This is a genomic window from Parvibium lacunae (assembly GCF_003335215.1).
Taxonomy (GTDB): domain Bacteria; phylum Pseudomonadota; class Gammaproteobacteria; order Burkholderiales; family Burkholderiaceae_D; genus Parvibium; species Parvibium lacunae.
In genome coordinates this window covers 1-115,343 of the sequence record NZ_QPGB01000005.1, presented here as the reverse complement: position 1 = coordinate 115,343, position 115,343 = coordinate 1, and the positions used below count along the sequence as shown (strand labels likewise).

The window sequence follows — 115,343 nt, the reverse complement described above, 5'->3', positions numbered from 1 at the left end:
TGACCGAGCCAGTTACACTTAATTTCGTTAATGCGGAGATTGACGCTGTTATCCGCGCAGTCGGCGCAATCTTGAACAAAAACTTTGTCGTTGATCCGCGCGTAAAGGGCCAGCTTACGCTGGTTTCCCCCAAACCCGTGATGCCCCGCGAGGCCTATGATATTTTGCTTTCTGCCTTGCGGGTTCAGGGCTTTACGATTGTGGAAGCCAATGGCTTGGGCCGAGTCGTGCCAGAAGCCGATGCAAAACTGCAGGCTGGCCCCGTCGAAAGTATTCAAGCCGGTGAGTCTGGTGGGCAGCGCGGCGATCAAATCATCACGCAGGTATTCCGCTTGAATTACGAATCAGCCAATGGTTTGGTGCCCGTCTTACGCCCGCTGATCCCGCCTAACAACACGATTACGGCGTACCCGAATAACAATACGCTGGTCATTACCGACTATGCTGAAAACCTCAAGCGCATCGCCCGGATTATTGCTAGCTTAGATGCGCCCTCTACCAACGAAGTTGAAGCGATTCCGCTGAAACATGCTCTCGCCGTTGATATTGCAACGACCTTAAACCGCTTGCTCGATGACAGCCAGCGTGGGGCGACAGTCGAGGCCAGTCAGCGCATTACCGTCTTGGCAGACACGCGTAGCAATAGCGTGCTGCTGCGCAGCGCCAGCCCAACGCGCTTGGCCCAGGCGAAATCCTTGTTGAGTCGCTTGGACCAGCCTTTGGCCAGACCCGGCAATATCTGGGTGGTGCCATTAAAAAATGCCGAGGCGACGCGCTTAGCGCAAACTTTGCGTGCCGTGCTGTCTGGGGAAAGTAGCGCCAGTGGCTTGGGGGCCGGCAATAGCATGAATGCCTTGGGGGGTAACGCACTGAGCGCCAACCAATCGGCGTCGCTGACAACCCCCACGGGGAATACGGGGGGCGCCGCCGGCACTGCGAATACGCTGGGCGCTGGGGCCTCGTCGAGCTTTGGTAATAGCAGCTTGCCGACTGTGCAAGGTGGCGGCATGGTGCAAGCTGACCCGGCCACCAACACCCTCATCATTACTGCGCCTGAACCCATCTATAACAACCTACGCAATATCATTGAAAAGCTCGATGTTCGCCGCGCCCAAGTCTTTGTTGAGTCACTGATTGTTGAAGTCACGGCTCAACAGGCGGCAGAGTTTGGGATTCAGTGGCAGGACTTGTCGGGCATCAATAACGGCAATGTACAGGCGATAGGCGGCACCAACTTTACCGATAGAGGCAGTGGCAGCAATATCATTGATGTGGCCACCAACGTCGGGACAGCCGGGCGGGGCCTGAATATTGGTTTTGTGAAAGGGCAAATTAGTTTGCCGGGCTTGGGCACCATTACCAACTTGGGCGCATTGGCGCGGGCGTTGGAAAGCAATAGCAAAGCAAATATCCTCTCAACCCCGAATATCCTGACTTTGGATAACGAAGAAGCCAAAATTGTGATTGGTCAGAATGTGCCTTTTGTGACCGGGCAATTCACCAATACCGGTGGCACAGGGGGCGCTGTTAATCCCTTTCAAACGATTGAACGACGCGATGTTGGCTTGACGCTACGCGTGAAGCCGCAAGTCTCCGAAGGGGGAACGGTACGGATGGCGCTGTATCAAGAAGTCTCCAGCGTGCAGAGTAACGCCGGCACGGCGGGTGTCGTTACCAACAAACGGGCAATTGAATCCAATGTGTTGGTAGATGATGGGCAAATTATTGTGATCGGTGGTCTGGTGCAGGATGACGTGCGCGATGGGGTCGGCAAAGTGCCGTTGTTGGGCGATATTCCAGTCTTAGGGTCGTTGTTTCGTTATGACACCCGCAGCCGCGGCAAAACCAACCTCATGGTTTTCTTGCGGCCTTACATTATTCGTAACAGCGAAGGCGTTAATAATTTAGTGACCGATCGCTACGATTACATGCGCACCGAGCAAATGAATACCAAACCTGGACGGAATATCTTATTGCCGGAATATAACGTGCCGATTTTGCAAGAGCTCAAGCTGAAAACCGCCCCGGTTCTGCGTAGTGCCGAGCCAGCCCTAACGCCTCAAGCAGATAGCGCCACCCCGCCCAACGCGGTGCCAGCGCCAGCCCAACCTTAAGCGAGAAAGCCACATGTTTGCTGCCCCGCTTGCGCTATCTGCAACGCTGCCCCCACTGGAACGCTTGCAGCCTCACATTGCCCGGCGCCTACCGTTTGCGTTTGCGCGGGCGCACGGCATTTTGTTGGCCGTCCAGCATGAAACACATTACCAAGCTTGGGTCCATCCAGAAAGTAACCTGGCCGTGTTGGCCGAAGTGCAGCGCGAATATGGCCCGCTAGCGTTACAACAGCTTGCCGCAGAAGAGTGGCAACAAGCACTACAGCAAGCCTATGAAGGCCAAGAAGATTCCGCGGCCAGTGTCGTCGAAAACGTGGAAAGCGACCTCGACCTTTCGCGCTTGCTGCAGGAAATCCCCGAGGTAGAAGACCTCCTGGAGACAGCAGATGATGCGCCGATTATCCGCATGCTGAATGCCCTTTTGACTGAAGCGGCGCGTGAAGGCGCTTCCGATATTCATATTGAGCCATTCGAGACTCATTCCGTCGTCCGGTTTCGGGTTGATGGGATGCTGCGAGATATCGTGCGGCCAAAGCGCGCCTTACATGCCGCGCTGATTTCGCGCTTGAAAATTATGGCCAGCCTGGATATTGCCGAAAAGCGTTTGCCCCAAGATGGGCGCATTACGTTGCGGATTGGCGGGCGGGCGATTGATGTTCGGGTATCGACGCTGCCAGTCGGTAACGTACAGCAGCAAAGTGAGCGTGCAGTCTTACGGTTGCTCGAAAAAAGTCGTGAAATGCTGAGCCTGACCCACCTGGGGATGCACGACGACACGCTACAAAAAATTGACGACTTGGTACGGCAACCCCACGGCATTATTCTGGTTACTGGCCCGACAGGTTCAGGTAAAACGACCACGCTCTATGCCATGTTGCAGCGGTTAGATGCCACTGTCAGCAACATCATGACCGTTGAAGACCCGATTGAATACGAACTGCCCGGGATTGGGCAAACCCAGGTTAACCCAAAAATCGACCTGACCTTTGCCAAAACCTTGCGGGCTATTTTGCGGCAGGATCCAGATGTTGTGATGATTGGTGAGATTCGAGATCTAGAAACTGCACAAATTGCTGTGCAAGCCTCACTGACCGGCCATTTGGTTTTGGCAACGCTACACACCAACGATGCCCCCAGTGCCATTACACGGATGGTGGATATGGGGATTGAACCATTTCTACTTGCCTCCAGTTTGCTCGGTGTACTGTCACAGCGGCTGGTGCGCAAATTATGTATCGAATGCAAGCGCCAAGATGCCCACGGCAACTGGCATGCCCCTGGCTGCGATGCCTGCAATCACACCGGCTACCAAGGCCGTACCGGCATTCATGAGCTGCTAGGCGTCACGGAAAGCTTGCGCGACTTGATTCATGAACGTGCCGCCGAAAGCGCTATTCGTCAACTGGCCCTGCAACAGGGGATGCGCAGCCTGCGGGATGATGGCATGCGTTGGGTGCAAACCGGGCTGACCAGCGAAGCCGAAGTGGTGCGCGTTACGCGCGATTAAGGCATGCCAAGTTACCGCTACCAGGCGCTCGCAGCCAATCAACAAACCGAGCAGGGCCATGTCGATGCCGACAGCCTGAAGCAGGCCCGCAACGTGTTGCGTGCGCGTGGCTTGACGGTGTTGTCTGTTGAACCGCTTGGCGCCAGCGCTACGGGCACAAGCGGCGGGCAGCGCGCTGCCACCCTCTTTGGCCCCCGCCTGAGCGCCCATCAGCGGACTTTGGCGGTGCGCCAGCTCGCCAGTCTATTAACCGCCGGGTTACCGCTTGAGCGCGCCTTGGCGGTGCTGGTCGAGCAAGCCGAGTCGGCTATTTTGGCCGAGCGCTTGGCCGCCGTGCGCAGTGAGGTGTTAGCCGGACACAGCCTAGCGGAAGCCTTAGGGCGCTACCCACGCGATTTCCCCGCGTTAATGTGCGCCTTGGTGGCCGCTGGGGAGGCCTCAGGACAGCTTGCGGGTGTCCTAGAGCGTTTGGCCGACTATCTCGAAGCGCGTGGTGCGTTGACCCAGAAAGTGGTGATGGCGTTTACCTATCCGGCGATTGTCACGGTGGTGTCGTTACTCGTGGTGCTGGCGTTGATGACCTATGTCGTTCCTCAGATCGTTCAAGTCTTCACCAGCACCAAACAAACCTTACCTTGGCTCACGGTCGCCTTGATTGCGGTCAGTGACTTCTTGCGACATTACGGCTGGATGATTGGTTTGATGATCGTGGCGGCGGCCATCACTGCTCGGCAACTCTTACAGCGACCGGCGTTACGGTTACGCTGGCATCATTGGTTGTTACGCGCCCCGGTACTGGGCAAGCTACTCAACGCCAGCAATACTGCGCATTTTGCGAGTACATTGGCGATTTTGGTGGGCAGTGGGGTGCCGCTTTTGCGGGCGTTACAGGCAGGGGGGGAAACCCTCAGTAATCGCTGGCTGCAAGAACGCGTTGCACAGGCCGCGCAGCGGGTTCGTGAAGGCAGCTCACTCGCCCGCGCGCTGGGCGAACATAAAGCCTTTCCGCCTGTGTTGGTCCACATGATCGGCAGTGGCGAGGCCACCGGACAACTGCCCGCCATGCTGGATCGGGCCGCAGCCGGCCAGCGCCAAGAAGTCGAACGGCGGGCGGTATTGTTAACCCAACTACTCGAACCGGTCTTGATCTTAGGCATGGGCTTGATTGTGCTCATTATTGTGCTGGCGGTCCTGCTGCCAATTATTGAAATCAATCAGATGATCCGATGAAACGGTTGTGCTGCGGCTTCCTGATGTGCTGTCTCGCTGCTTGCACCACGCTGCCGCCAACCCCGGTGCCTTATCTCGCCTATCCTGCGCAGTCTGCATTGCCCGAGGCAGAAAAGACACTGCTGATTGTCTTACCCGGCGTTGGCGATAGCGCTGCGAGTTTCGCTCAGCAGGGCTTGCTGGCCGCGCTCCGGGCACAGCCAGCCTTGGCAGCGCGGGTGGATGTGTGGTCCGTTGACATGTCTTTTCCTTATTATCAGCAACGCCTTTTTTTGCCAAGGATGCAAGCCGACATCATGGCGCACGCCCAGCAGCGCGGCTATCGTCAAGTTTGCCTCTTGGGCGTGTCATTGGGCGGATTCGGTGCCTTGCTTTACGCCGCAAAACACCCAACACAGGCTCGTTGCTTGATCCTTTTCGCGCCGTACCTCGGCAGTGAAGCCAGTTTAGACGGGATTGCAGCGGCAGGGGGGTTAGCCTATTGGCGCCGCCCTGCTGATTTAAACGAGCGAGACGAGCGCTACATCTGGCCTTTTTTACAAGGGTACTTACACCGGGCAACGCCCACGCCTACGTTATTTCTTTTATATGGTGAAGGAGACCGTTTTGCCCCAGCACTGGAGACCTTACACCCCCTCATCCCCGCCGCTCAGCGTTTAACCCAGCCGGGTGGGCATAACTGGGTGGTCTGGCGTGCGCTGTGGATAAGGTGGCTGACAACGCACGGCGCTAACTTTCTCTGAGTGTGAATTACGGTGAATTCCACCTTGGGCAGGGTATCAATATGCCGTAAATTGAATTACAGTCGTACACAATAGCCCGTTGGGATTTTTAGGAGAAGGCCATGTTAAGAAGCCACTTCCCTTATGCCGCTACTGCTTTGCTGCTTGCCACACTAGGCGCTGCTGAGTGGGGCGTTTTTTTCCTTGCTCTGTTATTAATCGTCTTGTGGTTGCCGTTGGTCTATGGCAGCCAATCTTTGGGGATTCGCGGCCTCACTCCCATTCCTGTTCGACGAACGTCGCGCCTTTCACCACGCCGACCCGATGACGACCACCAATAGCCTAGACATCTAAAGCGTTACTGACACCCTCTCTGTGTCAACCAAGCTTGATTACTTTCCTCTAGAGATTGGCGCACTTGGATTTGTCATCCAATCACGCAATTATTTGTTGTAAACACTCAAAGGTTTATAGAGATGCTGCCATAAAAAATAACAGTCCTTCTTGCTGGCAGGAGCCCGTAGATAACGTTCATCATGCTCTAAAATAATGTGACTATATTTGTCTTGATAATAAAAATAATCGCCAACAACCTTTTTGTTATAAAGCGAATGATCAGATTCACAGTTCGCTTTCGATTTCCGAGACACTAAAAATCTTTTTTCATCTAGGCCAACTCTAGTTTCCTCCATAGCACAGCCAATCTTGCTCAAGAAAATAGTTTTGATATAGACCTGTCTTTCTCGCAGCCCTTCGATATACACCACTGAGTAATAAACCATTTTTTCATCATAGGTTTCACCGAGAATATGCAAGTTTGGGGCCGGTGTTTTTGCCCAGGTTCGTAAGTCCTCAATCGGCTTGTCACATGCAGAGTCTGCCATTGCGGCCACATTAAAGACTAGCAAGCACAGCCCTAGCAAAATTTTATTTAGTACCAAATTGCCACTGACCATTTCTATTCCTTTCCGCGACACCATCAAGATTGCCAATTTTTAACGAGAAATATGATTCATTAATGCCAGGCACAACCTTAAACATGGTGTCGCCAATTTTATAAAAAACCGCAGTTTTCCGATTGCGTAAGTTGGTCAAAGTGATTTTTGATATATCTTTTGGATATGAGAAGGCTAACCTTTGATCTTTAACAGAAATCATTTTAAAAAAAGCAACAGAGCTAGTTTTGCGCTGGAGTAACAGCGGCTGCTACCCCGCCTATTACCGTGTCGCCCCTTGGCCTTCTCGCTGCAGATCACGCAGATCACGTGCCCAGTTTGCAAGCTTCTTAGCGCTTTGCTGGCGCTGCTCCGGCGTGAGCAGGGCGAGTGTCGCTTGGGTAATCAAGAGATTTTTTTCCACGTTGTCGCGCAAAATATTGCGCCGTCCCTCATCCTGGCTGAGTAAGGGTACCGCTTGGAAGAGATGGTGTAGGCGCTGCTTCGTTTGCTCACGATCGAGATTGCCTTGTTGAACTTGCCGCAGGAGATCCAACACCTCTTGTTGGCGGGCTTGGCGCTCTTCGAGCGGTGTGAAAAGATTAACCGGATACTGTGCGGTGAGTTGACGAATCTCTTGGGCCTGTGACCGGTTGAGATCGACCAACCAACCGATGCGGTCAAGCATTTTTTCAGCACGTGCTTGCAGGCGCTCCGCCGGAGGGGGAGCTAAAAAAGTTTGGCGATAAGTTTTGTTGTCTTTTTGAAAGCGCTGTTCCAGTTGCGTTAGTTGCTCGGGCCGTAAGCGGAAACTGAGCTCAACCAAATCGGGTAAGGCTTGCTCAAGCAGGGTGACGCCAAACTGGCGCAAGGTTTGATTCAGCCGCCGCGCATCGGCCAGTTTAACGTCCCCTTGTTGTAATTGCAGTTGCAGGCTCTCAAGTTGGGTGACATAGAGCGGGAGCTGGGTTTGCCGATGCCACTGCAAGTATTGTGTGATCCGTTCTTTTGCCCAGGTTTCCTGCGAGCCATCTAGCGCCACATAACGATTGAGCCAAAAGAGAATAAGCGTATCCAAATTTTGGTAAGTGAGCTTTACGGCACTGCAGCCTGTCAGGCCCAAAGTAAGCACTAGCAATCCTGCGAAGTGCCAGCGCCTAGCAGAGCGCGTACAGGGGGCACCCCAGCGCGTGAGCCACAGCGGCGCGAAACGGAAAAGTTGAGTCATCATAGCAACCGCTTGGGCAAAAAGTAATTTCTCCAATATACTGTATATAAAAACAGTATATTGGAGTGAGAATGACTGGTGACGCCTGGTTAGGGGCCGCGCCCCAAGAGACATTAGGGTACTTATTGCTGGATTTTAATGCCTACTTTGCCTCTGTTGAGCAGCAATTAGATAAAAACTTACGGGGCCGGCCGGTTGCGGTTGTGCCCTTGATGGCCGACAGCACCTGTTGTATTGCGGCGAGCTATGAGGCCAAGGCGTTTGGCGTAACGACCGGGGTCGGTGTGGCCCAAGCGCGCCGTCTTTGTCCTGAGCTAGTGTTGATCGAGGCGCGGCACGCGGTTTATGTCGAGTTTCACCAGCGCGCCTTAAAGGTGATTGATCAGGTGGTGCCGTTGCAGGAGGTGTTGTCGATTGATGAAATGCGTTGCGCTTTACCGGCCCGCTGGCAGTCACCCAGCCGGGCACGGCAAATCGGGGTGCAACTTAAGGAAGCCATTTGTGATGAGCTGGGGGCCTGCATGCGTACGTCGGTGGGCATTGCGCCGAATGGATTGCTAGCCAAATTAGCCTCTGAAATGCAAAAACCAGACGGCCTTGTTATCTTGCAGGCTCAAGATTTGCCTGCAAAAATTGCCGCGCTGCCCGCGCAGCGTCTCAGCGGCATCGGCCCCCGCATGGCGCAGCGGTTGGCTGCCTATGGCGTGCATTCAATCGGCCAATTATGGCAACTGAATCCCGCGCAAATGCGAATTATTTGGGGTGGGGTGGCTGGCTTGGATTTTTATGATCGCCTGCGCGGGCTGGAGCGCCGCTTACCCGCCCGTGAGCGGCAATCTATTACCCATTCGCATGTGCTCCCGCCGCATGAAAGAACCTTGGCGGGCGCCTTGGGCGTGCTGGATCGGCTTATGCAAAAAGCAGCGATGCGGTTACGCAAGGAAAATTTGTTGGCGACGGCGATGTATCTTGGTGTCCGCATGGTCGATCGGCATAAATGGAGTGCAGAAATTCGTTTTGCGGCGACCAATAGCACGCCCGCTTTGCTCGCTACTTTGCGTGACTTATGGGACAAAGATTTTCTCATGTTGGCACAGCAGAAGCGCCAGCCGCTTAAGGTTGGGATTGGCTTATTTGGCTTGCGCCAGCCTCACCAAACCACAGCGGATTTGTTTGAGCAGCCGACCACGAGACCTGATGTGGCGGCTGTGTTAGATCGTTTGAATCAGCGCTTTGGTAAAAATACCGTGTATTTTGGCAGCGCCCATCACAGTCGCGATAGCGCACCGATGCGAATTGCCTTTAATCGGATTCCCGATATCGAGACAGAGGCTTAAAATGGGCGGCATCCCAAGGAGAACCGATGACCACCAACTACCAAGCAATCCTGGCGTCGATTGCGGCAGATATTCAACCTGAGTTAGGTCAGGGCCAAGTCGCTACCTATATTCCCGAGCTGGCGGCGGCTGACCCCAGGGCTTTTGGCATGGCGCTCTATCATCTGCCGACCAATCAACTCTATCAAGTCGGACAGGCACAGCAACGGTTTTCGATTCAATCGATCTCCAAATTATTCTCCACGACCTTGGCTTTTCAGTTAATGGGCGAATATTTATGGCAACGGGTAGGGCGCGAGCCTTCTGGAACAGCCTTTAATTCCTTGGTGCAATTAGAAGTCGAAAACGGAATTCCACGAAACCCTTTTATTAATGCCGGTGCGCTGGTGGTCACCGATATTCTCACCAGTCGCTTTGTGCAGCCCGAGCAAGCTTTGGTGCAATTTCTCCGGCGCTTGGCTAACACAGCAGACCTCGCATACAACCCCCAGGTTGCCCAGTCAGAAATTCAAACCGGCCACCGTAATTTGGCGATGACCCACTTTATGAAAAGTTTCGGTAACCTGGAAAATCAGCCAGAACAGGTGATTCATGCTTATTGCCGCCATTGTGCAATTGAAATGTCTTGTGTCGATTTGGCGTATGCAGTGGCTTTCCTCGCCAATCAGGGGCGTGCGCCCTGGTTGGAGAAAGAGATTCTGGATACTAGCTCGGCGAAACGGTTGACGGCGTTGATGCTGACGTGTGGAACCTATGATGCTGCGGGCGAATTTGCTTATCGGGTTGGGTTGCCGGCTAAAAGCGGGGTGGGTGGCGGTATTGTTGCTGTGCTGCCCGGGCACTGGACAGTCTGTGTCTGGTCGCCAGCACTCGCACCCAGCGGTAACTCGCATGCAGGTATGTTGGCGCTAGAGTGGTTAACAACCCGCACCGGCGAATCCCTTTTTTAGGGCAAGATTCGCGGTTGCCGACCTCAAACTTTGCTGGGATCGGTCGATAACACAAGAAGCCATAATCGAAGCGGGAGTGTTGTCGTGCGCAAAAATACACCAGTCACCCAACAAGAGCATGTGTATCGTGATGGGGCCATTATTATTTCGACCAGTGATGACAAGGGGCGGATCCTTGATGCCAACACCGATTTCATCGACATCAGTGGCTACAGTAAAGAAGAGTTAATCGGCCAGCCACACAATATCTTGCGGCATCCAGACATGCCGCCTGCCGCCTTTGCTGATATGTGGGCTTCCATCCAGGCGGGACGCCTATGGAACGGCATTGTTAAAAATCGCTGCAAAAATGGCGATCATTATTGGGTTGAGGCGAACGTCACGCCAGTGGCGGATGCACTGGGCCAAATCACTGGCTATGTTTCAGTCCGTACCAAACCCAGCCGGGAGCAAGTGCAGCAAGCCGAGGCGCGCTATCGCCTGCTAGGGATGCAACCCGCACGCAGCAAACCCAAGAAGTTTTGGCTGCACAGCATCGCAACGCGCATGGCGGCAATCGGTGCCGCGGGTGGCATGGCCGTCTTACTTTGTGCTGCTTTGGGCGGGCCATTGTGGTTGCTGTTTCTGGTTGGTCTGGTGGCGACAGGGGCTTTGTTTGGGGCTTTACAGCATTGGGTATTGCAGCCATTGGCAGCAATTACCCAGACAATGATGGCGATGCAAGCGACCGGGCAATTTCAGCGGATTCAAGAAGCCGCGCAGGGGGATTCAGAAATTGCCCATCTGGCGCGGGTTTATAACGCCCTGATGCTAACCAACCGTGGCACAGCCCGCGATGTCTTGGAGCAGGCGCGAGACGTCATGCAATCGTCGCAGTCGCTACAAACTGCAGCCCATCAAGTCGCGCAAAATACGGAAGAGCAACACGATTCGGTGATGCGCACGGCGGCCAGTATTGAAGAATTTGCCGTCAGCGTGCGTTCGGTCGCCGATGGCGTCAGAGAAGTCAGCACGGCTGCCAATGAAAGCGTACAGAAAATGCGGGAAGGGATGGTCGCCACGCAAGCGCTACAGGAAAAAATTCATACGGTCGCGACCACCGTCGAGTCGATTTCAACAGCGGCAAATCAGTTCGATACCGATACCCAGGCGATTAATCGTATGGTGCAGCAGGTCACAGAATTAGCCAAACAAACTAACTTGTTAGCGCTCAATGCAGCAATCGAAGCGGCCCGCGCCGGTGAGCAAGGCCGGGGCTTTGCGGTGGTGGCTGACGAAGTACGTTCCTTGGCCATTAAATCCTCGGAAGCTGCTGGGGAAATCAGTCAAATCACCAATAAGATCGTGCAGGGCGCAACCGGGGTGAAGCAGTCGGTTACGTATTCACTCGATTTTCTGGCGACAGGAAAGCAGGCGATGGATGCCGTCGCCAACACCCTGTCAAATGTGTCTGCCTTGTTTGAAATGACCAATCAAGGTATCGACAGTTTAAATAGTACGATTGAAGAGCAGGCGCATACCAGCGAAACGATTGCACAAGATATTGAAAAAATTTCGCGTAGCGCCGAAGAAAACGGGCTCAGTGTGCACCAAGTTGCGACTGCAGCCAATCAATTAGCGGGATTGGCGGCACATTTGCAAGAAGTCAGCGCCCGCAATGCGAGTTAAGGGGCCAGCAGCCTGAGCTATTCCCTAAGGCATCAAGCGTTGTGCGTCAGCCCAGAGCTCGGTTAAGTGCTGCTGGGCGGGTTTGGCTTGGGCTAGGTAGCTGGCTTGGCCAGCCCAGGCTTGCATCCCCGCTAGGGTATTGTGCTGAATCGCTGCTTCACGCATCGCACGCGTCAGGCTCCGCTGGACGGGATACGGCGCGGGTTGTGGTGCATTGTCTGCCTGGCTGGCGCGCACATACTCGGTGATTAAACTGCGCCCCGCCCGTCCGCTAAAGGCGCGGGTTAAGACGGTGTCCTCAGGCTTGGCGTGCGCCATCGCCGCCGCCCAAGCGCCAGGCAGCTGGGCTTCGGGGCAGCGCATAAAGCCAGAGCCGATTTGTACCGCGCTGGCCCCCAACGCAATGGCGGCGGCGATACCGCGTGCATCCGCAATGCCGCCTGTGGCAACGACAGGCAGCGTTACCGCATCGACAATCGCCGGTAGCAGGGCGAACAGGCCAACCAACTGACTTTCTGCCTGCTGCGCATCAAAGCAACCGCGATGGCCGCCAGCTTCCATCCCTTGCGCCACAATCACCTCAGCCCCAGCCGCCTGTGCCGCCAGGGCTTCCGTCACAGTCGACACGTTCGCAAACCAGGTCATCCCAGCCGCTTTGAGGGCGGCGACGAAGTCGGGTGGGTAAAGACCCATCACCGACGAAATGACAGCGGGTCGGACGGCCAACATAGCTTCACACTGTGCCTGAAAATCAGGGGGTGTCGCGTCGCCCGCATCGGGGCCGAGGGCTGGCCCCCAGTGACCGAGGAAATCGCGCAGGCGTTGTTCATGGGCCCGATCCCGGACGGGAGCGGGGTCAGGAATCCATAAGTTCATGTTGAAAGGGCCACTGTGTTGCGTACGGACAGCCGTAGCCCAATCTGCGATGGCTGCGGGCGACATGAGTAAGGCGCCACACGCCCCCATGCCACCGGCTTGCATCACCGCGATAGACAAAGCCGGGGGAGAAAGCCCTGCCATAGGTGCCAACAAAATCGGGGCCTGCAGACCAAAGCGTTCACAAAAGCGCTGGATTTTTGGGTGAGTAGAGCGTGTCATGAGCTAGCGATAAAGAAGCGGTGTTTCCTAAGATCAATAAGCCACGATGACACGAAATGAAACGCGGACTGCACTGAAATTTTGGTAGTCAGCCATCACGCCTCCTGCGCGTATCGTGGCGCTTAACGCCGCATTGGCGTTCCAGCCAGTAAATCGCCATAATATGCCAACCTGTGTCGTGATGAGAGCGTGCAAGCAGCGTCATGGCGATCGCAATGTGTCAGAACATAAAACGACTATGTTACCCATTTTAAGATTAACAATCCTTGAGGCTTATCGCACCCGCTTGCCCTACCTTTGGTTGGGTATCGTGCTGTTAAGTTTAGCGATCGGGGCATTTGTTGCGCAATTGGCCTTAATTGAGCAACACCTGGTCGAGGTGAGCATGGTTGCGCCACTGCTGCGTTTACTGGCGATGCTGGTGGTTATTTTTCAGGTGTGTGCCCAAACCGTTCGCGAAATGGAAGAGCGCCAGCACTGGGTATTACTGGCACATGCCTTGAGCCGCTGGCAATGGCTGGCGGGGCGAATGGCGGGACACATGGTGGTAGCGGGCCTCACTGCCCTTTGTTTAGGGGCGCTGGTGTGGCTGATTTGGCCACGCCCGACCACCTTGGTTTGGCACCTGAGCCTTGCTCTGGAATGCAGTTTATTGGCTGCCATCGCCTATTTGCTGGCCCTGGTGTTGCGCCATTTACCGCGGGCCTTGTTCGCCTGCCTTATGGTCTACAGTCTGGGGCGCTTTTCCTCAGTCTGGTTATCCTTGAGTGAAACCCGCTCACCGCTGATTGCACCGGGTGAGACGAGTGTCGGGTTGGTGTACCTGATGCAATTGATTGATGCGCTCGTACCCAAGTTTGAGCAGTTTACGCAGACAACCTGGCTATTGGCGGCAACCCCCGCATGGGGGGTATTGCAGACGCCTCTCTGGCAATGGCTATTGTATGTCGGTCTGCTTTTTCTGGTCGCCGTGTTTGATCTACAGCAGCGCGAACTCTAAACACCATTAACCGCTTGCCGCGCTCGGCACAGACGGGCGGGCTTTGTTAAAATGGCGGTTTCCTATTTTGCCGCTACCCGATCTGGGTCAGTGGCCTTGCTTTCTATCATGTCTAGCCCTCTCCTTGCCAGCCCTGTTTTCGCGAAAATTCGTCATGCGTTCACGCAACGTATTTTGATTTTGGATGGGGCGATGGGCACCATGATTCAGCGCTACAAGCTGGATGAACAAGCGTATCGAGGCAAGAATGGACAGCAACTTACGCGCTTTGCCGATTTTCCGCATGATGTCAAAGGCAACAACGAATTGCTAGTGCTGACCCAGCCACAGATTATTCAGGAAATTCACGAGCAATATCTGGCTGCGGGTGCGGACATCATCGAAACCAATACCTTTGGTGCGACCACTGTCGCGCAAGAGGATTACCACATGGCGGATTTGGTAGTGGAGATGAACCTCGCCGCTGCTCGTCTCGCCAAAGCAGCGTGCGCCAAGTACAGCACGCCAGACCGCCCGCGCTTTGCCGCAGGTGCGATTGGCCCAACGCCCAAAACTGCCTCAATTTCACCGGATGTGAATGATCCGGGCGCCCGTAACATCACCTTTGATGCTTTGCGCCAGTCCTACTACCAGCAAGCCAAGGCCTTGTATGAAGGTGGCGTCGATCTGTTCTTGGTTGAAACGATTTTCGATACCTTGAACGCCAAAGCGGCCCTGTTTGCGCTGGAAGAATTATTTGAGGACATTGGCATTAAGTTGCCGATCATGATCTCGGGCACGGTGACGGATGCATCCGGCCGCATTTTATCGGGCCAGACGGTAGAGGCATTTTGGAACTCGGTGCGCCACGCCAAACCGATCACGATTGGCCTGAACTGCGCCCTCGGTGCCGCGCTGATGCGGCCCTATGTGGCCGAACTGAGCAAGATTTGTGATGCGCCGATCTGCGTGTATCCCAATGCGGGCTTACCCAATCCGATGAGCGACACCGGCTTTGATGAAACGCCACCGATCACCTCCTCACTGGTGCGCGAATTCGCCGAAGCCGGTTTTCTGAACATGGCTGGGGGCTGCTGTGGCACGACGCCCGAACATATTGCCGCGATTGCCAAAGAAATCGCCGGGATTGCCCCGCGTGTGATTCCGCAACCTGACCATAAACAGCGCTTAGCCGGATTAGAGCCTTTCAACATTGACGACAGCACGCTGTACGTTAACGTCGGTGAGCGCACTAACGTTACTGGCTCCAAAGCTTTTGCCCGCTTGATTATCAACGAGCAATACGAAGAAGCCCTCGCGGTCGCACGCCAGCAAGTGGAAAACGGCGCACAGGTGATTGACATCAACATGGACGAAGCCATGTTGGATTCCAAAGCGGCGATGGTGCGCTTTTTGAATCTCATCGCCAGTGAGCCGGATATTTCACGCGTGCCGTTGATGATCGACAGCTCCAAATGGGAGGTGATCGAAGCGGGCTTGCAATGCGTGCAAGGCAAAGCCATTGTGAATTCGATTTCGCTCAAAGAAGGCGAAGCCGAGTTCCTACGCCAAGCGAAACTCTGCAAGCGGTATGGCGCTGCTGCCGTGGTCATGGCCTTTGATGAAAAAGGCCAAGCGGACACCTATGCGCGCAAGATTGAAATTTGCGAACGGGCGTATCGCACGCTCGTCGACCAGGTTGACTTCGCGCCGGAAGACATTATTTTTGATCCCAATATCTTCGCCATCGCTACCGGAATTGAAGAGCACAACAACTATGCCGTCGATTTTATTGAAGCCACGCGCTGGATTAAACAAAACCTGCCCTACGCTAAAATTTCTGGCGGGGTATCGAATGTCTCGTTCTCCTTCCGGGGGAATGACCCGGCACGCGAAGCCATTCACACCGTATTCCTCTATCACGCGATTAAAGCCGGCATGACCATGGGCATCGTCAACGCTGGCATGATTGGCGTGTATGACGATCTTGATCCAACCTTGCGCGAGTTGGTTGAGGACGTGGTGTTAAACAGAAAACGCGCTGATGGCGCAGACCCGACTGAGAAACTCATCGAGTTTGCGGCCACCCTCAAAGCGGGCGGCAAGAAAGAAGAAGAAACCCTCGCGTGGCGCAGTGAGCCGGTCGAGAAACGGCTGTCGCATGCGCTCGTCCACGGCATTACCCAGTGGATTACCGAGGACACGGAAGAAGTTCGCGCCGCCTATGCCGCGCAAGGCAAGCGTCCTTTGCATGTGATTGAAGGGCCGTTGATGGACGGCATGAACATCGTCGGCGATTTGTTTGGCGCGGGCAAAATGTTCTTGCCGCAAGTGGTGAAGTCGGCACGCGTCATGAAGTCCGCCGTCGCGCACTTGATTCCCTACATTGAAGAAGAGAAAAAGCTGCTGCAAGCCGCAGGCGAAGACGTGCGCGCCAAAGGCAAGATCGTGATTGCCACCGTCAAAGGTGATGTGCACGACATCGGCAAAAACATCGTGACCGTGGTGCTGCAATGTAATAACTTTGAAGTGGAAAACATGGGCGTGATGGTGCCCTGCGAGCAGATCCTCGCCAAAGCCAAAGAAGTCGGCGCGGACATCATTGGCCTCTCCGGCCTCATCACCCCCTCGCTCGAAGAAATGGCCTATGTCGCCAAAGAAATGGAACGTGACGAATATTTCCGCTCGCGGCAGATTCCCTTACTCATTGGCGGGGCCACCACCTCACGCGTGCATACCGCCGTGAAGATCGCCCCCAATTATTCAGGCCCAGTGGTGTATGTGCCCGATGCATCGCGCGCGGTCAGCGTGTGTCAAGGCTTATTGAGTGATGGCAAAGCGCAATATATTGCCGACCTGAATGCTGACTACCAGCGCGTGCGCACGCAGCACGCCAACAAGAAAACCACGCCGCTAGTCACGCTCGAACAAGCCCGCGCCAACGCGCCCCAGATTGATTGGGACAGCACTCTGCCACCCAAACCCAAAGCGGTTGGCCACCGGATTCTAAAGAACTATGATCTAGCGGAATTGGTCAACTACATCGACTGGACTCCCTTCTTCCAAACGTGGGATTTGGCCGGGCCTTTCCCCGCGATCTTAGATGACGAGATTGTGGGCGAGCAGGCACGCAAGGTGTATGCCGACGCCCAAGCGATGTTGAAGAAAATTGTCGAAGGCCGTTGGCTACAGGCGCATGGCGTGTTTGTGCTCTATCCCGCTAACCGTACTGCGCCTGAAGACATTACTTTGTACGCTGATGAAGCGCGTACGCAACCGATCTTGACCTGGCATGGGCTGCGTCAACAAACGCAAAAGCCTACAGGTGAAACGAATAAATGCTTGGCCGATTATGTCGCCCCAGTGGGGTATGCCGACTACGTGGGCATGTTTGCTGTCACCGCCGGGATTGGCGTAGAAGAACGGGCGAAAAAATTTGAGGCGCAGCATGATGACTATTCTGCCATCATGCTCAAATCTCTCGCCGACCGTTTAGCCGAAGCTTTTGCTGAACGCTTGCATGAGCGTGTGCGTAAGGAGTTCTGGGGTTATGCTGGCGAAGAAAATTTAACCAACGCTGAACTGATTAAAGAAAAGTACCGCGGCATTCGCCCTGCCCCTGGTTACCCTGCCTGCCCCGAACACACGGTGAAAAAGCCGATGTTTGAGGTGTTGCGGGCGCATGAGATTGGGATGGAACTGACCGATGCCCTCGCCATGATTCCGGCAGCGGCCGTGAGTGGTTTTTACCTCGGCCACCCAGAGGCGCAGTACTTCAACGTAGGTCGGATTGGGGATGACCAATTAGCCGATATCGTTGCGCGTCGCGGGATTACCAAAGAAGACGCTGAGCGCTGGTTGGCACCTAACCTAGGTTAAAGCATCACAACTTGTAAACAGGAGAGTGATATGTTGAAAAAGATCTTACTGATCGCGATGGGGGTTGTGGGGGCATTGCTCGGTTACGCTGCCACGCAACCGGATGATTTCAGCATTGAGCGCAGCCTGGTCGTGAAGGCCACACCAGAAAAGCCGTTTTCTTTGGTGAATGATTTTCACCAATGGTCGCGCTGGTCGCCCTGGGAAAAGAAAGATGCAGCCATGCAAAAAACACATCGTGGCCCAGCATCCGGTGTTGGCGCGATTTATGAATGGCAGGGCAATCGGGAGGTTGGTGAAGGTCGCATGGAAATCATTGAATCGATTGCACCCAAGACAATCAAGATCAAGCTGGATTTCATTACCCCCATGGCGGCGAGTAACACGGTTGTGTTCAGTTTTCAGCCGCAAGACGAGGCAACCAACATCACTTGGTCCATGTCCGGTAAGAATGCTTTTTTAACCAAGATTTTCCTGATATTTTTTAGCATGGAAGACATGGTGGGGCCTGACTTTGAAGCAGGCTTGGCTAATTTGAAAATGCTCGCAGAGCAATAAGCAGAGTCCATGATCGCTCATTCAGATTATGCTAAAGGAGAGAATGATCGATTGACGATACTCAACAGGCGATTCAGTGCTTTCGCTTTCAGTTTGCTGAGCAGCTATGTTTACGCTCAGCCAAACGTGGCCATCCAAAAAGAAAGCGATGTTTATGACGTGCAAGTTTCTGCACGCCTTGCTGTAAATTGTACCCGCGCTTGGTCGATTCTGACTGACTATGATCGCCTTGCAGAGTGGGTCCCGGACATGAGCTACTCGAAGCGTATTAATCCTTCGCCAACGCAACAAGCCCATGCCAGAGGTCGTTTACTGGTCGCGCAAACAGGTCGGGCGCATTTTCTCTTTTTCGGGCGCGACATTCAAGTGCGCTTATGGATAACGGCCTTGCCGCCGTCGCAGATTGACGTAGAACTCGCTGAGGGAGATTTCGAGATTTTCTCTGCGCAATACCTGTTACAACCCACAGAGGGTCAATGCGAGCTGCGCTACACCGCCACCGTGAAGCCTCGCTTCTTTGTCCCACCCTTCATCGGCACCACTTTGTTTAAACATCAGCTAGAAAAGCAGTTTGCTGCAATCGTGCTGCGTGCCGAGCAAAACCCCTGAGAGAAGTGATTGATATGTCTGCACCCAGCCAAACCACGAGCGACCTGACCCTATTGCCCAACGAAAAACGGGTGCTGTATTTGCTCGCCTTGGTGCAGTTTACCCATATTGCAGATTTCATGATCATGATGCCTCTCGGGCCGCAATTTATGGCGCTGTTCGATATCGATCCGGTGCATTTTGGCTGGTTGGTATCGAGTTACACCCTGTGTGCCGCCGCTGCGGGGATTGGTGGGTCATTATTCATTGACCGCTGGGAACGCAAGCGGCTGCTGTGTGTACTGTACTTATGTTTCTGCGCGGCAACCTTGCTGTGTGCTCTGGCGAATCACTTTTGGATCATGCTGTTCGCCCGTGGCTTGGCGGGCGCTTTTGGTGGCTTGTTGGGTTCACTTGTACAAACCATGGCACTCGAACACGTGCCGCCTGCGCGCCGTGGTCAAGCGATGGGGTTACTCATGCTGGCTTTTTCTGCCTCGACAATTTTCGGGGTGCCGATGGGGCTTTATTTAGCGGCCTACTTCAACTGGCGTGCCCCCTTTCTGTTTCTGGGATTGTTATCGGTGCTGGTCTTGCTGGTGGCACTGCGTTACTTACCCCGGCGCCAGCCCACGCCCCCTAACTTTCCTCATTGGTGGTCGCCTTGGGTTTATGTGTTACGGGTGCCCCGTCATTGGCTCGCTTTTTTATTCGTGATTCTCTTGATGCTCTCTGGCTTTTCAGTCATCCCCTACATCAGTGTGTACTTGGTCAATAACTTAGGGTTAACCGCGCATGACCAGCCCTTGCTCTATTTAGCGGGCGGCGCCGCAACGTTCATGACCGCAAGGCTGATAGGCCGCCTGGCAGACCAATATGGGAAACTGCGGGTGTATCGGGTAATGGCGGTTCTAGCCTGCGGGCCGCTGCTGGCCATGACGCACTTGCCCGTGGTGCCACTGTGGGTGATGGTGGTGGTATGTACTGCTTTTTTCGTCTTTGTCTCGGGCCGCATGATTCCGGGTATGGCGCTGGTCGGGATGGCAGCGCAGCCCGACATTCGGGGTAGTTTCATGAGCTTGCAAAGCTCGGTCTTACAACTGGGCTCTGGTTTGGCTGCGCTGGCTGGCGGGGCCTTACTCGCTCACGGCGAGCATGAGGAACTCATTCATTACAACCGGGTAGGCTACCTGGCCGTCAGCGCGACAGCGGCAGCGATTCTCCTCAGCGGCTATTTATGGCGGCAAATCCAACGCATGCCAGGCGGGGAAAAAAATGACTGAATCTATACGCATTGTAGGGCAAGCGCCACAACATCCCGTTGCCACCATAGATTACCCGCGCCCAGATCGCTTGGTGCAGGGCCAGCCGCAACGCCTAACGTATCCGTATTACGACCACCCGAATATGAGCTGTGGGGTCTGGACATGTGAAATCGGCGCATGGCGTATCGCCTTTGCGCCCAACAAACAAGAGTTCTTCCATGTTCTGGCTGGCCGCATTCGTATTCAGCCCGATCACGGGGTCAGCCACACCTTTAGCGCGGGGGAAGCCGGAGTAATTCCCCCTAATTTCACGGGTGTCTTTGAGGTGCTAGAGCCAGTGAGAAAATACTATGTAGTCGTTGAGGTCGCGCCAACTGTCCTGGAGCGACTTGCCTGAGCCAGTGTTGTGATGCGGGTCAGTAACCAAGCCTTGTCATGCCATGGCGACTGTTCTGGCCAAACTGCCAAGACTTCAATCAGTAGTGCATAGCGGATTGCGTGAGGAACTCGAGTCAGCCAGGTCTGTTCAATACGGTCAACTTCCGTATCGATTGCTTGGAGTGCTTCAAGTAATATGGTTTGCGGGTAGCTTGGACCTGCACTGTAGTGACCGGTGGGCGCTTGAACTTGGTGTTTGTTATGCGAACTATCTAGCCAGCCGCGCGGTTTCAATAATTGGGTTTCTATCCAACGGGCAGACTCAGCACGCATGCCTCTCGGTCTTTGCGTTTTTGAGTCTTTAGAGCCGTTAATCCATTGACTGATCTGAGCTTGGCTTTTATGTAGGCGACTAGCAAGTTGGGCGATACCGCCGTATTCACGGGCCAACTCGCGCAAATTAGCGCGCCGTATTTCATCGATTGTTTCCATGCCCAAATTTCATAGCAAATCGCTAATATTGTAAATTCGCGTAACGCTATTGACAAGGATTTAGCATATCGCTAAAGTTTTATGCATGAAGCTCGTCGCGTATTTGAATTTCCGTGGGGCGCAAGCCCAATTGGCCAAGGATTTGGGGGTTAGTCCTGTCTTGATACATCAGTGGGCGATGGAAAAGCGTCCGGTACCAATTGTTCGTTGTTTGCAAATTGAACAAATGACGTCTGGCTATGTCAGCCGCCAAGAGTTACGGCCTCATGATTGGCAGCGTATTTGGCCCGAATTGCTTGAGTCGCAATCGAGCCTTGCTCACCTGCCTTCATCCTCTTCAACTGCTTCGACAGTGATCACTCATCATGCCATCAAACCCTAGTCAATCTGCAAGCCTGATTCTCAATCACGCTTTACGTACATGGAGTGCTCGTCCTGGTGGCCAAGCGGCGCTTTTGTTTTTATGCCGGCAGCTCAGCTCACGCCGGCGGAGTCGTTTGACCGAGGCGACGCCGCTGAGCACTGATGCAAGCGATTGGACTCTAGACGAGGTCATGACAGCATTAAAATTTATGCCAAATGATTTGAGTTTCCTCGTTTGTCGCCAGTTACTTACTGATTTATCGCTATTGGTATTGCCTCTCGACGTCTGCTTGGGAGATAAACAGGACTCACGCCATAAAACGCCTATTGATTGCTCACCGGGGTTGGAGAAAACTTTTCTTAATGTGGTCAATGAGGCGGACCTGGCCGAGCTGGAAGCCCTGACTGCGCATCTTTCTGAGGTGGAGCAGCGTTTACAGCAACAAAAGGCGGTGGTTCATATGCTGCGGCAGTCGCGTTTACAAACATTGTCATGAGTGAATACAGCCTCACAGCTGATGCTTGGCTAGTAGACGCATTGGTATTTCTTTAAAGCCGGTGACTCCGATCCCCACGCTGGAACCCAGCGAAAATCTCGGCTTCCCATTCTTGCGCTTGTGGATTATCGCGATCTTTCACCAGCGCCATGACTTTGAAAAGCTCGCCCATTTCTGCTTCTGATAGTAGCTTCTGAACAGCAGCACTGTGCTGCGCGTAGCGTAGGGTGTCTTCAATCGGAATCTGGTCGAGCTGTTGCAGGATCCCGGCGTTCAGTAAAAAATGGGCTTGGGTTGTATAGCCGATCAAATCTAACCCGGCGGCATTGGCAGCTAGAGCCAGGCGGGTGAAGTCAACGTGTGCAGTGATATCTTGCAAGCCAGGCCAGAGAAAAGGGTCGGTGTGGGCTTGCTGGCGATAGTGACACATTAGGGTGCCCCCTTGATTGCCGCGTTGTATATGGTAATACTCGTGACGCGGAAAACCATAGTCGAGCAGGCAGATGACGCCTTCTTCGAGCATACCGGCCATGCTGTGGATTAAGCCATCGGCGGCAGGACAGAGTTCGGACTGATAGCCAACCGGCAAGGGCGTCGGTAGCATGCTTTCAATTTCTGCGACCGCTTCACTCAAGGCGAGATCGGCCGCGCGTTCCGCCCAGACAAACTCGCCTTCGGCATTGACCGCCACCCCGCGCTCGCAGACGCCGGTGGCCTCATTGACAAAAATCTGCACTGGCAAGGCATCGAAAACTTCATTGGCCAAAATCACCCCGCGTAACGCTGTGGGGAGGGTATCGACCCATTCCACGCACGGCCAGTCGCGCAGGGTTGCTGCTTGCCGGGCACGCAAGCTACCCGACAGATCGACAATGATGTAGCGATCTAGCTCAATCCCTGCCGCTGCGAGCGTGCGTAAAATATCGGCCGCCAATTGTCCGGTGCCAGCACCAAACTCAACGATGGTATGCCCATAAGTTTGCAACCACGGCAGACACGCATGGGCCAGTGTTTGCCCAAACAGCGAGGTGAGTTCGGGGGCGGTGACAAAATCGCCAGTAGTGCCAAATTTACTGCTGCCCCCGGTGTAATACCCCACTGTCGGCGCATATAAGGCCATTTCCATGTAGCGTGCAAAGGAGATCCAGCCCCGTTGCCGCTCAATCTCCCGGCGAATTTGGGCGCATAAGGCAGCACTGTGCGCCAGCGCCAAGTTGTCGGGTAGCGGGAGGGAAGATGCCATAGGAACGGAACGCAAACCAGGAGTGAATAGGCTATTATTGTCGCCTATCTCACCCCCTCCGATGGTTGCTATGAGTAAAATCGTTTTAATTACCGGCGCAGCTAAGCGTGTCGGTCGCGAGCTGGCACTGCATTTTGCTGCCGCTGGCTGGGACGTTGCGCTGCATTACGGCCAATCTGGTACAGAAGCGCAACTGCTCGCCGCCCAGATTATGGCGATGGGGCGACGAGTGATTGCCTTGCAGGCCGATTTGGCGCAAGAAGACCAAGTGCGCGCTTTGCTGCCGCAGTGTATTGCCGCGCTTGGGGTGCCGAACTGTATTATTAATAACGCGTCGCGCTTTGAATTTGACAGTGCGGTTGACATTGACTACACACGCTTGACCGCGCATATCCTGCCTAATCTGGCCGCCCCGTTACTGCTGGCGCAAGCCTTGCATGCCGCCGTGCCCACCGGCAGACAAGCCTGTGTGATTAATTTGCTAGATCAAAAACTGTATAACTTGAATCCAGATTTTTTGTCCTACTCGCTTTCCAAGATTGCGCTGGAAGGGGCAACAAAAATGCTGGCGCAAGCCTTGGCACCGACCGTTCGCGTGGTTGGTTTAGCCCCCGGATTAACCTTACCGAGCTATTTGCAAACAACCGAGCAGTTCACGCACACCCATCAGCTAACCCCGCTAGGTCAATCCAGTACGCCTGAAGATTTGGCCCAGGCAGCTTTGTTTTTAGCTTCGAGCCCGGCCATTACCGGCACAACATTGGTCGTGGATGGCGGCCAGCATTTGCAACCGCTGTCTCGTGATATTTCTTTTTACCCAACTGAACAATGAAATTTGATTTCCATGAGCTGATGCTCACTTGCCGGCGTGTGTCGATTCAAGGGTTGCGCCTCGATGCGTTTGTTGGTGTGTTTGACGAAGAAAAAGAGCGCAGCCAACCGATCATTATTGATATTGCCGCTTATGCCGATTTGGCGCAGACCACACCCCAGCGGGACGCGCTGGACGAAGTGTTTGATTACAACCAGCTTAGAAATATTGCGCACAAAACCGTGGATGGTCGTCATATCCATCTATTGGAAACACTCACGGACCAAATGGCCGCCCAAATTCTGCAACTGCCGAGCATTCGCGCGGTGCATATCATCATCCGCAAACCCACGACCTTTGCCGATTGTGAGGCGGTGTGTGTAGAGCTGTTTAAAATGAATTCTGAAAGTGCATGATGTCGTTGTTGGAAACCACTACCTTCACTGAAGTTGCCGCTGAAACCCATGTCGCGGAAAAAAGCGCCCTCGATAAAAAAGCGCAGAAAATCGCTTTTGAAAACAACAAACTTGAAAAGCGTTTGTGTCGCCAAGTCGGGCAGGCGATTGCCGACTTTAATATGATTGAGGCGGGCGATAAGGTGATGGTGTGCCTGTCGGGCGGCAAAGACAGCTACGCCATGTTGGATATATTGCTCAAGCTGCGCGAGCGCGCCCCGATTGATTTTGAGATTGTGGCCGTTAACCTTGACCAAAAGCAACCCGGCTTCCCGCCGGAGGTACTGCCCGATTACCTCACGCAACTCGGCGTGCCGTTTCATATTGAAAACCAAGATACCTATTCCATCGTCACGCGGGTGATTGAAGAAGGTAAAACCATGTGTTCGCTTTGCTCACGCTTGCGCCGTGGCATTTTGTATCGTGTGGCGAGTGAGCTGGGCTGCACCAAAATTGCGCTGGGGCATCATCGTGACGACATGCTCGGCACCTTCTTTCTCAACCTGTTTTATGGCGGTCGCCTCAAAGGCATGCCGCCCAAGCTCGTCTCCGATACCGGCGAGCATGTGGTGATTCGCCCGCTCGCCTATGTGCGTGAACCCGATTTGGTGCGCTATGCCGAGGTCAAGCAGTTCCCCATCATTCCCTGCAATTTGTGCGGTAGCCAAGAGAATCTCAAGCGCCAGGAAGTCAAGCGCATGATGCTGGACTGGGAGCGCCAACACCCTGGCCGTTTAGAAACCATGTTTAATGCGCTGACGCGGGTCGTGCCCTCGCATTTAATGGACCCTAAACTATTTGATTTTGCTAATCTCAAAGCGACCGGCAGTGCCTATGCGGATGGCGATATTGCCTTTGACGAAGAGCCTTGCAGCACCGCAGAGAGCAAGCCGAATGTGATTCAATTCACCGATTCATCCCCAAGCCGTGTGGCCGACGATTGGTAAACCTCTCTTACTCTCCCTCACCCTAGCCCTGAGCCTGCTTGCGAATCAGGCCTGTGCTGCGGAGCTTTGGGGTGTGTGGCCCTGGTGGCTCAGTAGTCAGCCGCAGGTTTTACAGCAATACCCCGTGCGCCGTGTCTTATGGCAAGCGTGGGAAATTCAACCTAACGCAACCCTAGAGACGCATCACTGGGCGGCGCTTTGGGCTGGTGTTAAGCCGAGCCCGTCGCCAAAAAATCAAAGTAAGCCAGTTGATCTGCGGCAGCGTTTGCAACAAAACCAGCAAAGGCTTGCTCCGGTACTTAGCTTGCGTGACCCGCTGGTTTTTAATCGCTTGTTTAGCAGCCGGCCGCGCTGGGCTATCGTCCTGGGCCAACTGTTAACCGAACTCCGTGTGATGCCGCGCGATGTCTGTGCCGGCGTACATTTGGATTTTGCGTTGTATGCCAATTTGCAGCCCGAAGCCCTCAGTGGTTTTCAAGAGTTTGTACGTACGCTGCGCGAACAATTGCAACGCCAGATACCACATGCCACCCTAACGGCCACCGCGCCGGCGGGGGTAGAGCAGCCGCTTTGGACTGCTGATTTAAGCGCGCATATACCGTTCTTGGCACTCAATGGACACGAAGCCCACTGGCTTGACGGCCCCGAAGCGGGAGCGCTGGCACCCTTGAAAGGTGCTGGTTTTATTACTTGGGAAAATACCTTGCGGTATTACCTCCATCTTGGGTGGCCCGCGCGTAAGCTGTTGTTTACCTTGCCGTTATACGGGGTGGAATGGCCAACCCAACATGAGAAAGTCGGTAGTACTCCACGAGGCATGGGCCAGATACTAGCAATGCAAGCGTTGGCTAAACCGGCGGGGTTTCGGGGCGAGTGGCCGCTGGCGTCACGCAGCGTACAGCAGCAGCTCAGCCACACGCTGGTGAGGCGCGACGCCGAGAGTGGCAGCAGTTGGTACAGCTATAAAACCAAACAGGGCTGGGTGCAAGGTTGGTTTGAAGATGAAAGTAGCCTGCAACAAAAAATCGATTTTATTCAGCGTGAGCGTCTAGGTGGCGTGGCCTTGCACTTTCTCGGGGCGGACCAGGGAGCCGCCCGTGCCACGCTACAGAGCTTATTGCCGAGACCGCCCGCCGCAAAGGGGAAGCCTTGAGTTTCCCGCAAAATAGAGAGCAGCTAATTAGGGAGCGGCCCATTATTGAATGTGATATTGCAGGCTAAACTCAGCGCCCTTATCTTGTCCCAGTGTTTTCACTAAGTAAGGTAAGGTTTGCTGCAGTTGCTCGGGCAACGTCCACGGTGGATTCAAAATAAACATGCCGCTGCCGTACAGGCCCAAACCATCCGCACTCGGTTCGCGCACAGTCAAGGTGGCGTGCAACCAGTTGAGGCCACCCGCTAGTTTTAATAACTGCTCAGGCAAACGTTTGGATTCGCTGCGTTGAACTTGCGGGTACCAGATCGCGTACATACCAATCGGAAAGCGTGCCAGCCCTTCTTTGAGTGCGGTCAGCGTGGTTTGGTAATCCTGTTTGTTTTCGTAGGAGGGGTCAATCAAGACCAAGCCCCGGCGTTGCGGGGGTGGTAGCGCTGCCTTGAGCGCGGCAAAGCCATCGCTGTATTCAATGATGACGCGCGGCCCTTGCTGTTGGCGCGGCGGGCGATTGCCCTTTTGCCCAGGGATGCTAGCGCGCACCCCCATATTTTTTTCCAGTATCGTAATTTCACTCGAATGCAGCTCGTGCAACCGAATGACATCCCCCGTGCGAAGCACTTCCCGCATCAGCGTCGGGGAGCCAGGGTAATGTCTCAACTCGCCATTCGGGTTGAGCGCTTGGATCGCCATCACATAGCGTTCTAATAAGGGGGGTAAGTCACGCCTTGTCCACAAATGCGCAATGCCGGTTTCGTATTCGCCACTTTGCTGCGCGAAATGGCCTTCTAACGCATAGCGCCCGGCCCCAGCATGGGTATCAAGCGCGAGTAGGGGCTTGTCTTTTTGCAGCAAGTAATCGAGCAATGCCAGCAAGATCGTGTGCTTGAGCACATCCGCATGGTTGCCAGCATGAAAAGCGTGACGGTAACTGAACACAAAATACTTTCTATCAAAAAAAGGGGGCTTGTTGTTAGCCAGAATTGTCCGCTAGAATACCTGATATGAACTTCATCCTCCCGATTCTTTTTGTCTTCCCGCATTGGTGGCGCTGATCCGCTCCGCTTGGTGACTGCCCGCCCCCGTTCGCTGGCCCTTATCTTCCTCTACAATACTGTTTTCTCCTAAGCCGAGTCAGCTCGTAAGACTCGGATGCTTTCAGGATGAGCCCATCTCTCTCGCTCACCTGATCAAAGGAATCGCCATGCTTTTGATGATCGACAATTACGACTCGTTTACCTACAACCTCGTGCAATATTTCTGCGAGCTGGGCGAAACGGTTGAAACCTATCGCAACGATGAAATCACGCTGGATGAGGTAGCCAAGCGCAATCCGGCGCGAATCGTGATTTCCCCCGGCCCTTGCACCCCGAATGAGGCCGGTATTTCCGTACCGCTGATTCAGCAGTTTGCGGGCAAAGTTCCCTTGCTGGGCGTGTGTCTGGGCCATCAGTCCATTGGCCAGGCCTTTGGTGGCAAGATCGTACGGGCGCAGCAGGTGATGCACGGTAAAACTTCACTGGTTCACCATAACAATACGAGTGTGTTTCGCGGTATTCCGAATCCTTATACGGTGATTCGTTACCACTCCCTTGCCATTGAGCGGGCGAGTTTACCGGATTGCTTGGAAGTCACGGCTTGGACGGAGGATGGCGAGATCATGGGGGTGCGCCACAAGACGCTGGCAGTCGAGGGTGTGCAGTTTCACCCCGAATCGATTTTGACCGAGCATGGCTACGACCTGCTCAAAAACTTCTTACAACGCTGATTTAACGCTGAGGCCACCATGACCATTACGCCCCAAGAAGCTCTGCAACGGGTGATTGAACACCGCGAAATTTTTCATGATGAAATGTTGGGCTTAATGCGCGCCATCATGAGTGGTGAAGTGTCGCCGGTGATGATCGCGGCGTTGATTACCGGCCTGCGCGTCAAAAAAGAAACGGTGGGTGAAATCACCGCAGCGGCGCAGGTGATGCGTGATTTTGCGGCCAAAGTAGAGGTCGCAGATCGCTCGAATTTGGTCGATATCGTCGGTACGGGGGGCGATGGTTCACACACCTTCAATATTTCCACCACCAGTCTGTTTGTGGCGGCGGGCGCGGGTGCGCGAGTCGCCAAACACGGCGGGCGTTCGGTATCGAGCAAATCCGGTGCGGCCGATGTGCTGGAGGCTTTGGGCGTTAACATCATGCTCAACCCCAGCCAAGTGGCGCAGGTGATTGCTGAAACCGGCATTGGCTTTATGTTTGCGCCGAACCACCACAGCGCCATGAAGCATGCCGCGCCGGTGCGCAAAGAAATGGGGGTGCGCACCCTGTTTAATATTCTTGGGCCGCTCACCAACCCAGCGGGCGCAAGCCGCCAATTGCTGGGGGTGTTCCACCGCGATCTCGTGGGTATTTTGGCGCGGGTGTTGCAGCGCTTGGGCAGTGAACATGTACTGGTGGTACATGGCGCAGATGGCTTGGATGAAATTTCTCCAGCGGCAGTGACCTATGTGGCGGAGTTAAAAGACGGTGAGGTGACTGAATATGAAGTTCACCCGAATGATTTTTGTATTCCCACGCATGATTTGGCCACGCTCAAAGTGGCGGATGCCGCTGCATCCAAAGCCATGATGCTGGGCGTACTGGCCGGTGAATCTGGCGCCGCACGTGACACGGTGCTGATGAATGCTGGGGCGGCACTGTATGCAGCGGGTGTAGCCAGCTCAATGGCCGAGGGTATTACGCTGGCGCAACGTTCGATTGATTCGGGCGCAGCTAAAGCCAAACTGGATGCGTATGTCAGTGCGACGCAAAAATTGGAAGTGGCTTAAGATTAGGCTAAATCAATAGCTAGCTGTGCGCATGATGTTGACCGATAGAAAATAAACGACTTATGTCCGATATCCTCAAAAAAATCCTAGCCGTTAAGGCCGAAGAAGTGGCCCGTGCCAGAGCGCAACGTGATTTGATCTCGCTGCGTGCTGAAGCACAAGAGCAAGCCCACGGCGCAAATAAGCCGCGCGGCTTTACGCAAGTGATTCGCAACAAAATAGCGGCCGGTCAAGCGGCGGTGATTGCTGAAATTAAAAAAGCCAGCCCCAGCAAAGGCGTGTTGCGGGAACACTTTGTGCCCGCCGAGATTGCGCAAAATTATGCCGAACACGGCGCGGCCTGTTTGTCGGTGCTGACGGATGAACAGTTCTTTCAAGGCGCACCGGCGTACTTGCAAGAGGCGCGTGCCGCGTGCAATTTACCTGCACTACGCAAAGATTTTATGGTGGATGAATATCAGGTCTATCAGGCGCGGGCGTGGGGCGCGGATTGTATTTTGCTGATTGCAGCTGCGCTCGATCTGGCGCAGATGCGTGATCTTGAAGCATGTGCGCATGAATTGGGAATGGATGTGCTGGTGGAAGTACATGATGGGGTTGAGCTGGAGCAAGCGCTGCAACTCACGACACCGCTCGTCGGCATCAATAATCGCAACCTCCGTACCTTTGAAGTGTCACTCGACGTCACGCTGGGCTTGTTGCGCGAGATCCCGGCGGATCGTATCGTCGTGACCGAAAGCGGGATTCTCGCGCCGCCAGATGTGCAACGTATGCGTGCAGCGAATGTGCATACCTTCCTCGTTGGGGAGGCTTTTATGCGAGCCGTCAATCCAGGTGAAGAGTTGGCACGTTTGTTTACCTAGGCGTGCAACCAAGCATTCCATTTAGCTTGATCAACAATGGCCAAGCGGATTTCAGTGCTGACATCCGCTTGCCGTACTAGCGTAAATTCGCGCAGCTCATCCCGACGGAAAGCGAGTACAAACAGCGTGGTGCCGAGAGGCCTGCGCTTGAGCGCGTGTTCTACATTGCTGGGCGTCGCTTTGATGCCATCTACCGCAACCAACACGTCTCCAGCCGACAAACCTGCTTGGTGAGCAGCCCCGCCTTCCAGTACTTGCGTCAACTTTACCAATCCGTGCGCTTCTATTGTTTTGCTGCTCAAGCTGGGTTGGCGCGTCGGCTCTGTCTTCCATGCCACGCCGATTGCCTTGAATACCGTCGGCAGCGGCAGATCGGCTGTGCTCTCAGTCCAAGTGCGCAGGGGGCGAGCGAGCTTTAAGCCTGTGACTTGCTCAATCAGCTTGGGTAGGCCCTCTTCTGGCAAACCACGCCCGGGGGTGCCGTGTTGCGCCCACAGCGCACGCATGATGTCATCTAAATGATGCTGACCAGCACTTTGTTGACGCAGGGTGAGATCTAGGGCGAGCGCTATCAACGCTCCTTTGGTGTAGTAGCTCACAATCGCATTCGGGGCATTTTCTTCTTGACGATAGTATTTAATCCAGGCATCAAAAGAGCTATCGGCCACGCTCTGTTTATGCCGACCGCTGCCACGCATAACTTGGTTGATGGTTTTGGTGAGCAGCTTGAGATATTGTTCTGCGCTAATCAAATCACAGCGCAGCAGAAACAGGTCGTCGTAATAGGAGGTAAAGCCTTCAAATAGCCAGAGTAGACGCGTGTAGTTTTCTTGGGTGAGGTCATAGGGCCGGAAGGCGGCGGGCTGAATCCGTTTGACGTTCCAACTATGAAAGTATTCATGGCTGCATAAACCGAGAAAGCCAATATAGTCATCGGTAGCGTCTCCCATGTTGGGATAGGGCAGATCGGTGCGGTTACAGAGTAATGCCGTCGAGCTGCGATGCTCCAAGCCGCCGTAGCCATTCCCTACCGCCATGACTAGAAATAAATATTCCTTGAACGGTGCTTGAGCGGTCTTGGGTTCAAAGAAGGCGATTTGGGCTTCACAAATTTTCTTGAGGTCGGCGCAGAGTCGCTTGGTATCCGTGTCATGCAAGCCGGTAATGGCGACGGCATGCGGGACGCCATGCGCCTTGAATTGTGCCAAAGTAAAGCGGCCCATTTCAACGGGGTGATCAATCAGCTCATCGTAATCGTTGGCTTGGTAGAGACCAAAGCCCCACTTGCTTGCACCGCCTTTGCGGGTGCTGGGGCGTGGCAGGGTAGTGGCAACGCGCCAGTCTGTGATGCCTGCGGGCGGGCAAATCTCAACTTGATGCGGCTGTACTTCCAGCCCGACTACTTGCAAAAAGACACTGCTGCCATTGAAAAACCCATGGCTTTCATCTAGATGGGCCGCCCGGACGGATAAATCCCACGCATAAACTTGATAAGTAATCTCGATGGGGTTGGCGCTTCCAGCGATCTGCCAACTGTGTTTATCTTGTTTTGTGGCGTGGAGCGGTTGCTGATTGCTTGTGGCTTTCAGCGTAATGATGTGCCGCGCAAATTCCCGAATCATGTAACTACCCGGGATCCAGGCCGGTAAACGGAGCGTATAGCCTGTCGTTGATGCAGGTAAAGAGAGAATGACTTGAAAAAGATGGCCCGCCGGGTCGATTGGGTAAAGACGATAATGTGGCATCTCGGTGATCGACTATAAATTAGTAATTTAAATTCACGACGATCCGGCCTTTGTGCGTGCCATCTAAAATTTGGGGCGCTATATCGAAAACCTGGCTGAGCCGAATTTCTTGGGTCATTCGATCAAGCTTACTCAAATCAAGCTCATGCGCCAAGAGCGCCCAGGCATCAATCCGTTGCCGGCGACTTGCATAGACGCTATTAATTCCAATGAGGCTAATTCCACGCAAAATGAATGGCGCTACCGTGCTGTGGAAATCCATGCCTTGTGCCAGCCCGCACGCCACTACCACGCCAAACTGCTGAGTTTGGGCGCAGGCGTTCACCAGGGTATGACTCCCGACACTGTCAATTACCCCAGCATAGGTTTCCGCTTGCAATGGTTTACCTGCTTGATTCAGGCTGCGACGGTCGATGATCTGCTGTGCGCCGAGCATCTTTAAATAATCTGTTTCGTAGGTTTTCCCTGTTGCCGCGACAACTTCATACCCCCGTTTTGCCAATAAAGCGATGGCAATCGATCCCAGCCCCCCCGTTGCGCCGGTGACCAAGATCGGCCCATCATCCGGCTCGATCTCTTGTCGCTCTAGCGCCAATACGGCGAGCGCAGCGGTGTAGCCAGCAGTCCCAATCGCCATGGCTTGGCGGCTGCTGAGATTAACCGGGAGGGGGATCAGCCACTCAGGCTGGACCCGTGCCACTTGAGCCAATCCTCCCCAGTGTGTTTCACCCAGACCAAAGCCATTAATCAGTACCTTTTCTCCTACGGTGATACCGGGATACTCACTGTTTTTGACGGTGCCGACCAGATCAATCCCCGGCACCATCGGCCAAGCGCGCACCACGGGGCTGCGATCTGCTAGTGCTAGCGCATCCTTGTAATTCAAGCTGGAATAATGAACATCCAGCGTAACCGGCAACTCAGGCAGTTGCGATTCGTCCATCTCTACTAAATTCGCCGTGAACTGTTTGTCGGATTTATCAAGTAGAACTGCTTTAAACATAGAGCACTCCTATAACGAGGGTAACGCAAGCATAGGCCATCTTTAAGACAGTGTCACTTTGGAATAGCGAGGTGTTCTGTATGGAATTTCAGCGATTAGTGCGTTAATCGTGCAGTTTTGGCAAATAAGCAAGTTTTCTTACAAAAGGTGTTGACAGGTCTGTCGATGTTCTTCATAATTCGGCCTCTCTGCTGCTGACACAGCAACGCAAACAAAGCGAAGCAAGTCAAAAGCAAATGTTCTTTAACAGTATAAACAGCCGATAAGTGTGGGCGTTTGGGCGAGTAGCGAAAGGTCAGAGATGGCCACCCAAATGCTCACGAAGAGAAGTTAATTCTTACTTTGAGTGAGCGATGCGAACGTGCTGCATATGGAAATATGCGCAGGTTCATATTTTGAAGAGATTAAACTGAAGAGTTTGATCCTGGCTCAGATTGAACGCTGGCGGCATGCCTTACACATGCAAGTCGAACGGGGGTAGCAATACTCTAGTGGCGAACGGGTGAGTAATATATCGGAACGTACCCAGTAGTGGGGGATAACTAGTCGAAAGATTAGCTAATACCGCATACGACCTACGGGTGAAAGCGGGGGACCGTAAGGCCTCGCGCTATTGGAGCGGCCGATATCAGATTAGCTAGTTGGTGGGGTAAAAGCTCACCAAGGCGACGATCTGTAGCTGGTCTGAGAGGACGACCAGCCACACTGGGACTGAGACACGGCCCAGACTCCTACGGGAGGCAGCAGTGGGGAATTTTGGACAATGGGGGCAACCCTGATCCAGCAATGCCGCGTGTGTGAAGAAGGCCTTCGGGTTGTAAAGCACTTTTGTCAGGGAAGAAAACTGTTGCGCTAATATCGCGACGGGATGACGGTACCTGAAGAATAAGGACCGGCTAACTACGTGCCAGCAGCCGCGGTAATACGTAGGGTCCAAGCGTTAATCGGAATTACTGGGCGTAAAGCGTGCGCAGGCGGTTATGTAAGACAGGTGTGAAATCCCCGGGCTTAACCTGGGAACTGCACTTGTGACTGCATGGCTAGAGTGTGATAGAGGGGGGTAGAATTCCACGTGTAGCAGTGAAATGCGTAGAGATGTGGAGGAATACCGATGGCGAAGGCAGCCCCCTGGGTCAATACTGACGCTCATGCACGAAAGCGTGGGGAGCAAACAGGATTAGATACCCTGGTAGTCCACGCCCTAAACGATGCCTACTAGTTGTTGGGTCTTCATTGACTCAGTAACGCAGCTAACGCGTGAAGTAGGCCGCCTGGGGAGTACGGTCGCAAGATTAAAACTCAAAGGAATTGACGGGGACCCGCACAAGCGGTGGATGATGTGGATTAATTCGATGCAACGCGAAAAACCTTACCTACGCTTGACATGTCTGAAAGTTTCCAGAGATGGATTCGTGCTCGAAAGAGAATCAGAACACAGGTGCTGCATGGCTGTCGTCAGCTCGTGTCGTGAGATGTTGGGTTAAGTCCCGCAACGAGCGCAACCCTTGTCATTAGTTGCTACGAAAGGGCACTCTAATGAGACTGCCGGTGACAAACCGGAGGAAGGTGGGGATGACGTCAAGTCCTCATGGCCCTTATGCGTAGGGCTTCACACGTCATACAATGGTCGGTACAGAGGGTTGCCAACCCGCGAGGGGGAGCTAATCTCATAAAACCGATCGTAGTCCGGATTGCACTCTGCAACTCGAGTGCATGAAGTCGGAATCGCTAGTAATCGCGGATCAGCATGTCGCGGTGAATACGTTCCCGGGTCTTGTACACACCGCCCGTCACACCATGGGAGTGGCTTTTGCCAGAAGTAGTTAGCCTAACCGCAAGGAGGGCGATTACCACGGCAGGGGTCATGACTGGGGTGAAGTCGTAACAAGGTAGCCGTATCGGAAGGTGCGGCTGGATCACCTCCTTTCTAGAGTAAGCGAAAGTTTAAGCGCTCACGCTTATCGGTTAGTTTTTATGTGTGAGGCATGTCGAGTGAGACGTGAGAATTCATTCTCTCACTGATTGCCCGAAGCCTTCACTCGGTGAGGGCTTGTAGCTCAGGTGGTTAGAGCACACGCTTGATAAGCGTGGGGTCGTAGGTTCAAGTCCTACCAGGCCCACCAAACATCAGTTTGGTGTTCGATGCGTGCACCAAAGAAACGAGCAATCAATGATGCGAAAGTGGCGTAACCCACGAGCGTCATCATAAAAGTGGTATTGCAGAGTTTATTGGGGGATTAGCTCAGCTGGGAGAGCACCTGCTTTGCAAGCAGGGGGTCGTCGGTTCGATCCCGTCATCCTCCACCAAGAATTCAAACGCAAGCATGAAGGTGTTTGCGTTTGGGTTTTACCCAAAGGCTGTTTGTTCTTTAACAATTTGAAGAAGTAAAGTGAGTCAATGTTGTTATCAACTTTTTATATTTGATCAATGATTTGACCACGGGTTGTGATTGTATCAACCAAATTAATCCATGTTCTCAAAGTGAATTGGATTACGGCAAAAATGAACACGCTACACTTGCTATGTTTTAGACACTCTTATGAGTGCCCAAAATTATAGGATCAAGTGAATAAGTGCACATGGTGGATGCCTTGGCGATCACAGGCGATGAAGGACGTTGTAGCTTGCGATAAGCTGCGGGGAGCTAGCAAACAAGCTTTGATCCGCAGATTTCCGAATGGGGAAACCCACCCGTAAGGGTATCGCATACTGAATACATAGGTATGCGAGGCGAACGCAGTGAACTGAAACATCTAAGTAGCTGCAGGAAAAGAAATCAACCGAGATTCCCAAAGTAGTGGCGAGCGAAATGGGAAGAGCCTTCTAATGATAATTGTCGAGTTAGTGGAACGGAATGGAAAGTCCGGCCATAGTGGGTGATAGCCCCGTACGCGAAAACACGATAATGGTACTAAGTTAGAGAAAAGTAGGGCGGGACACGTGAAATCCTGTCTGAATATGGGGGGACCATCCTCCAAGGCTAAATACTCGTGATCGACCGATAGTGAACCAGTACCGTGAGGGAAAGGCGAAAAGAACCCCGGGAGGGGAGTGAAATAGATCCTGAAACCGTGTGCATACAAACAGTCGGAGCCTCGTAAGGGGTGACGGCGTACCTTTTGTATAATGGGTCAGCGACTTACATTCAGTGGCAAGCTTAACCGTATAGGGGAGGCGCAGGGAAACCGAGTCCGAATAGGGCGTCCAGTCGCTGGGTGTAGACCCGAAACCAGATGATCTATCCATGGCCAGGTTGAAGGTGCGGTAACACGCACTGGAGGACCGAACCCACTAACGTTGAAAAGTTAGGGGATGAGCTGTGGATAGGGGTGAAAGGCTAAACAAATCTGGAAATAGCTGGTTCTCTCCGAAAACTATTTAGGTAGTGCCTCATGTATCACTCCAGGGGGTAGAGCACTGTAATGGTTGGGGGGGTCATTGCGACTTACCTCGCCATAGCAAACTCCGAATACCTGGAAGTGCGAGCATGGGAGACAGACATCGGGTGCTAACGTCCGGTGTCAAGAGGGAAACAACCCAGACCGCCAGCTAAGGTCCCCAAGATTGGCTAAGTGGGAAACGAAGTGGGAAGGCTAAAACAGTCAGGAGGTTGGCTTAGAAGCAGCCACCCTTTAAAGAAAGCGTAATAGCTCACTGATCGAGTCGTCCTGCGCGGAAGATGTAACGGGGCTAAGCCAGTCACCGAAGCTGCGGATCCTAGATTAAGTTCTAGTGATGGTAGGAGAGCGTTCTGTAAGCCTGCGAAGGTGTGTTGAGAAGCATGCTGGAGGTATCAGAAGTGCGAATGCTGACATGAGTAGCGATAAAGGGGGTGAAAGGCCCCCTCGCCGTAAGCCCAAGGTTTCCTACGCAACGTTCATCGGCGTAGGGTGAGTCGGCCCCTAAGGCGAGGCAGAGATGCGTAGTCGATGGGAAGCAGGTTAATATTCCTGCACCGATGTCAAATGCGATGGGGGGACGGGGTTTTGCAGGTTATCCGGGTGTTGGATGTCCCGGTTTCTGAGTGTAGGTGGCTGCTAGGCAAATCCGGCAGCGTATCACCGAGGCGAAAGATCGAGCGAGCTTGCTTGCGAAGTAACTGAATGAACCTCCAAGAAAAGCCTCTAAGCTTCAGTTTGACACGACCGTACCGCAAACCGACACAGGTGGGCGAGCTGAGTATGCTAAGGCGCTTGAGAGAACTCTGGAGAAGGAACTCGGCAAATTGATACCGTAACTTCGGGATAAGGTATGCCCTAGTAGCGTGAAGTGAACAACGGAGCGTGAACGGGTCGCAGAGAATCGGTGGCTGCGACTGTTTAATAAAAACACAGCACTCTGCAAACACGAAAGTGGACGTATAGGGTGTGACGCCTGCCCGGTGCTGGAAGATTAAATGATGGGGTGCAAGCTCTTGATTGAAGTCCCAGTAAACGGCGGCCGTAACTATAACGGTCCTAAGGTAGCGAAATTCCTTGTCGGGTAAGTTCCGACCTGCACGAATGGCGTAACGATGGCCACACTGTCTCCTCCAGAGACTCAGCGAAGTTGAAATGTTTGTGATGATGCAATCTCCCCGCGGCTAGACGGAAAGACCCCATGAACCTTTACTGTAGCTTTGCATTGGACTGTGAACCGGTCTGTGTAGGATAGGTGGGAGGCTTTGAAGTGCGGACGCCAGTTCGCATGGAGCCATCCTTGAAATACCACCCTGATCTGTTTGCGGTTCTAACCTTGGCCCATTATCTGGGTTGGGGACAGTGCATGGTAGGCAGTTTGACTGGGGCGGTCTCCTCCCAAAGTGTAACGGAGGAGTACGAAGGTACGCTAGGTACGGTCGGAAATCGTGCTGATAGTGCAATGGCAAAAGCGTGCTTAACTGCGAGACTGACAAGTCGAGCAGGTGCGAAAGCAGGTCATAGTGATCCGGTGGTTCTGTATGGAAGGGCCATCGCTCAACGGATAAAAGGTACTCTGGGGATAACAGGCTGATACCGCCCAAGAGTTCATATCGACGGCGGTGTTTGGCACCTCGATGTCGGCTCATCTCATCCTGGGGCTGTAGCCGGTCCCAAGGGTATGGCTGTTCGCCATTTAAAGAGGTACGCGAGCTGGGTTTAAAACGTCGTGAGACAGTTTGGTCCCTATCTGCCGTGGGCGTTGGAAGTTTGAGGGGGGCTGCTCCTAGTACGAGAGGACCGGAGTGGACACACCTCTGGTGTACCGGTTGTCACGCCAGTGGCATCGCCGGGTAGCTATGTGTGGAAGAGATAACCGCTGAAAGCATCTAAGCGGGAAACTCGCCTCAAGATGAGACTTCCCTTGTGACTTGATCACACTTAAGAGTCGTTCGAGACCAGGACGTTGATAGGCTGGGTGTGGAAGCGCAGTAATGCGTTAAGCTAACCAGTACTAATTGCTCGTGAGGCTTGATCCTATAATTTTGGGATAAGCGTAGTGTGTTTCGATACAAACACAATTTTTAGGTCAAATCCAACTTATTCACTTACTTCTTCAAATTGGAATGGTCGCAGCCCATCGCAACCATTCAACAAGTTATGCCTGACGACCATAGCAAAGTGGTACCACCCCTTCCCATCCCGAACAGGACCGTGAAACGCTTTAGCGCCGATGGTAGTGAGCAGATCGCTCGTGAGAGTAGGACATCGTCAGGCTCCTATATAAAAACCCATCCTCACCAGAGGATGGGTTTTTTATCCTAATAAGTGTGTAGCATTTAATTTATTGGGTTGAGATTGTTGCCCAGTAAAGTAAGTGGTAGATATTATGTATTTCGGCGAGTGCGCCAACTGATGAAAGTCAGATGTTCTTTAACAGTATAAACAGCCGATAAGTGTGGGCGTTTGGGCGAGTAGCGAAAGGTCAGAGATGGCCACCCAAATGCTCACGAAGAGAAGTTAATTCTTACTTTGAGTGAGCGATGCGAACGTGCTGCATATGGAAATATGCGCAGGTTCATATTTTGAAGAGATTAAACTGAAGAGTTTGATCCTGGCTCAGATTGAACGCTGGCGGCATGCCTTACACATGCAAGTCGAACGGGGGTAGCAATACTCTAGTGGCGAACGGGTGAGTAATATATCGGAACGTACCCAGTAGTGGGGGATAACTAGTCGAAAGATTAGCTAATACCGCATACGACCTACGGGTGAAAGCGGGGGACCGTAAGGCCTCGCGCTATTGGAGCGGCCGATATCAGATTAGCTAGTTGGTGGGGTAAAAGCTCACCAAGGCGACGATCTGTAGCTGGTCTGAGAGGACGACCAGCCACACTGGGACTGAGACACGGCCCAGACTCCTACGGGAGGCAGCAGTGGGGAATTTTGGACAATGGGGGCAACCCTGATCCAGCAATGCCGCGTGTGTGAAGAAGGCCTTCGGGTTGTAAAGCACTTTTGTCAGGGAAGAAAACTGTTGCGCTAATATCGCGACGGGATGACGGTACCTGAAGAATAAGGACCGGCTAACTACGTGCCAGCAGCCGCGGTAATACGTAGGGTCCAAGCGTTAATCGGAATTACTGGGCGTAAAGCGTGCGCAGGCGGTTATGTAAGACAGGTGTGAAATCCCCGGGCTTAACCTGGGAACTGCACTTGTGACTGCATGGCTAGAGTGTGATAGAGGGGGGTAGAATTCCACGTGTAGCAGTGAAATGCGTAGAGATGTGGAGGAATACCGATGGCGAAGGCAGCCCCCTGGGTCAATACTGACGCTCATGCACGAAAGCGTGGGGAGCAAACAGGATTAGATACCCTGGTAGTCCACGCCCTAAACGATGCCTACTAGTTGTTGGGTCTTCATTGACTCAGTAACGCAGCTAACGCGTGAAGTAGGCCGCCTGGGGAGTACGGTCGCAAGATTAAAACTCAAAGGAATTGACGGGGACCCGCACAAGCGGTGGATGATGTGGATTAATTCGATGCAACGCGAAAAACCTTACCTACGCTTGACATGTCTGAAAGTTTCCAGAGATGGATTCGTGCTCGAAAGAGAATCAGAACACAGGTGCTGCATGGCTGTCGTCAGCTCGTGTCGTGAGATGTTGGGTTAAGTCCCGCAACGAGCGCAACCCTTGTCATTAGTTGCTACGAAAGGGCACTCTAATGAGACTGCCGGTGACAAACCGGAGGAAGGTGGGGATGACGTCAAGTCCTCATGGCCCTTATGCGTAGGGCTTCACACGTCATACAATGGTCGGTACAGAGGGTTGCCAACCCGCGAGGGGGAGCTAATCTCATAAAACCGATCGTAGTCCGGATTGCACTCTGCAACTCGAGTGCATGAAGTCGGAATCGCTAGTAATCGCGGATCAGCATGTCGCGGTGAATACGTTCCCGGGTCTTGTACACACCGCCCGTCACACCATGGGAGTGGCTTTTGCCAGAAGTAGTTAGCCTAACCGCAAGGAGGGCGATTACCACGGCAGGGGTCATGACTGGGGTGAAGTCGTAACAAGGTAGCCGTATCGGAAGGTGCGGCTGGATCACCTCCTTTCTAGAGTAAGCGAAAGTTTAAGCGCTCACGCTTATCGGTTAGTTTTTATGTGTGAGGCATGTCGAGTGAGACGTGAGAATTCATTCTCTCACTGATTGCCCGAAGCCTTCACTCGGTGAGGGCTTGTAGCTCAGGTGGTTAGAGCACACGCTTGATAAGCGTGGGGTCGTAGGTTCAAGTCCTACCAGGCCCACCAAACATCAGTTTGGTGTTCGATGCGTGCACCAAAGAAACGAGCAATCAATGATGCGAAAGTGGCGTAACCCACGAGCGTCATCATAAAAGTGGTATTGCAGAGTTTATTGGGGGATTAGCTCAGCTGGGAGAGCACCTGCTTTGCAAGCAGGGGGTCGTCGGTTCGATCCCGTCATCCTCCACCAAGAATTCAAACGCAAGCATGAAGGTGTTTGCGTTTGGGTTTTACCCAAAGGCTGTTTGTTCTTTAACAATTTGAAGAAGTAAAGTGAGTCAATGTTGTTATCAACTTTTTATATTTGATCAATGATTTGACCACGGGTTGTGATTGTATCAACCAAATTAATCCATGTTCTCAAAGTGAATTGGATTACGGCAAAAATGAACACGCTACACTTGCTATGTTTTAGACACTCTTATGAGTGCCCAAAATTATAGGATCAAGTGAATAAGTGCACATGGTGGATGCCTTGGCGATCACAGGCGATGAAGGACGTTGTAGCTTGCGATAAGCTGCGGGGAGCTAGCAAACAAGCTTTGATCCGCAGATTTCCGAATGGGGAAACCCACCCGTAAGGGTATCGCATACTGAATACATAGGTATGCGAGGCGAACGCAGTGAACTGAAACATCTAAGTAGCTGCAGGAAAAGAAATCAACCGAGATTCCCAAAGTAGTGGCGAGCGAAATGGGAAGAGCCTTCTAATGATAATTGTCGAGTTAGTGGAACGGAATGGAAAGTCCGGCCATAGTGGGTGATAGCCCCGTACGCGAAAACACGATAATGGTACTAAGTTAGAGAAAAGTAGGGCGGGACACGTGAAATCCTGTCTGAATATGGGGGGACCATCCTCCAAGGCTAAATACTCGTGATCGACCGATAGTGAACCAGTACCGTGAGGGAAAGGCGAAAAGAACCCCGGGAGGGGAGTGAAATAGATCCTGAAACCGTGTGCATACAAACAGTCGGAGCCTCGTAAGGGGTGACGGCGTACCTTTTGTATAATGGGTCAGCGACTTACATTCAGTGGCAAGCTTAACCGTATAGGGGAGGCGCAGGGAAACCGAGTCCGAATAGGGCGTCCAGTCGCTGGGTGTAGACCCGAAACCAGATGATCTATCCATGGCCAGGTTGAAGGTGCGGTAACACGCACTGGAGGACCGAACCCACTAACGTTGAAAAGTTAGGGGATGAGCTGTGGATAGGGGTGAAAGGCTAAACAAATCTGGAAATAGCTGGTTCTCTCCGAAAACTATTTAGGTAGTGCCTCATGTATCACTCCAGGGGGTAGAGCACTGTAATGGTTGGGGGGGTCATTGCGACTTACCTCGCCATAGCAAACTCCGAATACCTGGAAGTGCGAGCATGGGAGACAGACATCGGGTGCTAACGTCCGGTGTCAAGAGGGAAACAACCCAGACCGCCAGCTAAGGTCCCCAAGATTGGCTAAGTGGGAAACGAAGTGGGAAGGCTAAAACAGTCAGGAGGTTGGCTTAGAAGCAGCCACCCTTTAAAGAAAGCGTAATAGCTCACTGATCGAGTCGTCCTGCGCGGAAGATGTAACGGGGCTAAGCCAGTCACCGAAGCTGCGGATCCTAGATTAAGTTCTAGTGATGGTAGGAGAGCGTTCTGTAAGCCTGCGAAGGTGTGTTGAGAAGCATGCTGGAGGTATCAGAAGTGCGAATGCTGACATGAGTAGCGATAAAGGGGGTGAAAGGCCCCCTCGCCGTAAGCCCAAGGTTTCCTACGCAACGTTCATCGGCGTAGGGTGAGTCGGCCCCTAAGGCGAGGCAGAGATGCGTAGTCGATGGGAAGCAGGTTAATATTCCTGCACCGATGTCAAATGCGATGGGGGGACGGGGTTTTGCAGGTTATCCGGGTGTTGGATGTCCCGGTTTCTGAGTGTAGGTGGCTGCTAGGCAAATCCGGCAGCGTATCACCGAGGCGAAAGATCGAGCGAGCTTGCTTGCGAAGTAACTGAATGAACCTCCAAGAAAAGCCTCTAAGCTTCAGTTTGACACGACCGTACCGCAAACCGACACAGGTGGGCGAGCTGAGTATGCTAAGGCGCTTGAGAGAACTCTGGAGAAGGAACTCGGCAAATTGATACCGTAACTTCGGGATAAGGTATGCCCTAGTAGCGTGAAGTGAACAACGGAGCGTGAACGGGTCGCAGAGAATCGGTGGCTGCGACTGTTTAATAAAAACACAGCACTCTGCAAACACGAAAGTGGACGTATAGGGTGTGACGCCTGCCCGGTGCTGGAAGATTAAATGATGGGGTGCAAGCTCTTGATTGAAGTCCCAGTAAACGGCGGCCGTAACTATAACGGTCCTAAGGTAGCGAAATTCCTTGTCGGGTAAGTTCCGACCTGCACGAATGGCGTAACGATGGCCACACTGTCTCCTCCAGAGACTCAGCGAAGTTGAAATGTTTGTGATGATGCAATCTCCCCGCGGCTAGACGGAAAGACCCCATGAACCTTTACTGTAGCTTTGCATTGGACTGTGAACCGGTCTGTGTAGGATAGGTGGGAGGCTTTGAAGTGCGGACGCCAGTTCGCATGGAGCCATCCTTGAAATACCACCCTGATCTGTTTGCGGTTCTAACCTTGGCCCATTATCTGGGTTGGGGACAGTGCATGGTAGGCAGTTTGACTGGGGCGGTCTCCTCCCAAAGTGTAACGGAGGAGTACGAAGGTACGCTAGGTACGGTCGGAAATCGTGCTGATAGTGCAATGGCAAAAGCGTGCTTAACTGCGAGACTGACAAGTCGAGCAGGTGCGAAAGCAGGTCATAGTGATCCGGTGGTTCTGTATGGAAGGGCCATCGCTCAACGGATAAAAGGTACTCTGGGGATAACAGGCTGATACCGCCCAAGAGTTCATATCGACGGCGGTGTTTGGCACCTCGATGTCGGCTCATCTCATCCTGGGGCTGTAGCCGGTCCCAAGGGTATGGCTGTTCGCCATTTAAAGAGGTACGCGAGCTGGGTTTAAAACGTCGTGAGACAGTTTGGTCCCTATCTGCCGTGGGCGTTGGAAGTTTGAGGGGGGCTGCTCCTAGTACGAGAGGACCGGAGTGGACACACCTCTGGTGTACCGGTTGTCACGCCAGTGGCATCGCCGGGTAGCTATGTGTGGAAGAGATAACCGCTGAAAGCATCTAAGCGGGAAACTCGCCTCAAGATGAGACTTCCCTTGTGACTTGATCACACTTAAGAGTCGTTCGAGACCAGGACGTTGATAGGCTGGGTGTGGAAGCGCAGTAATGCGTTAAGCTAACCAGTACTAATTGCTCGTGAGGCTTGATCCTATAATTTTGGGATAAGCGTAGTGTGTTTCGATACAAACACAATTTTTAGGTCAAATCCAACTTATTCACTTACTTCTTCAAATTGGAATGGTCGCAGCCCATCGCAACCATTCAACAAGTTATGCCTGACGACCATAGCAAAGTGGTACCACCCCTTCCCATCCCGAACAGGACCGTGAAACGCTTTAGCGCCGATGGTAGTGAGCAGATCGCTCGTGAGAGTAGGACATCGTCAGGCTCCTATATAAAAACCCATCCTCACCAGAGGATGGGTTTTTGCTTTTCTAGGCTTAGAGCGTGGAGCGTGTAGCTAACCAATGACAAACAGGCGAGAACGCCAATTTATTTGCTTCTACGCGTGGAAACCCGCTGCACTTCGTCGATGGCATCTGCAAACTCGCTCAAATCCTCAAAGCTACGATAAACTGAAGCGAACCGAACATACGCAACTTTGTCGATTTTTTTCAGTTCACGCATCACCAATTCCCCAATTCGATCAGAGGAAATTTCTCGCTCAGGACTCGCGATTAGTTTTTCTTCAATGCGCTGGACGGCATGGTCAACGGCTTCTGCGGTAACGGGACGCTTGCGCAACGCTAAGCGAAAACTAGCCAATAGCTTACTGCGCTCGTAGTCGACGCGACTACCATTCTTCTTTACTACGGCTGGAAACTGCAAGTCGATGCGTTCATACGTGGTAAAGCGGCGATCACAGTCGCCGCAGCGCCGCCTTCTGCGGATGACATCACCCTCGTCCGACACACGGGTGTCGAGTACTTGGGTATCAGCATGACCACAGAAAGGACAGCGCATAGGATGAATGAATGACCAGTGTATGAAAAATTAGAAATACACAGGGAAGGCTTTAGTCAGCTCAGCAACTTGCGCTTTCACACGCGCAATCGTTGCCGCATCATGCGGATTTTCGAGCACGTCCGCAATCAGGCTACCTACCAATTCCGCTTCTTTTTCCTTGAAGCCGCGTGTGGTCATCGCAGGCGAACCCACGCGAATACCGCTCGTCACGAAAGGTTTTTCAGGATCGTTCGGAATCGAGTTTTTATTGACGGTAATGTGTGCTTGACCCAATACGGCTTCCGCTTCTTTACCCGTAATACCTTTGGCACGTAGGTCCACCAGCATCACATGGCTCTCGGTGCGGCCAGACACAATCCGTAGGCCACGTTTAACCAAGGTCTCAGCCAATACCGCCGCATTCTTAACAACTTGCTGCTGGTAAGCTTTGAATTCGGGTGAGAGCGCCTCTTTGAAAGCAACGGCCTTACCCGCGATCACGTGCATCAAAGGACCACCTTGCAGGCCGGGGAAAATGGCTGAGTTAACCGCTTTTTCGTGCTCGGCTTTCATCAAGATAATCCCACCACGGGGGCCGCGCAGGGTCTTGTGAGTCGTGGACGTCACAAAGTCCGCATGAGGAATGGGGCTGGGGTATACACCCGCTGCAATCAAGCCTGCGTAGTGAGCCATGTCCACCATAAAATAGGCGCCGACTTCTTTCGCAATCGCCGCAAAGCGGGCGAAATCAATCCGCAAGGCGTAAGCAGACGCACCCGCAATAATCAGCTTGGGCTTGTGCTCACGTGCCAAAGCTTCCATGCGTTCGTAGTCGATTTCTTCTTTTTCGTTCAAGCCATAAGACACCACATTGAACCACTTGCCGGACATATTGAGTGCCATACCGTGGGTTAAGTGACCCCCTTCGGCCAAGCTCATACCCATGATGGTATCGCCGGGTTTCAGCACGGCCATGAAGACGCCCTGATTCGCTTGCGAACCGGAATTGGGTTGTACGTTAGCGGCATAGCCATGCACGTCGGCACCAAAGAGTTTTTTCAGGCGATCAATCGCCAATTGCTCAGCTACATCCACATACTCGCAGCCACCGTAGTAGCGCTTACCGGGATAGCCTTCGGCGTATTTATTGGTAAGTTGCGAACCTTGTGCTGCCATCACCGCTGGGCTGGTGTAGTTTTCAGAGGCAATCAGTTCAATATGTTCTTCTTGGCGCTGATTTTCTTGATTCAGCACGGCTTGAATTTCGGGGTCGATTTGACTTAAAGCATAGGCGCTACGTTCAAACATAACGATTCCTTGTGTAGAAATTAAATTGGGCAAGATAAATCCGAAACCGATTAAAACACTAAAAGGTGAAGGATTAAGGGGCAGCCCAGGCGAACGGCATATGTGACGCTGCGCTCCCTGATGGTCTTCCATCCAGCCCGACTCTCGTGGAGAGTTGGCCCTTTCGCCAGTCACGCAACAGGATGAAGTTTACGCGAGCTTGCGCCCTAGAGCAACCGCAACGCGGGCCGCCTTAGTGAATCGTTATCAAAGCAAGCGCTTGTCGACCGGACAAGCCTGTGGCTCACTCATTTCATCCCGTGCCGGGGCTTGTAGCACCTGAAGATGTGAGCAGTTACCCCACTCTAGAATGGCATAGCGATTGGCGGCTGCATCGAATTGCACCCGATTGAGGGCCGCATTATGCAAAGTAAACGAACGCGGTTGACCCAGCCCCATGCCGGTCATGTAGCGGTACACACAATCCAGTACGCCGCCGTGGGCCACCAGCGCCACCCGTTGTTCCGGATAACCCTGTGCGGCCTGCGCTACCCACGTTGAAAAAGCGGTGATTACCCGTGCATAAAAGGTTTGCAGGCTTTCACCCTGAGGGATGACATAAGCGGGGTCACGGGTTTGCCATAAGGTGTAGGCATCCGGGTAGCTCAGCTCGATTTCATCCGGTGTTAAACCCTCAAAGCAACCGTAGCAGCGCTCGCGTAGCAAAGGCGATAACGTGACGGACAGCTGCTGAGCATCCGCAATCGCCTGCGCCGTTTGCTGCGCGCGTTGTAAGTCACTACTGTAGATCGTCGCGAGTGGCGTGGCCGCGCAAGCCAAGGCAACTTGAGCGGCCTGGCGCTGGCCTAGCGCATTCAGGGGGATGTCGGTATGCCCTTGAATCCGTCCCACCACATTCCAGTCGGTTTCGCCGTGGCGAATCAGCAGAATCTCAAGCATGGCAATTAGCCTTGCATCGCGGTTTTTGCTGCAGGGGCTTGCCGCAGCCAAAAGGTAACCGGCCCGTTATTCACCAGACTGACTTGCATATCGGCGCCGAACTCACCGGTTTGGACCAGCGCATGGTGCGTCCGTGCCTGCGCCACAACGTAGTCGAACAAACGTTTTCCTTCTGTAGGTGGTGCAGCGGGGGTGAAACTGGGGCGGGTACCGCTGCGCGTATCAGCGGCGAGCGTAAATTGGGGCACCAGCAATAGCCCACCCGCCACATCCTGTACGCTCAAATTCATTTTCCCTGCCGCATCGGAAAAGACCCGATAACGCAGCAGGCGTTGCAAGAGCTTGTCGGCTTCAGCCTCGGTATCTCCGCGTTCGGCGCAAAGCAATACGAGTAGGCCGGCGCGAATCTCACCAACCACTTGCTCGTGCACAGTTACGGCGGCTCGGCTGACTCGCTGCAATAAGGCAATCATGGCGGTTAACTGAGCGTAACCCGTGCGAACTTGCGCTTGCCGACTTGTATGACGTAAGTGCCCGCTTCTAGTTTCAGGCCTTTATCTTCGACTTTCTGCCCATCCACTTTGACGCCACCTTGCTCCAGATTTCGGTTTGCTTCGGAGGTGGAGGGGGCTAGGTTTGCCTGCTTGAGTACTTGGGCAATCCCCAGTGGTGCGCCAGCAAGTTGCACCTCAGGGATATCATCTGGAATCCCCCCCATGGAACGCGCTTCAAAATCAGCCAGCGCTTGTTCGGCAGCGGCTTGGGTATGGAAGCGCGCAATGATTTCCTGCGCCAAGGCCACCTTCGCATCACGCGGGTTGCGGCCATTCGCACATGCGGCCTTCAGGGTGGCGATTTCCTCAAGCGAGCGGAATGACAGTAGCTCGTAATACGTCCACATCAACTCATCGGAAATACTCATCAGCTTGCCAAACATCTCGTTCGGCGCTTCGCTAATCCCGACATAATTGTTTTTGGATTTGGACATTTTGTCCACGCCATCTAGCCCGACTAGCAAGGGCATAGTGAGTATGCACTGCGGCTCTTGCCCTTCTTGTTTCTGCAGCTCGCGCCCCACCAGCAAGTTGAACTTCTGGTCGGTTCCGCCCAGCTCCAAGTCCGATTTCAAGGCCACAGAGTCGTAACCCTGCATGAGCGGATACAAAAACTCATGCAAAGAAATGGGAATCCCCCCTTGGTAGCGCTTGGTGAAGTCATCTCGTTCCAGCATGCGCGCCACGGTGTAGCGCGAAGCCAGTTTAATCATGCCATCGGCCCCCAGCGGGCGGCACCATTCGGAGTTGTAGCGCAACTCGGTTTTGCTGGGGTCGAGGATTTTATTAGCCTGCGCCGCATAGGTGAGGGCGTTGGCCTCAATTTGTTCACGCGTCAGCGGCGGGCGAGTACTGTTGCGGCCTGACGGATCACCAATCATTGAAGTGAAATCGCCAATCAGGAAAATCACGGTATGCCCCAAGTCTTGGAGTTGACGCAACTTGTTCAACACCACCGTATGCCCGAGGTGAATATCCGGTGCAGTGGGGTCTAGGCCCAGCTTAATGCGGAGGGGCTGGCCGGTTTTTTCTGATTTTTGGAGTTTGGCAATCCACTCGGCCTCAATCAAGAGCTCTTCACACCCTCGTTTAGTAATGGCGAGCGCACGCGCAATCGATGCGCTTAAGTTTTCAGCGGCGCTGTCGTTATAGTTTGTCATGTAATCGTGTTCGGTGTGTTCGGTTAGTAACGCTTGTCATGCACCATGTCTTCGCAGCGCGATCTGTCATCAAGTGGGATGAATAGCGTCGCGAGTTCGCGCTCGGCGATTTGTTGCATCTTTAAGCACAATCGGCGTGGCCGTCTCGCGTTAGGGTATAGGGCAATTCACTTGCTATAATCGGCCCACTTCTAACAAAGAACCTGCTGATTGACCTCGGTTGGCCATGCGTTTCAATTCAGTCAAAAATTGAAAGCAAACCAATTAGGTGGCGATTCTACCTCAGCCTATGCGATTACCTGTATTGAATTTTGTGTTTAATGGCTCAGCCCTGCGCGCCTTATTTTCATCCCTGCTGGGACACGAGAAACGCGTGGACTGGAGGCAACTTCGTCAGGATCGTCGCGTGCAATTTTTTGCGCTCTTATTTGCCATTCCAGTGTTCGGCGCTGTCGCTGCTTACAGCGTGGCCCCAGCCGAACATGAGCCGCTGATAGGCTTGCCACCGAGCCAGGTTGCTGCGTTGCCGTTAGCGCTGCCACCGCTCGCCGTCGCCGAAGAGTTAACGCCACTCTATCCGCTGCGTCGTCCTACCCCGTTTATCCAAGAAGAAACCATCCGTCGCGGCGACACGCTGGCCAGTTTATTGTGGCGCTTGGGGGTGCGTGACCCCGATGCGGAGAGCTTTATCAAGCGGGATACGATTGCCCGCAATCTGTTACAGCTACGTCCCGGGCGCAGCGTGCAGGCACATACGGATAGCAACGGCCTCCTACAAAAACTGCGCTATTTCCACACCCCCGCGGCAGCCGATGCCCGGCAGGAAGGGGCGGGCGCAGCCAGTCGGCTTCTGGAAATAGAGCGCTTGGGACAGGGTAACTTGTGGCAAGCGAAAGAGGTCGAAATTCAAAACGAACGTCGGGTTGAAATGCGCCGTGCCGATATTCGTAGCTCATTGTTTGCTGCAACCGATGCCGCCAACATCCCAGATGGTATTGCGACCCAACTGGCAGAACTCTTTTCTGGCGAAATTGATTTTCACAAAGATTTGCGGCGCGGCGATCATTTCCGTGTCTTGTATGAAGCGTTCTACCAGCAAGGGGATTTCGTCCGTGCTGGCCGCATACTTGCCGCGGAGTTCAATAATGGTGGCAAAACAATCCAAGCTTTCTGGTTTGCAGAACCTGGTGAGCGTGGGCAAACCGGCACACACGGCGCTTACTACACAGCCGAAGGACGCTCATTAAAGCGCCAATTCTTACGTTCACCGCTCGAATTTTCGCGGGTTACCTCTGGCTTTACCAGCGCCCGCTTTCATCCTATTTTGCAAACTTGGCGCGCCCACAAAGGGGTAGACTACGCGGCGCCTGTTGGCACCCCAATTCGGGCAGTGGCAGATGGCGTGGTCGAGACGGCGGGGGTTAAAGGTGGCTACGGAAATGTGCTGATCCTGAAGCACGGCGGTCAATACAGCACCGTCTATGCGCACTTGAACAGTTTTGCGCGGGGTTTGCGCAAAGGCGCAAAAGTGCGACAGGGTGACCTGATTGGCTATGTGGGCCAAACCGGTTGGGCGACAGGGCCTCACTTGCATTATGAGTTCCGCGTTAATGATGAGCCGCGTAACCCTCTGGCAATTGCCTTGCCACAAGCGCAACCGCTGTTGGGCATGCGCCTGCTCAACTTTCAACAACAAGCCCGTGGCCAGCAACAGCAACTCAACTTACTCAATCAAACCACCCTAGTGGCGCTGGAATAAGGGCGATGATGCCAACAGGGCTTAACCCTGATAAGTGAAGAATAATAAAAAATTGTGAATTATGTCCGCGCTTGTTTTTTGCAAGTGCAGCATAATCAATCCCTTTCATAAAAATTAATCGGGGAAAGCATGTCACGTTATTTTATCGGCCTCATGTCGGGCACCAGTTTAGATGGGGTCGATGCCGTTCTGGCCGATTTCTCTACCGCAGATCAGCCCAATGCGCAGCCTTTCCCAAGGATTCTCGGCCATGCCTTCGCCAGCTTTCCGAGTGCCCTGCGCGAAGAATTATTGGCACTACAAATCCCTGACGGACAAAATGAACTGGCACGTAGTCAGTTGGCGGCAAACCAACTGGTACAACTGTATACGCGGGTGGTTAATGATTTGCTACGGCAAACCAGAATTACTGCGGGGCAAATTGAGGCGCTCGGCGTGCATGGGCAAACCATTCGTCACCAGCCTGAGTTAGGTTACTCGATCCAACTCAACAACCCCGCTCTGTTGGCGGAACTGACTGGAATTCCCGTGATTGCTGAGTTCCGTAGCCGCGATATCGCAGCAGGTGGGCAGGGCGCACCCTTAGTCCCCGCCTTTCACGCTGCCGTCTTACAGCATCCAGAGCAAACGCGGGCGATTTTGAATATTGGCGGCATGAGCAATCTGAGCCTGTTGCCTGCTGCCGCGTTGCAACCTGACGCCCCGATTCTTGGCTTTGATTGCGGCCCCGGCAATGTTTTGCTCGACACCTGGATTCAGCACCACCAGAACAAACCCTTTGACCTGGATGGCGAGTGGGCCGCCAGTGGGGAGTACCTTCCTGCGTTGCTTGAATGGTTGATGCACGAGCCTTACTTCAGCCAACAACCCCCGAAGAGTACCGGACGCGATTTGTTCAATTTGGTCTGGCTGGAAGAGCAAATCGCCCTGGCCTGCGCAACGCCGCCGGCGCCACAAGATGTACAAGCAACCTTGATGATGTTGACCGTCCAGTCGATTGCACAGGATCTGCGACGGCATGCCCCGCACTGTCAATTGGTCTTAGTCTGTGGTGGTGGTGCTAGAAATCCGGTTCTGATGCGCCAACTGGCAAAAGCGCTGCCACATTTGGCATGGCATACCACCGACGAGTTTGGCATTCCCGCGCAAAGCATGGAGGCCTTAGCGTTTGCCTGGCTAGCGTGGCGTCATCAAGAAAAACAGCCGGGCAATCTACCTGCCGTCACTGGGGCAAAGGGCCTGAGGACCTTGGGCGCATACTACCCCGCCTAGTTGGGGGCAATTGTTGCTTATTAGCGTTAGGCGGTTAGGTGTAAAGGGGGCAAAACGACGCCTGCCCCCTCTCTACATTACTTGTTTTTGTAGCTGTCGTGACAGGTTTTGCAGCTTTGGCCTACTGCGCCAAAGGCGGTTTTGATCGCAGCGAGGTCACTGCTCTTCGCAGCGACATTCAACTTGGCAACATCAGCCTGTAGCTTGTCAGCTCCAGCTTTGAACTTATCCGCTTCCTTCCAGATTTCTGCTTTGGCTTTGCTGTCACTAACGCTCTCTGAGCCAGCGGGAAAAGCATTCCAAGGCAATTTGGCTAGGGTCTCGACCAACGCGGCATTTGCCGCGACTTCAGCGGCATTGAAGGGTTTTTCGCCTTTGACGACCGCCCCGATTTGAGAGAAATGGTGGGCCATCAAGCTAAAACTGGCTTTGCGATACTTGACGGCATCTTCAGCTTTGGCGAATTGCGCCCAAGTCGGGCTGACTGCACCCGCCAATAGGGCAATCGCCAGGGCTGACTTCAGCCAAAAAGACTGGCGCGCGGGACTACTTGGATTTCCTGAGCTTGAATAAACCTGCATGGTGTTTCCTTTCTTTAATGAGTCTCCGGTTCATTCGATCCGGGGCTGAGCGGCTGCGATGGCCCCACCCGCTGGCCATACACAAACTAATCGCAGTCTAATCGTAATCGCCTACCTATGCTGCACGCTAAACGCAACAGTTTCTCGCAATTTTTGCAATAAAGCACAGGTATCAGGTGATACGCATGAGCCACCCAGCTGGATGCAGCCTCGCCAGGTTTAGTCCTAAAGGTGACGTTAGATCGCTTCTGCTAACTCACGCGCCTTGCCAATATACGTTGCTGGGGTCAGGGCGAGCAGACGGGCTTTGGCTTCATCAGGAATCGCCAACTCATGGACAAAGGCTTGGATCGCTTCGCGGCTGATTCCTTTGCCGCGCGTGAGGGCTTTGAGCTGCTCGTAGGGGTTCTCTAAGCCATAGCGGCGCATCACGGTTTGGATGGGCTCTGCCAGCACTTCCCAGCAAGCCTCTAAATCATCAGCAATTTTTGTCTCATTTGCCTCTAACTTGTTGAGCCCGCGCAGACACGACTCATAAGCCAATAGCGAGTAGCCAAAGGCCACACCGATATTCCGCAGTACGGTCGAATCGGTCAGGTCACGTTGCCAGCGCGACACCGGCAGTTTTTCTGAGAGATGGCGTAATAACGCATTTGCCAGACCAATATTGCCTTCCGAGTTTTCAAAGTCAATCGGGTTGACTTTGTGCGGCATAGTCGAGGAGCCGATTTCGCCTTCTTTGAGTTTTTGTTTGAAGAACCCCAATGAAATGTAGCCCCAGATATCCCGATTCAAGTCTAAGAGGATGGTGTTAAAGCGTGCTACCGCATCGAATAGTTCTGCCATGTAGTCATGTGGTTCGATTTGAATGGTGTAAGGGTTGAATGTCAGCCCCATACTTTCAACAACACGCTGCGAGAAAGCTTCCCAATCCAACTCAGGGTAGGCCGAGAGATGCGCATTGTAATTGCCGACAGCCCCATTCATTTTGCCAAGAATCTCGACGTCTGCAATCCGACTTGCGGCACGGCGCAAGCGCGCCACAACATTCGCCAGTTCTTTGCCCATCGTACTAGGGCTGGCGGGTTGACCATGCGTGCGGGACAGCATGGGCGTGGCGGCTAACTGATGCGCCAACTCTGTTAGGCGGTCAATCACCTTCTGCGCCGTGGGTAGCATCACCGTATTGCGCGCGGCCAACAGCATCATCCCATGTGACGTGTTGTTGATATCTTCAGAGGTGCAAGCAAAGTGAACAAACTCTGCCGCGGCGGTCAGCTCGGCATTCTCTTTCACGTTTTCTTTGATCCAATATTCCACCGCTTTGACATCGTGGTTGGTTACCGCCTCAATTTCTTTGATCCGCGCCGCATGGGCTGTCGTAAAGTTGTCAACCAGACCTTGTAACGTTGCTTTCGCGCCTGCGGAAAAGGGGGGCAACTCTGGCAAGCCGGCCTCGGCCAATGCGATTAACCAGGTGACTTCAACCTTGACGCGATGCTGCATGAACCCTGCTTCTGACAGCAGGGGGCGTAAGGCTTCAACTTTGCTGGCGTAGCGACCATCAAGTGGGGACAGTGCGGTCAGGGGGGAGCCAACCAGCGCAGTATCGGAGAGACTCATAACGATTCCTAGGCAAACTTAAAAGCGTATTTTACCGCGTCCGGTTCCGACTCCAGTTGGCTTCTTCTATGGGGAACAAAACAGCGATGGTATACTCAAATCACTGATAAAAATGAATTGACTTGCCCGCCTATGAAATTACTCGGTTCACTCACCAGCCCTTATGCCCGTAAAGTACGGGTTGTTTTAGCAGAGAAAAAAATTGACTATCAATTAGAGCTGCAGGATGTCTGGGCACCCGATACCACGATTCACGCCGCCAACCCACTGGGCAAGGTCCCGACCCTGATTATGGAAGACGGTGGAGCGGTATTTGACTCCCGTGTCATCGTTGAGTATCTAGATAGTATTTCGCCAGTTCACCGGTTAATTCCACAAAATGGCCGTGAGCGGGTTGAAGTGCGTTGCTGGGAAGCCTTAGCTGATGGCTTGCTCGATGCCGCGATATTAATGCGTCTGGAAGAAACACAACGCGCCCCCGAGCAACGCAGTGCCGCCTGGGTCGAACGGCAAATGCATAAAGTGACGCTTTCCCTTAACGCAATGGCACAAGGCTTAGGCGAAAAGCCTTGGTGTAATGGCCATGCCTATACCCTGGCAGATATCGCGGTTGGGTGTGCCTTGAATTGGCTATCATTCCGGTTTCCTCAAATTGATTGGCGTGGCGCCCACCCCAATCTGGCGAGCTTGGTTGATAAACTGAACCAACGGCAAACTTTCATCGATACGGTTCCGGTCGCATAACCGAAGACCGTATCTAAAAGTGTGACATAGTCGATTGTCGGCGTGCTCATGCCTGATTAGACTAGCCGCATATAACAGTTTGAGTTAAGTCGTCATGGGAATCATGCAGTATCGTTGTCAGGTCCGGTTCATTGACCTGAAGGGTCAAGCACGTAGCGTGCTTGATGAGTCACTGCAGTTTAATTACGGTTTTCCTGAACAGCAGCTCACCTTTGCCTTCCCCTTTTTTGCCCAACCGCATGATCTGTGGCAACTCAGTTTGCAGTTGTCCGTGGCCTCAGACAGCGAGCCGATTCGCTTAGCCCTGCAAATCGAAAAAGATCACCGGCTAGAAACCGCTGGAACAAGAGGTATCGCAGATTGGCTTTGGAGTTTGGGGGCAACTCACCGTGCTAGTGGGGCGCCAGAGCCCGCTGCCCGCTTTGCAGCGGAGGGCAAACAAGGCATCCAATTCTGCGCCAGTTTACCCTTACCCTATAGTGAATTACTGGAATGCCATTGCTTGCCAGACAACCATGTCTATTGGGTCAACCAAGCCGAGGCAACCTTAATGGCGATGCCCGCGCCAGCGGCATTTTCAATCAATAATCCCGCCCCCGAGGCAGATATCGTGATCGTATAACACCGCCGACTGTCCCGGCGTTACTGCCCATTGCGGCACTGGGAAATGCAGGGTGAAATGAGCTGCCTCGCCGGTAAACGTGCAGGCAGCATCTGCCTGACGATAGCGAGTCTTGGCCCCATAGCGCATGTTAGTGGCGGGGGGATAACCGGCGATCCAACTTGCTGCCTCGGCATGTAGCGTAGACTGCAATAACCAGGGGTGATCATGCCCTTGGACCACATAGAGTGTGTTGGTCGCCATCTCTTTTCGGGCCACAAACCAAGGTTCGCCATTTCCCTGCTTACTCCCCCCAAGACCAATCCCTTTGCGCTGGCCCAGCGTATAAAAAGCCAGCCCGATATGCTGCCCAACCTGTTGGCCCTCTGGCGTTTTCATCGGTCCGGGTTGGGTTGGTAAATACTGATTGAGGAAAGCCCGGAAAGGCCGCTCACCAATAAAGCAGATGCCGGTACTGTCTTTTTTAGCGGCATTGGACAACCCCAAGTCGAGTGCGATTCGACGTACCTCGGTTTTAGGGATTTCGCCGAGCGGAAAAATGGTTTTAGCCAGTTGTGCTTGATTCAAGCGGTGCAGAAAATAGCTTTGATCCTTACTGGCATCTAACGCTTTCAGTAATTGGAACTCGCCTGGCTTCGTGGGGTGTTCCCGGACACGGGCATAGTGGCCGGTAGCGATGTAATCTGCCCCTAAGCTCATCGCATGGTCCAGAAAAGCTTTAAATTTGATTTCCGCGTTACACAGCACATCGGGGTTGGGGGTGCGGCCCGCTGAGTACTCCCGCAAAAACTCGGCGAAGACGCGGTCTTTGTATTCGGCGGCGAAGTTTACGGCCTCAATATCGACGCCCACGACATCGGCCACCGACGCAGCGTCGAGCCAATCCTGACGCGTAGAACAATAGTCACTCTCGTCATCGTCTTCCCAGTTTTTCATGAAAAGACCGATTACCTCATACCCTTGTTGTTTAAGTAAGTACGCCGATACCGAGGAATCGACCCCGCCAGACATGCCAATGACCACCCGTTTTTTTGCCATGAGTCTTACGCCATCGGTTTAATTCAGTGGCTTGCCAACAATCGATTCATGGGCAAAAACCTGCTCTAGTGGGGCGCGGCGGCCATTCAGGTAATCCTCAATGCATTGCCAGACTAAGGGGCTGCGGTGACGGGGGGCTAGCGCTTGAATTTCTTCCGGGGTGAGCCAGACTGCGCGCACGATCCCAGTATCCAAGGCTCGCGTTAGATCGGCCCCCAGACTCTTACCATAGAAAGCGATGCGTAAATAAGTGACGACATCGTGCGTGCGGGCAGAAATGTAACGCGACATGTATAAGCCCAAAAAACCCTGTGGCTGGAAATGATGTGCCGTTTCTTCGAGCGCCTCGCGAATTGCCCCGTGTACCGGGGTTTCACCTTCATCAAGGTGGCCCGCAGGTTGATTAAAACGCAAACCATCGCTGGTTTCTTCTTCCACCAGCAAGAACTTGCCAGCGTCCTCAATAATGGCCGCTACGGTGACGCTGGGTTTCCAGATCGACATAATTCATGCGCGCAAAAATAGATAAGCCTATATTTTACGCTGCTTGTGACGCGCTCGATAGACTTTACGGTGGTAGCGCGAAAAGATATTGCACAGTAAGATGTGGTGACGTTTTACCTGACTTTCATACAAGCGACCCGATAAAGGAGATGGGCAGTGCAGATTGGCATATTCAAAGAGACAAGCCCTGGGGAGGCACGGGTGGCGGCGACCCCCGAAACCGTCAAAAAACTGAGTGCGGGCGGCAAACATCAATTTCTCATTGAGCGCGGTGCGGGTGCTGCGGCTTACATCCCTGATGCCGCGTATGAAGCTGCTGGCGCTGAAGTGCTGGAGGCGGATGCGATTTATCAGCGCGCTGACTTGCTGTTGACGGTACGCACACCGTCTCCTAGCGACCTAGGGAAATTGCGGCAGGGGCAGATTGTCGTCGGCATGCTCAATCCTTTCGATGTCGATGGACCGAATGGACTGAAAGCGCTCAATGCACGGGGCGTCACGGCGTTTGCACTCGAAGCCGCCCCCCGCACTACCCGGGCACAAAGCCTAGACGTGCTCTCCTCGCAAGCCAACATTGCCGGGTACAAAGCCGTCATGCTGGCTGCCAACCTCTATCAACGCTTTTTCCCCATGCTGATGACCGCCGCTGGTACCGTGAAAGCAGCACGGGTCGTGATTCTGGGCGCGGGCGTCGCCGGTTTGCAAGCGATTGCCACGGCCAAACGCCTAGGCGCGGTGATTGAAGCCTCGGATGTGCGCCCCGCCGTGAAAGAGCAAATCGAATCACTCGGCGCGAAATTTATTGATGTGCCGTTTGAAACCGACGAAGAGCGGGAATGCGCGCAAGGCGTGGGCGGCTATGCGCGTCCGATGCCTGCGAGCTGGATGCAGCGCCAAGCGCAAAAAGTGGCGGAACGCATTGCGCAAGCCGATGTGGTCATTAGTACCGCGCTGATTCCGGGCCGTACCGCACCGACCTTGATTACCGAAGCGATGGTGCAGAGTATGAAACCCGGCTCGGTGATTATCGACATGGCAGCCGGTAAAGGGTTGAATAAAGACGGGCAAATTGGCGGTGGTAACTGTCCGCTAACCGTGGCCGACCAAGTTACCACCCAACACGGCGTACAGCTGGTGGGTTACACCAACTTGCCCGCCATGGTCGCCGCGGATGCCTCCGCGCTCTACGCCCGCAACCTGCTCGACTTCATGAAATTGATTGTTGATGCCGAGGGCAAATTCACCCTCAATCTTGAAGACGATATCGTTGCCGCCTGCTTGATGTGCCATGCAGGCGAATTGAAACGTAATGCTTAATTGAAATAGAGACCATCATGGACGCTATCAATCCCACCATCATCAACCTGATTATTTTTGTACTCGCGATTTATGTCGGTTACCACGTCGTGTGGACGGTTACGCCCGCGCTGCACACGCCACTGATGGCCGTGACCAATGCTGTATCCGCCATCATTATTGTGGGCGCGATGCTCGCGGCCGGTTCCACCGAAAGCACCCTTGGCAAGGGCCTGGGTGTATTAGCGGTGGCGCTGGCGGCGGTCAATGTCTTTGGCGGTTTTTTAGTGACCCAACGCATGTTGGAAATGTTTAAGAAAAAAGAAAAGAAATGATGCGCAGCGAGCTGAGTTATCTGCATTGCTGCTGATCCTTATCCATCATTTCATCTAGGGAGTTCCCATGCTGTCTATGAACGTTGTTGTCTTATTGTACTTAGTCGCCTCGGTGTGTTTTATTCAAGCGCTCAAAGGCCTATCTCACCCCAAAACGGCCCGCCTTGGCAATGCCTTTGGCATGATCGGGATGGCGATTGCTGTCGTCACCACGCTCACGCTCGTACGTTCGCAAGGCTTAGGCCTGATCGGCCTTGGCGTCGCAATTGGCGGGGTCGCTGGCGCCACGATGGCCAAGCGGGTGGAGATGACCAAAATGCCCGAGCTGGTCGCTTTTATGCACTCGCTGGTGGGCATGGCGGCGGTACTGATTGCGATTGTCGCGGTGCTCGAACCCCAAGCCTTTGGCATTGCGCATGCTCATGAAGGCGTGGCGAATTTTATTCCGATGGGCAACCGCCTTGAATTATTCATTGGTACGTTTGTCGGCGCGATTACGTTTTCAGGTTCGGTGATTGCCTTTGGCAAGCTCTCCGGCAAATACAAGTTCCGTTTGTTCCAAGGCGCGCCCGTGGTCTTTAAAGGTCAGCACATGCTCAACCTCGTCTTGGCATTAGCGATGCTGGGCGCGGGCGTGGCGTTCTTCCTCACCCAAGCGTGGGAGCCGTTCCTCATCATGCTCGCCATCGCCTTTGTCTTGGGCGTGCTTATCATCATCCCGATTGGTGGCGCGGATATGCCGGTGGTCGTGTCCATGCTCAACAGCTATTCCGGGTGGGCGGCCGCAGGCATTGGCTTTTCGCTGAATAACCCGATGCTGATTATTTCGGGTTCGCTCGTCGGTTCCTCGGGCGCGATTCTGTCCTACATCATGTGTAAAGCCATGAACCGCTCGTTCTTCAACGTGCTGCTCGGTGGCTTTGGGGCCGAGGCCGGCGGCGCGAGTGCGGGCGAACAAGTACAACGCGCCGTTAAGTCTGGCTCACCCGACGATGCTAGCTTCTTGCTGGGCAATGCCGAGAGCGTGATTATTGTGCCTGGCTATGGTTTGGCCGTCGCCCGTGCGCAGCATGCGCTTAAAGAGCTTACCGAAAAACTCACGCACAAAGGCATCAGCGTGAAGTATGCGATTCACCCCGTGGCTGGCCGTATGCCCGGCCACATGAACGTGCTGCTGGCCGAAGCCGAAGTGCCTTACGACCAAGTGTTTGAAATGGAAGACATCAATGCCGAATTCGGTCAGGCCGATGTGGTGCTGGTGCTGGGCGCGAACGATGTGGTCAACCCCGCTGCGAAAAACGATCCCAAATCCCCGATTGCCGGTATGCCAATTTTGGAAGCCTATAAAGCCAAAACCATCATCGTTAACAAACGCTCGATGGCCGCGGGTTATGCGGGCTTAGATAACGAACTCTTTTACATGGACAAAACCATGATGGTGTTCGGCGATGCGAAGAAAGTGGTGGAGGATATGGTGAAGGCGGTGGAGTGATGATTTTCTCTGCATTGCGTAGGAATTTAACCAATTTTTCTTGCTCAGTGCCTTATTTAGCGTGAGATGACTAAAATTAGCCTTTCTTCACCTTGAAATTTAAACTTAACCCGATACGATAGCGGCGTAATCGTTTCTCGTTACTGGGGCCGCGACTATCGGCGCATGAATGGGATCGCTAGGGGAAGCCATGACACATTCATTTTTATATCGATCATTACGTGCTACTGGACTCACGTTGCTCTGCGTTGCTTTGCTGGCTTGCGGTGGTGGGGGCGGCGGTGGCGGCGGTTCTACTGACAGTGGAGGTTCTGGCTATGTGCCGGTCAGCAACCCAGCAGATGCCAGTCGCTTTTTGAGCCAGGCGAGCTTTGGCCCCAGCCCCGCCGATATTGCACGCGTCCAGACGGTTGGCTATGCTGCCTGGCTGCAAGAACAAATGGCGATACTGCCCACCAACCCCCATCAAACGTATATTGATGGCTTGGGCGCAGCCGTGACCGATTTTGATCAAAACCCCTTATTCGAAAGTTTTTGGCGACAAGTTGCTACGGCCCCTGACCCCCTGCGCCAGCGTGTCGCCTTTGCCTTGTCGCAAATCTTTGTGATTTCGATGGTCGATCTGGTCGACCGCACGCCGAAAGTCGCTCGTGGAACCGCGTCTTATCTAGACATGCTGGGCCGTAATGCATTTGGCAATTTTAGAACCCTCCTGGAAGACGTGACGCGTCACCCCATGATGGGGCTCTATTTATCGCATTTGCGGAATCAAAAAGAGGACACAGTCAGCGGTCGGGTTCCCGATGAAAACTATGCGCGTGAAATTTTGCAGCTATTCTCCATCGGCCTCGTTGAACTCAACCTTGATGGAACCCCCCGTCTATTGGGGGGTAACCCAATCGAAACCTATACCAATGCCGATATCGCCGGGCTAGCGCGAGTCTTTACGGGGTGGAGTTGGGGCGGCGCGGATAAAACCAATAATCGTTTTTTTGGATCAACTGCGGACCCTAACCGCGATGTCTTACCGATGCAGTTTTACCCCTCGTTTCACTCAACCAGTGCGAAAACGTTTTTAGGAACAACCATCCCAGCGAACACGCCCGCTGATACGACTTTGCGATTGGCCCTGGACCGTATTTTTAATCATGCGAATGTCGGGCCGTTTATCAGCAAACAATTAATTCAGCGCCTCGTAACGAGTAACCCCACGCCGGCCTATGTGGCGCGGGTTGCCCAAGTGTTCAATAACGATGGGACCGGCGTGCGGGGCAATATGCGTGCGGTGATTGCAGCTATTTTCTTAGATAGCGAGGCCCGTAACGCGGCTAATCTCAGCAACAACCAGTTTGGCCGCTTGCGTGACCCAATCCAACGGATGGCACACTGGATGCGCAGCTTTGGCGCAGCCTCGGTTTCTGGCCGCTATCAACTCTGGAACACCGACAACCCCGCGAATTCGCTGGGGCAGTCGCCGATGCGCTCCCCGTCAGTTTTCAATTTCTACCGCCCAGGCTATGTGCCCCCTTCAACTGAACTAGCAACCGCCAGTTTGGTGGCGCCAGAACTCCAAATCACCCATGAGACAAGTGTGGTTGGCTATATCAATGCGATGCAAGGGGCGATTGCGAATGGCACCGGACAGAGCCGAGAAATTGCGGCCAATTACAGCAACGAATTACCCCTGGCAAGTAACCCTGCCGCGCTTGTCGATCGCATGAACCTGCTGCTGATGGGCGGGCAGATGTCGAGCACCTTGAGGAGCAACATTATTACCGCCGTCACCGCGTGCGTGACACCGAGCTGTGGCAGCACCGCTGCCTTGAATCAGCGTAATCGGGTCAATATTGCCATTTTGCTCACCATGGCTTCGCCCGAGTATTTGGTGCAGAAATAAGGAGATTCCTATGACACACGCGACTTCTCGGCGCGCCTTTCTGAAACATGCCGCGCTCTGTGCCGCGGCTGGCCCGGCTGCAGCCCCCTTCGCCCTTAACCTGGCCACGCTGGCCGCTATGAGCAGTGTTTCAGGTGCCGCCCAGGCGCAGAGTGTTGCTGGCTATAAAGCGTTGGTTTGTGTGTTTCTATTCGGGGGTAATGATAGTTACAACACGGTTGTCCCCTATGACACAACATCCTACAACGCCTATTCTGTCGCTCGGAGCACGGCGCCCGACCCGATTGCGCTGAGTCAGGGAACCTTACTGCCCCTCATTCCCAATACTACCCAAGCCAGTGGCCGGTTAGCGGCCCTGCACCCGAATCTCGGCGGGTTAAAGACCCTGTTCGATGCGACCCGCTTAGCGGTAGTCTCTAATGTCGGTCCACTGATACGACCCACGACCAAAACGCAGTACAACGCGCGCAGCGTGACACTTCCCCCCCGCCTGTTTTCACATAACGACCAGCAAAATACCTGGCAAGCGTTTGCACCAGAAGGGGCCAGCTACGGCTGGGGTGGCCGCATGGGCGACTTGCTCATGAGCAGCAACACCAACACTATTTTTACCTGCATTTCGGCCGCAGGGAATGCGGTTTGGCTTTCTGGCCAGAGTGCGTTGCAGTACCAGGTTAGCAATAGCGGGGCAATCCAGATTGCCGGTTTGGGCAGTACGCCTCTATTCGGCTCCAGCGTTGCCAGTGCCCAGTTGCGCAGCATTATTACCAACACGGGCGGTACGAATTTATTAGAACGTGAGCATGGCCGTATCGTGGGCCGCTCCGTCAATGCCGAGACCAGTTTAACCGCTGCGATCGGCAGTAGTAGCACCTTTACCACCGCGCTCCCCGCCAGTAATAGCCTAGCCAACCAGCTTCAAGTGGTGGCGCGGATTATCAATGCCAGGGCTGCACTGGGCACGTCACGTCAGGTTTTTTTCGTCAGCTTGGGTGGTTTTGATACCCATGATTTGCAAAATACCAGCCATGCCACCCTGATGACGCGACTGAACGCCGCACTGGTTTACTTCGATAGCTTGTTGGGTGAAATGGCGGCGACAGATAGTCAAATTCGCCAGAAAGTGACGTTGTTTACCGCCTCGGATTTTGGGCGCACACTCACCAGTAACGGCGATGGCACGGATCACGGCTGGGGCGCGCACCATTTTGTGATGGGCGGCGCGGTGCGCGGCAAAGACATCTATGGCACCCTGCCAGAAGTGGGCACCAACACCCCAGATGAAGTCGGGCAAGGGCGCTTATTACCGAGTCTGGCTGTCGATCAGTATGGCGCTACCCTGGCGAAATGGTTTGGCTTGAGTGCGGGGCAGATCAGTACCGTCTTTCCCAATATTGGCAATTTTGCGGTCAGTGATTTAAATTTTCTGACTTAGTATAGCGGCAGGTAATGCGGCCACGCTGCCCAGGCCAGCATTGACCTTGCCTGCCAATGCTCGGTCATTTACCGGATCAACTGCGAATTTTTCCCAATCACCGATATATCGACAAAGTTTGAACCCACGCGTTTATTGGGACCGAAACTAACCGTAAATCCGCCCACATCAAACTTATCCAGACCAGCCAGCCCCTCCATAATTTTTTCGCGTTGCAGCCCTTTGGCGCGTCTAATGCCTTCGACCAAGACCTTGGCGCCGATAAATTCTTCAAAGCTGGTGTAGCTTGGGGTCGCGTCTTTACCCCCGTACTTTTTGAGCAAGTCTAAGTACTCGGTCGTGATTTTGGTGCTGGCATAGAAGGGGTAGGGCACCACTTGCGTAATCCCCACGCCGCGCATGATGTCAGCCCCGACTTGGGCTGACATGTCTTTCGGGTTAACCACGGAAATGTTAAACATGAACGGCTGCTTACCACTGGCTTTATATTCCTTCACAAACGCGGCGGTGGATTTGTTAACCGAAATCATGCAAATCGCTTGTGGATCAGCCGCCAGCAAGGTTTTAACGGCAGCGCTAACCTCAGTCGTGTTCTTCGGATAGCTGCCTTTTGCCACAATGCTGAGCTTGTGCGCAGCCAGCGCCTTTTCTATTCCTGCTAGACCTGACTCACCAAAGGCATCGGCTTGATAAAAAACACCAATCCTTGTAATCCCATTTTTGACAAAGTAATCCACCATGGCTTTGGTTTCGTCCAAGTAACTGGCGCGAATATGGAAAATGTGGGGGTTGTAGGGCTCGCGCAAAGCGGTGCCACCGGTATAGGGCGCAACGAGCGCCACATTGGCTCTGACCAATATGCCTTCGCTCAAAAGTTTGCCAACGTTACCGGTGCCCGCAAAACCAAACAGCACATGGGCCTTTTCTTTGTCGAGTAACTCGTTGGTGAGCGCGATCGTTTTATCAACCACATAACCATCATCACGCACGAGGTGTTTGATTTTATTGCCGTTGATGCCGCCAGTGGCATTAATATGGTCAAAGTAGATTTTGGCACCCAGCACCATGTCTTTGCCGGTTTCAGCCAGTACGCCACTGAGCGGGGCGACTTGGCCGATGAGTACTTCTGCCGCTACGGTTGGCATTGCGGCACAGCCAAAGAGGGCGGAGATCAGCAGCCGATGGAGACGTTGTTTTGTTCTTTTGGTAAGCAAAGCTTGAGCATGGCTTCGTATCGATAGAGTGTTTAGTAAGCGGTTCATTTTATCCTTATCACGGCAGTTTTATTGCGGTGCAGCAAAATACGGAATTTGCAAATTGCTGTCAAGGATTGAATTCACACTTGCTTATGCCGGTTTTTTATGAGGCTGAAATTAGCCCTCTATCTAGCTCTCCAACAGGCGATCAATCGCTTCGATCCAGTGGTTAACAGGTCGTTCCGTACCGCTTTGTAAGTGGGTCAGGCAACCGATATTGGCGGAAAGGATGTTTGCCCCACTGCACCCTGAACCCGTGCAAGCTTGCAAACCTTGCTCAATGTTGTTGAGTTTGTTATCGCGCAGTTGATAAGCGATCTCCGGGTTCAACACTGAATACGCCCCCGCCGAGCCGCAGCACAAATGGCTGTCAGGAATCGCGGCCAGCTTAAAGCCACAGGCTTGCAAAATTTGTTCGGTAATCCCGCGAATTTTTTGCCCATGCTGCAAGGTACAGGGCGGGTGAAAAGCGGCCGCCTGTTCGCCTTTGTGCTGCACTTTTTGCTTCAGTATATGCAGATGCGCAAACACGACCTCGCTAATGTCGCGGGTGAGCACGCTGATTTTTTCGGCCTTGGCCGCGTAAGCGGCGTCGTGCTGCAAGAAGTGCGCGTATTCGCGCACGGTAACGCCGCAACCACTGGCGTTCATCACAATTGCTTCAATCTCCCCCCGCTCCACCAGCGGCCACCAAGCATCAATGTTTCGGCGCATATCGGCCCGGCCACCGTCTTGGTCGTTCATGTGAAAGCGCAGTGCCCCACAGCAGCCCGTGTTTTTAACCACCAGCGTTTCAATGTTGAGGGCATTTAGCACGCGGGCGGTGGCGCTATTGATGTTGGGCATCATGCTCGGCTGTACGCAACCTTCTAGCAGAATCACTTTCCGCGCATGCGCTTGGGTCGGCCATGCCCCTGCCGATTGCGGCGCGGGGACTTTGTTTTGCAGCACCTTAGGCAGGAGTGGGCGCACCATCTGCCCCATTTTCATCGCCGGGCCAAACAGCCAGCGGCGCGGCAGCACTTCTTTCAGTGCGGTGCGCACGAGTTGCTGAGTCAGCGGGCGCGGAACTTGTTCATCCACGATCTTGCGGCCAATATCGACCAACTTGCCATACTCCACGCCAGAGGGGCAGGTGGATTCGCAATTGCGGCAGGTCAGGCATTGATCCAAATGTTTTTGCGTGCTGGCGGTGACGGGCGCGCCTTCTAGCACTTGTTTGATCTGATAGATCCGACCCCGTGGGCCATCCAGCTCATCGCCCAGTAATTGATAGGTCGGGCAGGTGGCCGTACAGAAACCGCAATGCACACATTTGCGCAAAATGGCTTCGGCTTCTTGGCCTTCCGGCGTGTCTTTAATAAAGTCGGCTAAATGGGTTTCCACGATGATCAATCCTGATTCGTAAATGGATACAGACGACCTGGGTTAAAAATCCCAGCCGGGTCAAATTCATGTTTCAAGCGCTGATGAATGGCGAGTAAGGGCGCGCTCACGGGGTGAAAAACGGATGGAGATGCACTGTCGTTTTTGTTGTGCGACGCTTGCGTGCCCTGCGTGCGGTAGATCGTCGCGTGGCCGCCCACTTGTGCCACTTGCTCGCGCAGCGTAGCCACCGGCAGATCGCTCCACACCCAGCGTTGCGCGCCACCCCATTCAATTAGCTGCCCACCCAACGGTAATGCTGGCGCAGTGCTCGGCACGCTCAAGCGCCACAGGGTAGGGCCGCCTGCTTGCGTGAAAAAAGCGTGCGTTTGATCGCGCAGTGATTGCCAAAATAAAGTCGCGTCTTCCTCTGCCACTAACTCATGGCTAAACTGCGCGCCCATCTTGGCTTGGGCGGCGACGAGTGCGGGCGCGGCACCACTCAAGCGTACGGACAACGTGCCTTGCTGCCAGGCGCTGGCGCTAATCGGCAACGGCTGGCCGCCCCAGGTGTTGAGTGCTGCGAGCGCCGTGGTTTCATCCATCGCAAACCGCAGTGTTTGTTCTTGTGCGGGCAAGGGCAAGACTTTCAGCGAGACTTGGGTGATCACGCCCAGCACGCCCAGCGAACCTGCCAAGAGGCGTGACACGTCGTAACCGGCGACGTTTTTCATAACCTGCCCGCCAAAGTGCAGATGTTCGCCAGCGCCATTCAGCAAACTCGCGCCCAAGACAAAATCGCGCACCCCGCCCGCTTGCGCACGGCGTGGCCCCGCCAGCCCAGCGGCGACGACGCCCCCGATGGTCGAGGCAGCGCTAAACTGTGGCGGCTCAAACGGCAAGTATTGCCCTTGCGCGGCCAGCAGGGTTTGCACTTCTTGCAAGCGCGTACCGGCTTTCACGGTGATGACGAGCTCGGTTGGCTCATAAGCCACCACGCCGTGATAGCCCGATACATCGAGCACCTCGCCCTGCGGGGTTTGGCCATACCAGTCTTTGCTGCCGCCGCCCCGAATGCACAGCGGCGTGCGCTGGGCGCTGGCGTGCTGGATGCGGGCTTGAAGGTCGCTCAGTGTAAGTGTGGTGAGTGCGGTGAGTGGGGTAGTCATGATTAGAACCTGGGTAATTCAGGATGTTTCAGTTCACCCCGTTGCACGTGCATCTTGCCGTACTCAGCGCAGCGGTGCAGGGTGGGAATGGCTTTGCCGGGATTGAGTAAGCCTTTGTCATCAAAGGCGCGTTTGACGGCAAAAAAGGCTTCGCGTTCGGCGGGGGCAAACTGCACGCACATCTGATTGATTTTTTCGATCCCCACGCCATGCTCGCCGGTGACTGTGCCGCCCACTTCTACGCACAGCTCCAAAATGTCCGCCCCAAATTTTTCAGCGCGCTCCCATTCGGCGGGGATGTTGGCATCAAACAAAATCAGCGGGTGCAAGTTGCCATCGCCCGCGTGGAAGACATTGGCGCAGCGCAGGCCATACTGTTTTTCCATGTCGTTAATCGCACGTAAGACTTTGCCGATTTCTTTGCGCGGAATCGTGCCATCCATACAGTAATAATCGGGCGAGATTTTCCCGGCAGCCGGAAACGCATTTTTACGGCCCGACCAAAATTTCAGGCGCTCTTCTTCGGTTTGCGATACCCGCAATTCAGTCGCGCCACATTGATTCAGTACGGCGGACATGCGAGCAATTTCGTCTGCCACTTCTTCGGGTGTGCCATCCGATTCGCACAATAAAATTGCGGCTGCTGTCGTGTTGTAACCAGCTTGCACAAACGGCTCCACTGCACGAATCGAGGCATTATCCATCATCTCTAACCCGGCTGGGATAATCCCCGCGGCGATGACGGCAGCGACAGCTTCTGCGGCTTTTTCAAGATCGTCAAACGAGGCCAAAATCACTTGCGCTAATTCGGGTTTCGGAATCAGCTTGACCGTGACTTCGGTAATCACGGCCAGCATGCCTTCAGAGCCATGCATGAGGGCGAGCAAATCCAAGCCCGGTGCATCCAAAGCCAGCGAGCCAAATTCCACTGGCTCGCCCTGCATCGTGAAACCGCGTACCCGTAAGACGTTGTGCACGGTGAGGCCGTATTTCAAACAATGTACGCCGCCCGAGTTTTCGGCGACGTTGCCGCCAATCGTGCAGGCAATTTGTGAGGACGGATCGGGTGCGTAATACAGACCCAAATGCGCACAGGCTTGCGAGATAGCGAGGTTACGCACGCCAGGTTGCACGGTGGCGGTACGGGCGGCGGCATTGATTTCTAAAATCTGATTGAACTTAGCGAGTGACAACACCACGCCTTCGGCATGTGGCATCGCCCCGCCCGATAAACCGGTACCTGCGCCGCGCGCGACCACCGGCACATTGTGCGCATAACAGACGCGCAGTACCGCTTGCACTTGCTCCAGCGTATTGGGGAGCGCGACCGCCATGGGCAATTGCCGAAATGCACTCAGGCCATCGCATTCATACGGCTTGGTTTCTTCTTCAGTCCAGAGTAGTTGGCCTGGTGCCAGACATTCCTGCAATTGATTGAGGATGGCTGTGCGTGCTTGTTGCTGCGGGGTTTGGCGACTGATTGCTGAAACCGGTTGTGTCATGACTATCCTTGGGCGGTGGCCTGATGATTGGTTGGCAGCTTACGCTGGCTTTGTCGAGGCGGCAACCCTAAGCACAGTTAAGCTGTTGTTACTCAATTGGCGTGAATCAGCTTTGGGGCAAGCCGCATCAGAGCCGATCAATCGTTAGGGTTTGTAGCGCCCAATCAATAAAACACTGGCACTCCCAGCGTGCGGTCACATGATTCGCATACGTTAGATAGTGGCCATATGCCGAGGGCGCATCTATGGCAAAGAGCCGCACCAAGCCGCCGCGCTCTAGCCATTGCCGACCTAACTTAACGCGAGTGAGTGCCACGCCCTGACCGTTTGCAGCCGCATCCAGCATCAGCCCCACATCATTAAACTGCATCCCTTCCGTGGGCTCAGGCCAGTCCAAATTGGCGGCAGCAAACCATTCTTTCCAGGGCGATAGCGGGCTCCGCAATAAGACCGCATGGGCCAGATCGTTCGGTTCCCCAATCGGGCCATGATGTTGTAGAAAGAGCGGGCTGCAAACAGGCGTCACACTATCGGCGCAGAGGAGTTGGCTAACCACACCAGCATAGGGCCCGGAGCCATAGCGAATTTCAACATCACAGGCTTCTGCTTTAACGTCCAAAAAGGGAATCGAGACTTGAATAATTAACTCAATATCTGGATAGCGCTGCTGAAAGTCGGGGAGTTTCGGTAGCAAGACCTGACGCGCAAAGGTTGGGGTGACTGCCAGCCGGAGCCATTGTTTGGGTCGTGCTCGCGCTTTACTCGCTGGGGCCTGATGCAACAAAGCCAGCCCCTGGCGAACTTTTTCCAGGTACTGCTTCCCTTCAACCGTAAGCGTGAACTCATTACCGGTGCGATGCAGTAATTTCACCCCCAAGCTGTCTTCCAATTGCCGCAAGCGGTGACTGATTGCGCTGGGCGTGACGTGTAGTTCGTCGGCAGCTTGGACAACGGTGCCCAAGCGTACGAGGGCTTCAAATGCTGTCAAGCAATGCGTTGGGGGGATACGATATTGCATATCAGGCCCAGCTAACGATTTTCCCTGGGTTCAGAATATTCTTGGGGTCTAAGGCATGCTTAATGGCGCGCATCGCCGCCAACCCCGCAGACCCTACTTCCGCTTCTAGGTAGGGCATTTTGTGTAAGCCAACCCCATGCTCGCCCGTACAGGTTCCTTCCAGTGCTAGCGCACGTTCCACGAGGCGCGCCGAGATTGCCTCGGCTAGGCTATATTCTGCTGGCTGGGCGGGGTCAACCAGCATCAGCATGTGAAAATTGCCATCCCCAACATGCCCCAGAATCGGCGCCATTAATCCGCTGGGCCCCACATCTGCCAGCGTTGCCTCAATGCATTCTCCCAGGCGGGAAATGGGGACGCAGACATCGGTGGTGATCGCCCGTGCTCCAGGCCGTAACTGTAAGCAGGCAAAGTAGGCATGATGTCGCGCCTTCCACAGTTTGCTGCGATCTTCCGGGCGCGTGGCCCACTGAAAATCAGCTCCCCCTGCCTCTTGCGCGACCGCTTGCACTTGCGCTACCTGTTCCGCGACGCCTGCCGGACTGCCATGAAACTCCAAAAACAGGGTCGGGGCGGGCTCTAGGGTTGTTTGGCTATGGGCATTCACCGCTTCAATGGTCAATTGATCTAATAGCTCGCAGCGGGCGACGGGCACCCCAAGTTGAATCGTTTGAATCACGGTTGCAATCGCGGCAGAGACACTCGGGAAGCGGACGACCGCGGCGGAGATGGCTTCCGGTTGGGGGTAGAGCTTGACGGTCAGTTCAGTGATGATGCCCAGGGTGCCTTCGGCGCCCACCAACAGCCGTGTCAGGTCATAACCCGCAGACGACTTGCGCGCCCGCTGGCCGGTCTGCACAACCTCGCCATTTGCCAGCACGGCCGTTACATTAACCACGTTGTCGCGCATGGTGCCATAGCGGACGGCGTTAGTCCCGGAGGCGCGGGTCGAGGCCATGCCGCCCAGCGTGGCGTTCGCACCGGGGTCGATTGGAAAGAACAAACCTGTGTGCGCCAAGGCCGCATTGAGCGCTTCGCGGGTGACCCCAGCTTGAACGGTCGCCGTCATGTCTTCCGGGTGAATCGCCAGGATTTGGTTTAACTGACTGAGATCCAGGGTAATGCCCCCTGCAATTGGCAATAGATGCCCTTCCAGAGAGGTGCCTGCACCCCAGGCCACCAGCGGGTAAGCGAAGTCGGCACAGAGCTTGACCAAGTCAACGACCTCTTTACCCGTGGTTGCATAGACGACGCCGTCCGGTAAGGTGTCCGGGTAAGCCGATTCATCGCGACCATGAGCCAGGCGCTGCGCGTGACTGGTCACAAATTGCGCGCCAAAACGGGTTTGCAAAGCAGCTAGGAGCTCGGCGGGCAAGGGACGGCGTGAAACCTCCGGCAAGCTAAGTGCAGACATAACGAGTCTCCTGAATACAATAAAGAATAAAGCGGCGCGGCTTGAGAGCGGGCGCGACAGTCAGTCGATTATTGTGGCATGGTCAGGCGTTAATGAGGGGGTAATTTCAGCGCGCCAGGCTGAAAAATTTGTGGGGTAAGGCTGAGCAATTTTCAAGTCAAGTGACCTACGCCAGCGGTGCAATAAGTGGCGCCGCTTGGCGCGGGTTAGCGACTGGCGCTAGGGGTTTGCTGGCTCATATAAGCCATTAATTTCGCACTCGTTTGACGCAGGCGACTGGATAAGAGTTGCACCAGGCGTAGTAAGAGTTTGGCCCCGACCTGGGGTTGCTGGTCGATTAATTGCAGGAGTTTGCTGCGGCTGAGGACCCCGAAGTGACATTCCTCCATGGCGATACAGGAAGCAAAACGAGGCTCGCCATCGACCATCGACATCTCGCCGAGCGTTTGCACCGGGGTCACAATCGCCACCCGGCTGCGGTGCCCCCAGTTATCAAGCTTAACGACTTCAACTGTGCCACGAATGATCAGCACCATATAGTCATCGAGGGCGCCTTCTTCAATAAACATGCACCCGGAGGGCGCATGAAACGCTTCCATGTAGCTGGTTAAGGTTTGGATTTCTTCGACACTAAAGTCAGCCAGCAAGGGTACCCGCTGCGCCAAGGCGAATACTTGGTCCGCAAAGGTCACTGCGCTGCCGAGTGGCTTGGCACCGAGCTGGAGCAAGCGATCACGCGGTAACAATGAATCTTGGGAAGAATGGGGTGGCTGGGTCATAAAGTGTGATATTTCTCACGTTTTCTTACCTTATCACTTTCAACGTGATTTGCCTACTAGAAAAAAAGCGGTTACCGACCGTATGACGGCTGGCAGTAACCGCTTGGCGTTGCGAGGGCAAATTCAGTCCCGCTGGGCGGCTTGGAGACGCCGTTGGCGCACCCCGGCGGCAAGGGTTTCAAGCACTTGGACGCTATCATCCCAGCCGATACAGGCATCGGTAATGCTCTGGCCGTAGCAGAGGTCACTGAGCGGGGTGCCGGGTTGATGATCCTGGCGCCCAAAAACCAAATGACTTTCAACCATGACCCCAAAAATCCGCTCATCGCCTTGGCTCAGTTGAGTGGCAATCGCAGCACAGACGGGAATCTGGTTTTCCGCTTTTTTGCTGCTGTTGCCGTGGCTGGCATCAATCATGATGCGGGCCGCCAGCCCTGATTTAGCCAGTTCTTCAGCCGCTTGGTTGACCGAGGCCGCATCATAATTGGGCTGCTTCCCGCCCCGTAAGATCACATGGCAATCTTCATTGCCGTTGGTCGATACAATCGCCGAGTGCCCACCTTTGGTCACTGAGAGGAAATGATGGGGATGCGAGGCGGCTTTGATCGCGTCGCAGGCAATTTTCAGGTTGCCGTCCGTCCCATTTTTGAACCCGACTGGACAGGAGAGCCCCGAGGCCAACTCTCGATGCACTTGGCTTTCTGTGGTGCGCGCGCCAATCGCCCCCCAGGCAATCAGGTCCGCGATATATTGCGGCGTGATCATGTCTAAAAACTCGGTTGATGCTGGCAAGCCCAAGTCGTTAATATTCAGCAGTAGCTCACGGGCGACACGCAGCCCTTTGTTGATCTTAAAGCTATTGTCCAGATCGGGATCATTGATTAAGCCTTTCCAGCCGATGGTGGTGCGTGGCTTTTCGAAATACACCCGCATCACGATTTCCAGGTCATCGGCGAAGCGTTGGCGCTGGGCCAGCAAGCCTTTCGCATAGTCCAGCGCGGCTTGGGTGTCATGAATCGAGCACGGGCCGATAATCACCAGCAGACGATCATCGGAGCCATGCAGGATCCGGTGAATTGCTTGACGCGCATGGTAGGTGGTTGCAGCGGCCGTTTCACTACATGGCAGTTCGCGCAGGACATGAGCGGGCGGCGCGAGCTCCTTGATTTCTTTAATACGCACATCGTCGGTACTGTGCATGACGTTCTCCTGGAAACTAAACGGGTAAAAAAAAACCGCCAAGTTAACTTGGCGGTTGGAATTCTGTAAGCTATTTCTTTAGGCTAAGCAGTTTCCTCCGCCAGTGCAGGGGGAGTAAAAATAAAACCAAAAAAATAGAGAGGAAGAGAACATAACGACCTAAGTCAAGTTGTTGTCTAACAAATACATTGCTTTTTTAACATAACGGGCCCCGCGTTGCAACATTTATTTGAGCCCGCCGCCTATCATCCTAGGTCTTGAAATGAGCCACTTCTTGTCGCAGGTCTGCGGCCAGCGTGTCGAGCCGCGATACTGCCGCGCTGGTACGCTGCATGGCCTGATTGGTATTTTCAATCATCTGTGACATTTCTTCGACTTGATGGGAGACGTTTTGACTGGTGTTGCTCTGTTCGCGGGTTGCCTCAGCAACGGAGCGGGTGCGCTCAACCGTGCTGGTTGCGCCTTGGCGAATCAGCCGTAACTTATCTGCCACATCGCTGACCAGCTTAACCGCTTGATCCACTTGCGGCATGACCTGGCTCACCACTTGTACGGCGTCAGCACTCTCGGTCTGTACTTGCTGAATCATTTTGGTAATTTGTACCGTCGCTTCGGCAGTACGCTCTGCCAGACTACGTACCTCATCCGCCACCACGGCAAAGCCGCGCCCTTGTTCGCCAGCCCGGGCCGCCTCAATCGCAGCATTCAGGGCCAACAGGTTAGTTTGTGCCGCGATATCCTTAATCACATTGGCAATTTTTTCAACTTTGTTGGTTTGTACCACCAGCGCATCCATACGCTGAGTGGCAACGCGGGCGACATCGGCTAGCTTGCGCATTTCGGTGGCCCCATCAGCGGCGATTTTTTCGCCTTCTCCTGCCAGGTGCGCGGCGCTAATGGAGTTGCTTTCTGTTTCTAGGGCTAGTTCAGACACTTGGCTAATACTGCTAGCCAGCTCTTGAATAGAGCTTGCCATGTGCTGGGAAGCGCCCGTTTGACTCTGCGTTGCAGCCGCTACCGTTCGGGCATCACTCAGAATCGCTTGCGATTCGCTGGCGACTTGTTCCGCATGCTGGCGGATATGGGTCATGGTCTCGCGCAATGTGCCAATGGTTTTTCCCAGCGTGGAGAGAATACTATAGGGCGCTTCCGAGCGCACCGAAACGCTTAAATTTCCTGCCGCCAACTCTTGCATCACCTGCTGCGCTTCTTGGGGTTCTCCCCCAATCTGGTTAACCAGATTTTTCAGGATAAACATGGCAATGCCCCCCACCACCAAGGTTGCCAACACCGTCATGAAAATCGCCCGAATCAGTTCTTCAACAAAAATACGTTTGATGTCATCCAAGTAAATGCCTGATCCAATCACCCAGCCCCAGTCAGCATAGAGTGCGGTGTAGAGCAATTTCGGCACAGGCACGGGATCACCGGGGCGAGGAAATTCGATTTCAGAAAACCCTTTCTGTGGAGAATTGGGGACTGCCGCATCCAGCAGCAATTTAACAATCGGCCGACCTTTGGGATCTTTCATGTCATTTTTATCTTGTCCCTCAAAGTCTGGGCGAATGGCATGCATTAAATTGATACCCTGCTGGTTATAGATGTAGAAGTATTCCGTACCGGCATAGCGTATGTGACGTAGCACCTGCTTGGCCTGCTCCTGTGCTTGCGCACGATCTAACTTACCTTCTTTTTCCAGCTTGTAAAAATGGCTGGCAGTGCTGACCGCGATGTCAACCGCCCCTCGAACCATTTTCTTGTGATCCTCAAGCAGTCGGTCTCGCATCGCGAATAGCATGCTGAATTGCAGGGCAATCATGCCCAGCACCGCTACCACCAGAATTGCTGTTAATTGTGTCCGCACTTTGAGTTGATTAAACATAATCGCGATCCTACCGAGCATAAAAATATAGAAATAATGTATTGCCAGTATCAAGTACCCGAAGATAGGGCACTGGTTCCTCGTTTGGCAAGCAGTGGGCAAAACCGACCAACGAATGGATTAACGGACAAAACAACCTGGACTAAAGGGGGGAGTGACGCAGGCGGGGATATACAGATTTTTATCCGGCTGCCGTTAAAGAGAGTAAGGTAAGCGTGTCAGGAGGAATATCATGGTTAGCCGCTTGTCTCTGGCCCGACGCCATTTGGCATTGTTAGCGTTGCTGTTGGCGGGATGCAGCAGCATGCTTCCTTCCAGCCAAAATGCGGCCAAATCGGCTTGGCCTGACTTTCTTGCTGTACGTCAAGCCTATGATCGTCTGGTCCCCATGCAGTCGGCAGAAGCCGAACTTCGCGCAGAAAAATTTCACCCCGATGTCAATCCGCAGGTCATGGTCTTGAGCCAGCTAGAGATTTTGCGACGCTTTGTAGTGCCCAACATGCCGCAGCAATTTATTGACCCTGGGGTGCAAGCCTGTCTGGCTGCGCAACAAAAATGCATTGCGTATGAAATTGACATCAAACAAATCAATCGGCAACGCGTGGGCAATGTTGTGTTGGACGTGACTAGCTTCAAGCGGAATACCGAGATTCGCGGCTGGCGCTTCAACGGGGTCTTTTTGGTCGTCGAGGGGCGGCTGGTTTACAAGACTTGGGGCGGCCAAGCCGAGGTGGCCGAGCAAGAAAATGTGAGCAACCCGTTAGGCCCAGTACAAACCATTACGCCCCCGATTTTTGGCGGGAAATAACGCCACTGGCTCGCGTTACGAGGCCGTGCCGCCTACCGTCAAGCCATCTAGGCGTAAAGTTGGCTGGCCAACGCCAACCGGGACACTTTGCCCTTCTTTACCGCACACCCCAACCCCACTGTCGAGACGCATATCATTGCCAATCATGGCCACACGGGTGAGTGCATCAGGGCCGTTGCCAATCAAGGTTGCTCCTTTGACTGGATACGATAATTTGCCATTCTCGATTTTCCATGCCTCTGAGGCAGAAAACACAAATTTGCCGCTGGTAATGTCAACCTGACCCCCACCGAAATTGACGGCATAAAGACCGTCTTTAACGCTGGCAATAATTTCTTCTGGGGTGTGTTGACCATTTCGCATATAGGTGTTGGTCATCCGTGGCATCGGTAGGTGGGCATATGATTCACGCCGCGCATTCCCGGTGACCGCCGTTTTCATCAGGCGCGCATTCATACTGTCCTGCAGATAACCGCGCAGCACGCCATCCTCAATCAATACTGTGCATTGAGTCGGGGTTCCTTCGTCATCAATGTTGAGTGAGCCGCGTCGGTTGGCGAGCGTCCCATCGTCAACGACTGTGACGCCCGGGGCGGCCACCCGCTGCCCCAATCGACCGGCAAAGGCAGACGACCCTTTACGGTTGAAATCCCCTTCTAGCCCATGGCCAATCGCTTCATGCAACAACACCCCAGGCCAGCCCGGCCCCAGCACCACTGTCATGGGACCGGCCGGGGCTGGACGCGCATCCAAATTAGTGAGCGCTTGTTGGACCGCTTGGTCAACATACTCCGCCAGGCGCGCATCGTTAAAATAGTGAAAGTCATAACGCCCGCCACCGCCGCTGGAACCTTGCTCGCGGCGTCCTTGTTGTTCGGCGATGACCGTGACCGAGACCCTGACCAAAGGCCGTATGTCGGCCGCCAAACGACCATCGCTACGAGCCACCAAGACCACATCATATTCTCCCGCCAAACTGGCCATGACTTGCACGATGCGGGGGTCTTTGGCGCGCGCCATTTGTTCAATCCGATTCAACAACGCGACCTTAGCCTGGGCATCCAGGGACAAGAGTGGGTCATGTGCCGCGTAGAGGTGATGACCAGCTTGCGGCTGCGCCACCGCTGGCACTTTGACTTTCCCTGCCCCGCTGCGGGCAATGCTGCGGGTCGTGTCGGCAGCTTGCTGTAGCGCGGTCAAATTAATCGCATCCGAATAAGCAAACGCGGTTTTATCCCCCACCACGGTACGCACACCAACGCCTTGGTCGATGCTGAAACTTCCTGACTTAACTATGCCTTCTTCCAGGCTCCAACCTTCATGCCGGGTACTTTGAAAGTAGAGATCCGCATAATCGGCGCGATGTGCATGAATGCGACGTAATAGTCCGAGCAAATCATTGTCATCCAGGCCATACGGGGTGAGCAAGAGGTCGCGGGCAGTGACCAAGGGATCGAGCGCAGAAAGCGAAGGCACAGACATAGAATCCATTTTGAGAAAAGTTAGAAAAGACAACGATGCCGTAAAGCTGGCAAGTTAGTCCGAATCGTAGCAAGTTTTTCTGCCTCCAGCAGACCCAATACATGGCCCTCGCCACTGGGCAGGCACGCGATAACTTCCCCCCAGGGATCGATCAACATGCTATGCCCCCAGGTCCGCCGGCCATTTTCATGTTGCCCGCCTTGGGCGCTGGCTAAGACATAGCACTGATTTTCAATGGCGCGGGCGCGCAGCAAAATCTCCCAATGGGCTTCCCCTGTCGTGTACGTAAAGGCGGCTGGCACCACAATCAAACTGAGTGGGGCTGCTTGGCCGAGTTGACGATACAGCTCAGGAAAGCGCAAGTCATAGCAAACCGACAAAGCAATCGGCCCAGCGGGGGAGTCAAATACGACGGGCGTGTGCCCAGGCGCAATCGTTTGCGCTTCGGCATAGCGTTCGCGACCATTATCAAACCCAAACAAGTGAATCTTGTCATAACGGCAAACCCGCGCGCCTTCAGGGCTGTAGACCAAGACACTATTCCAGACCTTCTGCGGATCAGGGCTAGCGAGCGGGATGGTGCCGCCAATCAGCCAACACTGATGTTGCTTGGCTTGTGCTGCGAGGAATTGCTGCAAGGGCGCGTTGGCGTCCGGGGCTTGCAATAGGTCCGGCTCACAAGCCCTAACCTTATCTTCTTCATGCCGCCCCATCAGACAAAAATACTCTGGCAGCACGATCAATTGCGCCCCTGCCTGGGCTGCAGCGGCAATCTGCGCGGCGGCATGGCGCAGATTCAGCGCCACATCGGGGCTCGAAATCATCTGAATCGCGGCGACTGCGAAGGGGCTGGCGATAGTGGGGGAAGTGGCGCTGTTCATGGTGACGGGCTGGGGAGGGTGGGTTTGGTTGTCGGGGCAGTGGCGGGCTTCAGGCCCTCTCGTGCGGCCTTACGGGCATTGCCTTTGAGTTCGGTGACTTGGGGTTCACTCCAGCTGCCGGTAATGCTGTATTCGTAGGTAAAGGCATTGGCAATCGGTTCGCGAAACAGCAATTGGCCCAAAAATGCCCCGACCCCTATAATCGGGTTCGCAATGACTCCCGCCAGTGTGGCTAAACCCGGCCGGGTATCAGGCACCACCACGACATGCAGTTGTTGTGTTTCTTTAACCAGATGGGCCTGCCCTTCCAGTGCCACAACGGCAACCGGGCTTTTCATTTTGAAGTTATCGGTACGAACAATGCCGTTATCCAACACGGCTTGAGCGGTCACCGCATCAAAGGCGAACCCCTCACTAAAGACATCTCGGAAATCCAAGGTTAACCGGCGCGGCAAGGCCTGCAAACTCAGCACACCCAATAGTTTTCCGGCCCCCGGGTCTGCCTTTAGAAACTGTCCTTTTTCCGCTTGTAGGTCAAGATTGCCGCTCACGCTGCCTGGGTCAAACGCGGTCGGCGCGCCGCGCCACTGAATCTCGCCCTGTAATTTGCCGTTACCGCGCCGAATCGCATCGGTAAAGCCCAAACGATTAAGCAACCCCCCCCAATCATCACTATCAAGGCTAAAGCGCAGCCGCGTTTGCCCAGGGTCTTTGTCGCCATTGGCTTTTTGACTGCCGGTTACCCAAGCGCCCGTGCCTTGCAACTGTGCCTCGGCGGCTTGCAATTTCAAGCGGCTGAGCTGCCAGATCCGGCCGCTGGGCTGGCGCTGGTTGGTGGCTAGCAGTTCTAGTCGCCCTAGCGATTTTTGATTGATTTGAAATTCCTCGATCACCAGATCCAAGGCGGGCAAATCCGCATTGGTTTGCTCAATCGATGAGCCAAATTCTTCTAACTGACCTTTGGGAATAGACAGGCGGCTCATGCGCCCTACCAAGCGCCCGCCGCGTCCTTGGCCAATTTCATCGCGCCACACAAAGAAACCCGCCGCGCCGGGCGCATCCAGGGTAGTTTCCCAGGCCTGATTTTTTTGCACGGCATCAAGACTAACATCCTTAAACTGGCGATTCAGCACTTCAAGTTCTTTGGCCTTTAAGGTAATCGTTTTTAAGGGGGGCAGGCTCTCACTGCTGCCACCATCATTGCCCCCCGCCGTCGGGCCGCCAAGCAGGCTGTGTTCACTGGTGCCGGGTGTGAGCAGTGGACGCCACTCATCGAGATTGAGCTGGGGCAATTGCACTGCAATCGCCGTTCCGCTTGAGGCATACTCCGCCCCGGTGTTGATGCCCAGGGCGAGTCGCTCAAAACGCAATGGCGCAGGTCGGCCTTCTGGCGTCACTCCTGCCCGGCTGCGCTCAAGCTTGAGCTGCAACAAGGCTGCGCCCGTGGCTGAACTCAAACTTGCCCGAATTTCATCGCGCAGCAGTGCTGGCGCCCGTTTGTTGGCCGTGACCGGGGCTGCCCCCGCGAGCGGTTGAGTATCGACTCGCAAGGGCCAGGCCGTTCCCGTTTCTTTTTGAAAGGGCGCTGGCAGGGTGCTGCGCAAGCCTTGCAAGGTGCTGTCAATGCGTAAGCTGGGTAAGCCTTGCGCAACGGAGAACGTGGCGCTATAGCTGGCGCTGCCTTGTAAGCGATCCAGCAGCGGCAGCGGGTAGTATTGCTTGATGCCAGCTGGGGTTACGCCGCCCTCAGCCCGAATCTGTAGCTGCGACGCGCTGGGGCTGGCTGAATTTACAGGCCGTAGCCCGCCTTCCAGCCGCATCGGCCCACCCAAAAACTGGGCGTTAAAGCCCGCTTGATTGGGGCCGGCGGCACTCAGCCCGCGTAGCGTGAAGCCTTGTTCAGTAAAGTCGATTTGGCCATTGATGCGCTCAAAACTGGGGATATCGGTATCCAGCGTTACGGTGTTGCCGCGCAGCACGAGACTGCCCTGCGCTTTACTTTTCTCAAGCTGTGCCAATGGCAAGCGCAATTTGAGACGCAACAAGGCATCCTGTGTTGCCGTGGCGTCATCTAAAACATAACTGAGCAGGCTGCGTAAGCCACTTTCTTTCACATAGCGCAACATCGCGCTCGCAGGCCCTTGTAGTGCGCCCTCAGCCAATAACTCACTTTGGGTCATGTCAGCGATACTGAGGTCAACTGGTTGTAAGGTCAGCCCAGCCGTCTGCCCTTTTTGTATTTTTGCTGTAAAACTACTGCGGTTAAACCCCAGTTTGCCGGCTAACCCTTCTAGCGTCGGCCACTGTGGCGCAAACTGCAGCCGCCCGCCCTCGACATCGGCTTCCATCCGGAATTGCGCGGGATGGCTTGCGGGCAAGCGATTGAACGGAAAGTCATGCAACTCACCATATACCCGCGCGCGAATCTGCCGCGCCTGACCTTGTTGCAGGGCTTGCGCAACCCAATCGCGGGTGGCGCTCGGCAGCCGCAAAGGCAAATAGCGGGCGACGCGATTCAGTTCGAACCGTTGCCCTTGAATGTTCAGGTCTAACCAATCTTCCCCATTCGGCCCACGAATAAACTTGCCATTGCCTTTACCTTGGAAATCAACATTACGCCAATCGATATCTTGTAGCAGCACTTCCCATACCCGCCCACCCAGGGGAAGCTTACCGGCCAGGGTTTGACTGGGCAGGGCTTTAATCCATGCCGGGGTTGTAATGGGCCGCCAACTGAGCTGGGCGCTCAGGCGCTGGTAGGGCACCAAAGGATCGCTCCATACCCCAGGTAATTCAAGCCAGCCATCCTGCGCGCTCAGGGTCATGCTACCCCCTTGTTCATTGGCGCTTAAGGTGCCTTGTAAGCCCGCTTTTCCTTGAATGCCCGGCCATCCAATGACCGGATGCTCAGGCGTACTGCGCGGGTTCTCTTGGCCGCGCCAGAGCAAGCCTTCAACCTTAGCCTGGAGCTGAAAATGCGCGGGTGGCCGCCAGTTGCTGAGGGGGGCGGGCGCCTCGGTGGGTTGGGTATTGGTGGGCGCGGCTGAATCTAGGGGGGCTGACATGGGTGCCGACTCCGCGGCAAAGAGAGGGCCTTGCGCCGTCAATCTGAGGCTTTTCAATTGACCACTGGGCGCATATTGCTGCAAGAGTTGATGCACCGTTGGCGCTAGGGGAATCCGCGCCAGAATTGCTCGTAAGGTTCCCAGCTCAAGTTGGTTTAAAGTGAGCTGGCGCTGAACGCCATCATGCTTAGCATCGGCGGCAACAGGTTTCTCGGTCGGTGATATGAAGCGCGGCAACCCCAGGAAGCGCGGTAGCCAGGGGCTGCGTTCCTCATACTGCAGTGTCAAGGGCGGCAAGCGCAGCCCCTGTAAGCCCTCTAGCCACAAGTTTTCGGTGCTAAAGCGCATGCCATCGCGCTCTCGTTGCCAGTTTAGCCGTCCGCCAACCACATCCAGATCAAGCGCCGGTAAGTGTTTACCCAATTGCGCCTGAACCTCTCGCAAGCGGGCATCCAGCGTCACCCCTTGAATCCGGGCATACATCGCCTCGCTACCTTGCTGGCGGGCAAAATCCAGCCAAAGGCGCAGCTGGCCTTGCCCGCGTTGCCATTCTTTCGGCAATGCAAGATGTTGGCGTAGGCCTTGAATATCGATAGCCTCGGTGGCGACATAGGCCCGCCCTTGCCAGCCTGCTTGGGTGGCGGGGTCACGCCACCAGGCATGCTGAAATTGCAAACGGAGGTCAATGCGGCCGCCGAGGTTTGGCGGCAGGGTGGCTTGTAACCCCGCATGATGCAGGGTTTGCCGATTTTGCAAACGAAAATCAACATCTTTGAGCAACAAGGGTTGCCGGCTTGATTCGGGGGTGCTGTCCGTCCCTTGCAGCAAGTCTTGCCAGATAACTTGCGTTTGCAATAAATCAATCCGCCCTTGGCGCAGTAACCAATTCAAGGCCTTGCCATCGCTGGGGCGGGCAATATCGACTAAAAAGCCAGCCACCCGCCATTGGTTTGGCGTAAGCCGCTCAACTTTTAACTCGGCTTGCTCAAGCGTCAGCGAGTCTAAGCGCAACCCAAAGCTATACAAGCTTTTCCAGGAGATGACTGCGCTGACTGCTGGGATTTCTAATACCGTATCGCCCTGGGTGTCGTGCAAACGTAAATGCGTCAGGCGCAGCGCTGGCTGCAAGCCTTGCCAGCTGGCGGTCATTGAGTCCAAGCTGAGCGAGCGCCCCAAACGATTTTCAAGGTAAGCGATGATCTCGGGGCGGTAGCTATCGATTTGCGGCAAGATCACGTAACGCAAGCTCGCAATCAGCAGCAAACCAAGCCACCAAATAACGAAGGCGCTCCACGCCAGCAGCCGCAAACTATCGGCGCAGCGCCGCCCAAACCAGCGCGCGAGGGCACGCACATGGCGGACAGGAAAACTATGCCAAAACCCTAAGACCCCATTGACAACCCCTTTTTTTAGCGCCATGAATAAGGCGCACAGGGGACGAAAGGGACTGAGCCAGAGCGAGAAAATTGCGCGTAAACTTGACAAAATAAGCCATTCGGAAGCAAACAACCTTGCAGCGGGAATTTAGCATGCAATTTAGTCGGATTACAGCCACCCCGTCGTTTGTCGTCAGTCTTTATAGTCGGTATGCCGAGCGCGTGGCGCACTTCGTGCCTGAATTTGACTGGCAGCAGCCCGTCCATGTGCCAGACCGTGCCAGCTTGACGGCTTATTTTGCACGGCAGTGGGCCCCCGCGGCGGCGAATGCTGACGCGACATGCGAACCTTTAGCCGCTGCCCTGCGCCGCACGCGTCATTGGGCCATGCTACACATTTTGCAGGCCGACTTATCCGGCCAGGCAACCTTGGAACAAGTGACAGCGGCATTAACCACACTGGCCGAATTTTGTTGCCAGACTGCGCTACAGCATGTTTGCACCGAGCTCGCTGCGCGCCATGGGGTGCCTTGTAACGAACAAGGCGAGGCGCAAGACTTATTAATTATCGGGATGGGGAAGCTCGGGGGGCGCGAGTTAAATGTGTCATCCGATATTGACCTGATTTTTGTTTATCCCGAGCCAGGCGAAACCCGCCCACCAGCAACTCAAACGTCGACTGATGCGACGACGAGTGGACTGCGCTTACTCTCGAACCATGAATATTTTACCCGCGTTGGCCAGCGCCTGATCGCGCTGTTATCCGAGGTCACTGAGCACGGCTTTGTCTTTCGGGTTGATATGCGCCTGCGCCCCTATGGTGACGCAGGCCCGCTGGTCATGAGTTTTGACATGCTGGAACAATATTTGGTTGCACAAGGGCGCGAGTGGGAGCGCTACGCCTGGATTAAAGCCCGCACCATTTCGGCCCCGGTATGGATGTCTGCGGCTGCCCATACACAGCAGTGTGAACAACTGGTGCAACTGGTTACGCCGTTTGTGTATCGTAAATATCTCGATTTTGGTGCGATTGATGCCATTCGTAATTTACACACCCAAATCAGTGCCGAAATCGGTCGTCGGGAAACCCAGCACGCCCAGCTCTCGCAACCAGGGGAGCGGCAAATGGGCGGCAACATCAAGCTGGGGGAGGGCGGGATTCGGCAAATTGAATTTCTCGCGCAAGCTTTTCAATTAATTCGAGGCGGACGAGAAACCAGTTTACGGCTTCGCCCAACCTGTGCGGTGTTACAGGCCTGTGCGCAGCGTGGGTTGATTGATTTTTCCAGCGTCACACAGCTAATCGCGGCTTATCAGTTTCTACGCCAGGTGGAACACCGCTTGCAATACCCCGAAGACGCCCAAACCCATACGCTGCCAACACATCCCGAGGCCCAGTTGGCATTGGCGCAGAGTATGGGCTACGCTGACTATGCGGCATTCATTGAGGTGTTGCAGGCACATCGGCGCTTTGTTAGTCAGCAATTTGCAGCCATGTTTGGCGATAAACAAAGCCCTCACACGCCCAGCGCGGCGCCGCATGATCCGACTTTGCCGCCCACTGAGCGCCGGCTGCGGCCACGGTGCCAAGGCTGGACAGAGGTGCTGCAGCAAGCCACGCAGGGCGGCTCACTGGACCCCACTCAAGCCGAAGAAATGCAGCAGCGCATAGAACAGTTTCTGCAGAGTGGGCGCTACCAATCGCTTCCTGATAACAGCAAGCAGCGCTGCCTCACCCTGCTGGGCAGCTTATTGGCCTATACCGTGCATTGTGAGACCGCTATCCCGGCCGCTCCTAGCGAGATCAATGCCTCTCCGAGTGAGGTGGCGGTATTGGCAGACCAGATCAATATTAGCCCCTTACAAACCTTACTGCGCTGGTTGCATTTGCTGGAAAGCATTTGCCGTCGCAGCGCTTATTTGGCCCTCCTGAGTGAATATCCGCAAGCATTGGCGCGGGTAACCCGCATGCTGGCCGCCGCCGAATGGGCCACCAGCTACCTGACTCGCCATCCCATTTTGTTGGACGAATTGCTAGACGATCGAAACCTGCTTCAGCCGCCCCCGTGGGCAACCCTGGAGCGCCAATTACGGACTGATTTGGCGCGGGTCACGGCACAAGCTGCGCGGACGCAGCAAGACCCCACTGAGCGTCATTTGGATTTGCTGCGCGAATTTCACCACGCGCAGGTTTTTCGCTTACTAGCGCAAGATTTACAAGGGCAATGGACGCCAGAAACCCTTTCCGATCAGTTGAGTGCGCTGGCTGATTTGATCTTGCGACAAACCCTGCCACATTGCTGGGCGGCAACCCGGCAGCATTATCGACAGCGCCAACCTGATCTAGCGGCAACGCTACCCGAATCCCCCCACTTTGCCATCATTGCCTATGGCAAATTAGGCGGTAAAGAACTCGGCTACGCCTCTGACCTCGACCTGATTTTTTTGTATGACGATAGCCACCCCGACGCCAACGAAATTTATGCCAAGCTCGCGCAGCGTTTGAATACTTGGCTGGCCAGTCAAACCCCTGCAGGCATTCTGTTTGAAGTGGATTTACGCTTACGGCCAAATGGCAACGCAGGTCTGCTGGTTTCCTCGACCGCCGCATTTAGTCGCTATCAGCGCGAAGCCGCATGGCTGTGGGAGCATCAAGCTTTAACCCGGGCGCGTTTTTGTGCGGGCGAACCCCAGATTGGGATATGGTTTGAAGCAGAGCGGCAAGCGGTTTTGCAGCTGCCGCGTAACCCAGACACCTTGCGCCAGGAGGTGTTGACGATGCGACAAAAGATGCTGGATGGTCACCCCAACCCAACCGCCCTGTTTGATTTAAAACATGATCGTGGCGGCATGGTGGATATTGAATTTATGGTTCAGTATCTGGTCTTGAGCTATGCGCAGCGTGAACCGGCACTGCGCGATAACGTTGGGAATATTGCCTTGTTGCAGCGTGCCGCACAAGCCAATTTGATTCCACTCGACTTGGCCTTGGCCGCCGCCGACGCCTATCGAACCTATCGCCGTTTGCAGCACCGCTTACGCCTTGCCGGACACGAACAGGCTCGGGTCGAGCCCGCCCGTGTGCAAGCGCATGTCGATCAAGTTAAAGCGTTGTGGCAGAGGGTTTTACTGGCTTGATCTCACGGTTCAGGCGTTGCACAACCTGTTTCGTATGCTGTCGCGCTGCTTGCCTGATTTGCCCCAGTAACTTGATCGAGTCAGTGGTGAATACTGCGGTTCCGCTTAAGTCCATGCGCCAGCGTTGTAGCATCCGTTGGTACACCGCCTGCTCGATCTGACAAAATTGATCATCTGCATGGCTCAATAGAAAAGCAAAGTCAGCAATTTGTTGTTGCAAGTGCGGGTCGGTGATCTCATCAAGCAATCCATCTACTAATGCTGGCGCTGCAGTTTGTACCGTAGCGCGTCGCGGGTCTGCCAACAAATCAGCGCAATAATCTTGTAATACTTGCGTAAAAGATTCTTCACTCAAGCCCAGTTTTTCCGCTACCCGTAATTTCTGTAAAAAATCGAGTTCCGCATGCTCTAAGCGCGCGTTTGAAATCAACATCATGATGAGTACACGTGCAGCAGCTTTGGGGCTGTTGGTGGGGTAGTGGCGCATCTGTCTCTCCATTCAATGATTATGTTGATGTGCGTCAGCCAAAGTGACTCACACCAAGAGAGACTCGTCAGCGGCGTGAGGGTTCAACAGAATTTGTAACAGTCCGTATATCCCCACGATACCTAAGCCGAAATGGCAGATGCCCTAGCCAATGGCAAAGAAGTGACCTTGCATGAACAACGGATTACAGTCAGTATCACGGATGCGAATGGCACCACCACCAGTAGCCCGACTGCAGGTTATGTGATCTTTGATCCGGATTACAGCTCTCAGGCTTGGATGATTGAGAATGGGCAGAATAGTGCTTGGATAATGATCGTATTGGCATTAATTGTTTTATGGATTGGCATATATTTAATGCTACTTCCAGTGTTTATTGCATTAGTGGCATATTTAAATGTTATTTTTGTTTTCATTGCTTGGCACGTTACAGCTGCTGTTGACCCAATACATGGACCAAGGCCTTGTCAGGGCAACCATAGCGAATCTAGCGTGGGGGTTATTTCAGCTGCTTTTGTTGCTGCATTCGTAATTGTTGGTGTAGTTGGAACACCACTTCTTATTGTAGAAGGTTTGGCATTTATATCTTTTGCTATTTTCAATGCGCTAATTTCATAGGATGCATAACATGGATATTCATCAGCATCGACAAATTATTGCTTTAATCGTATTTGTATTAGGAGTGGTGATTTCTGTTTATGTAAGTATGTTGATAACAGATGAGATTTTATCCTTGTTAATAAGATCATTTGGGCCTGCATGCAGTACACTTTTTGCATTAAGAATAAGTCGTGCTGGTTCCAGAGTAGATTGAGCTCTGAACATATATCTAGGGGTAGCCCACGATTAGATAAGTCCAACACCGCGGTAGGCTATGTGCCCGGCACCTTACGAACAAACCAAAGACAATAGCGATAAAGTTGAGATGACCGACACCATTGGCTAATGGTAAAGAAGTGACCTTGCGTGAACAACGGATTACGGTCAGTATCACGGATGCGAATGGCGTTACTACCACTAGCAGCCCCACTGCAGGTTATGTGATCTTCGATCCGGATTCCGGTTCCCAGGCTTGGATGATTGAGGGTGGAGCAGGGGAGCGTTTATTGTTACTCTTGTGTTTATGGCGTTTGCCATCGCTATTCCGATTTTGACGATGCTTAGTGGCGGCTTAGCATTGATGCCAATATTCACACTAATGATGGCAATTTCTAATTTTATGAGTTTCCTTGATGGTATGGGTCGAGCTGTAAATGAAGAACAATTTAATCGAGTTGCACTTGCGGCAACAGTTGATGCAGTTTTGGATATTGCAGGAGGCTTTTTTGGCGCTCGATTAGCCGATGATTTTGTTACAGAAAAAAAGTAGAGCTTCTATATCTAGCAACGGCAACGTTATTGTCTATGTTTATGGGAGTATTTAAACCATGAAAATAAAATTCTTTTTTTCAGTAATGATAATTATTCTTAATTACTTATTGTTTCAGTACCTTCAAAATGATCCAAGTCTTTTTGCCAAATTTTTAGCTATCAAAATACTAGAAGTTTTGGTAATTTATTTGTTATTTCTTGCAGGTAAGATGCTGATCGCTCACATGCATGAGAATTTAAAAGAAATATCTCTATTTATTCATGGCTCAGAAAGGTTACTGTTACCCGTTTTTTTTAGTTTATTAATCACAAATAAATTTGAGACAAGCTTAAGGGGCTATGCATTTTTTATATTTTTTATTGTGTTGAGTGATATTTTAAATTGGCAGCAGGCTTTTCTTAGAGATCAAATAAATAAAAATAGCCATGCATTAAATGGATTTGTTCCTGCTAATGCAAATAGCCTTGAGCATTACCTGTATGGGTTGTTAATTTATTTATTAGCAATAATCGCCTGTTTATTCCGTTACTATCGGTATGATATGTAATGGCCTGGAGGAAGAAGCGGCTCGGATATAAAAGTACACTTAAATGCTCTCTATGCTCTGTCAGGTGGCCCTATGTTTTGCTGCGGTTATTATTGGTAAAATCAGCGCCATATGGCCCTAGTAAAAGTGGTTGGGGTGGCCAAGCCAGCATGAACCCTTTGCCGGCGAATACAACGCCCTGTATGTTGATTGGCAAGTCATCAGCCCCCATCAACTGCAAGCCCACCAAGCGAAACCCCAAGCCACGAAAGACAAACTGGCCCAGTTTCAAGCCAACCCGAATGACCCCACCCCCATCCAAAGCCTGAATAAAGATGACCTGACCGGGGCCATCCTCACCAGTAATGTCCTTGCTTGGTTTGCCAATGACGACGGCAACAGCCAGCTCACCGCCCGTAGTCGGGGTGATATGCTACGCTACCGCCTTCCTAGCTATGGGCGGTTTTACAGCGTGATGAAACCTGGGGGCATGTTTGGGAATAACGGCAGTGGCAGCTTTACCGGCGTCATGATGGACATTGCCTTCTCCACCGAAAACGCCAAAGCCAAAGACAATAGCCATGACAAGTTCATTCAGTTTCAACGGCAAGTCGGGGCCGCCGCTTCCGCCTTTGAACACAGTGTGCCAGACAACTCTTTAAAGACCCCAACAAACCGGCAAATGATCCCAGCCAACCACAAGGCATCAGTACCGCCAAGGCTTTAGCGATTGCGGCGGCCCAAGGGCAGAAGATCATCACCCTCAATGCTAACAACAGCGCGTATCACAGCAGTTTACTGGCGAGTGTGCAATACAGCAGTGATGTGAAGAACGACATCATCAATGCCTTGGCCAATGGCAAGGAAGTGACCTTGCATGAACAGCGGATTACGGTCAGTATCACGGATGCGAATGGCGTCACCACCACCAGCAGCCCCACTGCAGGTTATGTGATCTTTGATCCGGATTCCGGTTCTCAAGCTTGGATGATTGAGGGTGGGCAGAATGGTGCGGCAGTAGTTATCGGTTATATTCTAACCATTTTAAGGATTCTAGCTTTAGTATTACTGTTGCTTTCTGCTCCTGCGATAATCTTACAGGCTATTGCACTTATTAATTTTATTCTAGGAATTGTTTCTGTTTTAATTACGTGTGGTGCATCAGGTAACTATGGCGCAATCATTCCTTTGATATGGGCGAGTTTATTCGTTTCTGCGCTCTCGCTAGAGGTCAGTCGAGCATTCACTGGTTTAATGTCTGGGCTAATGGGTATGTTTACTGGTCTGAGTGGTGGGCTGGAAGTGTATGTTGGCAGATCACTTGCATGGCCTAATTGAAAGTAGGGATTATGCAGAATATCTCAATTCTCTTGTTATTTATCCTAGGCCTTTATATAGTCAACCATGCGTTTCAACTACGAAAGCGTACTTTAGATACGTTGGCTTTTGTACGAGTTGATGGACAGTTAGTTAACTTTGAAATTATATGTGCAGATCCGCGATTTGCTTATTACAACCCTAAAAAACCAAATAGAAATACTACAATTAAAGTCCTTTATAAATACTCTTATCATAAGGTAGATTTTTTTGGAACTAACGTATATCGAAATGGAGTAGAACATTTATTGCCACGAGTAAGTCCATCCGAATTCCAAAGTTTAATTTCAAAAACTGGATTGAATGTTTATATTGATCCGTTCAATCCAAATGATTCTGTGCTGTTTGTAGGTTGGGCTCCGATACTCAGAATACAGTTTTTTTCAATTCTCTTTTTCGGCGCTGCGTTGATGATAATCGCCGCTTTTTTAACATATATTTAGGAGTAGACCACGATTAGGCAAACCCAACGCCACGGTGGGCGATGTGCTCGGCACCTGCGCCGACCGTGCAAAACTATAGCTACCCGCTCGGCACCTTGCGAACAAATCAAAGACAATAGCGATAAAGCTGAGATGACCGATACCATTAGCTAATGGTAAAGATGTGACCTTGCATGAACAACGGATTACGGTCAGTATTACCGATGCGAATGGCGTCACCACCACCAGCAGCCCCACTGCCGGTTATGTGATCTTTGATCCGGATTCCGGCTCCTAGGCTTGGATGATTGAGAATGGACAGAGAGGGGCGCAATTGACTCCGTTGCTAGCTGAAGGTATCAGGATGGCCCAGGCAATGATTACAGAATATGGTAGTGCAGATAACGCTCAATCTTATTTAATGCAATTAAGAACACATAGAGAGTGGGAGGGCAATAGCCCAGCAGGTTTTGTACTACGTTGCGCTGAGAATTATATTGCTGGACGAAAAATTTCCGAGTCTTATTCATGTGCTCTACAGCCAGTCACATTTCCAGCAACTTTAAGTTTAGTTGCAATGTGGCAGGGCGCACGCGCAATAAAAAATATTTTTGGATATGAACTACATTCATTAGCAAGCTTAACTGTAGAGTACGCAGGTTATCTAGGAGCTTATCATGGCGCAATTAACCAATGCACTAACTAAGTTTTTTAAAAAAACCTTATTCTTAATTGGGTCGGCAATGATTGGCTTAGTGACTATTAGTGCAATATTAATTAGTCAAAAGAAGAGTTCATTCTCAAATTTTTGCGATGGTATTTTAATATCTAGCACACTAGAAAATGTTTTGGCTATTGCCAACAAAAATGAATATATTGTGTTCAATTTCATTGATTCAAAATCCAAGCTGATGATTCTGAATCAATCGTCAGTATTTGGACGTTATCAGTGTACCGTAACCTTTTCTGATGACAGGAGAGTGGTGACTAAATCACTAATGGCTGCTGATTAAGTGTTGCCAACAAGAATAGTTTTTGCCCAGCCATGTGTATTCAGGAATAGCACTCGCCTAGCTAAACTCAACGCCATGATAGGCGATGCACTCGGCACCTTACGAATAAACCAAAGACAATAGCGACAAAGCAGAGATAGCCGACACCTTGACCAATGGCATAGAAGTCACCTTGCATGAATAACGGATTACGGTCAGTATTACGGATGCAAATGGCATCACCACCACCAGCGGCGCGACTGCAGGTTATGTGATCTTTGATCCGGATTCCGGTTCCCAGGCTTGGATGATTGAGAATGGAGCGAGGGGGGCTTACTTTGGAATGCTAATTTTGTGCATATCACTAACACTTATTTCGTTAATAGGTGTTTTGTCGGCAGGCCCAGCAGGCTTGGCAGTTGTTTTAGGAGCTTTAAGCTTTCTAATAAAGCACTATGCGACAGCGATTGGTGGATTTAGTCAGTCTGAAATGCTCCTGCTGGCAGCCGCTGAGGCTTCATTAGTGATATTAGCTATAGCCATTTTTTCGCCAGCACTTGCTGTTTCTGCAGTAACTATGACTAGCTTTCAGGTTATTTTAGGAACGAAAATCGCTGGTATAGCATGTGGATTTTTGGAATGCGGGGAGTATTTATCTAATTTCCTTGCTCCAGCTTGGATATTTTCAAAATCTCTATTATTTTGATTTAAATATGAAACAACTCTTTGCCGAGATTTATGATTTTATTCGTATGCGTGGACCAGGTTGGAGTGGGTTTGGGAAAGGATATTTTTGGGGAATAGTACTAGGCGCCCTTTTGGTCAGTCTGATTAATTTCATATTTGAGGTAAAGCACTGCGACCAAGAAAAAATGATAGAAATAAAAAGTAAGAAATGCGACTGTGAAAAACATTCCTCCTCTTTAAGTAAGGAATGTGAAAAAAATTGCGCATTTCAAAAAACGTGTGCAAAGATATTGTCTAAGCCCTAGATATTTGCTGATAGTCCATAATGATTGGCTACCGTCTGCCCAGCTATGGGCGGTTTTACAGCGTGATGAAACCTGGGGGATTACCGATGGACAGAAGCTAAAAGTGAAGTAACTGCTATAGCAACTGTAGTGGGCTTGATACATGGTGTCGGCAAATTTTTTCAAATAACAACACTTACATTGTCAAGTTCGCTTGCATTATGGTTTTTGCTATTAACAGTAATTACTCTTGCTGTTATTGAATTGACGATCTGGTTTCTAACAGTTGATCCTAACCAATGTACTAATGGCTTAGCAATGCTAGCTGCAGCAACTATATTGATTGGTGCAGTGGCCCGATTGGCAGGTAAAGCATTGGGGTTTGATGGCCTTCTGTTTAGAATAGCGACTATTTTTACGCCACTGATAGGTGTGGGCGCAACTAAAGCAGCATCCCCGGCATGTGGTAAGTATACATAAATGAAAAATCTATCTGACAATCAGTCTCATGATCAGGCATTAAATACTGCAATCCTGGTTGGATTAGTTCCGCTAGCAGCGTTTTATATGTTTAATGCATGCGATATCAGATTGCGACATAAATTAATAATTCTGTTAATTTGGGCAAGCTTTATTTTTACTTGTTATTTTTGCAATTCTTCAATTTATCAAATCGTATATGAATGTATTATTTTTAGTCTGTTTCTTAACTCTCCTACTTATGTTTTTGCATCAAAAGGAGTTAGAAGAGAAGAAAAAAACTTACTAGCGTTGATTTCTGTATTGCTTGTGGTTTTTTTACTGGTATTTATTGGATATTTTCGAATTTCACAGATATTAAATTCCACAGCAACTTTTTTTTGGATGTCATTAGTATACATAGCGTGGACATATTTATTGATTTCAATTCGATACAGATCAAATTCGATCAACGATATTGATTCATGCTTGGATTTGAGAAAAGATACATCCGATTCCAAAACAGTTATAGATAAAGTTGATTCAAGTGACGCATTACTTCCAGGGCATGTAGACGCTACTGATTATTCCTCTCTGAACCAATCATTAAGCAATGATTTTGACGCAGGCCATAATTAACCCGCTTGAGCAAACTGACCGATGCCCAGCGCTGGCAATGGCAACTCCAGGTTGGGCAAGACACCAGCATCACCCTGTTTGGCGTTACCATTCCCGGTGGCTTTAGCCCATTCATGACTTACACCCAAAATGCTGCCAACCTCAACGGCAAAAGCGTCACCCTTAGCTACACCCCGGCCACCCAAGCTGATCTGCATGTCCCCTGCTTCTGCATAGCGAGTCTGAAATGAGAATAATGATAGCGGTATTAGCGATGATATTAACCTTGCTTACTTTTTACCTTGCGCACAAACACAGACACGTATATCAAAAAAATCGCCAGTACTTGATTTTAAGTTTATTTTTGTGCTGGTTATGTTTTTATGTTTTTCGGGGGCCCCATTAATTAGGCATCGGCATAAAACAGGGGAGTAACTCATGCACGCAATTTTAAATGGAAATATTTCTTCCTCTATTTTTATCCTTGGAGCGTTTTCAGGATTAATGCTCCTCAGTAGACGTGATAAAAAAAGAAAGGACTTATATTTTTTGCTCAGTCTGCCTAGTGCTGTGATAGCTATGGCGCACTTGCTTGGAGTCGAATTAAACCGTTGTTTTTTGCTCTGTAATTTTCTTTTACTGCTGCCATTGCCCGGATTGAGCAATTCATGGATTGAACGGATGCGATGGTTTTTTTGGGTTGGTTGTTTGCTTTTTTTCCCAAACAAACAATTTTTCTTTAATTCTGGAGGCGATGCATCGTACCTTGTGAATGGCTTTATTGTTGGAATTATTCTCCAAATTGTTTTTTTCCTAGCAAAAGCTTTAAAGAACGTATATTCCAGGAAAGGTTGCGATTAGGTAAACTCAATGCCAGGGTAGGCGATTTGCCCGGCACCCGCGCTCGTTCATGCAGACCACCCCTAGCCACTCGGCACCTTCCTCTATCAACAAACTAGGGAAAATAGCGATAAAGCTGTGATGGCCGATGCCATTGGCCAATGGCAAGAAGTGACTCCGAGCCGTTGTCAATGCGAATGACCTGCTGCGGCTTGCCGCGCCACTCGATGATCTAATCCAGTGCCCGTACAACTCGCTAAGCCCAATGCTACGGCAGGCGATGCAGCCTCATCCCGCAAGCAGCAGCCGCGCCCCCAGCAAAACTACCATACCCAGCACAATCGTCAGCATGGGTTTACGGGTGTAATGAAAAAATAACAGCGCACTCAGCACGGCCCACAGCTTGGGGTTGTGCCAATCGAGCGCCAGCGCCCCGTTAATCCGGGCGGCATCCAGAGCAATCAGTGAGAGCAGGGCGCAGGCGGGGGCAACTCGCAACGCGACCTGTAAGCGCAGCGGTAAGGTCGGTGGGTTTTTCGGAATGAGCAAGACCAGTTTGATCATTTGCGTCACCAGCCCCATGCCGAGTAAGGTTAACCAAATTGCGCCGCCACTCATGTCGATTTCCTTTCGGTCTGTGTGGGGAGCCACGCACTCGGCCCCAGCCAATAAGCCAACATGGCGCCGGCTGACACCGCGATGAGCAAACCAAGTTTGAGCGGCAAGGCATGTAGCGCGAGGGCTAAGGTAACCGCCAGCAGCCCGCACCCCCAACCAGCCCGCCCTTGTAAAAACGGCAGGGTAATCGGAATTAAGGCCAAGGTCGCCGCAAACTCCAGCACGCCGTCGCGCGGCAGTTGGCTTGCTAGCACAATGCCAAGGGTTGAGCTGATTTGCCAAGTAACCCAAATGGTCACGGCTGTGCCCAGATAAAAATATTTACCTGTTCCATCTTCGGCGCTGGCTGGCCGCTCAAGCATGCGTGCCAGAAAAACAGCACACCCCAAGTCTGTGTTGACGCCCCCCAATACAAACCGCTGCCAGCGTGGCCAAGCGGCAAAGTAGGGCATCAGATTAGCGCTAAAAATCAAAAAGCGTAGATTAATCACCACGGTTGTGAGCAGCACAATCCAGATCGGCACGCCTGCGGCCAATAGTGGTAAGGCAGCCAGTTGCGCGGCGCCGGCATAGACCAAGACATTCATCCCCACCGCTTGCCAGGCGGTCAAACCTGCTTGCACCATCGCCACGCCGGTGACCAAGCCCCAGGCCGCCATGGCGACCATGGCGAGTTTCACGGCATTAACCCCAGCCCAGAATGCTTGTTTTTTCTCCACGGCGCGCCTGTCCCTAGTTAAGTATTCGCTTAATTGTGGGTATGCTAACAAAAAAGCGGCGGGATTGCAGCCGTGGGCGAGTAAAGTCATGCCGCCCGTCGCAAGCGCTTAACAATCGCTTAAAATATCGCACTTATTCGCATATCGGAGAATCCCTATGTCAATGGCTGATCGTGATGGCGTCATCTGGATGGATGGCAAACTGGTGGACTGGCGTGACGCCAAAATTCATGTGCTGACCCACACCCTGCACTACGGCATGGGCGTGTTTGAGGGCGTGCGGGCCTACAACACAACGCAAGGAACAGCGATATTCCGCTTGCCCGAGCACACCAAGCGCTTGTTGAATTCGGCAAAAATTTTCCAAATGAAAGTGCCTTTCGACTTCGACACGCTGTCGCAAGCGCAATTACAAGTGGTTCGTGAAAACAAACTTGAAAGCTGTTACTTGCGTCCGATTATCTGGATCGGCTCTGAAAAACTCGGCATCGCCGCCAAGCAGAATACCGTTCACGTTGCCGTGGCTGCCTGGACATGGGGCGCCTACCTCGGTGAAGAAGGCCTGCAACGCGGGATTCGCGTCAAAACCTCGTCTTACACCCGGCATCACGTCAATGTTTCGCTTGTTCGCGCCAAAGCCAGTGGTTACTACATCAACTCGATTCTGGCAAACCAAGAAGTGACCGCGCATGGCTATGACGAGGCCATGATGCTGGATACCGATGGCTATGTGTCGGAGGGCGCGGGCGAGAATTTATTCATTGTCAAAAACGGCAAGCTCTATACCCCCGACTTGGCTTCCTGCCTAGACGGCATTACCCGCGACTCGGTCATGACCATTGCGCGTGACCTAGGGTACGACGTCATCGAAAAGCGAATTACGCGTGATGAAGTGTACTGTGCCGATGAAGCCTTCTTTACCGGGACAGCGGCGGAGGTCACCCCGATTCGCGAACTCGATGACCGCCAGATTGGGATCGGCTCACGTGGGCCGGTGACAGAAAGAATTCAAGCCACATTTTTTGATGCCGTCAATGGCCGCAATCCGCAATATGCCCATTGGCTAACTTTGGTGTGAGGAACGCATGACACAAACCGTACAACCCTCTTCAGCGAGCACAGCAGCGGTCGAGGTTGAGCAGCTCCCCGTTTATTGCCCGAACCCTGCGATGCCAATTTGGTGTAGCCACCCCAAAGTGTTTTTAGATGTCAGCAAAACCGGGCAAGCCAAGTGCCCCTACTGTGGCACCGTCTATACCTTAAAAGCTGGGGTAGCAGTCCACGGTCATTAACCCTGGCCCGTCGTCACTGCTCGCGTATGAAGATCTTGCTCGTTGCGCCAAACTGGATTGGCGATTGCCTCATGGCGCAACCGCTCTTTGCCTTGCTCAAGCAGCAGGGCGCGCATTTGACCTTACTCGCCCCCACTTGGGTGGCCCCGCTGGCCAAACTGATGCCAGAAATCGATGTGGTGATGCCGCATGCTTTCGCGCATGGGCGCTGGCAGTGGTCAGCGCGCCGCCAGTTGGCGCGAGAGCTGGCCCAGCTTGGATTCGACGTTGCGGTGGTGTTGCCCAACTCCTTTAAATCTGCACTCTTACCCTGGCTGGCCGGTATTCCTTTGCGTTTAGGGTATCGCGGCGAGTGGCGTAATCCATTGTTGCATCGCTTACTGCCGAACCCGCCCCGTCACCCGCGCCCGCCCATGCATGCGCACTATTTGGCGTTGGCGCAGTTGCTTGATATTCCCATGCCTGCCGCAGCCCCTGTTCCTGCGCTGCAGGTGAGCCCGGCATTGCAGGCAGCGGCGGCGCAGGCGCTAGTTGCGCACGGCATGGCACCGGGACAGCCCTATTGGGTTTTTGCGCCAGGGGCTGAATACGGCCCGGCCAAGCGCTGGCCAACCGCGCATTTTGCAGCCCTCGGCGCGCAAGTGCTCGCGGCACAACCAGAAACCGCCCTGGTGATACTGGGCAGCGCCAACGATGCGCCCTTAGGCGAGGCGATCCGTCAAGCCAGCCCTGTTGCCGTTCAGCCCCAACTCTACAACCTGTGTGGCCAAACTTCGCTCGACATGGCCGCCGCAATCATTGCCCAAGCGCAGCAAGTTATCAGTAACGACAGTGGGCTGATGCACGTTGCGGCGGCGTTGACTGTGCCGCAGGTCGCGATTTTTGGGTCGAGTGACCCCCGCCATACCCCGCCGCGCTCAGCACGCGCTGACGTCATGTGGTTGCAATTATCCTGTAGCCCGTGTTTCAAGCGCGATTGCCCCTTGGGTACCCTGGCCTGCTTGCAGCAAATTAGCCCGCAAGACGTCGCCGACAAAACCAACCTACGCCTTGCGAAAGTAAGCCATGCAACACAATGATTACATCCTGACGCTTGCTTGTCCCGATACGACGGGCATTGTTTATCACGTGAGTGGGTTTCTCTATGAGCGGGGTTGTAACATTCTCGACTCGGCGCAATTTGGCGATGATCAAACCCAGCGCTTCTTTTTGCGCATGCATGTCGATGTGCCATCGCATGAAACGCTCGACTCGCTACGTAACGCCTTTGCCCCGCTGGCTGCGCGCTTTCACATGGATTGGCAATGGCATGATTGCCGGCATAAGCCGCGTTTATTGATTGCCGTTTCCAAAGCGGGGCACTGCCTGAATGATTTGTTATTCCGCTGGAAAAGCGGTCAGTTAGCGGTTGAGATTCCCGCGATTGTGTCCAATCACCCTGACTTCGCGCCACTCGCGGCCAATTATGGGATTCCGTTTTACCACCTCCCGTTGCAGGCTGATAATAAGGCGCAACAAGAACAACGATTGCTTGAGATCGCCGCACAAGAAAAAATCGATTTGGTGGTGCTGGCCCGTTACATGCAAATTTTGTCGGATGAGCTGTGTCGTGCGCTGGCAGGGAAAGCCATTAATATTCACCACTCTTTTCTGCCTAGCTTTAAGGGTGCAAAGCCTTACTATCAAGCGCATGACCGTGGGGTGAAACTGATCGGTGCCACCGCGCATTACGTTACCGCTGCGCTCGATGAAGGGCCGATTATTGAGCAAGATGTTGCACGCGTTGACCATGCTATGGACCCAGAGACCCTCACCGCGATTGGCCGCGACGTCGAGTGTTTGGTGCTAGCGCGTGCAGTCAAATGGCACTGCGAACAGCGCGTGTTATTAAACGGACAACGTACGATTGTTTTTAAATAAGGTGAACAATGCCGCAACCTCCTAAAGCCCTACTCAGCACACCGGAAGAAACCGAACATGCATTTTATGAGGCGCTAGACCACGCCGATCTTGAGGCGGTGATGGCAGTCTGGGCAGAGCATGAAGAAGTCAGCTGCATTCATCCCGGTGGGCCACGCCTGCAAGGCTATGCAGCAATTCGGGCAGCTTTTGCCGAGATCTTCAAGGGCGGGGCAATCCATATTCGCCCGAGTGTTGTCCATGTCGTTGCCGGCGCCGCCGTGACCGTGCATCATGTGGTCGAACATATCGTCATCGCCACCCCGGCGGGGCAAAAGCTGGTCCAAGTTTTAGCGACTAATGTTTATCACAAAACCGATCAAGGCTGGCGCTTGGTGATTCATCACGCGTCGCCAGCATTGGTAGATCAAGACGGTCAACCGCCAGTGCAAGATATTCCTGAGCGCCTGCACTAAGTCAGCGATAGCGACATAACCGCCCGCCACGATAGCGATGCCGCACCTGACCTCTACCTATCGCCCCCCGGCCTGGCTTCCAGGCGGCCATGCCCAAACAATCTACGCTGCGTTGTGGGCACCGCGCCCAACGGTGGCTTATCAGCGCGTTCGTTGGGAACTCCCTGACGGTGATTTTATCGATGTAGACCAACTGCCCGAGCCAGCGACCACAGCAACAACAGCAGCAACCACGCGGCCCTTGGTGGTGCTGTTTCACGGCCTGGAGGGCAGTAGCAAAAGTCACTACGCGCGGGCGCTAATGGCAGTGCTGGCACAAGCTGAATGGGGGGGCTGGGTCATTCATTTTCGTGGGTGTAGCGGCGAGCTGAATCGTTTGCCGCGAGCTTATCATTCTGGCGACAGCGACGAAATTGCTAACTTGCTGGCACGGGTACGCCAAGCGCAACCGCAGCGCCCTATTTTTGCGGTGGGGGTCTCGCTCGGCGGTAATGCCCTGCTGAAAACGTTGGGCGAACGCCCGCTGGAGCATGCGTGGCTGCGTGGCGCAGCGGCTGTGTCGGCGCCGGTCGATCTGCAAGCGGGCGCCGAAGCGCTGGCCCATGGCATCAATCGTCTCTACACCCGCAACTTTCTGCAAACACTCAAAGCCAAAACCCGCGCTAAATTGGCGCACTATCCTGGCTTGGTCGATGCCGAGGCGCTCGCGGCCTGCCGCAATTTCCATGACTTTGACGCCTTGGTTACGGCCCCCCTGCACGGGTTTCGCGATGCCTATCATTACTGGCAAAGCAGTGCCAGCAAACCTTGGTTGCACGCCATTCGTTGCCCAACCCTTGTGTTGAATGCGCGTAATGACAGCTTTTTACCCGCACACCATTTGCCGCTGGCCGACGCCGTCAGCCCCCAAGTGTGGCTCGAACAACCGGCCCACGGCGGGCATGTGGGCTTTGTGGCGGGCGCGTATCCAGGACACTTGCAATGGTTGCCACAACGACTGCTGCAATTTTTTCAGGATCAGCTCCATGGATGACCTGGTCCTGCAAGCCTTGCAAAAGTGGCCGCAGGTTCCAGCGGTTCGCGGCTGGCTAAAACTCGACCCACGGGGGCGCTGGCTCATTCGTCAGCCTGCCGATGCCGCAACCGCAGGCGTGGCCACCCCGCACAGACAGGCCCGCTTTGCGCCGATCACCAATCTGCAGATGATCGCCTTCATCAACCGCAACTATGTGGTGGAGTCCCGCGCACCGGCGTTGATCGCGCCCAACCCAGCCACCGACCCCAAGCCTTGGCAAGCCTATTTTCAAAATGGTCCGCAGCGGGTGTATGTGAATTATGCCCTTGGGCCCTATGTGTGGCGCCTCGATACCGAACCGACAACGGGCACCCAGCGCTTACTTGCACACACGGGGCAGGTTGGCACATCGATTTTGGCCTGCTGGCTGGATGCCGCGCGCCATGTTTGGATTGAAACCGAGTTGGGGACAGGGACGCTCAGCGATCAAGATCTGGCGACGTGGAGCGCCCATTTAGACTGTGCCGCACCAGACTGGCTGGAAGAACTGTTGACCGCAACCGGGCCGCTAACTGAGCTAGCGGGCGCGGCACCCATTGCCTGGCTGTTTAATCAGCAGCGCTACCCGGTTTCTTTACGCCTGCAGGGCGGGCGCTAGCCCCGCGAGAGACTCACTTATCTCCGCTCATACCCGCGCCCAACGCTGCCGCCAACGCAGCAGGGGTTGTTCCAGTCCGTGGTAGCTCAGCATGGCCAAACTGAATGCCAGCATCAGCATCAGCCCATCGTGCTGCCAGCCATTGACCTGCCCGGTAGCCCACTGGCTTAGGCAGCGGGCCAGCCAGTGAAACAGATAGAGCGAATAACTGAGCTTCCCGATGTAAACCAAGACAGGCCGCTGCAAGCCGTGTCGAATTTGAGCGCGCCAAGTCGCCAACATCAGCGCCAGCCGGCCAGTTACCGGTCTGGCCTCCGATTGACTGGCGACACCAGGGCGTACTGGCCATAACAGCCAAGCCAGCAACACCAGTAGCGCGAGGCCCTGTAAGCTATAGCGCCAAGCTTGCCGAAAGCCTTCATCCCTGACCACAAAGCTGATCAGCAAAGCGGCCAGGGCAAGTCCTAGCGCCAAGGCCCGTGACCAAGCGGGCAAGCCTCGCAGCGGCCCGCCCGCCTGGGCGGCTGCGGGGGCGATTTGGGCTTGATAGGCCGCCAGCCAGACGCCCCATACAATCGAATCTAGGCGGGTGTCAGAGCCCAAATATAGGCGGTTGTGCGGCAGGGCGTCGAGCCCTACCCCATACACTAAATAGCAGCGCCACAGGAGCACCAGCACCAACAGCCACACACTCAGGCTTTGCAGCCGTTGGCACAGGGTCGGCAGGGTGGGGCGATCACGGCCCAACCACCAGAGCCAGACCGGAAAGAGCACGTAGAAGTGCTCCTCAACCGCGAGTGACCAGACAATTTGTAAGCTGGCGGGTTGCGCATTGATGGCCGCATAGCCACCATAGATCAAATGATAATTGGCCCAGTAAAACAGACTGGCCAAGACATCCGCCAGCGGTACCGGGCGCTGCATCAGCCAGCGTTCACAAAGGTAAGCCAGCCCGATAAAAAACAGCAAGGCTGGCCCCAATCGCAAGAGCCGCCGTAGGTAAAAATGACGCCAGCTCAAGGCTTGATAACGGCCATATTCTTGCAACAACAAGCGAGTGATGATGAAGCCTGAAATAAAGAAAAAAACCGTTACGCCAAAACCGCCTGGAATCCCGTGGCCGATGCCCAAATGCGACACGATCACCAGCAAGATCGCCAGTGCCCGCAACCCATCTAGCTCGGCGACGTAGCCTGCGTGCGTGTGCCGGTGTGGCCGCGAGAGCGGGGGGAGTGCCGACATCGCTATCCGAGCGCAGCCCGGCGGGCTTGGTAGACAGCGTCAGTCGCAGGACGCACCCCACGCCACAAGGCAAATGCCTCTGCCGCTTGTTCGACCAGCATGCCCAGCCCATCCACTGCTTGTTGGGCGCCGCTGGCCTGAGCCGCTTGTATAAAGGCCGTTGGCGTGGCGCCATACATCATGTCATAAGCGAGTGCCCCAGGCGCATAGACCCCCTCGGGTAACACCGGGGCGGTTGCCGCCAAACTGCTGGCACTGGCATTAATCACCACATCATAACTACCGGGGATCGCTTCAAAACCACTGACGCTCAGCGCGATCGAGGTCTGCCCGAGTAGGGGGGCGACCAAGGCCTCGGCATTCGCGATGGTGCGGTTCGCAATATGCAGGCAGGCTGGCTGGGTCGCCAAGAGCGGCCACAATGCGCCGCGTGCCGCCCCGCCCGCGCCAAGCAGTAAAATTCGCTGCCCTGCCAGCGGGGTCTGCCAACGTACTTGTAAGTCACGAATCAACCCAGCACCATCAGTGTTGTCCCCATAGATGCGGCCATCCGCAAAAAACATCAGCGTATTGACCGCCCCCGCTTGCTGCGCCCGTTCGCTGAGAATCGTGGCATAGTGGCAAGCTTCCAACTTAAATGGCACGGTGACATTCAAACCGCGCCCACCGGCTTGTCGAAACGCCTCCGCCGTGGCGCTAAACGCCGTTAAGGGGGCCAGCAGTTTTTCATAGACTAGCGCTTGCCCTGTTTGCGCCGCAAAGGCAGCATGAATCGCGGGGGATTGACTGTGGGCAATCGGGTGACCAATGACCGCATAGGTATCTTGCGTAAAAGGGGCGAAGGGGGCAAGAAACATTATTGCTTGGTAGTGAGCTGATCATTGATGAAATCCCAACGGCGCGTAATCACGAAAAGATCGTTTCCTTTCATGACATTGTCGGGAATCGCGGCAAAGGGCGCCGCCATGCGTAGAATTTTTTTCACGGCACCATCGAGTACGGTATGCCCCGACGATTTATCAATATGGACCTCCGCCAGCGACCCATCTTTGTATAAATAGACCGATACCACTAAGGTGCCATAGAGCTTGCCACGCGCTTCAGCGGGGTAGTTTAAGGTGCCGACTTGCTCGACCTTGCGTCGCCATTGCTCAACATATAGAACATCTTCGGCAGCCAAGGCATCGACCCCAAAGAAACGTTTTTTTGGCCGCTTTTGATAATCCTCGACCCGTTGCTCAATTTGCGCTTCCATCCGTGCCAGTAGTTTGCTCTGATTCAAGAGCTCGGTGCTCGACAACGTTGGGGTGGGCGGGGTCTCTTTTACGTCTTGCGTTGCGCTGGATTTGTGGGGTGTGGCTTTGAGCTGGGCCAGTAATTTACGCTGCTGGTCTTCTAGCTCTTGTTGCCGCCGCATGCTGGCCTGCAGGCTATCGCCATCGCTCACTTGGCCGCTGTTAGGCAGGGGTGAGGTAGCCCGCCCTGCATCGGCATTGCCGCCGCCTTCCTGATTGGCTTGTGCCAGCACTTTCGGGGAATTAGGCCGGCTTGCTGTTTTGCTGTTAACCAGCACGATTTCCAATTGGTTGTCGCTCGGCTTGAGCTTGAATGTGTCGGGTGCCACGAATCGCACGGCGAGCAGCACGGCATGCGCGAGCACAGAAAAGATCAAGGCCCATTTCAGGGCGCGGTCGGATTTTTCTTGGTAATTTGCCATGCTGCGATTTTACTGCATGCCGGTGTTTACCGGCGAGGCTTCTGCACTGTCGCTCGTCGCAGAAGGGGTAGCCACCTCAGGGGTATCCTCGAGGGGAGCCTCAAGCGGGCTGTCAAACGCACTGTCTGGTTTACCCTCTAGCCCGGTAGGCTCCTCTGCCAGGGCATCTTCCTCAAGCACCGCACTGTCAGTATGGGCGCTGGCGCTGATGAAGCGTGCTTCAAGTGTTAGATCAACCCAATCCCAACTGAGAATGTCGATCTCAATTTCGCGCCCGCGCCCAATGTTTGCGGGCAAGCTGCTCAAGCGGAAGGTCAGGGGAATCGCCCGCAGCCGGACAATTTCTTCTTTGATCACCACCGCTGCTAGGCGCAGCGGCTGCCCTGCCGCGGGCTGTTGGCAGGCTTCTCCGGCAGGCACGGAGCTGTGGTTATCGAGTGCCGCCGTCCGCGCCGCTTGTGCTAACCAACGCAGGCTCCAATACCGTTCCATCCAATTTTGAAAGTCGTTGTAGCTGGTGTAGGCGGCGTCGAATGCTGAAATTAGCGCAAACAGTTCTGCGCTACCCGGCGCAAATGCTGGCGACTGTTGTTGGATAACCGCCAGCAGTTGCCATTGATTGACCAGATCGGTATAGCGCCGCAGGGGCGAGGTACTCCAGATATATTGTGCGACGCCCAGCCCCTCATGCGGCCCTGGTTTGGTCTGCATCCGGGTCCGGAAATTTTGCTGTACCCGGTAAATACCGGGCACACCATGCGCTGCGAGTAACGCGCCCCAGGTGCTATTGGCGCAGATCATGAACTCGGCAACCAAGCGATCTAGCGGTGCTTGACGCTGCCGCGCGACAATTCGTACCTGTGCGTCGGCGTGTCCTAAGTCAGCACCGTCACACTCGACGTAGTAATTGTAATCAACCCGATTCAACATCTCAGGCTTGCCCCGTACCGCCATGCGCGCCGCATACAGCCGCAAACTTACTTGCCATAAAATCGCCAGCGCTGCTTGAAAGGGGTACGCGCCGGCCTGTTCCTGGTTGAGCCCTTCAACCAAACTGCTTTCAGTGATCAGTGCGTCCAGCTCGTCATGCCGCAAGTTTGCTGCAATCGGCACTTGCTCCACCACGCTGTGCGAGCTGACGATGCGGTAGTCTTGGTCAACCGTGAGGTAGAGCGACAGCGCCGGACAAGTTCGTCCCGCCGCGAGGGTGTAATGCTCAATCAGGGCGGTTGGCAACATCGTAATTTTATTACCCGGCATGTAAACCGTTGAGAGCCGTTGACGGGCCACGCTATCCCAGTCGGAATTAGGGGTGAGCCCTAAACCAGGCGCGGCAATATGAATCCCAATTTGCCAGCCCGTGGGGGTAGGGGTTACGGAAAAAGCATCATCAATCTCGGTTGTGCTGCTGTCATCAATACTGAAGGCAGCCACGTTGGCCATGGGTAATGGCGCAGGTGCGGCAGGCAGCGCCAAGGCGGGAAACTCGGTGCCACGGGGAAAGCAGGCATAGAGAAAGCGTGCCATGTGCAGCGCATAGGCGTGTGGGAAGCCACCCAATACCAGCAAGAGCCGCTCGGGCTGCTGCTGCCGCGCTTGGGCGGCTTGCTCTAGGGCTTTGTATTCGACACTGTTTTTATCGGGCTTAAAGAGTAAGCCGGGGAGCGCTTGCTGAATTTCCAGCGGCAACCGGCCTGCCACCATCTCGGCCGTATAAGCCTCCTGCTGCTGGCGCTGCAGCTCTTTGCGCGCCACGGCCTGCTTTGCTGCTTGCAAAATCTCGGCTGGCGCGGGGCGATATTGGCCCCGCCCTTTGCGGTAGAAATACATCGGCGCACTGTGTAACCGAAATAACAGGGCCGTCCGTTGAATCACGGTGGGTTGGCTAAAGTAATCGGTGGCCAAGGCCTCAAAACTGAATTCTGCAGGCGGTGCGCATTCCCACAAAAAATCCAAGTCCAGGCTTTGGCTTTCGGCTTCGGCAGCCGCTAACAGCGCGGCTGGCTCTGGCTGCGTGAAATTGAAAAAAACTTGATTGGCTTTGAGCTTGCTGCGCTTGCCAGAGGGCAGCTCAACTTGGAGGCTACCATTAGCCTCGCTCAGGATACGGCCAGCCTTAAAGCTGCCGCTTTCTTCAAATAAAACGTACATGACGGGGCTATTCTGTCTCGATGCCGGATTGTAGTGCATCCCGGCCTATATTTAGACGTGCCGCCGTCCAATCGTCGGGCAGCTAGGAAAAGGCCCCTGCCGGGCTTAGACCACCAGCCCGCCGGTGATTTCGATGATAGCTCCATTGATATAGCTGGCTTCATCGGAAGCCAAAAACGCATATAAATTGGCGACTTCAGCAGGAGTGCCCATCCGCTTCATGGGCACACGCTCACACAAGCCAGCTAACACTTTTTCTGGCATGGCATCTAAAATTGGGGTGGCGATAAAGCCGGGGCAAACTGCATTACTGCGGATTCCTTTTGGCCCCAATTCACGCGCCCAGGTTTGTGTCATGCCAATCACCCCGGCTTTCGAGGCGACATAATTGGTTTGGCCAAAGTTGCCATAAATACCGACGACCGATGAGGCATTCAGAATCACCCCACTGCCTTGCGCCAGCATGGTTTCAACCACCGCCTGCGTGCAGTTAAAGACCCCTTTTAAGTTGATGGCGATTACTTGATCAAACTGTGCTTCGGTCATTTTCACCAAGCGCGCATCCAGTGTAATGCCCGCATTATTGACCAAAACATCCAGCCGGCCATAGTGTGCAAGCAGTGCGGCGACTGCGGCATCAATCTGTGGCCGTTGTGTGACATCGGCCACGTAACCCACGGCAGCGTCAGCACGCAAGCCATTCAGCGCCGTGACAGCGGCCTCAACCGCCTCGCTTTTTACATCGCACACCGCAACGCGTGCGCCTTCCTGGACAAATTTTTCCGCAGTGGCATAACCAATGCCCCCCGCACTTCCTGTAATCAAGGCAACTTTATTGGCTAAACGCATGACAGACTCCTGAAGGGGTGACATTGATTTTTTAGCGTGACGCGAGCAATGGCTGACTTACCGCCGTAAAGAGCGCCGGTAAAAACACCTCACTCACCAGCATACGTGCTTGTCGCCGCGTAAAAACCGAACGGCGTGCATAACAGCCGGTGTGGGCAAACTGCGCTTGCGGGCCACTTGACGCTAACGTCAATTTACCAGAGTTTAGTGGCGTTGATAAGGCGTGCTGCGCTTTTTGCAGCAAAGGATGCTTACCTAACAAGTGCGAAAAATACAGCGCCTGACGCTGGATCAGCGGGTCAGAAAACAACGCGGAGCCGAGTGACTGATGCCCCAGTTCACTGAAAAAAGGCCAGTCATAGGCGGTGTGGTGCAGGGGAACGACGGTGTGCGCAAACACAACGGGTTGATCATTCAGCCATAGCAGCACTTCTCGTTGCCAGACTTGCCCAGGCCGCGTCAAGCCAAGCGCCCGCCACTCATCTGCATGCACCGGCGCCAACCCCTGGTGTAAACAATGCACCCGGAACTGACCGCAAGCTTGTAAGGCTCGGGTTAGAGAATCCGTTTGCACCACCCAGTCACGCGCGGCCCCGCTGAGCCCTGCAGGCACAGCCTGTCGCCAATGCGCGCAACGCGGGGTGCTGGCCTTGGTCATGGGGTGGCCTCGCGATAAGGCGCGGGGTAACCACAAAAATCCAACACCGCCCCGACATAGTCCGGGTAGGCGCTAAGTGCGTGCTCTCCCCCTTGAATGATGGTTTGCGGTGCTTCCGCATATTTCGCCACCATCTCCCGCCAATCCAGCACTTCATCGCCGGTGCAGGCGAGCAGCCAATAGCGCTCAGGCCAGGTTGGTGTGGGCGTATCCAGAGCTTGCAATTCATCGAGATACTGCGGTAGAAAGGTCATCTCTTCATCGCTGAAGTAAATGGTTTGCCGCCCCAGATGAGCTTGTAAATCAAGCCAGGGGCTGATGGCGGGGTTGAGCAACACCGCCCGCCCGCCGTATTTTTCTGCTAACCAAGTGGCGTAGAACCCGCCCAGTGAGCTACCAATAAACGCCAGTTCGGTTTCCCGCAGGGTTGGGCGGATCAACGCTTCGACACTGGCGATAGCCGCACGCGGTGAGGCGGGCAAGTTAGGAATCAGAATCTGTTCGCCATAGCCTCGTGCTTGCATGGCAGCCAGCGTTTGCTGCGCTTTCAGTGAGCGCGGGGAAGAACGAAAACCATGCAAATAGAGCAACATAGACACTTTGCCAACAACGATTGATCAAGTCCCAGCCTTAGCTTGCATAACGCTCGGCCAGCGCATCAAGCAGGCGCTGATGAATGCCACCAAAGCCCCCATTGCTCATGACCAAGATATGGTCGCCGGGGCGCGCAGTGGCGACAATCGTTGCAACGAGCTGCGCCATGTCGCCCTCAACCACCGCTTTCTCGCCCAGTGGGGCCAGCGCCGCTGCGACATCCCACCCTAACTGATTGTCGTAACAGAAAATGGCGGCTGCGGCTTCCAGGCTCGCTGGCAATTGGGCTTTCATGACCCCCAGCTTCATGGTGTTAGAGCGCGGCTCTAATACAGCTAATACGCGCTCATGTGCCGGAATCTGCTGGATTAACCCAGCCAAAGTCGTTGCGATGGCGGTGGGGTGATGGGCGAAATCATCATAAACCGTGATACCAGCAACCGCCCCCCGTTTTTCCATGCGACGTTTGACCCCGGCAAAACGTGCCAGCGCCGCGCAGGCATCGCCTGGCCGGACGCCAACATGCTGCGCTGCGATGATGGCTGCCAGCGCATTGGCGCGGTTGTGTGCGCCATTGAGCGTCCACTCAACGTCACCCCAATGCTGGGTACCCTGCCATACCGCAAAACGCTCATAGCCCGGGCGCCCATCTACTTGGGCGGCGCTCAGCACCACACGCCAGCCGGCATCGGTATCATGCGCAGCGAGGCTGGCGGCGTCGCCGGTTGCACTGAAATAACACACCTCACTCCAACAGCCCCGGCTCAGTACCCGACCCAGCGCGGGCTGATCGGCATTCACCACTAGCCGCCCTTGTCCGGGGACGGTGCGCACCAGATGATGAAATTGCGTTTCAATCGCCGCCAGGTCGGGAAAAATATCCGCGTGGTCATATTCGAGATTATTCAGAATCGCGGTGCGGGGGTGGTAATGAACAAATTTACTGCGTTTGTCAAAAAACGCGGTGTCGTATTCGTCTGCTTCCAGCACGAAAAAAGCGCTATCGGTCAAACGGGCAGAACGATCAAAATTACGCGGGATGCCCCCAATCAAAAACCCTGGGTTGAGGCCATTGGCTTCCAGGATCCAGGCCAGCATCGCACTCGTGGTTGTTTTGCCGTGCGTGCCAGCGACAATCAACGGCCATTTGTCGCGCAGCAAATAATCCCCCAGCCACTGAGGCCCCGAAAGATAAGGCAGATTACGGTTCAATATCTCTTCGACCAGGGGCATACCGCGCTTGGCAACATTGCCGATCACATACAGATCTGGCTCGAGCTTGACCTGATCGGCCTCAAACCCCTCGATCAGCTCAATGCCAAGCGCCATTAATTGCGTGCTCATAGGCGGGTAAACATTCGTATCGCAGCCCGTGACCCGATGCCCGAGTGCTTGAGCGAGGGCGGCGACCCCCCCCATAAACGTACCGCAAATACCGAGAATATGAATGTGCATGATGCCAGTCTTTAAAAAAACGAAGCCATTGTAACTGCCCTAGCGCAGAGAATGAATAAGATATCTTTCAGGCATACCAAGCCATCTGTCTGATGCTCGTTAATTGGCACAAAAATAACCTTAGCGCATGGCTTCAGATGAATCATTAGCCAGCCAGCCGGCAGTACCACTCTTGAACCTGAGCGCAATGAGTGGGGCCAAACAGCCACAACCAGTGGCTAATCAACCGCACTTTCAACCCAACAAGTATCACGCCATGACCGCGTGAGTATCAAGATTTAATACTTCAAAAATAACTCATTCAACCCCCAAAGAATCAATTGCAAAACAATGGGCAAGGATGAGACGAGTGGGGATAATGCAGGATAAAACCAAACACTAACATAACGACAGAGGGTAAAACATGGCCGGTTTATTAGTTTTAAGTGTCATTGTTGGATATTTCTTTCTAGGCAAATGGCTGGTTGGTCGTGCGAAATCATGGCCGATAAAACTGCTGGTTTTAGTTGGATTGATTTTGTTTCCAACGGCGGATGAAATTTATTATCGGATTAAATTAAAAAGATTCTGTGAAAACGAAGCTGGATTTAAAGTTTATTCAACAGCAAGTAAGTTAGCTGGATTGCTGAACGATGAAGTGGTTTACCCGGATTATTTAAAGCTAGTGAATGTTAATTTTGTGGAGTCTAGGAATATTTCTGCAAACAAAATTACTCGACTTTCAAGAACAGAAAAAGGCGCTATCGAGTCGACTACTGTTCCCACTATATCCGCTAAATATCAACTAAGTACTAAAAAAATTGATACTGGAAAATTTCTTGAATATGAAGTTTTCATTTCAGATAGAACGACAAAAATTAAATTATCTAGCCTAAAAAACCTTAATTATTACGGTGGTTGGTTCACTTTTAATGTGTTGGGTTCGATAGGGGGTAGTGGCCCAACACTTCAAGGTAGTTGCGGTTATAGCGAGACTGGAATTGACTCTTATAAGCTCATCAACTCTACATTTACAAAATAAATTGGCAAGGAATAAAACATGGATAGCAAAAAATTGCGTGATTACGCATGGATGTCTCAGGCTTCATATCTAGGTTTAGACGATGCGGTACCTTATTCACAAAGTAGCTTATTTGGACAGCTTATTGGAGATGCTTTCAATAAAGCGAATCTCTTTTTTGACGGGCAAGCCAAGCTCTTCACCAACACCACCAATGGCTACAGCTTCGTCAGCCAATTGCCGAATACCCCGAATGGCACTTCACTCACTGTATTCAAAAGCAACGCGGATGGTTCGTATGACATTGCCGTGCGCGGCACAGAGCCAGGAGCGCAGCTTTTCACTGACTTAGTAGAAGATTTCTGGGGCGTGGTGCTAGCCGGAAAGGCCAAGGTACAGATTCTTGAAGCCTTCCGCTACTACAAACAACTCACTACAGCCGGTGGACAGCCTGTTATCTACACCACAGCCGAACAAACTGCCATGAGTAATCTGATTCTCAGTGGCGGGATTCCCCCCTTCAACACCGTAGAAAACCTCTCTGCCGCCAGTGCAGCCTTCAAAGCCTATACCGCTAACGACAAAGGGCTAGGTGCAGTGGGCCAAACCCTGATTCCGGCGGGGGCTACCCTGAACTTTACTGGGCATAGCTTAGGTGGGCATGTTGCCTACTTGCTCGCGGGTCTCATTGAATCCACCAGCGGTGGGCGTTACAACTTAGGGGATGTCGTCACCTACAACGCCCCCGGTGAGAATGCGCTAATTTACGAATGGCAAAACTGGTTTGGCTTTTCACAAAGCACCCAAGTTGGCACGATTGGTAGTCGTCACCTAGCCCTGTATGGCGAGGGTGGGTTAAATGTTACAGCAGGACTAGGCCAAGTGATTGGTACCCGAGTCGGCGTTGATATAGAAAAAGAAGGTGAGCTTTCAATCGCCAATCATGCCATTACCAAACTCAGCGATGCATTGGCTTTGCAGAATGTACTGAATCAACTCGATAACAGCCTCACTACCGAAACCATGAACAACCTGCAAAAAGCAGGTGCAAACAATGAAGCTGATTCCCTAGAAAATGTTTTAGATGGATTACGAAAAATTATTCTAGGGCCCAATCAAACTCCCACTAAAACACCCGGCACAGCCGACAGCAATACAACCAGAAATAACTTCTATACCAACCTGTATCAGTTATTAAACCCGAACCAGCAAGGCACCCCCACCGGCCCCTTTGCCAGCCTGATGGGCAAACTCCAAATCACTGCGACAACAGCCAACGCTGAGAGCGCCAAGAGTGACTTTGGTCAGTTTCTAAGTTTGTATTACCTCACTCCCTTTACCGTGAGCACGCCTGATGCGGGTAGCCAAGCCAAGCTCTTACTCACCCAACCCCAAAGCCTGATTGACGCCTGGAGCAACGACCAAGCCAAGCGCGCCACCAACACCAACAGCGAACTCAACTTCAGCGACAAATGGCTAGCCGACCGGCGCAGCATGCAAAGCTGGCTCATTCAAGGCAACACCCAAGATAACCCTAGCACCGATAGCGGCCCCAACGGCAAACAAATCATCATTCCTAGCAACAGCGTTAACGACAGCTGGCTCTTTATTGATAAAAGCACACCCACTCCCCAAAGCATACTCATCAACCCCATCACCTCCACCACCGTCACCCACCTAGTGAGCTTTGGCGGCACTGGAAACGACCTTCTAGAAGGACAAAACCACAACGACCGCCTCTATGGCGGTGCGGGCAACGACACGCCATGTGGCAAGTTACAAGCGGTGATCCAAAAGTTGGTGAAAGAAGCTAGTCAACCTTGTTTCAATTCACGCGAAGGAGTTGCGGTATGACCGGCATTTTTTTACTGGCAGTGATTGCCCTATGGAGCTACTGCGCCTTTCGTATTGCTCGTTGGGCAAGCCAAAGAATTGCAAAACCAACTTTACGTCGAGGCACCATTCTATTGCTGTTTGTGATGTTGATGATCTTGCCAGTAGGGGATGAAATTATCGGTGCGATGCAGTTTCGGGCGTTGTGTGAAAAATCTCAATACATCACATGGCTAGATTCTGCTAATGGCCAGGTTTTGACCTTAAGAGACCCGAAGACTGGGTATGTTGCTACGCTCGATAAAAAAATTATTGGAACTTTCTTGCCTATCGTAGAAAGTGAATTTTTATGGCGTGAAGTAGAAACACGTAAACCAACCCTATCTTATAAATCATTAAATGTGGGCGGAGGGTGGCTGATCAGAACATTGGGGATTTCAGAAGGACATGTCCCTATATTTATCGAACACCCATCCTGTTCCCCTGACATTCAAAAAATTTTTCTTGATAATCATTTCACTCAAGCTCAATAGAAAGACCACATTATGACCACCACAATCAATCAAGCCTATATCAATGCTTTATTAGCTGATGCAGTATATGCAAATGACAATCAAGGTCTTAAAAATGGACAGACAGGTCAAATTCTGGAAAGCGTTATACAAAAACGAATGACCCCCACCCAAGCCAAATTTATTGCAGACAACTTCACCGTCGTTTCTGCCGAAGACAAGCCCGATGCGCCGTTTGGTTCCAGCTTTGAAGGCGTGGTCTGGCGCGGCAATGCAGGAACAGACTACGCTGGGCAAATTTATGTTTCCATGCGCGGTTCACAACAGATCACCGACTTTCTGGTAGATGGCGATCTCGCTACCAGTGGTGCTACATACTCACAAATGACATCCAATAGCGCCTTCTAGGAGAACAAAAATGATCGGCATTCTGTTTTTAATTGGAATCACTGTATGGCTAATTCTAGCCGTGATGATTAGCAAACGTATCCCGCGCTGGGTAAAGGCCACTAAACATACAACTACTATCAGTGCCTTGGCATTTCCATTTGTGTTAGTAGCACCGGTTGCAGATGACTTAATTGGGCACTGGCAATTCTACGGGCTATGCGAAAAAGTGGCTGTGGTGATGCTCAGTCCGGATTGGGAGAAAGTGAAACGGGCAAAAGACAAATATCTACCTAGAGTCAAAGTTACTAGCTTAATTAACCCAATTTATTCGCATATCGTTCAGTACGTTGATGTTGATACGCAGGAAGTTTTTCTATCAACAAAAACGTTGACTACGTATGGTGGGTTTTTGCGGAATCATTTTTATGGATTGGGTAGTGCAACTGAATGCCGACCAAAAAATGTGTCAGAAGTATTTAAGCAAATAAATATTGATAAGTTAATCAGACAGGGAGAAATAAAATGACCGTAACAATCAACCAAGCCTATATCAATGCTTTATTAGCTGATGCTGTTTATGTTGATTTAACTTCTGGCATGACGGTTGCGGATCTCAAAAGTGCTCTTGCACCACGCATGACCGAAACCCAAGCCAAATTTATTGCCGACAACTTCACCGTCGTTTCTGCCGAAGACAAGCCTGATGCGCCGTTTGGTTCCAGCTTTGAAGGCGTGGTCTGGCGAGGCAATGCAGGAACAGAGTACGCTGGGCAAATTTATGTTTCCATGCGCGGTTCACAACAGATCACCGACTTTCTGGTGGATGGCGATCTCGCTACCAGTGGTGCTACATACTCACAAATGACATCCAATAGCGCCTTCTAGGAGAAAAAATATGACCGGCATTTTTTTACTTGTAGTGGTTGCACTTTGGAGCTACTGCGCCTTTCGTATCGCTCGTTGGGCAAGCCAAAGAATTGCAAAACCAACTTTACGTCGAGGCACCATTCTATTGCTGTTTGTGATGTTGATGATCTTGCCAGTAGGGGATGAAATTATCGGTGGGATGCAGTTTCGGGCGTTGTGTGAGGCGAATGAATTCATCGATGTAGATATAGAAAAAATTCGCGGTAAAACTATTGTGCTTGGTGGTGAAACAAATATGGGATTGCCAGGAATGATAGATCGATCAATTGCATCAGTTATACCAATTATTGAAAGTACATCTACTTGGAAGGATGAAACAACTGGCGAGACGTTGTTGACATACAAGCAGTATCTTGCGAGTGGCGGATGGTTAGTTCGCTTTTTTAAATTGACCGAATCAAGCGTTCCCATTGCGTTCTCGAAACACAGTTGTCAGCCAAGAAATAAACCGCAAGTTTTTGCTGTTGTTAAGACCAAATAAATTTTAAGGATATTCAAATGACCACCACAATCAATCAAGCCTATATCAATGCCTTGTTGGCTGACGCAAGTTATGTTGAAAATTTAGGAAATGGGCAAACTGGTGAGATCCTTCTCAATAATAGAGATCTTATTGGGCGCATGACGCTTACCCAAGCCAAATTTATTGCAGACAATTTCACCGTCGTTTCCGCCGAAGACAAGCCCGATGCGCCGTTTGGTTCCAGCTTTGAAGGCGTGGTCTGGCGCGGCAATGCAGGAACAGACTACGCTGGGCAAATTTATGTTTCCATGCGCGGTTCACAACAGATCACCGACTTTCTGGTGGATGGCGATCTCGCTACCAGTGGTGCCGCCCGCGCGCAAGTGCTCGACATGGTGAATTGGTGGTTACGCATTACCACCCCCGCCGGACAAATGGCCAAACAAATTAGTGAATATAACTACGGGCTCACCAATACGTGGGCTTACGTATACACCACCTCGGTGCCCGGAGAAGGTTTAGTCCCCGCCAATGCCACCCTCAACGTGAATGGCCACAGCCTAGGCGGCCATCTGGCTTCCGCGTTTGCCCGCATCTTTGGCGGGCAAGCCGACATGGCTAGCGTTAACACCTTTAATAGTGCTGGCTTTTTACCTGGTAGTGAAAGTGTTTTCAACAAACTACAAGACCTGCTCGGAACCGGGCTACCCACTTATGCCAGCAATGTACAAAACAACTTCTTTGCCCAAAACGGGATTAACGTCACCACCAACACCTTTTGGTTTAACCAGATCGGACAACGTATTTCACTCTTCAATGAAGAAGGAACTGGATTTCCCAATCATTACATGTACAAATTGACAGACGCTCTCGCACTAGCGAATACCTTGAAAAAAATAGACAGCAGCCTGACGTTTACTACGCTTGGCACCCTTTTTAGTCAGGGGGAAAATAAAACGGTAGCTAGTTTAGAAGGGGTGTTGGACGGCCTGAGGAAACTCATTCTTGGCCTCAACATCACGCCCACACCGATTAGTGACGCAGGAGATAGCCCCGATCGTAAAACTTTTTTTCAAAATCTCCAAGACCTCCAAAACAGCAGCGCCTTTAAGGCGCTGGCTGGCAAACTCCAAATCATTGCGACAACAGCCAACGCTGAGAGCGCCAAGAGTGACTTTGGTCAGTTTCTAAGTTTGTATTACCTCACTCCCTTTACCGTGAGCACGCCTGATGCGGGTAGCCAAGCCAAGCTCTTACTCACCCAAC

At 53.3% G+C, this 115,343-nt stretch carries 103 protein-coding genes, 4 tRNA genes, 6 rRNA genes, 1 pseudogene and 1 riboswitch (1 of these 115 running past the window's edge); of the genes and pseudogenes, 74 read left to right on the top strand and 40 right to left on the bottom strand.

The features are described 5' to 3' along the window. The 5 genes from gspD to DU000_RS12690 all read left to right on the top strand — a co-directional run. On the top strand, positions 1–2,114 hold the 3' portion of the coding sequence (gene gspD, locus DU000_RS10750) for a type II secretion system secretin GspD (RefSeq protein WP_114403489.1). The gene continues 178 nt to the left of window position 1, outside the view; the window shows 2,114 of its 2,292 coding nt (coding positions 179–2,292); its start codon lies beyond the left edge, outside the window; it ends in the stop codon at positions 2,112–2,114. Positions 2,115–2,127: 13 nt separating this feature from the next. After that, positions 2,128–3,621: a type II secretion system ATPase GspE gene (gene gspE, locus DU000_RS10745; protein WP_114403410.1), complete on the top strand. Its 1,494-nt coding sequence runs from the start codon at positions 2,128–2,130 to the stop codon at positions 3,619–3,621. Positions 3,622–3,624: 3 nt separating this feature from the next. Next, the gene (gspF, locus tag DU000_RS10740) at positions 3,625–4,851 is read left to right on the top strand and encodes a type II secretion system inner membrane protein GspF (RefSeq protein WP_114403409.1); all 1,227 of its coding nucleotides are present in this window, start codon (positions 3,625–3,627) and stop codon (positions 4,849–4,851) included. Beyond that, positions 4,848–5,594: an alpha/beta fold hydrolase gene (locus DU000_RS10735; protein ID WP_114403408.1), complete on the top strand. Its 747-nt coding sequence runs from the start codon at positions 4,848–4,850 to the stop codon at positions 5,592–5,594. The genes gspF and DU000_RS10735 overlap by 4 nt, the downstream gene beginning before the upstream one ends. A gap of 101 nt (positions 5,595–5,695) precedes the next feature. Then, entirely contained in the window at positions 5,696–5,914 is a 219-nt protein-coding gene (locus DU000_RS12690; protein WP_147267009.1) for a hypothetical protein, read from the top strand. A gap of 102 nt (positions 5,915–6,016) precedes the next feature. Here DU000_RS12690 and DU000_RS10730 read toward each other — a convergent pair whose 3' ends face one another. Continuing rightward, positions 6,017–6,553 (bottom strand): hypothetical protein, encoded by a 537-nt coding sequence (locus DU000_RS10730; RefSeq protein WP_147267008.1) that lies wholly within the window; start codon positions 6,551–6,553, stop codon positions 6,017–6,019. A gap of 238 nt (positions 6,554–6,791) precedes the next feature. Continuing rightward, the gene (locus DU000_RS10725) at positions 6,792–7,739 is read right to left on the bottom strand and encodes a DUF6279 family lipoprotein (RefSeq protein ID WP_147267007.1); all 948 of its coding nucleotides are present in this window, start codon (positions 7,737–7,739) and stop codon (positions 6,792–6,794) included. Positions 7,740–7,807: 68 nt separating this feature from the next. On the opposite strand from DU000_RS10725, the gene DU000_RS10720 reads away from it, so the two are divergent. The 3 genes from DU000_RS10720 (at position 7,808) to DU000_RS10710 (ending at position 11,691) form a co-directional block, all read left to right on the top strand. Then, complete coding sequence (locus DU000_RS10720; RefSeq protein WP_114403405.1) at positions 7,808–9,073, top strand: Y-family DNA polymerase; 1,266 nt, start codon at positions 7,808–7,810, stop codon at positions 9,071–9,073. A 26-nt stretch (positions 9,074–9,099) separates the two neighbouring features. Next, complete coding sequence (locus DU000_RS10715; RefSeq protein WP_114403404.1) at positions 9,100–10,023, top strand: glutaminase; 924 nt, start codon at positions 9,100–9,102, stop codon at positions 10,021–10,023. 84 nt (positions 10,024–10,107) lie between these two features. Further along, positions 10,108–11,691, top strand: a complete 1,584-nt coding sequence (locus DU000_RS10710; RefSeq protein ID WP_147267006.1) for a methyl-accepting chemotaxis protein — start codon at positions 10,108–10,110, stop codon at positions 11,689–11,691. A 24-nt stretch (positions 11,692–11,715) separates the two neighbouring features. Here the strand turns inward: DU000_RS10710 and DU000_RS10705 are convergent, their stop codons facing one another. Continuing rightward, entirely contained in the window at positions 11,716–12,789 is a 1,074-nt protein-coding gene (locus tag DU000_RS10705; RefSeq protein ID WP_114403402.1) for an NAD(P)H-dependent flavin oxidoreductase, read from the bottom strand. Between the two features lie 238 nt (positions 12,790–13,027). Here DU000_RS10705 and DU000_RS10700 point away from each other — a divergent pair, with 238 nt between their 5' ends. The 6 genes from DU000_RS10700 (at position 13,028) to DU000_RS10675 (ending at position 20,455) form a co-directional block, all read left to right on the top strand. Continuing rightward, positions 13,028–13,789: a hypothetical protein gene (locus tag DU000_RS10700; protein WP_114403401.1), complete on the top strand. Its 762-nt coding sequence runs from the start codon at positions 13,028–13,030 to the stop codon at positions 13,787–13,789. A gap of 108 nt (positions 13,790–13,897) precedes the next feature. After that, on the top strand, positions 13,898–17,647 hold the full coding sequence (metH, locus tag DU000_RS10695) for a methionine synthase (protein ID WP_114403488.1): 3,750 nt from the start codon (positions 13,898–13,900) through the stop codon (positions 17,645–17,647). 30 nt (positions 17,648–17,677) lie between these two features. Then, positions 17,678–18,205 carry an SRPBCC family protein gene (locus DU000_RS10690; protein WP_114403400.1) on the top strand — a complete coding sequence of 176 codons (528 nt, stop codon included), beginning with the start codon at positions 17,678–17,680 and terminating at the stop codon, positions 18,203–18,205. 9 nt (positions 18,206–18,214) lie between these two features. After that, entirely contained in the window at positions 18,215–18,814 is a 600-nt protein-coding gene (locus DU000_RS10685; protein WP_114403399.1) for an SRPBCC family protein, read from the top strand. 14 nt (positions 18,815–18,828) lie between these two features. After that, a complete protein-coding gene (locus tag DU000_RS10680) occupies positions 18,829–20,076 on the top strand; it encodes an MFS transporter (RefSeq protein WP_114403398.1) in 1,248 nt (415 codons plus the stop codon). Further along, a complete protein-coding gene (locus DU000_RS10675; RefSeq protein ID WP_114403397.1) occupies positions 20,069–20,455 on the top strand; it encodes a cupin domain-containing protein in 387 nt (128 codons plus the stop codon). Before DU000_RS10680 ends, DU000_RS10675 begins: the two co-directional genes overlap by 8 nt. On the opposite strand, the gene DU000_RS10670 is transcribed toward DU000_RS10675, so the two are convergent. Continuing rightward, the gene (locus DU000_RS10670; protein WP_114403396.1) at positions 20,407–20,928 is read right to left on the bottom strand and encodes a hypothetical protein; all 522 of its coding nucleotides are present in this window, start codon (positions 20,926–20,928) and stop codon (positions 20,407–20,409) included. The two genes, DU000_RS10675 and DU000_RS10670, sit on opposite strands and share 49 nt — an antisense overlap. An 85-nt stretch (positions 20,929–21,013) precedes the next feature. Here DU000_RS10670 and DU000_RS10665 point away from each other — a divergent pair, with 85 nt between their 5' ends. Both DU000_RS10665 and DU000_RS12760 read left to right on the top strand, forming a co-directional pair. Then, the gene (locus tag DU000_RS10665; protein WP_114403395.1) at positions 21,014–21,310 is read left to right on the top strand and encodes a transcriptional regulator; all 297 of its coding nucleotides are present in this window, start codon (positions 21,014–21,016) and stop codon (positions 21,308–21,310) included. Beyond that, the gene (locus DU000_RS12760; RefSeq protein WP_114403394.1) at positions 21,294–21,788 is read left to right on the top strand and encodes a hypothetical protein; all 495 of its coding nucleotides are present in this window, start codon (positions 21,294–21,296) and stop codon (positions 21,786–21,788) included. The genes DU000_RS10665 and DU000_RS12760 overlap by 17 nt, the downstream gene beginning before the upstream one ends. A 52-nt stretch (positions 21,789–21,840) precedes the next feature. Here DU000_RS12760 and DU000_RS10655 read toward each other — a convergent pair whose 3' ends face one another. Then, positions 21,841–23,031, bottom strand: coding sequence for a class I SAM-dependent methyltransferase (locus DU000_RS10655; RefSeq protein WP_114403393.1), 1,191 nt, complete (start codon positions 23,029–23,031; stop codon positions 21,841–21,843). Positions 23,032–23,101: 70 nt separating this feature from the next. Between DU000_RS10655 and DU000_RS10650 the strand changes: the two genes are divergently transcribed. The 4 genes from DU000_RS10650 to DU000_RS10635 are packed head-to-tail and all read left to right on the top strand — an operon-like array spanning position 23,102 to position 26,397. Next, positions 23,102–23,863 carry an SDR family oxidoreductase gene (locus DU000_RS10650; protein ID WP_240001877.1) on the top strand — a complete coding sequence of 254 codons (762 nt, stop codon included), beginning with the start codon at positions 23,102–23,104 and terminating at the stop codon, positions 23,861–23,863. Then, positions 23,860–24,258: a dihydroneopterin aldolase gene (locus DU000_RS10645; RefSeq protein ID WP_114403391.1), complete on the top strand. Its 399-nt coding sequence runs from the start codon at positions 23,860–23,862 to the stop codon at positions 24,256–24,258. Before DU000_RS10650 ends, DU000_RS10645 begins: the two co-directional genes overlap by 4 nt. Further along, on the top strand, positions 24,258–25,244 hold the full coding sequence (ttcA, locus tag DU000_RS10640) for a tRNA 2-thiocytidine(32) synthetase TtcA (RefSeq protein ID WP_192878482.1): 987 nt from the start codon (positions 24,258–24,260) through the stop codon (positions 25,242–25,244). The genes DU000_RS10645 and ttcA overlap by 1 nt, the downstream gene beginning before the upstream one ends. Continuing rightward, on the top strand, positions 25,225–26,397 hold the full coding sequence (locus DU000_RS10635) for a glycosyl hydrolase family 18 protein (RefSeq protein WP_114403389.1): 1,173 nt from the start codon (positions 25,225–25,227) through the stop codon (positions 26,395–26,397). The genes ttcA and DU000_RS10635 overlap by 20 nt, the downstream gene beginning before the upstream one ends. 42 nt (positions 26,398–26,439) lie before the next feature. Here DU000_RS10635 and DU000_RS10630 read toward each other — a convergent pair whose 3' ends face one another. Further along, positions 26,440–27,336: a 23S rRNA (adenine(2030)-N(6))-methyltransferase RlmJ gene (locus DU000_RS10630; RefSeq protein WP_114403388.1), complete on the bottom strand. Its 897-nt coding sequence runs from the start codon at positions 27,334–27,336 to the stop codon at positions 26,440–26,442. A gap of 265 nt (positions 27,337–27,601) precedes the next feature. On the opposite strand from DU000_RS10630, the gene DU000_RS10625 reads away from it, so the two are divergent. The 3 genes from DU000_RS10625 to trpC all read left to right on the top strand — a co-directional run bounded on the left by DU000_RS10625 (position 27,602) and on the right by trpC (position 30,081). After that, entirely contained in the window at positions 27,602–28,165 is a 564-nt protein-coding gene (locus DU000_RS10625) for an aminodeoxychorismate/anthranilate synthase component II (protein ID WP_114403387.1), read from the top strand. A gap of 18 nt (positions 28,166–28,183) precedes the next feature. Further along, positions 28,184–29,218 carry an anthranilate phosphoribosyltransferase gene (trpD, locus tag DU000_RS10620; protein ID WP_114403386.1) on the top strand — a complete coding sequence of 345 codons (1,035 nt, stop codon included), beginning with the start codon at positions 28,184–28,186 and terminating at the stop codon, positions 29,216–29,218. A 62-nt stretch (positions 29,219–29,280) separates the two neighbouring features. Beyond that, positions 29,281–30,081: an indole-3-glycerol phosphate synthase TrpC gene (trpC, locus tag DU000_RS10615; RefSeq protein WP_114403385.1), complete on the top strand. Its 801-nt coding sequence runs from the start codon at positions 29,281–29,283 to the stop codon at positions 30,079–30,081. On the opposite strand, the gene DU000_RS10610 is transcribed toward trpC, so the two are convergent. Together DU000_RS10610 and acuI are read right to left on the bottom strand one after the other, a co-directional pair. After that, on the bottom strand, positions 30,078–31,826 hold the full coding sequence (locus tag DU000_RS10610; RefSeq protein WP_114403384.1) for a M61 family metallopeptidase: 1,749 nt from the start codon (positions 31,824–31,826) through the stop codon (positions 30,078–30,080). The two genes, trpC and DU000_RS10610, sit on opposite strands and share 4 nt — an antisense overlap. Before the next feature lie 19 nt (positions 31,827–31,845). Continuing rightward, entirely contained in the window at positions 31,846–32,829 is a 984-nt protein-coding gene (gene acuI / locus DU000_RS10605; RefSeq protein ID WP_114403383.1) for an acrylyl-CoA reductase (NADPH), read from the bottom strand. 406 nt (positions 32,830–33,235) lie between these two features. Between acuI and DU000_RS10600 the strand changes: the two genes are divergently transcribed. From DU000_RS10600 to rrf (DU000_RS10555), 10 genes are all read left to right on the top strand, one after another. After that, positions 33,236–34,756 (top strand): 16S ribosomal RNA (locus DU000_RS10600). 119 nt (positions 34,757–34,875) lie between these two features. Continuing rightward, positions 34,876–34,952, top strand: a tRNA-Ile gene (locus DU000_RS10595). A gap of 108 nt (positions 34,953–35,060) precedes the next feature. Then, positions 35,061–35,136: transfer RNA gene (locus DU000_RS10590), tRNA-Ala, on the top strand. Positions 35,137–35,389: 253 nt separating this feature from the next. Continuing rightward, positions 35,390–38,267, top strand: a 23S ribosomal RNA gene (locus DU000_RS10585). Between the two features lie 124 nt (positions 38,268–38,391). Then, a 5S ribosomal RNA gene (gene rrf / locus DU000_RS10580) occupies positions 38,392–38,505 on the top strand. A gap of 319 nt (positions 38,506–38,824) precedes the next feature. Next, positions 38,825–40,345, top strand: a 16S ribosomal RNA gene (locus DU000_RS10575). A 119-nt stretch (positions 40,346–40,464) separates the two neighbouring features. After that, positions 40,465–40,541: transfer RNA gene (locus tag DU000_RS10570), tRNA-Ile, on the top strand. 108 nt (positions 40,542–40,649) lie between these two features. Continuing rightward, a tRNA-Ala gene (locus tag DU000_RS10565) sits at positions 40,650–40,725 on the top strand. Between the two features lie 253 nt (positions 40,726–40,978). After that, a 23S ribosomal RNA gene (locus DU000_RS10560) occupies positions 40,979–43,856 on the top strand. A 124-nt stretch (positions 43,857–43,980) separates the two neighbouring features. Next, positions 43,981–44,094: ribosomal RNA gene (rrf, locus tag DU000_RS10555) — 5S ribosomal RNA — on the top strand. The 16S, 23S and 5S rRNA genes sit together here with 4 tRNA genes alongside, the layout of an rRNA operon. A 104-nt stretch (positions 44,095–44,198) precedes the next feature. Here rrf (DU000_RS10555) and nrdR read toward each other — a convergent pair. From nrdR to tyrS, 5 genes are all read right to left on the bottom strand, one after another. Continuing rightward, complete coding sequence (nrdR, locus tag DU000_RS10550; RefSeq protein ID WP_114403382.1) at positions 44,199–44,669, bottom strand: transcriptional regulator NrdR; 471 nt, start codon at positions 44,667–44,669, stop codon at positions 44,199–44,201. A gap of 30 nt (positions 44,670–44,699) precedes the next feature. Further along, entirely contained in the window at positions 44,700–45,959 is a 1,260-nt protein-coding gene (gene glyA, locus DU000_RS10545; RefSeq protein WP_114403381.1) for a serine hydroxymethyltransferase, read from the bottom strand. A gap of 76 nt (positions 45,960–46,035) precedes the next feature. Further along, positions 46,036–46,143, bottom strand: a riboswitch (ZMP/ZTP riboswitch). Between the two features lie 62 nt (positions 46,144–46,205). Next, on the bottom strand, positions 46,206–46,898 hold the full coding sequence (locus DU000_RS10540) for a histidine phosphatase family protein (protein ID WP_114403380.1): 693 nt from the start codon (positions 46,896–46,898) through the stop codon (positions 46,206–46,208). Between the two features lie 5 nt (positions 46,899–46,903). Further along, positions 46,904–47,371, bottom strand: a complete 468-nt coding sequence (gene dtd / locus DU000_RS10535; protein WP_114403379.1) for a D-aminoacyl-tRNA deacylase — start codon at positions 47,369–47,371, stop codon at positions 46,904–46,906. 5 nt (positions 47,372–47,376) lie between these two features. Then, positions 47,377–48,612 (bottom strand): tyrosine--tRNA ligase, encoded by a 1,236-nt coding sequence (tyrS, locus tag DU000_RS10530; protein WP_114403378.1) that lies wholly within the window; start codon positions 48,610–48,612, stop codon positions 47,377–47,379. Between the two features lie 289 nt (positions 48,613–48,901). Between tyrS and DU000_RS10525 the strand changes: the two genes are divergently transcribed. Both DU000_RS10525 and DU000_RS10520 read left to right on the top strand, forming a co-directional pair. After that, positions 48,902–50,371: a M23 family metallopeptidase gene (locus DU000_RS10525; protein WP_114403377.1), complete on the top strand. Its 1,470-nt coding sequence runs from the start codon at positions 48,902–48,904 to the stop codon at positions 50,369–50,371. A gap of 129 nt (positions 50,372–50,500) precedes the next feature. After that, complete coding sequence (locus DU000_RS10520; RefSeq protein WP_114403376.1) at positions 50,501–51,643, top strand: anhydro-N-acetylmuramic acid kinase; 1,143 nt, start codon at positions 50,501–50,503, stop codon at positions 51,641–51,643. A gap of 77 nt (positions 51,644–51,720) precedes the next feature. Here the strand turns inward: DU000_RS10520 and DU000_RS10515 are convergent, their stop codons facing one another. Then, positions 51,721–52,224 (bottom strand): c-type cytochrome, encoded by a 504-nt coding sequence (locus tag DU000_RS10515; RefSeq protein ID WP_114403375.1) that lies wholly within the window; start codon positions 52,222–52,224, stop codon positions 51,721–51,723. A gap of 237 nt (positions 52,225–52,461) precedes the next feature. Then, entirely contained in the window at positions 52,462–53,847 is a 1,386-nt protein-coding gene (purB, locus tag DU000_RS10510) for an adenylosuccinate lyase (protein WP_114403374.1), read from the bottom strand. A 132-nt stretch (positions 53,848–53,979) separates the two neighbouring features. Here purB and DU000_RS10505 point away from each other — a divergent pair, with 132 nt between their 5' ends. Together DU000_RS10505 and DU000_RS10500 are read left to right on the top strand one after the other, a co-directional pair. Continuing rightward, positions 53,980–54,591, top strand: coding sequence for a glutathione S-transferase N-terminal domain-containing protein (locus tag DU000_RS10505; RefSeq protein ID WP_114403373.1), 612 nt, complete (start codon positions 53,980–53,982; stop codon positions 54,589–54,591). Positions 54,592–54,694: 103 nt separating this feature from the next. Beyond that, on the top strand, positions 54,695–55,213 hold the full coding sequence (locus DU000_RS10500) for a hypothetical protein (RefSeq protein WP_205074061.1): 519 nt from the start codon (positions 54,695–54,697) through the stop codon (positions 55,211–55,213). Here DU000_RS10500 and mnmA read toward each other — a convergent pair. Continuing rightward, positions 55,169–56,251: a tRNA 2-thiouridine(34) synthase MnmA gene (gene mnmA, locus DU000_RS10495; RefSeq protein ID WP_114403371.1), complete on the bottom strand. Its 1,083-nt coding sequence runs from the start codon at positions 56,249–56,251 to the stop codon at positions 55,169–55,171. The two genes, DU000_RS10500 and mnmA, sit on opposite strands and share 45 nt — an antisense overlap. Before the next feature lie 18 nt (positions 56,252–56,269). Continuing rightward, complete coding sequence (locus tag DU000_RS10490; RefSeq protein ID WP_192878478.1) at positions 56,270–56,755, bottom strand: NUDIX domain-containing protein; 486 nt, start codon at positions 56,753–56,755, stop codon at positions 56,270–56,272. Positions 56,756–56,911: 156 nt separating this feature from the next. Here DU000_RS10490 and DU000_RS10485 point away from each other — a divergent pair, with 156 nt between their 5' ends. The 5 genes from DU000_RS10485 to DU000_RS10465 all read left to right on the top strand — a co-directional run bounded on the left by DU000_RS10485 (position 56,912) and on the right by DU000_RS10465 (position 63,210). Beyond that, entirely contained in the window at positions 56,912–58,072 is a 1,161-nt protein-coding gene (locus DU000_RS10485; RefSeq protein ID WP_114403369.1) for a Re/Si-specific NAD(P)(+) transhydrogenase subunit alpha, read from the top strand. Positions 58,073–58,089: 17 nt separating this feature from the next. Further along, positions 58,090–58,386 carry an NAD(P) transhydrogenase subunit alpha part 2 gene (locus DU000_RS10480; RefSeq protein WP_114403368.1) on the top strand — a complete coding sequence of 99 codons (297 nt, stop codon included), beginning with the start codon at positions 58,090–58,092 and terminating at the stop codon, positions 58,384–58,386. A gap of 70 nt (positions 58,387–58,456) precedes the next feature. Beyond that, positions 58,457–59,878 carry an NAD(P)(+) transhydrogenase (Re/Si-specific) subunit beta gene (locus tag DU000_RS10475; RefSeq protein ID WP_114403487.1) on the top strand — a complete coding sequence of 474 codons (1,422 nt, stop codon included), beginning with the start codon at positions 58,457–58,459 and terminating at the stop codon, positions 59,876–59,878. Positions 59,879–60,068: 190 nt separating this feature from the next. Further along, a complete protein-coding gene (locus tag DU000_RS10470; protein ID WP_114403486.1) occupies positions 60,069–61,775 on the top strand; it encodes a DUF1800 domain-containing protein in 1,707 nt (568 codons plus the stop codon). Positions 61,776–61,785: 10 nt separating this feature from the next. Next, positions 61,786–63,210 (top strand): DUF1501 domain-containing protein, encoded by a 1,425-nt coding sequence (locus DU000_RS10465; protein WP_114403367.1) that lies wholly within the window; start codon positions 61,786–61,788, stop codon positions 63,208–63,210. 68 nt (positions 63,211–63,278) lie between these two features. On the opposite strand, the gene DU000_RS10460 is transcribed toward DU000_RS10465, so the two are convergent. The 9 genes from DU000_RS10460 to DU000_RS10420 all read right to left on the bottom strand — a co-directional run bounded on the left by DU000_RS10460 (position 63,279) and on the right by DU000_RS10420 (position 74,795). Next, the gene (locus DU000_RS10460) at positions 63,279–64,355 is read right to left on the bottom strand and encodes an ABC transporter substrate-binding protein (protein WP_114403366.1); all 1,077 of its coding nucleotides are present in this window, start codon (positions 64,353–64,355) and stop codon (positions 63,279–63,281) included. Positions 64,356–64,595: 240 nt separating this feature from the next. Further along, entirely contained in the window at positions 64,596–65,852 is a 1,257-nt protein-coding gene (gene glcF, locus DU000_RS10455) for a glycolate oxidase subunit GlcF (RefSeq protein WP_114403365.1), read from the bottom strand. 5 nt (positions 65,853–65,857) lie between these two features. Next, complete coding sequence (glcE, locus tag DU000_RS10450) at positions 65,858–67,000, bottom strand: glycolate oxidase subunit GlcE (RefSeq protein ID WP_114403364.1); 1,143 nt, start codon at positions 66,998–67,000, stop codon at positions 65,858–65,860. Positions 67,001–67,002: 2 nt separating this feature from the next. Beyond that, positions 67,003–68,502 (bottom strand): FAD-linked oxidase C-terminal domain-containing protein, encoded by a 1,500-nt coding sequence (locus tag DU000_RS10445; protein ID WP_114403363.1) that lies wholly within the window; start codon positions 68,500–68,502, stop codon positions 67,003–67,005. A 127-nt stretch (positions 68,503–68,629) separates the two neighbouring features. After that, entirely contained in the window at positions 68,630–69,520 is an 891-nt protein-coding gene (locus tag DU000_RS10440; protein WP_114403362.1) for a LysR substrate-binding domain-containing protein, read from the bottom strand. Position 69,521: 1 nt separating this feature from the next. Further along, positions 69,522–70,934 (bottom strand): FAD-binding oxidoreductase, encoded by a 1,413-nt coding sequence (locus tag DU000_RS10435; RefSeq protein WP_114403361.1) that lies wholly within the window; start codon positions 70,932–70,934, stop codon positions 69,522–69,524. A gap of 206 nt (positions 70,935–71,140) precedes the next feature. Next, positions 71,141–71,713 carry a cyclic nucleotide-binding domain-containing protein gene (locus DU000_RS10430; protein ID WP_114403360.1) on the bottom strand — a complete coding sequence of 191 codons (573 nt, stop codon included), beginning with the start codon at positions 71,711–71,713 and terminating at the stop codon, positions 71,141–71,143. Positions 71,714–71,836: 123 nt separating this feature from the next. Then, positions 71,837–72,913: a 3-deoxy-7-phosphoheptulonate synthase AroG gene (aroG, locus tag DU000_RS10425; protein WP_114403359.1), complete on the bottom strand. Its 1,077-nt coding sequence runs from the start codon at positions 72,911–72,913 to the stop codon at positions 71,837–71,839. A gap of 250 nt (positions 72,914–73,163) precedes the next feature. After that, a complete protein-coding gene (locus tag DU000_RS10420) occupies positions 73,164–74,795 on the bottom strand; it encodes a methyl-accepting chemotaxis protein (RefSeq protein WP_158529689.1) in 1,632 nt (543 codons plus the stop codon). Between the two features lie 232 nt (positions 74,796–75,027). Between DU000_RS10420 and DU000_RS10415 the strand changes: the two genes are divergently transcribed. Beyond that, positions 75,028–75,603, top strand: coding sequence for a hypothetical protein (locus tag DU000_RS10415; protein ID WP_114403357.1), 576 nt, complete (start codon positions 75,028–75,030; stop codon positions 75,601–75,603). A gap of 15 nt (positions 75,604–75,618) precedes the next feature. Here DU000_RS10415 and tldD read toward each other — a convergent pair whose 3' ends face one another. From tldD to DU000_RS10400, 3 genes are read right to left on the bottom strand one after another with little or no spacing between them, the layout of a single operon-like run. Further along, a complete protein-coding gene (gene tldD / locus DU000_RS10410) occupies positions 75,619–77,079 on the bottom strand; it encodes a metalloprotease TldD (protein ID WP_420812141.1) in 1,461 nt (486 codons plus the stop codon). 26 nt (positions 77,080–77,105) lie between these two features. Further along, positions 77,106–77,966, bottom strand: a complete 861-nt coding sequence (locus DU000_RS10405; protein WP_114403355.1) for a carbon-nitrogen hydrolase family protein — start codon at positions 77,964–77,966, stop codon at positions 77,106–77,108. Further along, positions 77,963–82,450, bottom strand: coding sequence for a YhdP family protein (locus tag DU000_RS10400; RefSeq protein ID WP_114403354.1), 4,488 nt, complete (start codon positions 82,448–82,450; stop codon positions 77,963–77,965). The genes DU000_RS10405 and DU000_RS10400 overlap by 4 nt, the downstream gene beginning before the upstream one ends. Positions 82,451–82,560: 110 nt before the next feature. Between DU000_RS10400 and glnE the strand changes: the two genes are divergently transcribed. Continuing rightward, on the top strand, positions 82,561–85,545 hold the full coding sequence (gene glnE / locus DU000_RS10395) for a bifunctional [glutamate--ammonia ligase]-adenylyl-L-tyrosine phosphorylase/[glutamate--ammonia-ligase] adenylyltransferase (RefSeq protein WP_114403353.1): 2,985 nt from the start codon (positions 82,561–82,563) through the stop codon (positions 85,543–85,545). Here glnE and DU000_RS10390 read toward each other — a convergent pair. Beyond that, complete coding sequence (locus DU000_RS10390) at positions 85,511–86,032, bottom strand: hypothetical protein (protein WP_114403352.1); 522 nt, start codon at positions 86,030–86,032, stop codon at positions 85,511–85,513. The genes glnE and DU000_RS10390 overlap by 35 nt on opposite strands. Before the next feature lie 132 nt (positions 86,033–86,164). On the opposite strand from DU000_RS10390, the gene DU000_RS10385 reads away from it, so the two are divergent. The 15 genes from DU000_RS10385 (at position 86,165) to DU000_RS10335 (ending at position 93,630) form a co-directional block, all read left to right on the top strand. Next, on the top strand, positions 86,165–86,650 hold the full coding sequence (locus DU000_RS10385; protein WP_114403351.1) for a hypothetical protein: 486 nt from the start codon (positions 86,165–86,167) through the stop codon (positions 86,648–86,650). Positions 86,651–86,660: 10 nt separating this feature from the next. After that, the gene (locus DU000_RS12680; protein ID WP_147267004.1) at positions 86,661–86,846 is read left to right on the top strand and encodes a hypothetical protein; all 186 of its coding nucleotides are present in this window, start codon (positions 86,661–86,663) and stop codon (positions 86,844–86,846) included. Positions 86,847–86,970: 124 nt separating this feature from the next. Beyond that, positions 86,971–87,186, top strand: a complete 216-nt coding sequence (locus DU000_RS12755) for a hypothetical protein (protein WP_158529688.1) — start codon at positions 86,971–86,973, stop codon at positions 87,184–87,186. Continuing rightward, a complete protein-coding gene (locus DU000_RS10380) occupies positions 87,156–87,401 on the top strand; it encodes a hypothetical protein (RefSeq protein ID WP_114403350.1) in 246 nt (81 codons plus the stop codon). Before DU000_RS12755 ends, DU000_RS10380 begins: the two co-directional genes overlap by 31 nt. A gap of 58 nt (positions 87,402–87,459) precedes the next feature. Further along, complete coding sequence (locus tag DU000_RS10375; protein ID WP_114403349.1) at positions 87,460–87,951, top strand: hypothetical protein; 492 nt, start codon at positions 87,460–87,462, stop codon at positions 87,949–87,951. Between the two features lie 130 nt (positions 87,952–88,081). Further along, entirely contained in the window at positions 88,082–88,657 is a 576-nt protein-coding gene (locus tag DU000_RS10370) for a hypothetical protein (protein WP_114403348.1), read from the top strand. A gap of 98 nt (positions 88,658–88,755) precedes the next feature. Further along, positions 88,756–89,268, top strand: a complete 513-nt coding sequence (locus tag DU000_RS10365; protein WP_147267003.1) for a hypothetical protein — start codon at positions 88,756–88,758, stop codon at positions 89,266–89,268. A gap of 837 nt (positions 89,269–90,105) precedes the next feature. Beyond that, on the top strand, positions 90,106–90,435 hold the full coding sequence (locus DU000_RS12675) for a hypothetical protein (protein WP_158529687.1): 330 nt from the start codon (positions 90,106–90,108) through the stop codon (positions 90,433–90,435). Further along, positions 90,407–90,742 carry a hypothetical protein gene (locus DU000_RS10355; RefSeq protein WP_114403345.1) on the top strand — a complete coding sequence of 112 codons (336 nt, stop codon included), beginning with the start codon at positions 90,407–90,409 and terminating at the stop codon, positions 90,740–90,742. Before DU000_RS12675 ends, DU000_RS10355 begins: the two co-directional genes overlap by 29 nt. A 250-nt stretch (positions 90,743–90,992) precedes the next feature. Then, positions 90,993–91,427 carry a hypothetical protein gene (locus tag DU000_RS10350; RefSeq protein WP_147267001.1) on the top strand — a complete coding sequence of 145 codons (435 nt, stop codon included), beginning with the start codon at positions 90,993–90,995 and terminating at the stop codon, positions 91,425–91,427. Positions 91,428–91,434: 7 nt separating this feature from the next. After that, the gene (locus DU000_RS10345) at positions 91,435–91,713 is read left to right on the top strand and encodes a hypothetical protein (RefSeq protein ID WP_114403343.1); all 279 of its coding nucleotides are present in this window, start codon (positions 91,435–91,437) and stop codon (positions 91,711–91,713) included. Positions 91,714–91,842: 129 nt separating this feature from the next. Next, positions 91,843–92,172: a hypothetical protein gene (locus DU000_RS12670; protein WP_147267000.1), complete on the top strand. Its 330-nt coding sequence runs from the start codon at positions 91,843–91,845 to the stop codon at positions 92,170–92,172. Then, positions 92,173–92,790, top strand: coding sequence for a hypothetical protein (locus tag DU000_RS12665; RefSeq protein ID WP_147266999.1), 618 nt, complete (start codon positions 92,173–92,175; stop codon positions 92,788–92,790). It begins immediately after the preceding gene. Between the two features lie 5 nt (positions 92,791–92,795). Then, complete coding sequence (locus tag DU000_RS12660) at positions 92,796–93,020, top strand: hypothetical protein (protein WP_147266998.1); 225 nt, start codon at positions 92,796–92,798, stop codon at positions 93,018–93,020. 187 nt (positions 93,021–93,207) lie between these two features. Next, the gene (locus tag DU000_RS10335) at positions 93,208–93,630 is read left to right on the top strand and encodes a hypothetical protein (protein ID WP_114403341.1); all 423 of its coding nucleotides are present in this window, start codon (positions 93,208–93,210) and stop codon (positions 93,628–93,630) included. A gap of 267 nt (positions 93,631–93,897) precedes the next feature. On the opposite strand, the gene DU000_RS10330 is transcribed toward DU000_RS10335, so the two are convergent. Both DU000_RS10330 and DU000_RS10325 read right to left on the bottom strand, forming a co-directional pair. Next, a complete protein-coding gene (locus DU000_RS10330; protein WP_114403340.1) occupies positions 93,898–94,227 on the bottom strand; it encodes an AzlD domain-containing protein in 330 nt (109 codons plus the stop codon). Further along, a complete protein-coding gene (locus DU000_RS10325) occupies positions 94,224–94,946 on the bottom strand; it encodes an AzlC family ABC transporter permease (protein WP_158529686.1) in 723 nt (240 codons plus the stop codon). The genes DU000_RS10330 and DU000_RS10325 overlap by 4 nt, the downstream gene beginning before the upstream one ends. A 157-nt stretch (positions 94,947–95,103) precedes the next feature. On the opposite strand from DU000_RS10325, the gene DU000_RS10320 reads away from it, so the two are divergent. Genes DU000_RS10320 through DU000_RS10290 form a run of 7 tightly spaced genes read left to right on the top strand, consistent with a single transcriptional unit; the run spans position 95,104 to position 100,286 of the window. Beyond that, on the top strand, positions 95,104–96,024 hold the full coding sequence (locus DU000_RS10320) for a branched-chain amino acid transaminase (RefSeq protein WP_114403338.1): 921 nt from the start codon (positions 95,104–95,106) through the stop codon (positions 96,022–96,024). Between the two features lie 7 nt (positions 96,025–96,031). After that, positions 96,032–96,238, top strand: coding sequence for a zinc-finger domain-containing protein (locus tag DU000_RS10315; RefSeq protein WP_114403337.1), 207 nt, complete (start codon positions 96,032–96,034; stop codon positions 96,236–96,238). A 26-nt stretch (positions 96,239–96,264) separates the two neighbouring features. Continuing rightward, positions 96,265–97,317, top strand: coding sequence for a lipopolysaccharide heptosyltransferase II (gene waaF, locus DU000_RS10310; protein ID WP_114403336.1), 1,053 nt, complete (start codon positions 96,265–96,267; stop codon positions 97,315–97,317). Then, a complete protein-coding gene (gene purU, locus DU000_RS10305; RefSeq protein ID WP_114403335.1) occupies positions 97,304–98,158 on the top strand; it encodes a formyltetrahydrofolate deformylase in 855 nt (284 codons plus the stop codon). Before waaF ends, purU begins: the two co-directional genes overlap by 14 nt. 8 nt (positions 98,159–98,166) lie before the next feature. Next, positions 98,167–98,613 carry a YybH family protein gene (locus DU000_RS10300; protein ID WP_114403334.1) on the top strand — a complete coding sequence of 149 codons (447 nt, stop codon included), beginning with the start codon at positions 98,167–98,169 and terminating at the stop codon, positions 98,611–98,613. Positions 98,614–98,650: 37 nt separating this feature from the next. After that, the gene (locus tag DU000_RS10295) at positions 98,651–99,646 is read left to right on the top strand and encodes a YheT family hydrolase (protein ID WP_114403333.1); all 996 of its coding nucleotides are present in this window, start codon (positions 98,651–98,653) and stop codon (positions 99,644–99,646) included. Beyond that, the gene (locus DU000_RS10290) at positions 99,639–100,286 is read left to right on the top strand and encodes a DUF2946 family protein (protein WP_158529685.1); all 648 of its coding nucleotides are present in this window, start codon (positions 99,639–99,641) and stop codon (positions 100,284–100,286) included. Before DU000_RS10295 ends, DU000_RS10290 begins: the two co-directional genes overlap by 8 nt. 27 nt (positions 100,287–100,313) lie before the next feature. Here DU000_RS10290 and DU000_RS10285 read toward each other — a convergent pair whose 3' ends face one another. The 8 genes from DU000_RS10285 to mpl form a co-directional block, all read right to left on the bottom strand. Then, positions 100,314–101,528, bottom strand: a complete 1,215-nt coding sequence (locus DU000_RS10285) for an acyltransferase family protein (RefSeq protein ID WP_114403331.1) — start codon at positions 101,526–101,528, stop codon at positions 100,314–100,316. 2 nt (positions 101,529–101,530) lie between these two features. Continuing rightward, positions 101,531–102,385, bottom strand: coding sequence for a shikimate dehydrogenase (aroE, locus tag DU000_RS10280; protein WP_114403330.1), 855 nt, complete (start codon positions 102,383–102,385; stop codon positions 101,531–101,533). Beyond that, a complete protein-coding gene (locus DU000_RS10275; protein WP_114403329.1) occupies positions 102,385–103,245 on the bottom strand; it encodes an energy transducer TonB in 861 nt (286 codons plus the stop codon). Before DU000_RS10275 ends, aroE begins: the two co-directional genes overlap by 1 nt. A 9-nt stretch (positions 103,246–103,254) precedes the next feature. After that, positions 103,255–105,396: a ribonuclease catalytic domain-containing protein gene (locus DU000_RS10270; protein WP_114403328.1), complete on the bottom strand. Its 2,142-nt coding sequence runs from the start codon at positions 105,394–105,396 to the stop codon at positions 103,255–103,257. A 105-nt stretch (positions 105,397–105,501) separates the two neighbouring features. Next, positions 105,502–106,245 carry a 3-oxoacyl-ACP reductase FabG gene (fabG, locus tag DU000_RS10265; RefSeq protein WP_114403327.1) on the bottom strand — a complete coding sequence of 248 codons (744 nt, stop codon included), beginning with the start codon at positions 106,243–106,245 and terminating at the stop codon, positions 105,502–105,504. Between the two features lie 31 nt (positions 106,246–106,276). Continuing rightward, positions 106,277–106,903 carry a chorismate--pyruvate lyase family protein gene (locus DU000_RS10260; protein WP_114403326.1) on the bottom strand — a complete coding sequence of 209 codons (627 nt, stop codon included), beginning with the start codon at positions 106,901–106,903 and terminating at the stop codon, positions 106,277–106,279. Then, positions 106,900–107,496: a YqiA/YcfP family alpha/beta fold hydrolase gene (locus DU000_RS10255; protein ID WP_114403325.1), complete on the bottom strand. Its 597-nt coding sequence runs from the start codon at positions 107,494–107,496 to the stop codon at positions 106,900–106,902. The genes DU000_RS10260 and DU000_RS10255 overlap by 4 nt, the downstream gene beginning before the upstream one ends. 37 nt (positions 107,497–107,533) lie before the next feature. Continuing rightward, the gene (gene mpl / locus DU000_RS10250; RefSeq protein WP_114403324.1) at positions 107,534–108,952 is read right to left on the bottom strand and encodes a UDP-N-acetylmuramate:L-alanyl-gamma-D-glutamyl-meso-diaminopimelate ligase; all 1,419 of its coding nucleotides are present in this window, start codon (positions 108,950–108,952) and stop codon (positions 107,534–107,536) included. 403 nt (positions 108,953–109,355) lie between these two features. Between mpl and DU000_RS10245 the strand changes: the two genes are divergently transcribed. The 8 genes and pseudogenes from DU000_RS10245 to DU000_RS10210 form a co-directional block, all read left to right on the top strand. Beyond that, positions 109,356–109,973 carry a hypothetical protein gene (locus tag DU000_RS10245; RefSeq protein ID WP_114403323.1) on the top strand — a complete coding sequence of 206 codons (618 nt, stop codon included), beginning with the start codon at positions 109,356–109,358 and terminating at the stop codon, positions 109,971–109,973. Between the two features lie 18 nt (positions 109,974–109,991). Next, positions 109,992–111,806 carry a hypothetical protein gene (locus DU000_RS12865; RefSeq protein ID WP_205074060.1) on the top strand — a complete coding sequence of 605 codons (1,815 nt, stop codon included), beginning with the start codon at positions 109,992–109,994 and terminating at the stop codon, positions 111,804–111,806. After that, complete coding sequence (locus DU000_RS10235; protein WP_114403322.1) at positions 111,803–112,318, top strand: hypothetical protein; 516 nt, start codon at positions 111,803–111,805, stop codon at positions 112,316–112,318. Before DU000_RS12865 ends, DU000_RS10235 begins: the two co-directional genes overlap by 4 nt. 12 nt (positions 112,319–112,330) lie before the next feature. Next, positions 112,331–112,705, top strand: coding sequence for a hypothetical protein (locus DU000_RS10230; protein ID WP_114403321.1), 375 nt, complete (start codon positions 112,331–112,333; stop codon positions 112,703–112,705). A gap of 10 nt (positions 112,706–112,715) precedes the next feature. Continuing rightward, on the top strand, positions 112,716–113,213 hold the full coding sequence (locus tag DU000_RS10225) for a hypothetical protein (protein ID WP_114403320.1): 498 nt from the start codon (positions 112,716–112,718) through the stop codon (positions 113,211–113,213). Continuing rightward, the gene (locus DU000_RS10220; protein WP_114403319.1) at positions 113,210–113,572 is read left to right on the top strand and encodes a hypothetical protein; all 363 of its coding nucleotides are present in this window, start codon (positions 113,210–113,212) and stop codon (positions 113,570–113,572) included. The genes DU000_RS10225 and DU000_RS10220 overlap by 4 nt, the downstream gene beginning before the upstream one ends. Before the next feature lie 10 nt (positions 113,573–113,582). Next, a complete protein-coding gene (locus tag DU000_RS10215) occupies positions 113,583–114,095 on the top strand; it encodes a hypothetical protein (protein WP_114403318.1) in 513 nt (170 codons plus the stop codon). Between the two features lie 17 nt (positions 114,096–114,112). Next, positions 114,113–115,343, top strand: a pseudogene (locus DU000_RS10210) (calcium-binding protein); the annotation flags it as partial.

Bases quoted from the DNA above. Each gene is read 5' to 3' on its own strand.
- DU000_RS10335 (WP_114403341.1), top strand. From the start codon at position 93,208: ATGCACGCAATTTTAAATGGAAATATTTCTTCCTCTATTTTTATCCTT.
- aroG (WP_114403359.1), bottom strand. From the start codon at position 72,913: ATGCACAGTACCGACGATGTGCGTATTAAAGAAATCAAGGAGCTCGCG.
- DU000_RS12665 (WP_147266999.1), top strand. From the start codon at position 92,173: ATGAAAAATCTATCTGACAATCAGTCTCATGATCAGGCATTAAATACT.
- DU000_RS12760 (WP_114403394.1), top strand. From the start codon at position 21,294: ATGCCATCAAACCCTAGTCAATCTGCAAGCCTGATTCTCAATCACGCT.
- DU000_RS10680 (WP_114403398.1), top strand. From the start codon at position 18,829: ATGTCTGCACCCAGCCAAACCACGAGCGACCTGACCCTATTGCCCAAC.
- trpD (WP_114403386.1), top strand. From the start codon at position 28,184: ATGACCATTACGCCCCAAGAAGCTCTGCAACGGGTGATTGAACACCGC.
- glyA (WP_114403381.1), bottom strand. From the start codon at position 45,959: ATGTTTGAACGTAGCGCCTATGCTTTAAGTCAAATCGACCCCGAAATT.
- DU000_RS10405 (WP_114403355.1), bottom strand. From the start codon at position 77,966: ATGAACAGCGCCACTTCCCCCACTATCGCCAGCCCCTTCGCAGTCGCC.
- DU000_RS10345 (WP_114403343.1), top strand. From the start codon at position 91,435: ATGAAACAACTCTTTGCCGAGATTTATGATTTTATTCGTATGCGTGGA.
- DU000_RS10525 (WP_114403377.1), top strand. From the start codon at position 48,902: ATGCGATTACCTGTATTGAATTTTGTGTTTAATGGCTCAGCCCTGCGC.
- DU000_RS10650 (WP_240001877.1), top strand. From the start codon at position 23,102: ATGAGTAAAATCGTTTTAATTACCGGCGCAGCTAAGCGTGTCGGTCGC.
- DU000_RS10260 (WP_114403326.1), bottom strand. From the start codon at position 106,903: ATGACCAAGGCCAGCACCCCGCGTTGCGCGCATTGGCGACAGGCTGTG.
- DU000_RS10315 (WP_114403337.1), top strand. From the start codon at position 96,032: ATGACACAAACCGTACAACCCTCTTCAGCGAGCACAGCAGCGGTCGAG.
- DU000_RS12680 (WP_147267004.1), top strand. From the start codon at position 86,661: ATGGATATTCATCAGCATCGACAAATTATTGCTTTAATCGTATTTGTA.
- DU000_RS10465 (WP_114403367.1), top strand. From the start codon at position 61,786: ATGACACACGCGACTTCTCGGCGCGCCTTTCTGAAACATGCCGCGCTC.
- DU000_RS10230 (WP_114403321.1), top strand. From the start codon at position 112,331: ATGACCACCACAATCAATCAAGCCTATATCAATGCTTTATTAGCTGAT.
- mpl (WP_114403324.1), bottom strand. From the start codon at position 108,952: ATGCACATTCATATTCTCGGTATTTGCGGTACGTTTATGGGGGGGGTC.
- DU000_RS10330 (WP_114403340.1), bottom strand. From the start codon at position 94,227: ATGAGTGGCGGCGCAATTTGGTTAACCTTACTCGGCATGGGGCTGGTG.
- DU000_RS10705 (WP_114403402.1), bottom strand. From the start codon at position 12,789: ATGACACGCTCTACTCACCCAAAAATCCAGCGCTTTTGTGAACGCTTT.
- aroE (WP_114403330.1), bottom strand. From the start codon at position 102,385: ATGTTTCTTGCCCCCTTCGCCCCTTTTACGCAAGATACCTATGCGGTC.
- DU000_RS10435 (WP_114403361.1), bottom strand. From the start codon at position 70,934: ATGTCTGCACTTAGCTTGCCGGAGGTTTCACGCCGTCCCTTGCCCGCC.
- DU000_RS10255 (WP_114403325.1), bottom strand. From the start codon at position 107,496: ATGTTGCTCTATTTGCATGGTTTTCGTTCTTCCCCGCGCTCACTGAAA.
- DU000_RS10500 (WP_205074061.1), top strand. From the start codon at position 54,695: ATGCAGTATCGTTGTCAGGTCCGGTTCATTGACCTGAAGGGTCAAGCA.
- DU000_RS10690 (WP_114403400.1), top strand. From the start codon at position 17,678: ATGTTGAAAAAGATCTTACTGATCGCGATGGGGGTTGTGGGGGCATTG.
- DU000_RS10320 (WP_114403338.1), top strand. From the start codon at position 95,104: ATGTCAATGGCTGATCGTGATGGCGTCATCTGGATGGATGGCAAACTG.
- glnE (WP_114403353.1), top strand. From the start codon at position 82,561: ATGCAATTTAGTCGGATTACAGCCACCCCGTCGTTTGTCGTCAGTCTT.
- DU000_RS10215 (WP_114403318.1), top strand. From the start codon at position 113,583: ATGACCGGCATTTTTTTACTTGTAGTGGTTGCACTTTGGAGCTACTGC.
- glcE (WP_114403364.1), bottom strand. From the start codon at position 67,000: ATGACTACCCCACTCACCGCACTCACCACACTTACACTGAGCGACCTT.
- DU000_RS10725 (WP_147267007.1), bottom strand. From the start codon at position 7,739: ATGATGACTCAACTTTTCCGTTTCGCGCCGCTGTGGCTCACGCGCTGG.
- DU000_RS10625 (WP_114403387.1), top strand. From the start codon at position 27,602: ATGCTTTTGATGATCGACAATTACGACTCGTTTACCTACAACCTCGTG.
- DU000_RS10225 (WP_114403320.1), top strand. From the start codon at position 112,716: ATGATCGGCATTCTGTTTTTAATTGGAATCACTGTATGGCTAATTCTA.
- DU000_RS10390 (WP_114403352.1), bottom strand. From the start codon at position 86,032: ATGCGCCACTACCCCACCAACAGCCCCAAAGCTGCTGCACGTGTACTC.
- fabG (WP_114403327.1), bottom strand. From the start codon at position 106,245: ATGCGTTTAGCCAATAAAGTTGCCTTGATTACAGGAAGTGCGGGGGGC.
- waaF (WP_114403336.1), top strand. From the start codon at position 96,265: ATGAAGATCTTGCTCGTTGCGCCAAACTGGATTGGCGATTGCCTCATG.
- DU000_RS10515 (WP_114403375.1), bottom strand. From the start codon at position 52,224: ATGCAGGTTTATTCAAGCTCAGGAAATCCAAGTAGTCCCGCGCGCCAG.
- DU000_RS10235 (WP_114403322.1), top strand. From the start codon at position 111,803: ATGACCGGCATTTTTTTACTGGCAGTGATTGCCCTATGGAGCTACTGC.
- DU000_RS10420 (WP_158529689.1), bottom strand. From the start codon at position 74,795: ATGTTTAATCAACTCAAAGTGCGGACACAATTAACAGCAATTCTGGTG.
- DU000_RS10220 (WP_114403319.1), top strand. From the start codon at position 113,210: ATGACCGTAACAATCAACCAAGCCTATATCAATGCTTTATTAGCTGAT.
- tyrS (WP_114403378.1), bottom strand. From the start codon at position 48,612: ATGACAAACTATAACGACAGCGCCGCTGAAAACTTAAGCGCATCGATT.
- DU000_RS10415 (WP_114403357.1), top strand. From the start codon at position 75,028: ATGGTTAGCCGCTTGTCTCTGGCCCGACGCCATTTGGCATTGTTAGCG.
- DU000_RS10380 (WP_114403350.1), top strand. From the start codon at position 87,156: ATGGCGTTTGCCATCGCTATTCCGATTTTGACGATGCTTAGTGGCGGC.
- DU000_RS10720 (WP_114403405.1), top strand. From the start codon at position 7,808: ATGACTGGTGACGCCTGGTTAGGGGCCGCGCCCCAAGAGACATTAGGG.
- DU000_RS10520 (WP_114403376.1), top strand. From the start codon at position 50,501: ATGTCACGTTATTTTATCGGCCTCATGTCGGGCACCAGTTTAGATGGG.
- DU000_RS10490 (WP_192878478.1), bottom strand. From the start codon at position 56,755: ATGTCGATCTGGAAACCCAGCGTCACCGTAGCGGCCATTATTGAGGAC.
- DU000_RS12865 (WP_205074060.1), top strand. From the start codon at position 109,992: ATGGATAGCAAAAAATTGCGTGATTACGCATGGATGTCTCAGGCTTCA.
- DU000_RS10470 (WP_114403486.1), top strand. From the start codon at position 60,069: ATGACACATTCATTTTTATATCGATCATTACGTGCTACTGGACTCACG.
- DU000_RS12690 (WP_147267009.1), top strand. From the start codon at position 5,696: ATGTTAAGAAGCCACTTCCCTTATGCCGCTACTGCTTTGCTGCTTGCC.
- DU000_RS10735 (WP_114403408.1), top strand. From the start codon at position 4,848: ATGAAACGGTTGTGCTGCGGCTTCCTGATGTGCTGTCTCGCTGCTTGC.
- DU000_RS10700 (WP_114403401.1), top strand. From the start codon at position 13,028: ATGTTACCCATTTTAAGATTAACAATCCTTGAGGCTTATCGCACCCGC.
- DU000_RS10505 (WP_114403373.1), top strand. From the start codon at position 53,980: ATGAAATTACTCGGTTCACTCACCAGCCCTTATGCCCGTAAAGTACGG.
- DU000_RS10730 (WP_147267008.1), bottom strand. From the start codon at position 6,553: ATGGTGTCGCGGAAAGGAATAGAAATGGTCAGTGGCAATTTGGTACTA.
- DU000_RS12675 (WP_158529687.1), top strand. From the start codon at position 90,106: ATGATTACAGAATATGGTAGTGCAGATAACGCTCAATCTTATTTAATG.
- DU000_RS10375 (WP_114403349.1), top strand. From the start codon at position 87,460: ATGAAAATAAAATTCTTTTTTTCAGTAATGATAATTATTCTTAATTAC.
- DU000_RS10665 (WP_114403395.1), top strand. From the start codon at position 21,014: ATGAAGCTCGTCGCGTATTTGAATTTCCGTGGGGCGCAAGCCCAATTG.
- DU000_RS10295 (WP_114403333.1), top strand. From the start codon at position 98,651: ATGCCGCACCTGACCTCTACCTATCGCCCCCCGGCCTGGCTTCCAGGC.
- DU000_RS10685 (WP_114403399.1), top strand. From the start codon at position 18,215: ATGATCGCTCATTCAGATTATGCTAAAGGAGAGAATGATCGATTGACG.
- DU000_RS10675 (WP_114403397.1), top strand. From the start codon at position 20,069: ATGACTGAATCTATACGCATTGTAGGGCAAGCGCCACAACATCCCGTT.
- DU000_RS10285 (WP_114403331.1), bottom strand. From the start codon at position 101,528: ATGTCGGCACTCCCCCCGCTCTCGCGGCCACACCGGCACACGCACGCA.
- dtd (WP_114403379.1), bottom strand. From the start codon at position 47,371: ATGATTGCCTTATTGCAGCGAGTCAGCCGAGCCGCCGTAACTGTGCAC.
- DU000_RS10715 (WP_114403404.1), top strand. From the start codon at position 9,100: ATGACCACCAACTACCAAGCAATCCTGGCGTCGATTGCGGCAGATATT.
- ttcA (WP_192878482.1), top strand. From the start codon at position 24,258: ATGTCGTTGTTGGAAACCACTACCTTCACTGAAGTTGCCGCTGAAACC.
- gspE (WP_114403410.1), top strand. From the start codon at position 2,128: ATGTTTGCTGCCCCGCTTGCGCTATCTGCAACGCTGCCCCCACTGGAA.
- DU000_RS10355 (WP_114403345.1), top strand. From the start codon at position 90,407: ATGGCGCAATTAACCAATGCACTAACTAAGTTTTTTAAAAAAACCTTA.
- DU000_RS10300 (WP_114403334.1), top strand. From the start codon at position 98,167: ATGCCGCAACCTCCTAAAGCCCTACTCAGCACACCGGAAGAAACCGAA.
- DU000_RS10270 (WP_114403328.1), bottom strand. From the start codon at position 105,396: ATGTACGTTTTATTTGAAGAAAGCGGCAGCTTTAAGGCTGGCCGTATC.
- purU (WP_114403335.1), top strand. From the start codon at position 97,304: ATGCAACACAATGATTACATCCTGACGCTTGCTTGTCCCGATACGACG.
- purB (WP_114403374.1), bottom strand. From the start codon at position 53,847: ATGAGTCTCTCCGATACTGCGCTGGTTGGCTCCCCCCTGACCGCACTG.
- DU000_RS10430 (WP_114403360.1), bottom strand. From the start codon at position 71,713: ATGACCCAGCCACCCCATTCTTCCCAAGATTCATTGTTACCGCGTGAT.
- DU000_RS10670 (WP_114403396.1), bottom strand. From the start codon at position 20,928: ATGGAAACAATCGATGAAATACGGCGCGCTAATTTGCGCGAGTTGGCC.
- trpC (WP_114403385.1), top strand. From the start codon at position 29,281: ATGTCCGATATCCTCAAAAAAATCCTAGCCGTTAAGGCCGAAGAAGTG.
- DU000_RS10275 (WP_114403329.1), bottom strand. From the start codon at position 103,245: ATGGCAAATTACCAAGAAAAATCCGACCGCGCCCTGAAATGGGCCTTG.
- DU000_RS10440 (WP_114403362.1), bottom strand. From the start codon at position 69,520: ATGCAATATCGTATCCCCCCAACGCATTGCTTGACAGCATTTGAAGCC.
- DU000_RS10460 (WP_114403366.1), bottom strand. From the start codon at position 64,355: ATGCCAACCGTAGCGGCAGAAGTACTCATCGGCCAAGTCGCCCCGCTC.
- DU000_RS10645 (WP_114403391.1), top strand. From the start codon at position 23,860: ATGAAATTTGATTTCCATGAGCTGATGCTCACTTGCCGGCGTGTGTCG.
- acuI (WP_114403383.1), bottom strand. From the start codon at position 32,829: ATGTTTAAAGCAGTTCTACTTGATAAATCCGACAAACAGTTCACGGCG.
- DU000_RS10540 (WP_114403380.1), bottom strand. From the start codon at position 46,898: ATGCTTGAGATTCTGCTGATTCGCCACGGCGAAACCGACTGGAATGTG.
- DU000_RS10290 (WP_158529685.1), top strand. From the start codon at position 99,639: ATGGATGACCTGGTCCTGCAAGCCTTGCAAAAGTGGCCGCAGGTTCCA.
- DU000_RS10655 (WP_114403393.1), bottom strand. From the start codon at position 23,031: ATGGCATCTTCCCTCCCGCTACCCGACAACTTGGCGCTGGCGCACAGT.
- DU000_RS10610 (WP_114403384.1), bottom strand. From the start codon at position 31,826: ATGCCACATTATCGTCTTTACCCAATCGACCCGGCGGGCCATCTTTTT.
- gspF (WP_114403409.1), top strand. From the start codon at position 3,625: ATGCCAAGTTACCGCTACCAGGCGCTCGCAGCCAATCAACAAACCGAG.
- nrdR (WP_114403382.1), bottom strand. From the start codon at position 44,669: ATGCGCTGTCCTTTCTGTGGTCATGCTGATACCCAAGTACTCGACACC.
- DU000_RS10245 (WP_114403323.1), top strand. From the start codon at position 109,356: ATGGCCGGTTTATTAGTTTTAAGTGTCATTGTTGGATATTTCTTTCTA.
- DU000_RS10385 (WP_114403351.1), top strand. From the start codon at position 86,165: ATGGCAGATGCCCTAGCCAATGGCAAAGAAGTGACCTTGCATGAACAA.
- DU000_RS10480 (WP_114403368.1), top strand. From the start codon at position 58,090: ATGGACGCTATCAATCCCACCATCATCAACCTGATTATTTTTGTACTC.
- mnmA (WP_114403371.1), bottom strand. From the start codon at position 56,251: ATGGCAAAAAAACGGGTGGTCATTGGCATGTCTGGCGGGGTCGATTCC.
- metH (WP_114403488.1), top strand. From the start codon at position 13,898: ATGTCTAGCCCTCTCCTTGCCAGCCCTGTTTTCGCGAAAATTCGTCAT.
- DU000_RS10445 (WP_114403363.1), bottom strand. From the start codon at position 68,502: ATGACACAACCGGTTTCAGCAATCAGTCGCCAAACCCCGCAGCAACAA.
- DU000_RS10400 (WP_114403354.1), bottom strand. From the start codon at position 82,450: ATGGCGCTAAAAAAAGGGGTTGTCAATGGGGTCTTAGGGTTTTGGCAT.